The 115,343-nt window shown below is 36.0% G+C and carries 111 protein-coding genes, 2 tRNA genes and 3 pseudogenes (2 of these 116 running past the window's edge); 69 read left to right on the plus strand and 47 right to left on the minus strand.

The window, feature by feature from the left end:
- From IPM56_03450 to IPM56_03530, 17 genes and pseudogenes are all read left to right on the plus strand, one after another.
- On the plus strand, nt 1-2,242 hold the 3' portion of the coding sequence (locus tag IPM56_03450; protein QQS37022.1) for an efflux RND transporter permease subunit. 875 nt of this gene lie to the left of the window's left edge; only the last 2,242 of its 3,117 coding nucleotides appear in the window; the start codon falls outside the window, past its left edge; its stop codon occupies nt 2,240-2,242.
- A gap of 408 nt (nt 2,243-2,650) precedes the next feature.
- On the plus strand, nt 2,651-5,518 hold the full coding sequence (locus IPM56_03455; protein ID QQS37023.1) for a T9SS type A sorting domain-containing protein: 2,868 nt from the start codon (nt 2,651-2,653) through the stop codon (nt 5,516-5,518).
- Nucleotides 5,519-5,801: 283 nt separating this feature from the next.
- On the plus strand, nt 5,802-8,198 hold the full coding sequence (locus tag IPM56_03460) for a S8 family serine peptidase (GenBank protein QQS37024.1): 2,397 nt from the start codon (nt 5,802-5,804) through the stop codon (nt 8,196-8,198).
- Nucleotides 8,199-8,361: 163 nt separating this feature from the next.
- A complete protein-coding gene (locus IPM56_03465) occupies nt 8,362-9,228 on the plus strand; it encodes a diaminopimelate epimerase (GenBank protein QQS37025.1) in 867 nt (288 codons plus the stop codon).
- Nucleotides 9,229-9,243: 15 nt separating this feature from the next.
- The gene (locus IPM56_03470; GenBank protein ID QQS37026.1) at nt 9,244-9,552 is read left to right on the plus strand and encodes a hypothetical protein; all 309 of its coding nucleotides are present in this window, start codon (nt 9,244-9,246) and stop codon (nt 9,550-9,552) included.
- Nucleotides 9,553-9,665: 113 nt separating this feature from the next.
- On the plus strand, nt 9,666-10,541 hold the full coding sequence (locus IPM56_03475) for a hypothetical protein (protein QQS37027.1): 876 nt from the start codon (nt 9,666-9,668) through the stop codon (nt 10,539-10,541).
- 8 nt (nt 10,542-10,549) lie between these two features.
- Nucleotides 10,550-11,143: a tetratricopeptide repeat protein gene (locus IPM56_03480; GenBank protein ID QQS37028.1), complete on the plus strand. Its 594-nt coding sequence runs from the start codon at nt 10,550-10,552 to the stop codon at nt 11,141-11,143.
- Between the two features lie 210 nt (nt 11,144-11,353).
- A complete protein-coding gene (locus IPM56_03485) occupies nt 11,354-12,685 on the plus strand; it encodes an NAD(P)-binding domain-containing protein (GenBank protein ID QQS37029.1) in 1,332 nt (443 codons plus the stop codon).
- 10 nt (nt 12,686-12,695) lie between these two features.
- A complete protein-coding gene (locus tag IPM56_03490; protein ID QQS37030.1) occupies nt 12,696-14,282 on the plus strand; it encodes a cytochrome C in 1,587 nt (528 codons plus the stop codon).
- Complete coding sequence (locus tag IPM56_03495) at nt 14,261-17,473, plus strand: hypothetical protein (protein QQS37031.1); 3,213 nt, start codon at nt 14,261-14,263, stop codon at nt 17,471-17,473. The genes IPM56_03490 and IPM56_03495 overlap by 22 nt, the downstream gene beginning before the upstream one ends.
- A complete protein-coding gene (locus tag IPM56_03500) occupies nt 17,470-19,086 on the plus strand; it encodes a hypothetical protein (protein ID QQS37032.1) in 1,617 nt (538 codons plus the stop codon). The genes IPM56_03495 and IPM56_03500 overlap by 4 nt, the downstream gene beginning before the upstream one ends.
- A gap of 239 nt (nt 19,087-19,325) precedes the next feature.
- Nucleotides 19,326-20,570: a hypothetical protein gene (locus IPM56_03505; protein ID QQS37033.1), complete on the plus strand. Its 1,245-nt coding sequence runs from the start codon at nt 19,326-19,328 to the stop codon at nt 20,568-20,570.
- Nucleotides 20,571-20,832: 262 nt separating this feature from the next.
- Nucleotides 20,833-21,882, plus strand: coding sequence for a PHP domain-containing protein (locus tag IPM56_03510; GenBank protein ID QQS37034.1), 1,050 nt, complete (start codon nt 20,833-20,835; stop codon nt 21,880-21,882).
- A gap of 138 nt (nt 21,883-22,020) precedes the next feature.
- Nucleotides 22,021-22,500: a mobile mystery protein A gene (locus IPM56_03515; GenBank protein QQS37035.1), complete on the plus strand. Its 480-nt coding sequence runs from the start codon at nt 22,021-22,023 to the stop codon at nt 22,498-22,500.
- A pseudogene (locus IPM56_03520) lies at nt 22,491-23,086 on the plus strand (mobile mystery protein B). Before IPM56_03515 ends, IPM56_03520 begins: the two are co-directional and overlap by 10 nt.
- 536 nt (nt 23,087-23,622) lie before the next feature.
- Nucleotides 23,623-24,288: a hypothetical protein gene (locus IPM56_03525; GenBank protein ID QQS37036.1), complete on the plus strand. Its 666-nt coding sequence runs from the start codon at nt 23,623-23,625 to the stop codon at nt 24,286-24,288.
- A 653-nt stretch (nt 24,289-24,941) separates the two neighbouring features.
- Nucleotides 24,942-25,604 carry a hypothetical protein gene (locus IPM56_03530; GenBank protein ID QQS37037.1) on the plus strand — a complete coding sequence of 221 codons (663 nt, stop codon included), beginning with the start codon at nt 24,942-24,944 and terminating at the stop codon, nt 25,602-25,604.
- Nucleotides 25,605-26,001: 397 nt separating this feature from the next.
- On the opposite strand, the gene IPM56_03535 is transcribed toward IPM56_03530, so the two are convergent.
- The 4 genes from IPM56_03535 to IPM56_03550 form a co-directional block, all read right to left on the minus strand.
- Nucleotides 26,002-27,528 (minus strand): primase C-terminal domain-containing protein, encoded by a 1,527-nt coding sequence (locus tag IPM56_03535; GenBank protein ID QQS37038.1) that lies wholly within the window; start codon nt 27,526-27,528, stop codon nt 26,002-26,004.
- Nucleotides 27,528-27,962, minus strand: coding sequence for a hypothetical protein (locus tag IPM56_03540; protein ID QQS37039.1), 435 nt, complete (start codon nt 27,960-27,962; stop codon nt 27,528-27,530). Before IPM56_03540 ends, IPM56_03535 begins: the two co-directional genes overlap by 1 nt.
- A 64-nt stretch (nt 27,963-28,026) precedes the next feature.
- A complete protein-coding gene (locus tag IPM56_03545) occupies nt 28,027-28,194 on the minus strand; it encodes a hypothetical protein (protein QQS37040.1) in 168 nt (55 codons plus the stop codon).
- Between the two features lie 569 nt (nt 28,195-28,763).
- Complete coding sequence (locus IPM56_03550) at nt 28,764-29,801, minus strand: tyrosine-type recombinase/integrase (GenBank protein ID QQS37041.1); 1,038 nt, start codon at nt 29,799-29,801, stop codon at nt 28,764-28,766.
- Between the two features lie 121 nt (nt 29,802-29,922).
- Between IPM56_03550 and IPM56_03555 the strand changes: the two genes are divergently transcribed.
- The 13 genes from IPM56_03555 to IPM56_03615 all read left to right on the plus strand — a co-directional run bounded on the left by IPM56_03555 (nt 29,923) and on the right by IPM56_03615 (nt 41,063).
- Nucleotides 29,923-29,996, plus strand: a tRNA-Arg gene (locus tag IPM56_03555).
- Between the two features lie 101 nt (nt 29,997-30,097).
- Nucleotides 30,098-30,784, plus strand: coding sequence for a hypothetical protein (locus IPM56_03560; protein ID QQS37042.1), 687 nt, complete (start codon nt 30,098-30,100; stop codon nt 30,782-30,784).
- Between the two features lie 147 nt (nt 30,785-30,931).
- Nucleotides 30,932-31,495, plus strand: coding sequence for an elongation factor P (efp, locus tag IPM56_03565; GenBank protein ID QQS37043.1), 564 nt, complete (start codon nt 30,932-30,934; stop codon nt 31,493-31,495).
- A gap of 13 nt (nt 31,496-31,508) precedes the next feature.
- Complete coding sequence (locus IPM56_03570; protein QQS37044.1) at nt 31,509-31,979, plus strand: acetyl-CoA carboxylase biotin carboxyl carrier protein; 471 nt, start codon at nt 31,509-31,511, stop codon at nt 31,977-31,979.
- A 26-nt stretch (nt 31,980-32,005) separates the two neighbouring features.
- The gene (accC, locus tag IPM56_03575) at nt 32,006-33,340 is read left to right on the plus strand and encodes an acetyl-CoA carboxylase biotin carboxylase subunit (protein ID QQS37045.1); all 1,335 of its coding nucleotides are present in this window, start codon (nt 32,006-32,008) and stop codon (nt 33,338-33,340) included.
- An 82-nt stretch (nt 33,341-33,422) separates the two neighbouring features.
- Nucleotides 33,423-33,803: a glycine cleavage system protein GcvH gene (gene gcvH, locus IPM56_03580; protein ID QQS37046.1), complete on the plus strand. Its 381-nt coding sequence runs from the start codon at nt 33,423-33,425 to the stop codon at nt 33,801-33,803.
- Nucleotides 33,804-33,966: 163 nt separating this feature from the next.
- Nucleotides 33,967-35,508: a glutamine-hydrolyzing GMP synthase gene (gene guaA, locus IPM56_03585; protein ID QQS37047.1), complete on the plus strand. Its 1,542-nt coding sequence runs from the start codon at nt 33,967-33,969 to the stop codon at nt 35,506-35,508.
- A gap of 2 nt (nt 35,509-35,510) precedes the next feature.
- Nucleotides 35,511-36,416 (plus strand): tetratricopeptide repeat protein, encoded by a 906-nt coding sequence (locus IPM56_03590; protein QQS37048.1) that lies wholly within the window; start codon nt 35,511-35,513, stop codon nt 36,414-36,416.
- The gene (locus IPM56_03595; protein ID QQS37049.1) at nt 36,409-38,124 is read left to right on the plus strand and encodes a penicillin-binding protein activator; all 1,716 of its coding nucleotides are present in this window, start codon (nt 36,409-36,411) and stop codon (nt 38,122-38,124) included. Before IPM56_03590 ends, IPM56_03595 begins: the two co-directional genes overlap by 8 nt.
- Before the next feature lie 17 nt (nt 38,125-38,141).
- On the plus strand, nt 38,142-38,822 hold the full coding sequence (gene radC, locus IPM56_03600) for a DNA repair protein RadC (protein QQS38217.1): 681 nt from the start codon (nt 38,142-38,144) through the stop codon (nt 38,820-38,822).
- A 199-nt stretch (nt 38,823-39,021) separates the two neighbouring features.
- Nucleotides 39,022-39,297, plus strand: coding sequence for a hypothetical protein (locus tag IPM56_03605; GenBank protein ID QQS37050.1), 276 nt, complete (start codon nt 39,022-39,024; stop codon nt 39,295-39,297).
- Between the two features lie 39 nt (nt 39,298-39,336).
- Nucleotides 39,337-40,020 carry a LysM peptidoglycan-binding domain-containing protein gene (locus IPM56_03610; protein QQS37051.1) on the plus strand — a complete coding sequence of 228 codons (684 nt, stop codon included), beginning with the start codon at nt 39,337-39,339 and terminating at the stop codon, nt 40,018-40,020.
- Between the two features lie 92 nt (nt 40,021-40,112).
- Complete coding sequence (locus IPM56_03615) at nt 40,113-41,063, plus strand: PhoH family protein (protein QQS37052.1); 951 nt, start codon at nt 40,113-40,115, stop codon at nt 41,061-41,063.
- A 14-nt stretch (nt 41,064-41,077) separates the two neighbouring features.
- Here IPM56_03615 and mazG read toward each other — a convergent pair whose 3' ends face one another.
- Nucleotides 41,078-41,866: a nucleoside triphosphate pyrophosphohydrolase gene (gene mazG / locus IPM56_03620; GenBank protein QQS37053.1), complete on the minus strand. Its 789-nt coding sequence runs from the start codon at nt 41,864-41,866 to the stop codon at nt 41,078-41,080.
- A gap of 76 nt (nt 41,867-41,942) precedes the next feature.
- On the opposite strand from mazG, the gene IPM56_03625 reads away from it, so the two are divergent.
- Nucleotides 41,943-42,404 (plus strand): RidA family protein, encoded by a 462-nt coding sequence (locus IPM56_03625; protein ID QQS37054.1) that lies wholly within the window; start codon nt 41,943-41,945, stop codon nt 42,402-42,404.
- 7 nt (nt 42,405-42,411) lie between these two features.
- Here the strand turns inward: IPM56_03625 and IPM56_03630 are convergent, their stop codons facing one another.
- On the minus strand, nt 42,412-42,978 hold the full coding sequence (locus IPM56_03630) for an aminodeoxychorismate/anthranilate synthase component II (GenBank protein ID QQS37055.1): 567 nt from the start codon (nt 42,976-42,978) through the stop codon (nt 42,412-42,414).
- Nucleotides 42,979-43,169: 191 nt separating this feature from the next.
- On the opposite strand from IPM56_03630, the gene IPM56_03635 reads away from it, so the two are divergent.
- The 5 genes from IPM56_03635 to IPM56_03655 all read left to right on the plus strand — a co-directional run bounded on the left by IPM56_03635 (nt 43,170) and on the right by IPM56_03655 (nt 46,698).
- Nucleotides 43,170-43,526: an aspartate 1-decarboxylase gene (locus IPM56_03635; protein QQS37056.1), complete on the plus strand. Its 357-nt coding sequence runs from the start codon at nt 43,170-43,172 to the stop codon at nt 43,524-43,526.
- Nucleotides 43,527-43,591: 65 nt separating this feature from the next.
- A complete protein-coding gene (locus tag IPM56_03640; protein QQS37057.1) occupies nt 43,592-44,080 on the plus strand; it encodes a hypothetical protein in 489 nt (162 codons plus the stop codon).
- 58 nt (nt 44,081-44,138) lie between these two features.
- A complete protein-coding gene (locus IPM56_03645) occupies nt 44,139-44,621 on the plus strand; it encodes a LytR C-terminal domain-containing protein (GenBank protein QQS37058.1) in 483 nt (160 codons plus the stop codon).
- Nucleotides 44,622-44,630: 9 nt separating this feature from the next.
- Nucleotides 44,631-45,035, plus strand: coding sequence for a ribosome silencing factor (gene rsfS, locus IPM56_03650; GenBank protein ID QQS37059.1), 405 nt, complete (start codon nt 44,631-44,633; stop codon nt 45,033-45,035).
- A gap of 34 nt (nt 45,036-45,069) precedes the next feature.
- A complete protein-coding gene (locus IPM56_03655) occupies nt 45,070-46,698 on the plus strand; it encodes an arginine--tRNA ligase (protein ID QQS37060.1) in 1,629 nt (542 codons plus the stop codon).
- Nucleotide 46,699: 1 nt separating this feature from the next.
- Here the strand turns inward: IPM56_03655 and IPM56_03660 are convergent, their stop codons facing one another.
- The 5 genes from IPM56_03660 to surE all read right to left on the minus strand — a co-directional run bounded on the left by IPM56_03660 (nt 46,700) and on the right by surE (nt 51,218).
- Nucleotides 46,700-47,401, minus strand: coding sequence for a ComF family protein (locus tag IPM56_03660; GenBank protein ID QQS37061.1), 702 nt, complete (start codon nt 47,399-47,401; stop codon nt 46,700-46,702).
- 11 nt (nt 47,402-47,412) lie between these two features.
- Nucleotides 47,413-48,870 (minus strand): hypothetical protein, encoded by a 1,458-nt coding sequence (locus IPM56_03665; GenBank protein ID QQS37062.1) that lies wholly within the window; start codon nt 48,868-48,870, stop codon nt 47,413-47,415.
- Between the two features lie 101 nt (nt 48,871-48,971).
- The gene (locus IPM56_03670; protein ID QQS37063.1) at nt 48,972-49,580 is read right to left on the minus strand and encodes a VWA domain-containing protein; all 609 of its coding nucleotides are present in this window, start codon (nt 49,578-49,580) and stop codon (nt 48,972-48,974) included.
- Nucleotides 49,580-50,455 carry a PhzF family phenazine biosynthesis protein gene (locus tag IPM56_03675; GenBank protein ID QQS37064.1) on the minus strand — a complete coding sequence of 292 codons (876 nt, stop codon included), beginning with the start codon at nt 50,453-50,455 and terminating at the stop codon, nt 49,580-49,582. Before IPM56_03675 ends, IPM56_03670 begins: the two co-directional genes overlap by 1 nt.
- Nucleotides 50,439-51,218, minus strand: a complete 780-nt coding sequence (surE, locus tag IPM56_03680) for a 5'/3'-nucleotidase SurE (GenBank protein ID QQS37065.1) — start codon at nt 51,216-51,218, stop codon at nt 50,439-50,441. Before surE ends, IPM56_03675 begins: the two co-directional genes overlap by 17 nt.
- A 163-nt stretch (nt 51,219-51,381) precedes the next feature.
- Between surE and pgeF the strand changes: the two genes are divergently transcribed.
- The 9 genes from pgeF (at nt 51,382) to IPM56_03725 (ending at nt 59,166) form a co-directional block, all read left to right on the plus strand.
- The gene (gene pgeF, locus IPM56_03685) at nt 51,382-52,128 is read left to right on the plus strand and encodes a peptidoglycan editing factor PgeF (protein QQS37066.1); all 747 of its coding nucleotides are present in this window, start codon (nt 51,382-51,384) and stop codon (nt 52,126-52,128) included.
- The gene (locus tag IPM56_03690; GenBank protein ID QQS37067.1) at nt 52,115-53,014 is read left to right on the plus strand and encodes an EamA family transporter; all 900 of its coding nucleotides are present in this window, start codon (nt 52,115-52,117) and stop codon (nt 53,012-53,014) included. Before pgeF ends, IPM56_03690 begins: the two co-directional genes overlap by 14 nt.
- Before the next feature lie 9 nt (nt 53,015-53,023).
- Entirely contained in the window at nt 53,024-53,398 is a 375-nt protein-coding gene (folB, locus tag IPM56_03695; protein ID QQS37068.1) for a dihydroneopterin aldolase, read from the plus strand.
- Between the two features lie 6 nt (nt 53,399-53,404).
- Nucleotides 53,405-53,923: a 2-amino-4-hydroxy-6-hydroxymethyldihydropteridine diphosphokinase gene (gene folK, locus IPM56_03700; GenBank protein ID QQS37069.1), complete on the plus strand. Its 519-nt coding sequence runs from the start codon at nt 53,405-53,407 to the stop codon at nt 53,921-53,923.
- A gap of 4 nt (nt 53,924-53,927) precedes the next feature.
- On the plus strand, nt 53,928-54,590 hold the full coding sequence (locus IPM56_03705) for a deoxynucleoside kinase (protein ID QQS37070.1): 663 nt from the start codon (nt 53,928-53,930) through the stop codon (nt 54,588-54,590).
- A gap of 5 nt (nt 54,591-54,595) precedes the next feature.
- Entirely contained in the window at nt 54,596-54,784 is a 189-nt protein-coding gene (locus tag IPM56_03710) for a hypothetical protein (GenBank protein ID QQS37071.1), read from the plus strand.
- Between the two features lie 5 nt (nt 54,785-54,789).
- Nucleotides 54,790-55,899 carry a glycosyltransferase family 9 protein gene (locus tag IPM56_03715; protein QQS37072.1) on the plus strand — a complete coding sequence of 370 codons (1,110 nt, stop codon included), beginning with the start codon at nt 54,790-54,792 and terminating at the stop codon, nt 55,897-55,899.
- Nucleotides 55,892-56,857, plus strand: a complete 966-nt coding sequence (locus tag IPM56_03720) for an exopolyphosphatase (protein QQS37073.1) — start codon at nt 55,892-55,894, stop codon at nt 56,855-56,857. The genes IPM56_03715 and IPM56_03720 overlap by 8 nt, the downstream gene beginning before the upstream one ends.
- A gap of 110 nt (nt 56,858-56,967) precedes the next feature.
- Nucleotides 56,968-59,166, plus strand: coding sequence for a TonB-dependent receptor plug domain-containing protein (locus IPM56_03725; GenBank protein ID QQS37074.1), 2,199 nt, complete (start codon nt 56,968-56,970; stop codon nt 59,164-59,166).
- 236 nt (nt 59,167-59,402) lie between these two features.
- On the opposite strand, the pseudogene IPM56_03730 reads toward IPM56_03725, so the two are convergent.
- From IPM56_03730 to IPM56_03775, 10 genes and pseudogenes are all read right to left on the minus strand, one after another.
- Nucleotides 59,403-60,102, minus strand: a pseudogene (locus tag IPM56_03730) (DUF4386 domain-containing protein).
- Nucleotides 60,103-60,143: 41 nt separating this feature from the next.
- On the minus strand, nt 60,144-60,626 hold the full coding sequence (locus IPM56_03735) for a DUF2938 domain-containing protein (GenBank protein QQS37075.1): 483 nt from the start codon (nt 60,624-60,626) through the stop codon (nt 60,144-60,146).
- A gap of 4 nt (nt 60,627-60,630) precedes the next feature.
- Complete coding sequence (locus tag IPM56_03740) at nt 60,631-60,861, minus strand: hypothetical protein (protein ID QQS37076.1); 231 nt, start codon at nt 60,859-60,861, stop codon at nt 60,631-60,633.
- 93 nt (nt 60,862-60,954) lie between these two features.
- Nucleotides 60,955-61,806 (minus strand): helix-turn-helix domain-containing protein, encoded by an 852-nt coding sequence (locus tag IPM56_03745; GenBank protein ID QQS37077.1) that lies wholly within the window; start codon nt 61,804-61,806, stop codon nt 60,955-60,957.
- A 137-nt stretch (nt 61,807-61,943) separates the two neighbouring features.
- Nucleotides 61,944-62,363, minus strand: a complete 420-nt coding sequence (locus IPM56_03750) for a hypothetical protein (GenBank protein ID QQS37078.1) — start codon at nt 62,361-62,363, stop codon at nt 61,944-61,946.
- A gap of 724 nt (nt 62,364-63,087) precedes the next feature.
- Complete coding sequence (locus tag IPM56_03755) at nt 63,088-63,540, minus strand: hypothetical protein (GenBank protein QQS37079.1); 453 nt, start codon at nt 63,538-63,540, stop codon at nt 63,088-63,090.
- A 486-nt stretch (nt 63,541-64,026) separates the two neighbouring features.
- Complete coding sequence (locus IPM56_03760) at nt 64,027-64,308, minus strand: carboxypeptidase-like regulatory domain-containing protein (GenBank protein QQS37080.1); 282 nt, start codon at nt 64,306-64,308, stop codon at nt 64,027-64,029.
- A 138-nt stretch (nt 64,309-64,446) separates the two neighbouring features.
- Nucleotides 64,447-64,944, minus strand: coding sequence for a hypothetical protein (locus IPM56_03765; GenBank protein ID QQS37081.1), 498 nt, complete (start codon nt 64,942-64,944; stop codon nt 64,447-64,449).
- A gap of 353 nt (nt 64,945-65,297) precedes the next feature.
- Nucleotides 65,298-66,899: a serine hydrolase gene (locus tag IPM56_03770; GenBank protein QQS37082.1), complete on the minus strand. Its 1,602-nt coding sequence runs from the start codon at nt 66,897-66,899 to the stop codon at nt 65,298-65,300.
- A gap of 214 nt (nt 66,900-67,113) precedes the next feature.
- Entirely contained in the window at nt 67,114-67,272 is a 159-nt protein-coding gene (locus IPM56_03775) for a hypothetical protein (protein QQS37083.1), read from the minus strand.
- Nucleotides 67,273-67,344: 72 nt separating this feature from the next.
- Here IPM56_03775 and lepA point away from each other — a divergent pair, with 72 nt between their 5' ends.
- The 5 genes from lepA (at nt 67,345) to IPM56_03800 (ending at nt 73,334) form a co-directional block, all read left to right on the plus strand.
- A complete protein-coding gene (gene lepA, locus IPM56_03780) occupies nt 67,345-69,138 on the plus strand; it encodes an elongation factor 4 (protein ID QQS37084.1) in 1,794 nt (597 codons plus the stop codon).
- 12 nt (nt 69,139-69,150) lie between these two features.
- Nucleotides 69,151-70,068, plus strand: a complete 918-nt coding sequence (gene lepB / locus IPM56_03785) for a signal peptidase I (GenBank protein QQS37085.1) — start codon at nt 69,151-69,153, stop codon at nt 70,066-70,068.
- Between the two features lie 87 nt (nt 70,069-70,155).
- Nucleotides 70,156-72,123 (plus strand): S8 family peptidase, encoded by a 1,968-nt coding sequence (locus IPM56_03790; protein QQS37086.1) that lies wholly within the window; start codon nt 70,156-70,158, stop codon nt 72,121-72,123.
- Nucleotides 72,124-72,230: 107 nt separating this feature from the next.
- Entirely contained in the window at nt 72,231-72,872 is a 642-nt protein-coding gene (locus IPM56_03795; protein QQS37087.1) for an O-methyltransferase, read from the plus strand.
- 27 nt (nt 72,873-72,899) lie between these two features.
- Nucleotides 72,900-73,334 carry a hypothetical protein gene (locus IPM56_03800; protein QQS37088.1) on the plus strand — a complete coding sequence of 145 codons (435 nt, stop codon included), beginning with the start codon at nt 72,900-72,902 and terminating at the stop codon, nt 73,332-73,334.
- 68 nt (nt 73,335-73,402) lie between these two features.
- Here the strand turns inward: IPM56_03800 and IPM56_03805 are convergent, their stop codons facing one another.
- From IPM56_03805 to IPM56_03820, 4 genes are all read right to left on the minus strand, one after another.
- Nucleotides 73,403-74,392 carry a rhodanese-like domain-containing protein gene (locus IPM56_03805; GenBank protein ID QQS37089.1) on the minus strand — a complete coding sequence of 330 codons (990 nt, stop codon included), beginning with the start codon at nt 74,390-74,392 and terminating at the stop codon, nt 73,403-73,405.
- 30 nt (nt 74,393-74,422) lie between these two features.
- Nucleotides 74,423-75,787 carry a hypothetical protein gene (locus tag IPM56_03810; protein QQS37090.1) on the minus strand — a complete coding sequence of 455 codons (1,365 nt, stop codon included), beginning with the start codon at nt 75,785-75,787 and terminating at the stop codon, nt 74,423-74,425.
- A 209-nt stretch (nt 75,788-75,996) separates the two neighbouring features.
- Nucleotides 75,997-76,452 (minus strand): MarR family transcriptional regulator, encoded by a 456-nt coding sequence (locus IPM56_03815; protein QQS37091.1) that lies wholly within the window; start codon nt 76,450-76,452, stop codon nt 75,997-75,999.
- Nucleotides 76,453-76,531: 79 nt separating this feature from the next.
- Complete coding sequence (locus IPM56_03820) at nt 76,532-77,164, minus strand: YigZ family protein (protein QQS37092.1); 633 nt, start codon at nt 77,162-77,164, stop codon at nt 76,532-76,534.
- A 109-nt stretch (nt 77,165-77,273) separates the two neighbouring features.
- On the opposite strand from IPM56_03820, the gene uvrA reads away from it, so the two are divergent.
- A complete protein-coding gene (gene uvrA / locus IPM56_03825; protein ID QQS37093.1) occupies nt 77,274-80,093 on the plus strand; it encodes an excinuclease ABC subunit UvrA in 2,820 nt (939 codons plus the stop codon).
- Nucleotides 80,094-80,101: 8 nt separating this feature from the next.
- Here the strand turns inward: uvrA and IPM56_03830 are convergent, their stop codons facing one another.
- A complete protein-coding gene (locus IPM56_03830) occupies nt 80,102-80,851 on the minus strand; it encodes a sulfite exporter TauE/SafE family protein (GenBank protein QQS37094.1) in 750 nt (249 codons plus the stop codon).
- Between the two features lie 120 nt (nt 80,852-80,971).
- Between IPM56_03830 and IPM56_03835 the strand changes: the two genes are divergently transcribed.
- Entirely contained in the window at nt 80,972-81,490 is a 519-nt protein-coding gene (locus tag IPM56_03835; GenBank protein ID QQS37095.1) for a hypothetical protein, read from the plus strand.
- 147 nt (nt 81,491-81,637) lie between these two features.
- Here the strand turns inward: IPM56_03835 and IPM56_03840 are convergent, their stop codons facing one another.
- On the minus strand, nt 81,638-81,934 hold the full coding sequence (locus IPM56_03840; GenBank protein QQS37096.1) for a hypothetical protein: 297 nt from the start codon (nt 81,932-81,934) through the stop codon (nt 81,638-81,640).
- A gap of 314 nt (nt 81,935-82,248) precedes the next feature.
- Here IPM56_03840 and IPM56_03845 point away from each other — a divergent pair, with 314 nt between their 5' ends.
- The 6 genes from IPM56_03845 to IPM56_03870 are packed head-to-tail and all read left to right on the plus strand — an operon-like array spanning nt 82,249 to nt 85,900.
- A complete protein-coding gene (locus IPM56_03845; protein ID QQS37097.1) occupies nt 82,249-82,566 on the plus strand; it encodes a rhomboid family intramembrane serine protease in 318 nt (105 codons plus the stop codon).
- Nucleotides 82,563-82,796 (plus strand): rhomboid family intramembrane serine protease, encoded by a 234-nt coding sequence (locus IPM56_03850; GenBank protein QQS38218.1) that lies wholly within the window; start codon nt 82,563-82,565, stop codon nt 82,794-82,796. The genes IPM56_03845 and IPM56_03850 overlap by 4 nt, the downstream gene beginning before the upstream one ends.
- Before the next feature lie 24 nt (nt 82,797-82,820).
- Nucleotides 82,821-83,174 carry a carboxymuconolactone decarboxylase family protein gene (locus IPM56_03855; GenBank protein ID QQS37098.1) on the plus strand — a complete coding sequence of 118 codons (354 nt, stop codon included), beginning with the start codon at nt 82,821-82,823 and terminating at the stop codon, nt 83,172-83,174.
- Nucleotide 83,175: 1 nt separating this feature from the next.
- A complete protein-coding gene (locus IPM56_03860; GenBank protein ID QQS37099.1) occupies nt 83,176-84,519 on the plus strand; it encodes an amidohydrolase family protein in 1,344 nt (447 codons plus the stop codon).
- Nucleotides 84,519-85,097, plus strand: a complete 579-nt coding sequence (rdgB, locus tag IPM56_03865) for an RdgB/HAM1 family non-canonical purine NTP pyrophosphatase (protein QQS37100.1) — start codon at nt 84,519-84,521, stop codon at nt 85,095-85,097. The genes IPM56_03860 and rdgB overlap by 1 nt, the downstream gene beginning before the upstream one ends.
- Before the next feature lie 11 nt (nt 85,098-85,108).
- Nucleotides 85,109-85,900, plus strand: coding sequence for a hypothetical protein (locus IPM56_03870; GenBank protein QQS37101.1), 792 nt, complete (start codon nt 85,109-85,111; stop codon nt 85,898-85,900).
- Between the two features lies 1 nt (nt 85,901).
- Here IPM56_03870 and ubiE read toward each other — a convergent pair whose 3' ends face one another.
- The 3 genes from ubiE to rsmA are packed head-to-tail and all read right to left on the minus strand — an operon-like array spanning nt 85,902 to nt 88,377.
- Nucleotides 85,902-86,588 carry a bifunctional demethylmenaquinone methyltransferase/2-methoxy-6-polyprenyl-1,4-benzoquinol methylase UbiE gene (gene ubiE, locus IPM56_03875; GenBank protein QQS37102.1) on the minus strand — a complete coding sequence of 229 codons (687 nt, stop codon included), beginning with the start codon at nt 86,586-86,588 and terminating at the stop codon, nt 85,902-85,904.
- A gap of 1 nt (nt 86,589) precedes the next feature.
- Nucleotides 86,590-87,561 carry a phosphatase PAP2 family protein gene (locus IPM56_03880; protein ID QQS37103.1) on the minus strand — a complete coding sequence of 324 codons (972 nt, stop codon included), beginning with the start codon at nt 87,559-87,561 and terminating at the stop codon, nt 86,590-86,592.
- A gap of 12 nt (nt 87,562-87,573) precedes the next feature.
- On the minus strand, nt 87,574-88,377 hold the full coding sequence (rsmA, locus tag IPM56_03885; protein QQS37104.1) for a ribosomal RNA small subunit methyltransferase A: 804 nt from the start codon (nt 88,375-88,377) through the stop codon (nt 87,574-87,576).
- Nucleotides 88,378-88,546: 169 nt separating this feature from the next.
- Here rsmA and IPM56_03890 point away from each other — a divergent pair, with 169 nt between their 5' ends.
- Nucleotides 88,547-89,491, plus strand: a complete 945-nt coding sequence (locus IPM56_03890; GenBank protein ID QQS37105.1) for an ROK family protein — start codon at nt 88,547-88,549, stop codon at nt 89,489-89,491.
- Here IPM56_03890 and IPM56_03895 read toward each other — a convergent pair.
- The 5 genes from IPM56_03895 to IPM56_03915 form a co-directional block, all read right to left on the minus strand.
- Nucleotides 89,488-91,437 (minus strand): ABC-F family ATP-binding cassette domain-containing protein, encoded by a 1,950-nt coding sequence (locus IPM56_03895; GenBank protein QQS37106.1) that lies wholly within the window; start codon nt 91,435-91,437, stop codon nt 89,488-89,490. The genes IPM56_03890 and IPM56_03895 overlap by 4 nt on opposite strands.
- Nucleotides 91,438-91,457: 20 nt before the next feature.
- Nucleotides 91,458-93,689 carry a hypothetical protein gene (locus tag IPM56_03900; GenBank protein QQS37107.1) on the minus strand — a complete coding sequence of 744 codons (2,232 nt, stop codon included), beginning with the start codon at nt 93,687-93,689 and terminating at the stop codon, nt 91,458-91,460.
- A gap of 144 nt (nt 93,690-93,833) precedes the next feature.
- A complete protein-coding gene (locus IPM56_03905) occupies nt 93,834-94,295 on the minus strand; it encodes a 6,7-dimethyl-8-ribityllumazine synthase (protein ID QQS37108.1) in 462 nt (153 codons plus the stop codon).
- An 11-nt stretch (nt 94,296-94,306) separates the two neighbouring features.
- On the minus strand, nt 94,307-95,137 hold the full coding sequence (locus IPM56_03910) for a PHP domain-containing protein (GenBank protein QQS37109.1): 831 nt from the start codon (nt 95,135-95,137) through the stop codon (nt 94,307-94,309).
- Nucleotides 95,138-95,821: a Crp/Fnr family transcriptional regulator gene (locus IPM56_03915; GenBank protein ID QQS37110.1), complete on the minus strand. Its 684-nt coding sequence runs from the start codon at nt 95,819-95,821 to the stop codon at nt 95,138-95,140.
- Nucleotides 95,822-96,066: 245 nt separating this feature from the next.
- On the opposite strand from IPM56_03915, the gene IPM56_03920 reads away from it, so the two are divergent.
- From IPM56_03920 to nadA, 6 genes are all read left to right on the plus strand, one after another.
- A complete protein-coding gene (locus tag IPM56_03920; GenBank protein ID QQS37111.1) occupies nt 96,067-98,136 on the plus strand; it encodes a peptidylprolyl isomerase in 2,070 nt (689 codons plus the stop codon).
- A gap of 186 nt (nt 98,137-98,322) precedes the next feature.
- Nucleotides 98,323-98,967 carry a hypothetical protein gene (locus tag IPM56_03925; protein ID QQS37112.1) on the plus strand — a complete coding sequence of 215 codons (645 nt, stop codon included), beginning with the start codon at nt 98,323-98,325 and terminating at the stop codon, nt 98,965-98,967.
- Nucleotides 98,968-99,037: 70 nt separating this feature from the next.
- Nucleotides 99,038-99,577, plus strand: coding sequence for a shikimate kinase (locus tag IPM56_03930; GenBank protein ID QQS37113.1), 540 nt, complete (start codon nt 99,038-99,040; stop codon nt 99,575-99,577).
- A 9-nt stretch (nt 99,578-99,586) separates the two neighbouring features.
- Nucleotides 99,587-100,681 carry a 3-dehydroquinate synthase gene (gene aroB, locus IPM56_03935; protein ID QQS37114.1) on the plus strand — a complete coding sequence of 365 codons (1,095 nt, stop codon included), beginning with the start codon at nt 99,587-99,589 and terminating at the stop codon, nt 100,679-100,681.
- A gap of 100 nt (nt 100,682-100,781) precedes the next feature.
- On the plus strand, nt 100,782-101,006 hold the full coding sequence (locus IPM56_03940; protein ID QQS37115.1) for a hypothetical protein: 225 nt from the start codon (nt 100,782-100,784) through the stop codon (nt 101,004-101,006).
- 86 nt (nt 101,007-101,092) lie between these two features.
- The gene (nadA, locus tag IPM56_03945; protein ID QQS37116.1) at nt 101,093-102,046 is read left to right on the plus strand and encodes a quinolinate synthase NadA; all 954 of its coding nucleotides are present in this window, start codon (nt 101,093-101,095) and stop codon (nt 102,044-102,046) included.
- Here the strand turns inward: nadA and IPM56_03950 are convergent.
- On the minus strand, nt 102,043-103,251 hold the full coding sequence (locus IPM56_03950; GenBank protein ID QQS37117.1) for a HAMP domain-containing histidine kinase: 1,209 nt from the start codon (nt 103,249-103,251) through the stop codon (nt 102,043-102,045). The genes nadA and IPM56_03950 overlap by 4 nt on opposite strands.
- A gap of 261 nt (nt 103,252-103,512) precedes the next feature.
- Here IPM56_03950 and IPM56_03955 point away from each other — a divergent pair, with 261 nt between their 5' ends.
- The gene (locus IPM56_03955) at nt 103,513-104,790 is read left to right on the plus strand and encodes a T9SS type A sorting domain-containing protein (protein QQS37118.1); all 1,278 of its coding nucleotides are present in this window, start codon (nt 103,513-103,515) and stop codon (nt 104,788-104,790) included.
- Between the two features lie 3 nt (nt 104,791-104,793).
- Here the strand turns inward: IPM56_03955 and IPM56_03960 are convergent, their stop codons facing one another.
- On the minus strand, nt 104,794-106,065 hold the full coding sequence (locus tag IPM56_03960; protein ID QQS37119.1) for an adenylosuccinate synthase: 1,272 nt from the start codon (nt 106,063-106,065) through the stop codon (nt 104,794-104,796).
- Nucleotides 106,066-106,167: 102 nt separating this feature from the next.
- Nucleotides 106,168-106,509: an STAS domain-containing protein gene (locus tag IPM56_03965; protein QQS37120.1), complete on the minus strand. Its 342-nt coding sequence runs from the start codon at nt 106,507-106,509 to the stop codon at nt 106,168-106,170.
- Nucleotides 106,510-106,662: 153 nt separating this feature from the next.
- On the opposite strand from IPM56_03965, the gene IPM56_03970 reads away from it, so the two are divergent.
- The 3 genes from IPM56_03970 (at nt 106,663) to IPM56_03980 (ending at nt 109,175) form a co-directional block, all read left to right on the plus strand.
- Complete coding sequence (locus IPM56_03970) at nt 106,663-107,259, plus strand: sigma-70 family RNA polymerase sigma factor (GenBank protein QQS37121.1); 597 nt, start codon at nt 106,663-106,665, stop codon at nt 107,257-107,259.
- Nucleotides 107,256-108,812 carry a hypothetical protein gene (locus IPM56_03975; protein ID QQS37122.1) on the plus strand — a complete coding sequence of 519 codons (1,557 nt, stop codon included), beginning with the start codon at nt 107,256-107,258 and terminating at the stop codon, nt 108,810-108,812. The genes IPM56_03970 and IPM56_03975 overlap by 4 nt, the downstream gene beginning before the upstream one ends.
- A 291-nt stretch (nt 108,813-109,103) precedes the next feature.
- Nucleotides 109,104-109,175, plus strand: a tRNA-Asn gene (locus IPM56_03980).
- On the opposite strand, the gene IPM56_03985 is transcribed toward IPM56_03980, so the two are convergent.
- The 9 genes and pseudogenes from IPM56_03985 to IPM56_04025 form a co-directional block, all read right to left on the minus strand.
- Nucleotides 109,137-110,000: a zinc ribbon domain-containing protein gene (locus IPM56_03985; GenBank protein QQS38219.1), complete on the minus strand. Its 864-nt coding sequence runs from the start codon at nt 109,998-110,000 to the stop codon at nt 109,137-109,139. The two genes, IPM56_03980 and IPM56_03985, sit on opposite strands and share 39 nt — an antisense overlap.
- A gap of 306 nt (nt 110,001-110,306) precedes the next feature.
- Nucleotides 110,307-110,756 (minus strand): annotated as a pseudogene (locus IPM56_03990) (recombinase family protein).
- Between the two features lie 422 nt (nt 110,757-111,178).
- Entirely contained in the window at nt 111,179-111,820 is a 642-nt protein-coding gene (locus IPM56_03995) for a hypothetical protein (GenBank protein ID QQS37123.1), read from the minus strand.
- Between the two features lie 64 nt (nt 111,821-111,884).
- Nucleotides 111,885-112,613, minus strand: coding sequence for a tetratricopeptide repeat protein (locus IPM56_04000; protein QQS37124.1), 729 nt, complete (start codon nt 112,611-112,613; stop codon nt 111,885-111,887).
- Between the two features lies 1 nt (nt 112,614).
- A complete protein-coding gene (locus tag IPM56_04005) occupies nt 112,615-113,310 on the minus strand; it encodes a hypothetical protein (GenBank protein ID QQS37125.1) in 696 nt (231 codons plus the stop codon).
- 470 nt (nt 113,311-113,780) lie between these two features.
- Nucleotides 113,781-114,179 (minus strand): hypothetical protein, encoded by a 399-nt coding sequence (locus IPM56_04010; GenBank protein ID QQS37126.1) that lies wholly within the window; start codon nt 114,177-114,179, stop codon nt 113,781-113,783.
- A 197-nt stretch (nt 114,180-114,376) separates the two neighbouring features.
- A complete protein-coding gene (locus tag IPM56_04015; GenBank protein QQS37127.1) occupies nt 114,377-114,739 on the minus strand; it encodes a hypothetical protein in 363 nt (120 codons plus the stop codon).
- Nucleotides 114,740-114,807: 68 nt separating this feature from the next.
- Nucleotides 114,808-115,176: a hypothetical protein gene (locus IPM56_04020; GenBank protein QQS37128.1), complete on the minus strand. Its 369-nt coding sequence runs from the start codon at nt 115,174-115,176 to the stop codon at nt 114,808-114,810.
- Nucleotides 115,177-115,186: 10 nt separating this feature from the next.
- Nucleotides 115,187-115,343 carry the end of a hypothetical protein gene (locus tag IPM56_04025; protein QQS37129.1) on the minus strand. The gene runs 257 nt beyond the window's last position, so only the last 157 of its 414 coding nucleotides appear in the window; its start codon lies off the right edge, out of view — the gene reads right to left on this strand; it ends in the stop codon at nt 115,187-115,189.

Raw genomic sequence — 115,343 nt, forward strand, 5'->3', positions numbered from 1 at the left:
AATTGATGTTGCCAATGAAGTAAGTAAAGCAATATTGGAACTAAGAAGCCTGCTGCCTGCAGGAGTTAATCTTGATGTCGCGTATGACTCATCTGAATTTATTGTTGAATCGATTTCTGAAGTTGAGGAAACATTAATTATTGCACTGCTTCTTGTTATGCTCGTTGTACTTGCATTCTTAAAAAGTTTCCGCGCTACAATTATTCCTTCACTTGCAATTCCGATTTCAATAATCGGCGCACTTGCTGCAGTCTATTTTGCGGGATTCACGATCAACATACTTACGCTTCTTGGATTTGTACTTGCAATTGGACTTGTTATAGATGATGCGATAATTGTTCTGGAAAATATTTATCGCCATATGGAAATGGGTAAAACAAGATGGCAGGCTGCAATTGATGGAAGTAAAGAAATAGGTTTTGCTATCATCGCCACCACAATATCATTGGTAGCGGTTTTTGTTCCTCTCGCGTTTCTTTCGGGGAATGTGGGACGCTTGTTTAATGAATTCGGTGTAGCTGTTGCTGTCGCAGTTTTGATATCCGGATTCGTTGCGTTAACACTCACGCCAATGATGTCTTCACAAATTTTAAAACCGCTTCATGGCACCGGTAAAAGCTGGGCATCAAGATCGTTCGATGCATTCTTTGAAAACTTAAATAAGATATATGATAAACTTGTACGTAGTGCTTTACGGCATAAACTTGTAACTATCGTAGCTTCGATAGCTGTTCTTGTGTGTGCATACTTTTTATTCAGAATACTTCCAAGTGAGCTGGTTCCTATTGAAGACAGGGGATTCGGATTCGGAATTATAATTGCACCGGAAGGGGCAACACTTGAATACACAGATTCTTATGTAAGGGAAGTCGAGAAAATACTATTGAATCTTCCAGAACGTGAGGGACTCTTTACTGCAACAGGACTTGGTTTTGAAGGACCCGGAAGTGTAACGAATAGTTTTCTCTTCCTAAATTTAAAAGCAAGAGACCAGCGGGAAAAATCACAACAGCAAATTGTGCAGGAGTTATTTCCCCAGTTGTTCTCAATTCCCGGAGTACTTGCATTTGTAATTAATCCTCCGAGCATTGCAGTTGATTTTGGGTCCGGGGCTGTTGAATATGTTCTTCAGGCTGATACTTATGAAGAGCTTAATGATGCAGTAAACATAGTGATGGCGGAAGCGTCTCAATTAGGATATCTCATTAACCTTGATACTGATCTAAGGCTGAATAAACCTCAGCTTGATATTCATATTGATCGTGAAAGAGCAGCAGGACTTGGAATTTCTGTAGCGGATATCGGTCTAACACTTGAAACATTTCTCGGCGGTAGGGTTGTTTCCGACTTCAAAAGAGGAACAAAACAATATGATGTTATTTTACAGGTTAAACCTGAAAACCGTTCAACACCTGATGCAATTAATAATCTGTATATAAGAAGCAATGCGGGATTAGTACAGCTTGCAAACGTAGTGGATGTTGAAAAAACTGTTGCACCTAAAGAACTGAATCACTATAACCGGATCCGTTCGGCGATAATTTCTGCGAGCCTTGTCCCGGGTGTAACATTGGGTCAAGCTTTAGATGATCTTGACAGGATTACCCAAACAAAACTTCCTGCTGATATAAAAAAGGATTATGCTGGACAGTCTCTTGAGTTTAAAAGTTCAAGCACTGCTTTGTATTTTATGTTTATACTTGCGTTAGTATTTATCTATCTCGTACTGTCTGCACAGTTTGAAAGTTTTATTCATCCTTTTACAATTTTACTGTCTGTGCCTTTAGCAGTGTTCGGCGCTTTACTCACTCTATATATTTTTAATGAAAGTCTGAACATCTATTCACAGATCGGTCTTATTATGTTGATAGGATTAGTTACAAAGAACGCAATACTTATAGTTGAATTTGCAAATCAACAATTTGAAAAAGGCTCAAATATTATTGAAGCAGTTGTTGAAGCCGCAACAATAAGATTGAGACCGATTCTAATGACTTCATTCGCAACTATATTCGGTATCCTTCCTATTGCAATTGGATTAGGTGCAGGCGGTGAATCAAGAAGACCGCTTGGATTGGTTGTTGTAGGCGGCATGTTCTTCTCAACATTTCTGACTTTGATAGTTGTACCTGTTGTGTATGCATTACTTTCAAGAACTTCAAAAAGAAAAGAAGCAAACGAGCCTTCAAAGGATATTGATCAAAAACATGATCTTGAAGTTATTCCAGCCGGAACAGATTAATTTATGATGAAATTTATATTCGTGAACTTCTGATAGTAGCAGTTTATCAGAAGTTCAAGTGTAATATCCGTAACGCACCTAAAACTACCGGAACCATGTAATTATTATTCTGCTTTCATTTAATCGGGATATTATATCTTCAGTCAATTAGTAATTTAAGTTGAATTTGAAATCAACTTAATTGTGTCTGTTAAGCTTTCAGTACAAAACTATGGCTTTGTTTTTGACGTTAAACATTGAGTTTTCAGAACAAGCTTCTCCTTATTTACTTTAGATAAAAAATTTATTTAATTGAATTCCAGCTTTGTAAAAACTGAAAAACTCATTTCCAACCCAGGGGAACGGTTGAAATATTTTTTTAACCGGTCATATTCAGATAAAAATCTAAAATTAATCTAAGAGGTATGTGTGAAAAAATTTTTTACTCCCCTGGTATTGTTTATGCTTACTGCCTTGCCTGTAATTGCGCAGGATGCGGCAATGACACCTACAGAGATTGTAACGCCGGTTTATATGGATGAAACACCCTCGTTAACATCAATGCGGATGATTGCACCACAACCACGGGACAGGTCCTGGAAAAATGGTGTCGTACCAAATATGGATGGAAGCGCCAGAGATAAAAATAAAACCCCCTTTGATGAAAACCTCATCACGGATGACCCTGCATTACAGTTAATTGATGGACCGATAGAGTTGGATGCACCTATTCTTAACTTCGACGGAATTAATAATTTACAGGGAGTTTATCCTCCGGATACAAATGGTGATGTTGGACCCAATCACTATGTTCAGAGTGTAAATAGTTCTTTTGCTATTTGGAATAAATCAGGTTCGCTTCTGTTTGGACCTGCGGATTTATCTGTGCTTTGGGCTGATATTCCCGGTCCCTGGGCTGGAAGAAATGATGGCGATCCGGTAATTCTTTACGATCAACTCGCCGACAGATGGTTAATCAGCCAGTTTTCACTTCCTACTTTTCCTAATGGACCTTTTTATGAATTGATAGCCATTTCAACCACAGGTGATCCAACTGGATCGTACTACAGATATATTTATTCATTCGCTAATATGCCGGATTATCCAAAGTTCGGAGTTTGGCCTGATGGATATTATATGTCCGTAAATTATTTTGCATCGGGATCAACAACATATGCGGGTGCGGGTGCTTCGATATTTGAACGTGATTCTATGTTGGTGGGAAGACCAGCACGATTAATCAATTTCACGTTTGGCTCATCAGGACTTGAGTATAGCATTTTACCGGGCGATGCTGATGGTAATATTCTTCCGCCAGCAGGAAGTCCAAACTATTTTTTTTGGCATGTTGATGGCACCTATTACGGCGGACTTGATAGATTAATGTATCGCTCTTGTACTGTAAATTGGATAACTCCTTTAAGTTCTACAATGTCTGCACAGGTGAATTTAAATGTTAACGCGTTTGATGAACGAATGTGCAATAACAGCAGAAACTGTATCCCACAATTCGGAACAACCAGAGGTTTGGATGCATTCTCTGGAGGACTGATGCATAGAACCCAATATAGAAATTTTGGAACGTACCAGACTATGGTTGCCTGTCATACAATAGATGTTGGCAGTGACAGAGCCGGAATTCGTTGGTATGAGTTAAGAAATACCGGAAGCGGATGGAGCGTATATCAACAAGGAACTTTTTCTCCTGGGACAGAGCATAGATGGATGGGTAGTATCGCAATGGACGGTAATGGCAATATCGCGCTCGGTTATTCAATATCAAGCACAGCAATGTATCCATCATTAAGATATACAGGACGGGCTTTTTCTGATCCGCTTGGAACAATGACTGTCGCTGAACAAACAATAATTAATGGAACCGGCAATCAAACAGGAACAGCATCACGTTGGGGTGATTATTCAATGATGTCAATTGATCCTGTTGACGATGCGACATTCTGGTATACGAATGAGTATATACAAACTTCCGGAATTGCCAACTGGCGAACGAGGATTGCATCCTTTCAATTAGCTACACTAAATTTAAACACCCCTGATGGTGGTGAAAGATGGGCATACAATACTCTAAACACTGTATTATGGTCATCATTCGGCATTAATAATTTAAGACTCGAATTAAGCACAAATAACGGTTCAACATGGAGTAATGTTACAGGCAGTACTTCTGCAACCGCAGGTACATTTGGTTTTATCGCACCCGATATTCCTGTAGAGACTGCAAGGATAAGAATCAGCGATGTTATAAATAATTTGATGACTGATCAGAGTAGTAACTCATTCTTCATGCCTACAGCAACATTTACTACAACACCGGCTACTGGAAACTCATCTACGAATTTTCCGGGAACGGGTATAACATTTTCAGGAAATGTTACTTCCGCTGCGAGTATTAATGTTTCTTATTACAGAGCTAATAATACCAGTGGGTTGCTTCCATCGGGTGTTGCAGTTGCAAGTCAATACTATTGGATTATATCCGGTTCACAAATGTTATTCTCAAATGGAAAAGTAAGTGTACCATTAGCTTTCCTGATAGGTATTTCTAATCCCAATAACCTGGTCTGGTTAAAGAGAGAAACTAAAGGAGCACCATGGCAGGACATCGGCGGATTTATAAACGGATCAAATCTTGAAAGTGATGTACCGTTCAGTACATTCTCAGAATTTGCCATCGGCTCATCATCAGGTAGTGACCCGCTTCCTGTTGAACTATCCTCATTGAATGCCTTAGCCAAAGGCAGAACAATCGTATTACAATGGAGCACACAATCTGAAATAAATTCATTCAGCTTTGATGTTGAAAGATTATCCGGATCTGAGAACTGGGTTTCAGTTTCAAAAATACCTGCAGGCGGGAACAGTAATTCACCTTTAAACTATTCATTTACTGATAAGGAACTTAATCCTGGTAAGTATTCCTACCGGTTGAAAATGATTGATGCTGATGGTCAGTTTGAATACAGTCAAACCGTTGAAGCAGAAATATTGGTTCCGGATGAATTCGCTTTAAAACAAAATTATCCGAATCCATTTAACCCGACAACCAAAATATCTTTTAACCTGCCTGAAGAAAGTGAAGTTCAGCTTTCGGTTTACAATGCATTGGGTCAAAAGGTAATAGATTTAGTGAATCAGCAATATCCAGCAGGTTTTTATGAGACTGATTTTAATGGTTCAAATCTTACGTCGGGAATCTATTTCTTTACCTTAAATGCTCAAGGATTAGAAGGAGGAACCAGCTATACACAAACGAGAAAAATGCTGCTACTCAAGTAGACATTGCAATTATTAGGATCAAATATAAGCCGGCTGAAGAGTCGGCTTTTTTATTGATTTCGGTATTTATTGAATGTAGTTATTAAAGTCGAATCACTACTTTATTGTATTATATCACTTGAGATATTCACCTGCTATAATGAATTAAGTAAATCATATATCTTCAAAAATAAAATAACTTACCTCTTGCTGAAATGACTGCATTTTTTTAAGTTAAATCTCCAAATCCAAGTAATTCTCCTTCAAATGGGGAAGGTGTCATCAATAAAATAGGAGGTAATCAATGCTCATTAGATTACTTATGCGTAGTTTGATACTTATAGCTATCTGTCTAATCTTTATTTCCCAATCCTTATTATTTGCCCAGACAAAATTAGTTGAGACCAACGAATTTTTCAGAGGAAACCAAATTCTTCCTCAAAGTTCATCAACTGAAATGATGTTGTCTAAATCATCATTACTAAGTATGAGACCGGAACTACAAAAACTTTCTTCCGATCTGGTGCAATTGATTAATCCGGAATTATTACCGGCAGCTACAACATTGGAAGAGCATTGCAACTCATTCATCAGTATGAATGCACTTCAACTTGATTTAAGTAAAAGTAGTTTTACAGAACAGGTGAACAGCGGATCCGTTTATGCATACATTTTTCTTAATAGTTCAACATTAAACGGATTGAATCAGTATTCATTGAGCATCACCGATAGGGATGATAAAAATAATATCGTTGTTGCCTGGATAAAAATTAGTGAGCTTGAAATACTTTCCGGTGACCCGCAGGTAAAGATGATTAGAACAGTTATTCCGCCTGTATTGAATACGGGTTCAGTAACAACACAAGGTGATATTATTCATCGTACTTCAAATGTAAGAAGCATTTTTAGTTATAACGGAACCGGTGTAAATATAGGTGTTGTATCTGATGGTGTTACAAACAGAAGTTCTTCACAGGGTACAGGAGATCTACCTGCTGATGGAAGTGGTTTAACAGTTCTGAATAACAGTCCCGGTGGAAATGAAGGAACAGCAATACTTGAAATTCTTCATGACGTTGTACCGGGTTCAAATTTATTTTTTCATGGAATTGGAACAAACACAGTTTCATTTAACAATGCAATAACAAATCTTGTAAATGCAGGTTGTAAAATAATTGGTGATGATATCGGGTGGATAGATCAACCATTCTTTCAGGATGGTACGGTTGCCTCGCACATCAAATCATTAATCAATTCAAACGATATTATTTATGTCACGTCTGCAGGTAACGGCGCACAAAGTCATTACCAGGGAGATTTTTATCCAATACCTTCTCAGCCCACTCAACATTTTTTCGGGCAAGGTGATTCGACTTCAGGTTTTTATATGTATGCGAATGTTCCAGCTAATCAGAATATTAGAGTTGTACTTCAATGGAACGATCAATTTGGGGCGTCATCAAATGATTATGATTTATATATATATCGTATTAATGCAAATAACAGTTTTGCTCTTGTTGCAAGAAGCGAAGGAATTCAAAATGGAACCCAGGATCCAATAGAATTTATTAATTGGACAAGAGGGAATAATCCGGCTCAATCAAATGATTATGCAATTATTGTTAATAAATATTCCGGAGTTGCAAAAAATCTTGAAGTATTTTTGTATCCGTCAGGATCGGCTTTTAACTATTCCAACAGTATAAAACCGGAAGATGCAATTTATGGTCACGCAGCTTTAAATGAAGTTGTTTCCGTTGGTGCCGTTGATCAGGCAAACCCCGGTGTGATAGAAGTATTTTCTTCACAGGGACCTTCAACAATTACTTTTCCTTTGGCTGAAACAAGACTCACTCCCAAAGTAGTCGGAACTGATTTTGTTTCGGTGACAGGTGCCGGAGGATTCCCCACTTCATTCGGCGGAACTTCTGCTGCAATGCCTCATATACAGGGAGTACTTGCACAGGCATGGAGTAAAGCGGTTACGTTCAACGCGTCACAAATAAAACAAGTTTTGTTTGATTGGTCATTTGATCTTGGCAGTGCTGGTTATGATAATATTTTTGGTTATGGACTTGCTGATGCACTTGAAATTTTTAATAACAATCCTTTGCCTGTTGAACTGTCTTCATTTTCAGTATCAGTCAAAGGCGATAAAAATATTTTAACATGGAAAACCGAAACTGAAATTAATAACTATGGATTTGAAGTTCAGCGGAACATATTCCACGATAGCAAGAAGTGGGGTGAATGGACAAAATGCGGATTTGTCGCAGGTAATGGTAATTCTTACAAACCTGTTACATACAGATTTGAAGATGAAACAGTAAAATCATCCACAGTTAAATACAGGCTTAAACAAATTGATACGGACGGTAAAATTTCTTTTTCAAAAGAGATAGAAATAAAACAACAGCCTGATAATTTTGAATTAAGTCAGAATTATCCAAATCCGTTTAACCCGACAACTATGATTGAGTATTCGCTTCCTGTTCAGAGTGATATAACAATTTCAGTTTACAATCTTCTTGGTCAGCTTGTAACAACATTGATAAGTGATAACCAGGACCCGGGATATTATCAAACCACATTTGACGGTGAAAGACTATCATCCGGAGTTTATATTTACGCAATCGTTGTAAAACCGGTAGATGGTTCCAAGGCATTTTCGCAAACAAGAAAAATGCAGCTAATAAAATAGAAGCAACAAAATGATAAAGAATTTGACCGGCTGAAATGCCGGTCTTTCTGTAAAATTGAGTTAGTAATCAGGTTCTTACCTTTGCCTGAAAAAATATTTATCAGAAAGTTTATAATAAATTATTGAATTGAAGCCCTTATTAGTCTAAATTGTATTAGAAAAAATGGAAAAGATATCCTTTTTTAAAATGAGCGGTGCGGGGAATGATTTTATCCTTATCGATAAAGATAAAAGCCCTGCTTTTGTTCTCGATGCAGCAGCAGTAAAAAAACTTTGTGACAGGCACAATGGAATTGGCGCAGATGGCGTTATTTCAATCGAAAACTCCACTGAGAAAGATTTTAACATGAAATATTTTAATGCTGATGGATCGACGGGAAGCCTTTGCGGTAATGGCGCAAGGTGCGCAATATATTTTGCCGGAATGAGCAACCGATTGAAAAACGGAAGAGCATCCTTTACATCGAATAGTGAAAATTATTCCGGTGAAGTATTGGCAAATGGTAACATTAAGTTTAATCTTAATGCCCCGAAAAAACTTAAATTTAATTTTAAAGTAAAAGCAGCCGATCAGCTATTGAATGTATCTTTTGCAAACACAGGTTCTCCTCATGTACTGATCAATATAAATGAGATTTTAATAAACCCTGCTGATCCGAATTCGTTTTATAAAAGTATCGATGATGTTCCAATATTAAAAATTGGAAAAGAAATAAGATATCACCAGGATTTTTCACCTGATGGAACTAACGTAAATTTCATTGATATCAAAGATGGAAAAGTAATCATCCGCACATATGAACGCGGAGTGGAAAGTGAAACTCTCGCATGCGGTACCGGTTCAGTTGCTGCGGCATTAATTGCTTTTGTAAATCACAAACTCAAACCTCCTGTTACAATTGTTACGCGCGGTGGAGATGAACTGTTTGTTGATTTCAGAGTTGAAAATAAAAAAGTTGTGGATCTTTCATTAACAGGTCCCACGAAAATAATCTATACCGGGGAACTGTTATTAAATAATTTTTTCTAATTAAACGGAGCACAAATGTCAAAAGTTATTTTTTCGATTCAATATGAAATTCCTCCTGCAAAAAAAGATGAATATTTTAGTGTGATACGTGAGTTAAAAAATCTGTTAAAAGCTGACGGGCTTGAAAGTTATTCTGTCTTTGAACTTAAAGGCAAAGCAAATAACTACCAGGAACAATACGTATTCAGTTCAGAACAGGCTTATGAAGATTTTGATGACAATCAGAATGAACGAATCAATATCCTCATCAGTAAACTGAATGATCTGACTACAGACAACTCGACAAAGTATACAACTCTCACAGAAGTGACCGGAATAGAATAAGAGAATGCGGCTACCTGAAATAGCCGCTATTCATTTTCTTTTTTTATGGTTATTGAATTGTCCTCAATTGAACAAATACCAAACTATTTTTCCAAAATAATTTTAACAGCAAGATGAATAAGAAACTGCACATACTTTATGTTGGCTCATTCTTCCTTGTGGGTATACTCGTAACCGTACTGCTTATAATAAACGGATATACATACTACAACACATCACTGGAAGAAAGATTTTTTCATCCGCAGAATGCCGCGCTTAAACCCAGCGGAGCGCTTGGTCATGGTCTCGGTATTATTGGTACTCTGATGATGATTGTGGGAGTATCTGTTTATATGCTTCGTAAAAGAGTCAGAAAATTTTTCGGACTTGGATACCTTAAACACTGGCTTGAGTTTCACATCTTCCTGTGTAGTGTGGGACCTGTACTTGTACTTTTTCATACTGCATTTAAATTCGGCGGAATTGTTTCTGTCAGTTTCTGGAGTATGGTTGCGGTTGTATTAAGCGGGGTTGCAGGCAGGTTCATATACATTCAGATACCGCGTTCAATACAGGGACAGGAGTTATCAGTTAAAGAACTAAGTAATATGAGTGATGAACTTAGCTTCAGGTTGAAAAGGGAATTTTCGATAAACGGAAGAATAGCTGAAAAACTGGAAAAAGCATTTACGATTAATGATCACGCAAATTTATCTCTTCTGGGTTCTATCTTGCTTGTGATTAAAGAATATTTTAGTATGCGCTCGGTTTTAAAAGATGTTAAAAACGATTTGAAACTTTTGAATATATCTCATCATAAGGAAAAACAAATACTGGCAATAACAAAATCCAAATTGAATTTGATGAGAAGAATTGGTATGCTGAAATCGATGCAGAAATTATTTAAGTACTGGCATATTGCACATTTACCGTTTGCCATATCGATGTTCGTTATAATGATAATTCACGTTGGTGTTACAATTGCATTTGGTTATAAATGGATTTTTTAGGAGTTAAAATGAAATTCAAACCTGTTTACTTTTATATTTTTATTTTAGTTGCTGCGGTAGCCGCTCTCGTATTATTTACGGGTAAAGACGATTCCGGTGATAGTAATGTTATGAACAAAGAGATGCCGATGGACGATGTTCATAAAAATTTGAATATGCCGGGAGGACAACAGCCCGGTAAAGAGAATGTTACACAAGATTATCAGAAACAGCTTGAAACTTTGAAAGCATCGTATGAAAAAAATCCCGACGACACATTAAAGATCAGGGAGTACGCTGACTTTCTTACTGCAGCACACAATCATTCAGAGGCACTTTCATTATATCAGAAAATAATCAGTAAAAATCCCAAGAGGACGGATATATACTTCTCCATCGCTTCCATTTACTATACTCAAAAAGATTTTAAGAAAAGTGAAGACGCCATAAATAATGTTCTTAAATATGACAGCAAAAATTTTGAAGCCAGGTATAATTTAGGTGCAATATCGGCATCACTTGGTGATAAAGAAAAAGCAAAACTTTTATGGGAAAAAATTGTTGAGGAAACTCCTGATTCGCCTATCGGTCAACTTGCCGAATCCTCATTAGATAGACTCTAGTTCAGTGTGTCAATAGTTCATACTAAGTATGAATTGAAATTATTTACATTGCTGCTGTAATTTTTGCAGGGTGTTATTGTTAATGTCATTGTTATTTGATTGATTCTTTTGTTGTCGGTTAGCATCATTTTTGAATTGTCATCTTTTCCGGAGTCGGGATTACTATAATTCAAAATTAATACAGAAGAATTCAAAATTATTTTCGGGGAAATGGAAGTAATAATAGAAAATATAATAGTATATGGTATCACATTTCTTCTGATTGCGCTCGTCATTTATATGTACCTGCGAAGAAACGCTGCCAAAAGTAAAACCAACCAGGAAAAAATTCTTAAAGCCAAAGAATCAGGATTTCATGAACCCGTTTCATTGCACCCGGTTGTCGATCCTGATAGTTGTATAGGAAGCGGTGCCTGTGTTGCTGCATGCCCGGAAAAAGATATTCTTGGTATTGTGAACGGGAAAGCAACAACAATAAATGCGTCAAGATGTGTTGGACATGGTGCATGTTTTCATGCCTGTCCCGTTCAGGCAATTACTTTATGTATTGGCACTGAGAAACGCGGGGTTGAACTGCCTCACATAAGCCAGGATTTTGAAACAAGTATTCCAGGACTTTTTATAGCAGGTGAACTTGGAGGAATGGGATTAATTAAAAATGCTGTTGAACAGGGTAAACAGGCAATGCAGCATCTTTCACAAAAAATAAAGAGATCACGTAACGCAGAGTATGATGTTATTATAGTTGGTGCCGGACCCGCGGGAATTTCAGCAACACTTAATGCCGTAAAACTAAATTTAAAATTCCTTACTCTTGAACAGGATAGTTTGGGCGGAACGGTTTATAATTTTCCCCGTGCAAAAATTGTTATGACCTCGCCTATGGATCTGCCTCTTCACGGCAAAGTAAAACTTTCTGAAACAACTAAAACTGAACTGCTTAATTTGTGGTATGAAGTGCTTGACAAAAATAAAATAAAAATCAATGAGCAGGAAAAAGTTGAAGCTATTGAAAAAACAGATGATTGTTTCATTGTAAAAACATCAAAGGGTACTTATAAATCAAACGGAGTTTTGCTTTCAATCGGCAGAAGAGGATCTCCAAGAAAACTTGGTGTGCCTGGTGAAGAGAAAGAAAAAGTTTCATACAGATTACTGGAACCCGAATTGATTCATGATCAGAACGTACTTGTTATCGGAGGTGGAGATTCAGCGGTAGAAGCTGCACTTCTTTTATCTGATGAAGGGAATCATGTTTCACTCGCATACCGCGGTGAATCATTTTCAAGGTTAAAGCCCAGAAACCTGGAAAAAATTGAATCCGCTGCAAATACGAAACTGGTTCGTGTATACTTTAATACAAACATTAAAGAAATTCTTGATGATAAAGTTATTCTTCAGGTTGATGATTTTGAAAAAGAAATCAGCAATGATCTTGTGTACATTTTTGCCGGAGGTGAATTGCCAACTAAATTTCTTGAAAAGATCGGTATAACAATCGCTAAAAAATTTGGTGATGCAATCCTTAAGCATAACAGGTAGCAGACGTCCAATGTTTAAAAATATTTTGTTAACAAGTTTTATACTCCTGCTATTGAGCAATTTTATTTATGCGCAGATCTCACCGGGCGATTTGACTAAAGCTCATGCTGATCTGGAAGGGATGAGCAATTGTACAAAATGTCATGAACTTGGAGAAAAGGTGTACAACTCAAAGTGTCTTGATTGTCATACAGAAATAAAAGCACTGATAAATGCAGGAAGAGGATATCATTCAGGCAGTGAGGTTAAAGGGAAAGAATGTTATTCCTGTCACAGCGAACATCACGGCAGGAATTTTAGAATAATAAATTTTAATCCCGACAATTTTAATCACTCAAAAACAGGATTTAATCTTGAAGGAGTTCACCAGAAAAAAGAATGCAAGGATTGTCATCAGTCAAAATTTATCAGTGATTCTAAGTTGAAAAAAAGATCATCAACTTACCTGGGACTTGATACAAAATGTGCAAGTTGTCATGAAGATGTACATCAAACCACACTTGGTAACAATTGCGGTTCATGTCACAATAATAATTCGTTTAAGCCTGTTACGTCGTTTGATCATAACAAAGCCGCATTCAAATTATCCGGTTCACATGAAAAAGTTGAATGCAGCAAGTGTCATCTTTCTGAAAAAAGGAACGGAAAAGATTTTGTAAAATTTAAAGGAACTTCCTTTGCAACGTGCGCATCTTGTCATAAAGATCCTCACCAGGGAAAATTTGGTTCTAACTGTCAGAGTTGTCATTCGACAGTTTCTTTTCAACAGATAAATACTGGTTCTTTCGATCATAATAAAACTTCATTTCCATTAGCTGGAAGGCATACACGTGTCAAATGTGATAATTGTCATAAAGAAGGTTTAACAAAAAAAATAAAGCATGAAAATTGTTTTGATTGTCATGAAGATTATCATAAAGGTGCATTTGTTTTAAATGATAAAACGAAAGACTGCAAGGAATGTCATACAGAAACAGGATTTTCACCATCTTTATTTGGATATGATAATCATCAAAAGGCAGCCTTTGCTTTGACCGGTATGCATATGGCAGTGCCCTGTATAAATTGTCACAGGAAAGATGAAGAACCCTGGAAGTTCAGACAAATTGGTTTAAAGTGTATAGATTGTCATCAAAATATACATCGGACTGAGCTGGCAGCAGAATATTTATCAAATAATGATTGCTCTTCCTGTCACTCAGTTGACGCTTGGCATACTATAAAGTTTGATCATAACAAAACAGATTTTAAATTACTGGGGAAACATTCAGAAGCTACTTGCGCTGATTGCCATAATAAAAAGGGTGAGACAAAAACAGTGACAATTTTTTCTTCGATAAAGTCCAACTGCGAATTCTGTCATACCGATATTCATTTCGGTCAATTTAAAGTCGGCGAAACTTCCGACTGTTCAAACTGCCACACTTTTGATAACTGGAAACCTGAAAAATTTGATCATGAAAAAACAAGATTCTCCCTAAAAGGTGCTCATGAAAAATTAAAATGTATTCAATGTCATAAAGTTGAATCATATGAAACCAGTCTGTTTGTAAAATTTAAAATGGAAGATTTTAAATGCGCATCCTGTCATTCCTGATAATACTCGTTTTGGCTGAAGCCATTGTATTTGCACAATCGCCGCACGGAGATGGTCTGGATATCGATTGCTCTGATTGCCATGAATCGACCTCGTGGAAAATCGTTCCCGAAAAGTTATCCTTTGATCATAGCACAACCGGATTTGAACTTGTGGGGCAGCACAAATCAAATGATTGCAGATCGTGTCACTCAACTTTGGTATTCAGTGAGGCGAAGCCGGATTGTTTCTCCTGTCACAAAGATATTCACCAGGGAACAACAGGTTTTGATTGCGCCAGATGTCACACACCGCAATCGTGGATTGTTAAAGATATTAATTTTCTTCACCAGGCAAGCAGATTCCCGCTGGTAGGATCTCATCAAACTGCGGATTGTAATTCGTGTCACACAGAATATCATTCTCTGAATTTCAGACCTTTAGGAATAACCTGTTTTGATTGTCATTTTTCTGACTACAATTCCGCAACCGCTCCAAATCACCTCGCTGCCGGATTCGCAACTACGTGTGAAGATTGTCACAGTATTACAGCTACAGAATGGAGCCAGACTGATTTTGCACATGACTTTTTTCCGCTGGTTCAGGGACATGCAATTGCTGACTGTTTCTCATGTCATACAGCAGGAAGTAATTTCCAGGGATTGAATCAGGATTGTTATTCATGTCATCGCTCCGATTATGAGGGAGTTCAGGATCCGAATCATATATCCGCAAACTTTCCAACTACCTGCACCAATTGTCACACTATTGCGGGATGGTCGCCAACTTCATTTGATCATAATCAAACTCAGTTTGCACTTACAGGTGCGCATGTAAATGTAAATTGCAGCAGTTGTCATTCATCAGGTTTTTCTAATACACCTACTGACTGTTATAGCTGTCATCAGACTGATTATACATCCGCGGCAAACCCCAATCATATTGCTGCTAATTTTCCAACCACTTGTGTTTCATGTCATTCTACTTCGGCGTGGATACCTGCAACATTCGAACATGATGCACAGTACTTCCCGATATATTCAGGCGAACACAGAAATGAGTGGAATAATTGTTCTGATTGTCATACTAATCCAAATAATTTTGCAGAGTTTTCATGTATAACATGTCATGAGCACAATCAGAATGAAATGGATGACAAACATAGTAGTGTAGCAGGATATGTATATCAGAGTGAGGCTTGTTTAAGCTGCCACCCCGATGGAAGCAAGGCTAATGCATTCAATCACCAGTTATCAAATTTCCCTTTAACAGGTTCGCATCTTGCAGTTAATTGCAGTGACTGTCACACAAGCGGTTATACCGGAACGTCAACTATCTGTGTCGATTGCCATCAAAGCGACTTTAATTCTACAGCAAATCCAAATCATACTTCACTTAGTATTTCAACTGATTGCGTTAGCTGTCACACAACAGACCCTGACTGGCAACCGGCTACGTTTGCATTACATAACAATTATTATCAATTAATCGGTGCGCATAACACTATAGCAAATCAATGTGCATCATGTCATAACGGTAATTATACAACTACACCTAATACCTGTTATGAATGTCATACTACAGATTATAATAATACAACTAATCCTCCGCATGCTTCCACAGGTTTTTCTACAGATTGTATGACTTGTCACAGTCAGAATGCATGGCAGCCGGCAACATTTGATCACGATGCACAATACTTTCCGATCTATTCAGGTGAGCACCGGAACGAATGGAATAGTTGTTCGGATTGTCATACTGTTCCTTCAAACTATGCTGTGTTCAGTTGTATCGATTGTCACGAACATAATCAGAATGATATGGATGATGAGCACCAGGGTGTTAGCGGTTATGTTTATGCTAGCGCTCAATGTTTAGCTTGTCACCCTGACGGAAGTGCTGAAGGAGCGTTCAATCATTTGCAATCAAATTTCCCCTTGACCGGTTCACATATTTCTGTTAATTGTGAATCCTGTCATAGCTCAGGATACACAGGCACATCAACCATTTGTGTTGATTGTCATCAGACGAATTATTCAGCTTCGACAAATCCAAATCACCAGCAGTTAGGAATTTCAACTGACTGTGCTTCATGCCACAGCACTAATCCGGATTGGCAGCCTGCAAGTTTTGCTCAGCACAATCAGTACTTTGAATTAACCGGAAGACATTCTGAAATTGCGAATGATTGTTCAACTTGTCATAATGGAAATTATACAACAACTCCTGATCAGTGTTTTGGATGTCACCAGCAGCAATTCAATATTGAACATCAAAATGCGGGATTACCAACACTATGTGAACAATGCCATACCACAACAGCATGGATTCCTTCTACATTTAATCATGCGCTAACGGGTTTTGAATTGACCGGAACTCATAATCAATTGCAATGTTCAGGATGTCACGAAGGAACGACTACCGGATTAAATTCTGCATGTATTTCATGTCATCAATCGAACTATAATTCAGCACCGAACCACTTAAGTCAAAACTATCCGACAAATTGTGAATTGTGTCACAACTCAGTAGCATGGAACCAGACGAGTTTTAATCATCAGCAGACGAATTTTCCTCTGACGGGTGCACACACAAGCACTAACTGTATTGATTGTCATGAATCCGGTTATACAGGAACATCAACGATTTGCAATGATTGCCATAATGCAAACTATGTTCAGGCGACAAATCCAAGCCATACAGCTTTATCACTTTCAACTGAGTGCCAGACCTGTCACACTACAAATCCTGATTGGCAGCCTGCAACATTTTCTGTTCATAATAATTATTATCAACTTGTTGGCGCGCATGCATTGATTAGCAATAATTGTGTAACGTGTCACAATGGCAACTATAACAATACTCCGAACACTTGTTATGGCTGTCACCAGGCTGAGTTTACTGCCACTACAGATCCGCCTCATCAAGTACTGAATTTTTCACACGATTGTTTGACTTGTCACAATCAAAACAACTGGAACCAGGGATCATTCAATCACAGCTTTTATCCGATCTCAAATGATCATAATAATGTATCCTGTGGTCAATGTCATTCACAGCCAAACTATCAGCCGCAATGTATAAGTTGTCATTTAGATGATTTTCTTGATGAACATGAAATTGGCGATCCAACTAATTGCTGGGACTGTCATTCAACTTTTAATTGGGATAATGATAATGCCGGAAAGATCAGAAGGTTTGATTCACGATGAGAACATTAATAGTATTAATGGTAGTCGGGTTATTCACTTATAGCACATTCGGGCAGGAATATACCATAGTTGAAAAATCTGGAATGATCACCTATATGTCATCGCAAAATGTTTACGTTAAGTTTGATAATACAGCAGGGATTTCAGCCGGTGATTCACTTTTTGAAAAACAATCCGGCAAGCTTATCCCGGTCGTGATCGTTAGGCACATTTCATCTACTTCCTGTGCCGGCGAACTTTTAAATGGAAAGAAATTGAAACTAAATGATTTGCTTTTTGCTAAGGCAAAATTAATTGAGGAAAAAGAAATAATCCCTGATGATACTTTAAGCTATAACCTACAGTTATCGGATACATTAATAGAAAGACAGCAGACGAATGTTAATAACAGAATAATCAGATCGAAACCATCTTTCAGCGGAAGGATATCTGCTCAATCATACACCAATCTTACAAACTATGATAAGAGGGGAGAGTATCAGAGATGGCGATACACACTATCTCTGAATGCAAATGAAATCGCCCGCAGTAGTTTTTCCGTCAGCACATATACAAGTTTTTCCTACCGCGCTGATCAATGGAATTCTGTTACAGATAACCTCGGAAGAAGTTTAAGAGTTTATGATCTGTCAGTTAACTATAAGTTCAATGAAACGACAAACCTTTGGGCTGGCAGGCATCTCAATCGTAAAATAACAAACATAAGTTCAATCGACGGTATTCAGTTTGAAAAATATTTTGATGAAAATTATTTCGGGATTATAGCAGGTTCAAGACCCAATTTTTCAGATATGGGATGGAACAGTAAGTTGTTCCAGTTCGGTGGTTACTATGGAAGAACTGACTCCGTCAATGGAAGTCTGATGGAAAATACTATTGGAGTCGTTCAGCAGACAAACAATTTTAAAACAGACAGAAGATTCATTTATCTGCAGCATAATAACTCTATTCTACCGAAGGTGAATCTATTCCTTTCATCAGAGATTGATCTTTATAAAAAGATTTTGGAAAAAGAAAGTAATGAATTTATTCTGACCAGCCTTTATACAATGATCCGCTACTCACCATCAAGAATATTTTCGATATCAGGATCATATGATGCCAGGAAGAATGTAATTTATTACGAGACCTTTAAGAATTTTATTGATAGTGTCTTTGAGAATGAAACAAGACAGGGCGCAACATTGCGGATGAATCTTAATCCGGTAGATTACCTATACGTCGGACTCGGAGGAGGTTACAGAAATTCAAAAAATGATCTTCGTCCTTCAAAAAATTATAATGGATATGTAACATATAGCAGAATACCATTTGCAGAAATTTCCGCAACGCTTTCCTACAACAATATCTCAAGCAGTTATGTTGATGGTTCTATTTATGGATTCAGAATTACAAAAAGTATAAACGAACTTGATGCTGAGCTTTCGCTTGGCTGTCGCCGTACAAACTACACCTATATTATCAACAGCAACAAAGTTGAACAGGATAATGTAAATATTGATTGTTCAATAAGAATAATTGATAGAACATATTTTAACATCGGTTATGAAGGATACTTTGAAAAAAATAATTCACAGGGCAGAATACTTATTGATCTCACCACCCGGTTTTAGTTTAATTAACACTTCTATTAAAAATTTATGCAACATTTTTTTCGTCTTAACTCATTAAGAAATATGATTAAAGCGAAAGAAAATCGTGTAAAACCTTCAAGGAAATCTATAACTTAAGTTATAGTTAAATTTAACTGTAAAATTTTGGTTGACTTTTACAAAGTAAAATTATACGTTTGCTTTCGTTAAAACTTGAGGAAACTCAGGTCCAAACTTTATTTAATAAATTTGGAGGTCATATGATTCGTAGATACTTTGCTTCCTTTGCAATAGTATTGTTCTTAATCACTTCAGGATTTGCGCAAAATGTAGAAAAGACCGGTGGTTATGCTCGACTGCTGGGTATGGGAAATAACCCATATGTTATGGATCCTTACTCTTCTACCATCAACCCGGCATGGGGTGCGGTATATGACAACTTTTTATTCGGTGATTTAGGCGCTCAAGGCGGGGGAAACGCAGGGCAATTTGTATCTGCAAATTTTGGCGTTGGTAAAGACTTCACACTCGGAATGATCTTGGCTCGTAATGATTTCAACGGCTTCTCAATTTCAAGACTTGATCCAGGTGGATTACTTGGTCAGGGTGTTGTAAATACTTTAAACAGCATTGTCCCCGGTGCTGTAATTGGTTTACAAAATAACTTTGAAATAATGGGAACAATGACTTTTGGAAAAACATCTGTTGGTTTGGGTATTGCTTATGCATCTACCAAAAATGATAATACGCCGGCAGGTGGTGGCGGTACCGAAGGTTCTGCTAGTCAAATAGGTATTAATGCTGGTGTTCTTGCACAGATTAGTGGTAACCTTAAACTAGATCTTGGTGCTTCATTTGTTCTTCCAGGCGCTACTTTTAAACCATCTGCTACTGGTCAGACAGAAAGTAAAGTAAGCCAGACAATAATTGGTGTTAATGCCAGATTATTCTGGAGATATACTTCAAAATTATCTTTTGTTCCTACTGTAGGATTCCTGACAGCCTCAGGTACTGCTGATAATGGAACAGTATCTCCTTCAACTTCTGTTGACTTACCATCTGTTACAGCAATCACAGCGGGATTTGGTATCAACTATCAGGTTGGTGATTTCTTATTAGCTGGTGGACCTGCTTTTGCAACTACATCAATAACCACTCCTTCAGTTCCTAACGTTAGTCCTGAACTAAAAACTTCTGCTCTTACATTCCCGTTATGGAACTTGGGATTAGAATGGAAGATGAATGATTGGTTAATCGGACGTATGGGTTATGTTGGTGCTACAAGTTCTGTTACAAATGAATCAGCAGCAACTGCAACGACAATTAACGAAGTAGTTGGTACCCAGTTTGTTCCTTATGGTGCTACATTTGGTGTAGGCTTCAGGCTTGGAAACTTCTCATTAGACGGTACAGTAAATGTTGAAGTTATCCGTCAGGGTTTGAACAACATTGGTAACTTCGGACCAACGTTTGCTTATATGTCAGCAAGCTACGCTATTCCATAATAGAAAGTAATTTTCTTTATAAAGGTATCCTGCGGGATACCTTTTTTATTTTAAAAAATTCAGCCTAGGCAATTCCAGCAGGTATTTCAAATCCAGGGGTTGTCACCCTGAATTTATTTCAGGGTCTGCCTTTGAAAGATCATTTAATAAATTCTGAGAGAAATTATTTTTCTTTCAACAAATTTGAAATACAACCGCAACACTTAATTACTTTTTCATAACCCAATTTCTTTCTATTTTAATCCATAAATTTTGATGTAATATGTTTGAATATGTTGGCGCATTACATATGCATTCAATCTTTTCGGATGGTTCCGGACAGGTTGATGAAATTGCTGGATATGCCGATGAAATCGGTTTGGATTTTATCATCCTTACTGATCATAATACACTGCGTGCGTTAAATGAAGGCTATGAAAAATGGTATGGCAAAACCCTTCTGCTCGTCGGTTGTGAGATTAACGACAAAGAAAATAAAAACCATTATCTCGCCTTTGGGATAGATCAAACATTTTCAACAAGAACTTCGGCAAAAGATTATGTGAGAAAAGTAAAAGAAGCAGGCGGAATAGGGTTTCTGGCGCATCCGCACGAAAAAAGATCACATATGAAAGAGCATCCGCCATATCCCTGGACTGAGTGGAATACCGAAGATTTTGATGGGATTGAAATCTGGAATCATATGAGTGAATGGATGGAGAACCTTACTGAACAAAACAAGTATCAAGCCTTTGTTCATCCATTAAGATCTATAGTCGGTCCCCCTATAGAAACATTAAAAGTTTGGGATGATATTAGTTTAAAAAGACCTGTGGTTGGTATTGGCGGAGTTGATGCTCACGCGCATAAATATAATCTACTCGGATTTCTTGAAGTCGAAATATTTCCCTATAAAGTCTTGTTTAAATCTATCAGGACGCACATACTTCTCACCGAAGAGATTACCAAAGGCAAAAGCGACAAAGCATTGAACAATGCAAAGAGGAAAATTTACGAGGCACTTGCAAATGGAAGTTGTTTTATTGGTAACGACTATCATGCTGATTCAAAAGGGTTCAGGTTTTATGCGCAAGTCGGAAGAAAAGTATTTAATATGGGACAAACAATCGCAAAGTATGATAAAATAAAACTGAAAGTATTACTGCCTGCAAACAAAGCAGAAATCCGTCTGATCAGAAACGGTAAACTGATTGACAAGATTGAGCACAATGAAGCTGAATTTATTGTCGAAAAAAAAGGTACATACCGGACAGAAGTTTATTTAAATGGTAAAGCCTGGATATTTTCAAATCATATAAGGATTGGTATTTAACGTTAGCCTTCCTTTCAAGTCTGCCTTACCCAGATTCCATTGAAAAATCATCGGTACTTAACTTTAGATAATTGATTCAACATATAGGTTGAAATAATTCTTGTATTTATCAACCTATAGCTTTATTTTTGTAAAAAAATGGTGAAAACTGTGAAAAACGAAAAACAAGATTTAATAATTGAACAGTTAGATAAAAAATTTGATATAATCCAAAAAGCATTTGAAACAATACCCGTGCCTTCAAATGGCTGGATCAATACAATTAGAAAAACGATCAATATGTCGCTCAGGCAGTTAGGAAAAAAATTAAAAGTTTCTACTCAAAACATTAACCAGCTTGAGCAGCGAGAGAAGGATGGTTCGATCTCCATTCAAAAACTAAAAGAGACTGCGGAGGCACTCAATTGTTATTTTCTGTATGCAGTTGTTCCAAAGAATGGTTCATTAAAAAAAATGATAGAAGATCGCGCTAACGAAATTGCCAGAGATATTGTCTTGCGAACATCTCATTCAATGAAACTTGAGGACCAGGAAAATTCGGCAGAAAGAATAAATAGAGCTATTAAAGAAAAAGCTGAAAAAATTAGAAACGAATTACCAAAATATTTATGGGATTAGATTTAGATTATTCTGATGGTCAAACTCCTCTGGATGAAGATGAAAGAGAGGATTATTAATTCCAACTATAACTACGAGAGGTGAACTTGATGAGTTCGAACAATTGGGCGTTGCAAAGGCGAATGAATGGATTTTAACAAGAAATATTGATATTAATAAAATTCTTAGTGAAGAATTCATTAAAGAATTACATAGAAGGATGTTCAGTGATATTTGGAAATGGGCGGGTGAATTCAGAAAAACAAATAAAAATATCGGGGTTGATAAAATTATGATTAGTGTCGAACTGAAAAAACTGCTTGATGACTGTAAATTCTGGATCGCAAATAAAATTTTTTCGGAAGACGAAATAGCTGTAAGATTCAGTCATAGGATAGTAGCTATTCATCCATTCTCAAATGGTAATGGAAGACACTCGAGATTGATTGCAGATATATTAATTAATAAAGGATTTGGCAAACTATATTTTACTTGGGGAAGCGTTAGTCTGATCAGAAAAGGTGAAGCACGAACAAAATATTTAAAAGCCTTAAAGTCAGCAGATCAAAATGACTATGAGCAATTAATCGGATTTGCCAGATCATAATATCCCAAGATTTAATCCATCTCTAACAACAAGTAACTTGAAAGAAACTCACATTCGCCATTTTTGCAGATATTTTTCTTTTTAAAAGTTTGTAAATTACATAAGAAATAAGCGCCCGTAGTTCAACTGGACAGAATGTTGGATTCCGGTTCCAAAGGTTGCAGGGCAAAATCAATCAATTTCAAATCTTTTTAGCCAAGTGTTAACTAAATTGTTAACTAATTCCTAAGATTTTACTCTTTTTCAGACTCTCAAAGAACTTAAAACGAAAATAGCCCAAGCGGGAAATTCAAGGGAGTCGAAGCCCTATCAAAACCACTCAGGCTAATTTCAATAATAAATTTTGTTTTCATTTTCGACTTTTGAATTTCAATACAAACGTACATCGTAGAACTGTCAAAATCAAATTGAAAGAAATTAGTTGCACTTGTAAGTAATTAATTTTAAATAAGTTACAGCAGTAAAAAAATATTTTTTTTGTGCGAAAGTGAACAGTTTCATCGAATCAATATTCTAATACAAAAAAGGCAATTTATTTGAATTTAGGTCTCTCAATATTTTTATCTACAATTCTTATATGCAGTGTTTGGCTTTATTACATAACCAGAGATAGATGGAGATGGAATAAAATTCTAAAAGTAGTAGCGATATTAGGTGGAATAAGTGCCATAGTTCTATTGAGTATTTTCGTTTACAATGAATTCTTAAAAACAAAACCTATTAAAAAAGAAATTTTGTCCTTAGAAGAAAGTCGAGATGAAAGACGTAAAGAAATATTAAGCAAGTTTAAACCGGAAAAGCTAACAAAACTTGGGAATTTTGAATTGGGTGAATCTCAGAGTAATATAAAATTTCGGAATGGCAAACCACAAAAAATCTTTAGTAGTCCTGAAATTTGGGTTTATCGTAATCACGGTGATTATTTTCTGTTTTTTATAGATAAAAAAATAGTCTCAATAATAACCGATAGATATGAACTGATGGATAAGTATTACTTTGAAAAAACAGAAGAAATAATAATGAAATGGGGCAAACCTCAAATTGAAATAGATTTTGCCGATGACTATAAAAAGCTATTTCTATATTCAAAATATAATCTATTGTTCACATTCTTCGGGAATGAAAGAGTCGTCGAAGGAATTTACTTAGTCCAATATGAAAAAGAAGTTAAAGAATTGATTTTATCGCAAAAGTATTTTTAAGCAAATGTTTTAAACAAATTAAAGATTGGCAGGGTATAAAATAAAAATCAGTTTCCCTTTTCAAGAAGAACTTATAATCACTTAATAAAATCAAAAAATAAGATAATAACTTGAAGAAATTTTCTAACCATTCCGAAGGGTACACACCCTATGTAAGACGGGGTGGGGTTGTAGTATAAAGCTGGTATAAATTATATAACAATTTTTTAAATTCAGAAAAAACCATTTAGGACTTTTTTAGGTTTCCGATAAATATTAATTAACTTGGATTGAGTGAGTTTTTGAATATAACAAGCTAATGAATTACAATAATAATCACCTAAAAAAATATTTTAGTAAACGTATTGTTTTATAAGAATTTAGACTTAATTGTGTGGATTAGTAAATTTGGAATGAATAAAGAATAGGATTTGATACTCATTTCGAGAAAAAAAGGGGGGGTATAGTCAGACGGGGTGGGTTATTTTTCTAAGTTTGACTTTAGCTGGCTTTTACATTTACGAAAATTAGATTTTATAAGATGAGTTTGACTATTTGCTGAATGATTGTAACTTAGGACAATTTAGAAGTCATTTTAAGAGCTAAGATTTTTCTTTTACTTTCAACTTAAGTTATAATAATTTGTATCGCTAAAAACTCTAATAGCTATTGTCATGAAAATTTTATTCTTGATACTACCTCTTTTAAGTTTTCAATTCGTAAATAGTCAGACAAAATCTGACAGCCTCAATTCAAAAATAAAAAGTACAATCAATGAGATAGAGTCACTTGAAAATAAAATTGATGAATTAAATCAAACTCTAAAAGTATTAAGGAAAGAACAACGAAATTATTTAAATAATAATGATACCTCACTTTATAAAAATAAAAGTAGTGTTTCTTCACCGGTCTCTGAGGAATATGAGAAGTTAAGTCTTAAAACAAGTGAGGAAATAAAAAAATCTATTGATAAGGGTATCCCGCTTTATTTTCATAAGGCTTCAGTTACATTTAATTCCATTGATAATCCTGAAGCATATATAAGTTTAAGAAATATTAGTGAGAAGACTATTGATGCCTATACTTTAAAAATATTGTGTTATGATAGATTTGATAATCCAGTCAAAGATGGACTCTATGGAGACAATAATTTCGGTGCAATATCTCAAGAAACAATTAGTCCACTGAGTTACAACTCAGGAAAATGGACTCTGTACGGTCACGAAAATACCGCTAAGATAAAAGTGTTTATTGATAAAGTACATTTTACAGATGGAACAACTTGGAGACCCTCAAAGGGAAAAAATCCAACAATTGAAGGTAAATCAGGAAAATGAATTAAAGTGTAAGTTCTCTCCTATATACTACCAATCCATTAGCTTTCTTTTTTTCTCAAAATCTCCCGTTTCAACAAGCGAATTGAAAGAGAACTAAATCACTCCATAGGATTGGATTGAAATCCCTTTTTAATCCCTTTACGTTTAGGGTTTGTACCTAATCTGTATAACCATAGAGGGCAATCAGTAATTATACATTCTCTCACTTCACTTGGTTGATGATTGCTACATTCTAAGCAATGCACCCGAATACTTTTTAGCGGGGTTAGATTTTTATTATTTGTTTGCATATATCCTCACTTAGTTAATGACAACATCATATTAATATTCATATTACTTTTTCAGATTACATTTTCATATTAGAAATTCATACAAAAAATCATTTTAAGAAAACATATTACTGAGAATGATTAAGAGATATATAGTCAATAGGTTTCTTTTTTAAGTCCTGATATTTTTTTTGTTTCTCGCTAAGTTTTGCTAACATTCTTTGTCTGAGTTCTTCTTCATAAATTTTTTTATCTAATTTTTTCCCTTCTTTATTCATAACCCATTCCGCCAAACTTTCTTTTGTTTTAAAATATGTTGAGAAATATTTCATTTGTCCCTTCTTTAAACTAAAAGTCCTAATAAAATCTCCAGTTTCTAAAAATTTAATTCCACTCCTTACTTTGCTAAGTGAGGGCGGTGTACTTATAGATTCAGATTCCAGATAATCGGTAAAGTTTTTAAAACCGATTGCTCTATAACTGATTATTGAATGAGAAATTTTTTTCGCCGGTTTTGTCGCATTTCTACCTAAATAAGAAATGATTCCAGTATATATGAAGAAATAGTCAAAACGAATTTTCTTTTTTAAAGTATCTAAAAACATTTTTTCTCCAACCCTTACTATCTGGTCTCGTTTTCCGGTTCTTTGCTCATAGTCAGTTATCAGTTTTTTACACTCTAAATGGTATTGAATTGCCATGCTATCAAGTTCTAAGTCTGATATTATCTTTGTATCACTATTAAATTCTAATACTCCATAGCATAAAATTTTTTTGAGTTTCAATTCCGGTTCACAATCCAATTGAAATAAACAATTTTGGAATTGATGAAATTTACCATCCAATCCTTTTGAGTACCTATTCCATAAATCATTAAACTGTTTTTGTAGTTCTTTATCATTAATCGGAGGATTATTTCTAAGGTTCCAATTTTCAATCTGAGCTTTAATAAATTCTTTTGTTATCCCCTGATTAAAAAGTGTCCCGAAAATTTTTATTAAAGCCTTATGCCTATTCCCCTCACTTACTCCATTTGTGAGATAGTCAAGGATTTCGTTTCCAGCATTTGAATTAATATCTTTAACAAGCCCAGATTTAACAATGAAATACTTTTGTAATACATCATTAATTTTTTTTGCCGAAATTTTTTGTGGTTTTGATTCAGGTATTCCGCTTAAAAAGCTGTATGTATTTCCATTGTAATGATTTGAAGGCGGGAGCGCAGTATAAACACTACTTAACCTAAGTTCACAATGGTCAAATATTTTTTTATTTAATGCTTCAAAACTGTAATAACTTTTTATTCCAAATTCATTGTGAATAAATTCTATGTCCTCAAGTTCAAAATGGAAATGAAATCCAAAACCTGATTTTACTATCCAGGAATTTATTCCTAATTCATCAGCAAGTTTTAGTATAAATTTTTCATCTGAGCATTTATCAAAATCGAGGCTCTGATAATTTCCATTAATAACTCCAATTCCATTAATATTTTTATGCCAATTAATCTTTTCTAAATCGGAGAGAGATTGGGGGTTTTTTACTAACTGTTTCCATCTACCAAAAGGTTTCTTTCCATTTTCAGAAATGATTAATGGAATTATTTTGAGTTCAAATGAGTTGTAGTGTTTAGCATATTCAAGTAAGGTCTCCATTAAGAGACCTCCTCGAATAAGTAACCTTGTTTATTCTTTGCTATCTCAAATTTTTTTATGGTCAGAATATTTAATTCGGATAGTGGCACAAAATTCTGCAATTCATACCCCTTATTTCCGAATTGAAATGTTTTACCCTTTATTAAAAAATATTCACGAGTTGATATATATATATCTTTTTCACAAAATATTTTTATCCACTTAAATTTTATTCTTTCATCTGAGAGTAACTCGTAATTAATTCCAAAGGCATTAATTTTATTCAGTATATGTTCTTTTCTTCGATTAAGGATTAATGTTCCGTTATCAGTAATATCAAGTTTACCGATAAATCGGGTTTGAAATTCGAGCTGTAATTTGATGTCAAATAGGTGTGATGAATTTTTGTGTGGTACAAGTTGCAGATGTTTAGACGAATCACTATGTTTGGTCATTACTTTTCCTATATAGGTTAAGTGAAATAATTGAAGCGAACTGAGGTGGTGTGGTAACTAACTCTTAGTTCGCTTTTTTGTTTGTTAATTTTGCTTTTATAATTTTTTCTTTTGCTATTTCCCGAATAAACTCACTTAATTTTAATTCTTCTCTATTTGCGAGATAAATCAGAAACTCTTTGTCTTGAGGTTTAAGTCTGAAATTTATTGAACCCGATTTATTAAATATCATGTGACTCCTTTTTTGTGATTTAAATGTGAAACTTATCATTAAAAAAATTTTCTAAAAGTTCTTTATTAATTTAAAGTAATTTTGCGTCAGGATAAATACTTTTTAAAGACAATACTTTTCATCAAACTATCAATTCCAATCAATTTTAATCCTTTTTTATACTTTGCTGTTGCATGATTTTTCAAGTTTTGTCACCATCATTTTTGCATTATGAAATTCAAAAACTCTCTCCTACATATTACTAAGAGATTCTTTCTTTTTCAACAAACCAAAAGAATCTATGCTTGCCACATATAATGTTATAATTTTTTTTAACAGGTCAAATACTTTTTGCAATCATGAAAAAATATTTTTTACTATTGTCTTAATCCAAAATTAATTTTTAATAAATCAAGTCTGAAAATATATTTTTCTCATTAAAAATAATTCACCAGGATAATTGAACGAAGAATTATAATTTTCTATAACAAAAAATTTATAGCCCTTTTGCAGAATATATTTTTTAAGGGTTGCAGAAAGTAAAAACAAATTCATTGAAAGGCGGGTAGGGGGTGGTTAACCCCCTTAGTTTAGGCTTCTAATACCCTTACTGCTTCTCTCAGGGAATCAATTGTAAGGTGGGCATATATTTGTGTGGTCTTTATGTCTCTATGCCCTAAAAGCTCTTTAATGATGTATAGTGAAACACCTTTTTTGGCAAGATTAGAAGCGAAGCTATGACGCAAATCATGCATGTGCAATTGTGAATTTATGTTTATCTCAATTGATGCTTTTCTTATTGCTTCTTTGAATTTTTTACTTACAAAATCCCCATTTAGTTTTATTCCATTGTTGTGAAATAACAAATCATTACCACTTAGATTTATAACTTTAGGCAGTCTATTAATCAGGATTGAATATAGTTTTGAATTTATTGGAATCACCCTTTCCTTTTTTCCTTTGGTTGTGAATTCATCCGTATTTAAAACCCTTATCACTCTTTCGTTTAGTTGTATTTGATTCCATCTAAGGTTTACAATTTCACCTAATCTCATTCCGGTATGAAATGCTAAAAGGTAAATGTCGGTAAATTCTTTTTTTGTCAGATAGTTTAAAATTTGATTTAGTTCAATCTCATTAATAAAAATCGGGTTGTTCTGCGGGAGTTTTGGAGTTTTAATTTTTTGCATTGGATTAACCTCTAAATATCCCCATTGAATCGCTTTATTAAATGCACTTCTAAGGTTATTAAAATGATGTTTACAGGCATACTTACTCACTTGGTAGGTTGCTGTTAAAAATTGCTCAAGATTGTATCCGGTTAATTTATTCAATGGTATTTCGCCAAAGGTCTCTTTCATTCTTTTAAATGTTGTGTGTACATCATTGTAATACTTAACAGATAGGTTTTGTTTGACGTAGTTCAAATACTCATCAAGGAATTGACTTAACGAAATGTATTTTAGTTCCGGTTGTGAAAGTTTCTTTTCATTGAACTGACTTAAAAATTTAATAGCGTCTGTTTTCATCTTACACTTGGTTGAAATTCTTTTGATTCTTTGCTCGGTTTCATCAAAGTATTGAAGTTGATAATATTTGCCTCGCTTGAATAAGAATGATTTTCTCATTTTAATACCTCTTTCTTATTCCTTGAGAGAGTGAAAAAGTGTTAACCAGAGTGTTAACCGGAAAAGTAATTTCTTGTTATATTTGATATGTAAGAGATTGAAATTTGCTGTTTATTTCAATGCGCCCGTAGTTCAACTGGACAGAATGTTGGATTCCGGTTCCAAAGGTTGCAGGTTCGAGTCCTGCCGGGCGTACAATGTATAAATATTTTGGTGGATTACTTATTTCATACTAAATTTGTAATCGCTTTTTGAAAGATTATAAATGAAAATCAATGTTTCAGAGGAAAAATTAAATGCTCACTAAAAAGAAAAAACTTTCCAAGAAGGAAATTAAAGAAGATAAGTTAGTTACAACCTACTATAAAGCTCAGGATTTTTTTGAAGAAAATAAATCAAGAATAGGTTTGTACGCTGTTGTTATTGCTGCATTGGCATTAGTAATTTACTTCTACATGAACTCACGTAAAGACGCAAATGAAAAAGCCGGATTAGAGTTATCCAGAGTAATGTCTGTATATGACGCCGGTTCATACCTTGAAGCTATTGAAGGAAGACAAGGCACTAATATAATCGGACTGAAAAAAATTGTTGAAGAGTACGGAAGTACTGAGAATGGAGAGAATGCCAAAATTTATATGGCTAATGCATATTTTTATCTTGGGAAGAATGAAGAAGCATATAACTATTACAATGACTACGGCGGCAATAATGAACTTTACAAGGCAACAGCTTTGGCTGGTGAAGCCGGATATTTTGCTTCTAAAAAAGAATATGAAAAAGCAGCAGATCTTTACAGAAAAGCCTCAAGGATTTCTGAATTAAATGCTTTAAACCCTGAGTATATGTTGAAAGCAAGCATCAATTACATTAATGCAGGTAAAAAAGAAGTTGCAAAAGAATTGCTCGAAACTCTAAAACGGGATTTTACAACTTCAACATCCGCAAGAGAAGCTGATAAGTACCTTGCATTAACGAATTGATTTTTATTTTTTTACAAATCAATCAAGCCGCTGTGATATGCGGCTTTTTTGTTGAATTGTGTCGAATACTGTAAGAGTAATTTCTTGACTTTCAAACCGTATATCTATATTTTTTTGCCCTGTTTATTTACAATTTAATCGGAATTTATGGCAGATACATCAGATTTCAGAAATGGCTTAATTATAAAATTTAAGAATGATCTTTATACAATTGTTGAATTTCAACACGTAAAACCGGGTAAAGGCGGGGCTTTTGTCCGGTCACTCCTGAAAAATCTTAAAACCGGTAAAGTCCTTGATAATACATTCAGATCAGGCGAATCCGTTGATGTGGTTAGGGTTGAAAGAAGAAAATATCAATACCTTTACCGTGAAGGTGAGTTTCTTGTTTGTATGGATAACGATACTTACGAACAAATAAATGTTCCTGCGGCGTTGTTTGGAGATGGACTTGAGTATTTAAAAGAATCGGAAGAAGTAGAAATACTTTTTAACGGAAGTGAAATAATTACAGTTGAACAACCAGTCTTCGCTTATCTTAAAGTAATCGAGACTGAACCCGGCTTTAAAGGAAATACCGCAACAGGTGCTCTTAAACCTGCTAAATTAGAAACCGGCTCTACTCTTAATGTACCTCTGTTTATCAATGTCGATGACGTTTTAAAAGTGGATACAAGAACCGGCGAATATGTTGAACGTGTTAAAACTTGATGAAGGGAAATAAATGGATTTAAACCTTCTTAAAAAATTAATCAGGCTTGTTGATACCTCAAACATTACTGATCTTGAAGTAGAGGAAAATGGTTTAAGGGTAAAGATTGCTAAAAAAACAAGATCATACGCTCAAGGCTCGCAGCCGCATATTGTAATGGCTCCTGCTCATCAACCAGCAGATGTAATTGAACAAAAAGCATCTTCAGAAGCGAAGCAGACGTCAGAAGAAAAACCATCTAACACTCATGAAATAAGATCACCAATTGTAGGAACATTTTACAGGGCTCCTGCACCCGATGCTGACGCTTATGTTCAGGTCGGCGATATGGTGTCTGCGGGTTCTGTATTGTGTATTGTAGAAGCAATGAAACTGATGAACGAAATTGAATCGGACATTGGCGGAAAAATAATCAGGATACTCGTAGAGAACGGAAAACCTGTGGAATATAATCAGCCACTGTTCCTTATTGAAAAATCCTGATTCGTACTCATTTATCTGGAAGAAAATTGTTTAAAAAAATTTTGATCGCCAATCGAGGCGAAATAGCACTCAGAATAATCAGATCATGCAAGGAACTGGGAATAAGCACAGTTGCTGTATATTCTGAGGCTGACAGGGACTCTCTTCACGTTACATTTGCTGATGAAGCAGTTTGTATCGGACCTCCGCTAGGACGAGAAAGTTATCTTAAAATTCCCGCAATAATTTCTGCTGCACAAATTACCGGTGCAGATGCTATACATCCCGGTTATGGATTCCTTGCTGAGAATGCAAACTTTTCTGAAATCTGTACTGAATCAAACATAAAGTTTATCGGTCCTTCCCCTGAAATGATTAATGCGATGGGTGATAAAGCATTTGCAAAAGACACGATGAAAAAAAATGGAGTTCCGGTTATACCCGGAAGTGATGGTGTTGTAACAGATGCTGATGAAGGAAAGAGAATTGCCTCTGAAATCGGGTTCCCGGTAATTATCAAAGCATCTGCCGGCGGCGGCGGTAAAGGTATGCGTATTGTCTGGGAGGAGAGTGAATTTGATAAGGCTTACCTCACGGCAAAGACAGAAGCAGAATCCGCATTCAGTAACGCCGATGTATATATAGAAAAATTTGTTGAAAATCCCCGCCACGTTGAGATACAGATTCTTGGCGATACATTCGGTAATGTTTATCACTACGGTGAAAGGGACTGCTCGGTTCAAAGAAGACATCAGAAATTAATTGAAGAATCACCATCGCCTGCAATCGACGAAGATATCCGTAATAAAATGGGTGAGACAGCCATTCTCGGCGGTAAGGCAGTTAATTATGAAGGTGCCGGAACAATTGAATTCCTGTTGGATAAAAATAAAAATTTCTATTTCATGGAAATGAATACCAGGATACAGGTTGAACATCCGGTAACCGAAATGGTTTACGGTGTCGATCTTGTGCGTCAGCAGATTCTGGTTGCTGCAGGTGAAAAAATAGAAACACTTCCCCAAAAGCCCACAGGACACAGTATAGAGTTTAGGATCAATGCAGAGGATCCCGAACATTCCTTCAGACCTTCGCCCGGTAAAATACAGTCATTGCATTTCCCCGGCGGTTATGGCGTAAGAGTTGACTCACATATTTATCAGTCATATTCAATTCCGCCTAATTATGATTCACTGATTGCAAAATTAATTGTCTGGGGAAAAAACAGGGAACACGCTATTGCCCGCGGCAGAAGGGCGCTTGAAGAGTTTACAGTTGAGGGGATAAAAACAACCATACCATTCCACCTCAAAGTACTGGAAGATGAAAGATTTTTAAGTGGTAATTTTGATACCGGCTTTCTTGAGGGATTTCTAAAATAAAACCGGTAATGAATTTATCACAACCGGTAACTTCCGGTTTAGTTAAAGTGATAGAGAATAAAATTTTAAGCTGAGGTATAAAATGAATTTTCCTGAAAATCTCAAATACACAAAAGATCATGAATGGGTGCTTGTGGAAGGCAGCAACGGAACAATTGGTGTGACCGAATACGCTCAAAGTGAACTTGGTGATGTCGTTTTCGTTGACATCGATCCGAACGTTAGTGCAATTACAAAAGGGCAGTCATTCGGAACAATTGAAGCAGTAAAAACAGTGAGTGATATTTATGCACCGTGCAATGGTACTGTTGTAGAAATTAATAAACTGCTTGCAGATAGTCCTGAAACCATTAACACAGATCCTTACGGTCAGGGTTGGATGGTAAAAATAAAAATTTCTGATTTAAATGATTTGAATGATTTGCTGGACAGCAGCGCATACAAACAATTAATCGGGCAATAATATTATTCCTTAGTGGAATATTTAGTTCTCTGATTTTTTTGAAGAGGCTGTTTCAAATGACTCTTATTGTCTGTCTGCCTGTTAAGACTTTCAATATAATGATAAGGGGTTTTGAAACAGCCTCTTTTATTTTCTAATTGATTACTTCAGTTAAAAGAAACGAATGATACATAACGAAACAATATTGATTGTCGACTTCGGTTCACAATACACTCAGCTCATCACACGCCGGGTACGTGAAGCAAATGTTTATTCCGAAATTCATGCCCACACAATTTCACTTGGAGAAGTAAAGAAATTAAATCCAATGGGGATTATCCTTTCCGGCGGACCAATGAGTGTTTATGATAAGGACGCGCCGGCAATTGACCCGGAAATAATTAAACTCGGTGTGCCGGTACTTGGTATTTGTTATGGGCTTCAATTTATTTGCAAAACATTTGGCGGCATTGTTGAACCTGCTAAGGACAGGGAATACGGCAAAGCTCCGCTGGTTGTTACCAAAGAATCATCACTATTTAAAGATGTTAAGAAAGACTCAACCGTATGGATGAGTCATGGTGATTATTTATCGGGTGTTCCTGCCGGATACAAAATATTAGCTGAATCATCGCATTCACCATTATGCGCAATTTCAAATGAAGAACAAAAAATTTACGGGGTTCAATTTCATCCGGAGGTTGTTCATACTGAAGAAGGCAAAAAAATCATTCACAACTTTCTGTTTGAAATTTGCGGATGTTCGGCATCGTGGACTTCTAAAAATTTTATTTCCGGGTGTATTGAGGAAATAAAAATCAAAGCTGATAACTCAAAAGTAATTTGTGCATTAAGCGGCGGAGTTGATTCTACTGTTGCTGCTGTTCTTGTTAAGAAGGCAATCGGTGAAAATCTTTTATGTGTTCATATCGACACAGGACTTATGAGAAAAGATGAAAGTGAGAAGATCAGTAAATTATTTAAGGAGAATCTTCATCTTAATTATCAGCATGTTGACGCATCTGAAATATTTCTCCAAAGACTGAAAGGTGTTACAGATCCAGAACAAAAAAGAAAAATAATTGGAACAACTTTTATAGATGTATTTGAATCTGAAGCAAAAAAAATATCCGGCGCTGAATATCTTGTTCAAGGGACTCTTTACCCGGATGTAATTGAATCAGTTTCGGTTAAAGGTTCTTCGGTAACAATAAAATCACATCACAATGTCGGCGGACTTCCTGAAAAGATGAACCTGAAACTAATTGAGCCGTTCAGAGAATTATTTAAAGATGAAGTACGAGCAGTCGGCAGGGAACTAAACATACCGGAAGAATTTATAGAAAGACATCCGTTCCCCGGTCCCGGACTTGCAGTTAGAATTCTCAGTGATATAACAAAAGCGAAACTTGATATACTCAGAGACGCAGATGATATTTTCATAAGTGAAATAAAATCTGCCGGATTGTACAACCATATATGGCAGGCATTCGCCGTGCTGCTTCCTGTCCAGACGGTCGGTGTGATGGGCGATCTGCGTACTTATGAAAATGTGCTGGCACTCCGCGCAGTTACTTCTGTTGATGGAATGACTGCTGATTGGTTCAGGTTTGATAGTGAATTTCTTGCGGACGTTTCAAATAAAATTATTAACAGGGTAAGGGGAATTAACCGTGTTGTGTACGATATAAGTTCCAAACCTCCGGCTACAATTGAGTGGGAATAGTTGTGGAAGAAAAATTAAAAATAGAACACAAACTTAAACAGGCGGAAGAATTTGAAGCTAACGGGAAGTTTCTTCATGCCATTCAGGTTTATACATCGTTAATTGAACAATACCCTCAACTGACTGAAGCCATATTTTGTCTCGCCGACTTATATCAGAAATTGAATAATATTAATTCTGCTTCAAGTCTGATATCGCTTATGATAGAGAATGACCCGGACAACATAGAAAAAAGAATGTTCGCGGGGCAGTTCTTTCTAAAAAACAGTCTTTGGAATGAAGCCATAGATGTCCTGGAATTAGTTATGGCTGAAGAAGATGGATATGTCTCATACCTTCGCGGATTTGCATATTATAAGTTGAATGAATTTGAATTAAGCAAAATAAATTTTCTCAATTATGTTATTCGCGAAACCGATTCATCTTTAAAACACGAGGGATATTTATTCCTGGCAAAAAACTGTATTGAATTGAAGGACTATCATTCAGCAGAAAATTTCCTAAAGAAAATTGAATCAGTTTATTCTTCATACTGGGAGTACCAATACTTGTTTGGATTGGTTTACAAGAACATAGGGATGCTAGAGCATGCTATTGTGTGTGCAGAAAAAGCTATTAAGCTCAACTCAAAAAATGCTGAAGCGTTTGCGCTTGCAGGACAATTGCAGTTGATCTCGGGTGATTATAAAAAAGCGGAACGAAGATTTTATAAATGTTTAGAACTTAAAGATGATTTTTCTGCTGATATTTATACCGGGCTGGCAGAAGTCTGTTTGAAATCCGATAATCTCAAAGAAGCACTGGCATACTATAACACCGCATTAAAACTTGATCCGCAGAATAATACTGCGCAGAAGGGTAAAGCTGCCGCCGAACATAAACTTAACAATGTGAGTTCTGATGGTTAAAATTTTACAGGTTATTTTTCTGATACTCAGTTTCTCTTCTATCGCGTTTAACCAGGTAAATCCCGCCGGTGATTTTAGCAAAGCAGTTGCATTGTATGAACAAGAAAAATTTGATGATGCTCTCATCCTCTTCAACCAGATATTAAATGATCCTGAAGCCGGGAATGCTCATCAGTCAGCCACAATATTCAAAAGCAAAATATTACTTTCTAAGAAAAAATATTTTGAATCAGAAAAACTTTTAAAAGATTTTATCAATTCATCTCCTGAAGGATCATATAAAGATGAAGCAAGATTAACACTCGCTAAAAATCTTTATGAACAAACATTTTACTATCCTGCTTTTAATGAATTAGTACGTTTACTAAATCAGACAAACTCTGCGCTTTATAAAACTGATGCAGAAAAGTACGCTGAATTGATTGCGTTAACTCATCTTGACCCGGTCCAGGTAAAACCAATTGCTGAAACGTCGGAAACTAAAATCAAACCATTCCTGTTTTTACTTCTCGCAAAGATGTATGAAAAAAATGGATTGATTTCAGAATCGTATAATGTATTTCATAAATTAGTTGAAGAATTTCCATTCTCAAATGAAGCTGTTTTAGCTAATAAATTGTTGCAGGAAAATAAATCTTTAAAGTCGGGTGAATGTTCTATTGGAATTTTATTACCTCTCGCAAAAAAAATAACGGAAGGAAGTACTTCAACACTCGCCTGGGAAGTGCTTGAGGGCATTAAGTATGCAACAGATGAATTCAATAGAACCAATGACTCAAAAATTGGATTGGTTGTACGCAGTACAACAGAGACAGAGCAAATCAAAAATATTACTGAAGAATTTTCCGCAAATGAATCAGTCAAAATTGTTTTAGGTCCTATCTTTAGCAATGAGGTCATATCAGTTTTAAGTGCACTCAAAAGAAAAGATATACCAGTTATTTCACCAACCGCAACAGATGATGAACTTGTAGCTCTGAACAAAAATTTTTTCCAGGCAAATCCGGGTTTTACGCAACGCGGGATTATAATGGCAAACTATATTTATAATGTTGAAGGAAAAAAGAGAATTGCTGTTATCAATTCTATCGAAGGCTACTCACCGATAATTGCTTCTGCATTTGTTGAAGAATTTAAAAGACTCGGCGGAAAAATAATCCTGAGAGAGACATACAAGTATGGAACGACAATAAGTTCAGCGGGTTTGGAGAAACTTAGAGAATATAAGAATTCACTTGATGGTATATTTGTTCCTTTATCGGATAAATCTGATGCCCCGTTTATACTTTCAGGACTGGTGCAAAATGAAATTGATCTTCCGCTGTATGGAAACCAGGACTGGATGCAGGCTAAAGGTTTTGAAACATCAACAACGTTAAGCAATAAATTAGTATTCACTTCAGATTATTTTATTGAATATTCTGATCCCGACTATCAGACTTTCAGCAAAGAATTCTCAGAAAAAACAAAAATGGAATTGAACAGGAATGTCCTTTATGGTTATGATACAGCTAAATACCTTTTAACCGTGATTTCAAACACAATTTCTGACAGAAAAAAAATCTGTGATAAAATGGAATCCGGGATTAGAATATCAGGTTATCATAACTATATTTCGTTTGATAAAAAACATGTAAACAGAAACCTCAACATTGTAAAATACAATAACGGAATTTTTGAACTCATAGACAGGTATGAACTGAAATAATTCTTAACGGAGGACTTATCCTTAAAGTAAAAGATCTCCCGCTTGACGACAGACCGCGCGAAAAATTAATGCTTCGCGGACCTCAAAATTTATCCGATGCTGAACTTATTGCCATACTGTTAAGAACCGGAAGAAAAGGTAAATCGGTTGTTAATATTGCTCTTGACCTGATTAACCAGGAAGGGAACCTTTCAAGACTTGCAAACAAATCTTTAGCATCGTTAAAAAAAACTGACGGTATAGGCAATGATAAAGCTGCAACATTGTTAGCTGCATTTGAAATCAGTCGAAGAATTCAGACGCAGGTTAAGTGGTTGTTTGATGTTAAGGTCACTTCACCAAAAGATGTGGCGGATATTTACATGCCTTTGCTTCGTGATGAAATGAAGGAACTGTTTTATATCCTATGTTTAAGTTCTTCAAACAAAATAATAAGAGCAGAAAAAATTTCGATGGGCAGTTTAAATGCAAGTCTTGTTCATCCGCGTGAAATATTCAAAGTGGCAATTGAAAATAGTTCTGCAAGCATTATCTGCATACACAATCACCCGAGTGGAAATCCTGAACCGAGCAATGAAGATATCTCTATCACCCGTAAATTAGTCGAAGCCGGTAAGTTGCTTGACATTCCATTGTTTGATCACATAATAATTGCAGGTAACACTTATACAAGTTTTGTTGAGAGAAGACTGATCTGATATTCTTCAAAATCAGCCAATAAATGCAATGTTTGCATTATTTTAATTTGTATTTAAGTATCTATTTTAGTATATATCGAACCAACAAATGATACCTTGGCATCAAAATCTTTGTAATTTCAATTCTTTTTTCGCTTTTACCAAGAAAAGCGTGGTAATTTAAATTGTACATTAATAATTAATTTATTGGAGGACCAATATGAAAGTACTGAAAATCGTTAGGAACACTGCCGTTATAACTGCATTTGTTATGGCTGCGGCTGTGATGACGGGCTGCGGTGGTCTGGATGAAGCACAGATTGCAGAACTTAACAATCTGAGATCAGAAGTCAGATCCTTAGAGTCCGAAGCAAATTCATTAAAAGAGGAAAGAACCCGGCTTGAAAAAGAATTAGCAGAGAAGAATGCTAAACTTCAGCAGTGTGAAAAAGATAAAGAACAAACACGCGTTAACCTGGGTAAATTGCCTAAATAATTTTAAATGAAATTAATTAATGAATTTGGAGGAAATTTTATGAAACTAAGTAGGTATTTAATTGGATTACTTTCACTCATTGTTCTTCTCTCAACCAATTTGTTGGCTCAGGAAGAAATGACAGTGGAAGAATGGGAAGCTGAAATGTCCCGCCTCAAATCACAAAAAGATGCTTTAACAACTGAGATAGCAAATCTAAAAGGCGAAGTTGATAATTTAAAATCTACATTAGCAGGAATGATGAGCTATGAAGATTGTATGAATGAGTTATATGCATTAGTTGGCGCAACAAAAACTGATGTCGATAACTTCAGAAAAGCAGTGAGTGAATTAGAGGGAAAGATCAGAAGAAAAGAAGGTCCTAAAGCTGACAGGCAGAAAGACCTCAATGCTCTTAAAATGAATAAGATAAGTGCACTTCCTGAGTTTTTCGATAAAGTACACAACCAGATGCAAAAATCTCTTGATAACTGGGTAGAAGAAGTACAGGATATTTCTTACACAGTTGTTAAAGGTGATCACCTCTGGGGTATTGCCCGTAAAAAAGAACATTACGGAAACGGTTTTGCATGGCCTGTAATTTATAAAGCGAATCGCGATCAGATAAAAAATCCTGATTTGATTTATCCAAAACAGACATTCAAAATTCCAAAGCTTACTGAAGAAGAAAAAGCTAAATACGAAAAACTTCGTCAGAACTACAAACCAGCTCCTGTTCAATAATAACAGGCTGCTCGTTTGATGTTAATTAACTGAGTTAGGAAAAGCCCTTATCAGAATATGATAAGGGTTTTTCTATTTAAACCGGAATAAGAATGACAGCGACAGAGAAAAAAATAATTTTAGAGAATGTTGATATGCTATCCCTGCTGGGGATGAACGATTCAAACCTTAAACTGGTTGAAGATAAATTTAACGCTTCAATTACGGTTCGCGGAGAAGCTGTAACAATCAAAGGTGTGATCGAAGAAATTGATTCCATCGAAAAAGTATTTAAAGAAATGTCCTATGTACTGAATACAAGCGGCAGACTGCAGCAAAAGGATGTTGAAACGATTCTTGATCTTACTATGCAGGGAAAAGAGATTGTTGCCGAAAAAGAAATTGATTCGATAATTCTTTATACTAAAAGTGATGCGATCAAAGCGAAAACGTCTGGTCAGTTAAATTATTTGCAGACTGCCAGAAGGAACGATATCTGTTTTGCGATTGGTCCGGCTGGTACAGGAAAAACTTACCTTGCCGTTGCATTAGCCGTAGCTGCATTAAAAAACGGAATTGTAAATAAAATAGTACTTGCGCGACCCGCTGTTGAAGCTGGTGAAAGCCTTGGGTTTCTGCCAGGTGATTTCAGGGAGAAGATTGATCCATATCTCAGACCCTTGTATGACGCACTCGATGATATGATGCCTTCAGAAAAGTTGAAAGGTTATATTGAAAAAAGAATCGTCGAAATTGTTCCTCTTGCTTACATGCGCGGAAGAACACTTAATAATGCCTATGTGATTCTTGATGAAGCACAAAACGCTTCCGCTGTACAAATGAAGATGTTCTTAACAAGGTTAGGAGCTAATTCAAGAGCTATTATTACAGGTGACGTAACACAGATTGACCTGCCTTCAAAAACACAAAGTGGGCTGATACAAGCCAAAGATATTCTGACTGGAATTGAAGGTGTGGGATTTGTCTACTTCGAAAAATCAGATGTGGTGAGACATAAACTTGTTAAGGATATAATAAACGCTTACGAAAAGTACGAGAAGTAATTTTTCTCACCCGATTAATTAAATCTGCTTTTACTTTCTTCCCAGTATTTGTCCATCTCCTCCAGACTGCTGCCTATCATACTTTTACCGGATTCCGAAATCTTCTTTTCGACATACATAAATCGTTTGATGAATTTTTTATTTGTTCTCCTAAGAGCATTTTCGGGATTGACGTTTAGAAACCTTGCATAGTTAACAAGCGCAAAAAATACATCACCGATTTCACTTTCTAATTCTTCATGACTATTTGCGGAACCATTTTCATTTTGATTTTTTAAATCTGCTGAATGCATCTCCTCGATCTCTTCAATTACTTTGTTCCAGACATCCTCTTTCTTCTCCCAGTCAAAACCTACTTTGGAGGCTTTCTCCTGTAGCCTGTGCGCTCTTTGAAGAGCAGGAAGCTGCTCGGGGACACCTTCAAGTACAGATTCCCGACCTTCTTCCATTTTGATCTGTTCCCAGTTTGTTTTCACCTCGTCAGCATCATTGACTTTTGTTTCACCAAAAACGTGCGGGTGTCTTCGGATCAATTTTTCTTTTATCTGATCTATAACATCATCGAGAGTGAATTGTTTTGTCTCTTCGGCAATAACTGTATGAAACACAACGTGCAGCAATAAATCACCAAGCTCCTTTGAGAGATCCTGGTAATTTTTATTTTCGATGGCTTCAACAACTTCATAGGTCTCTTCTATTGTCGCAGATTTAATAGAATCGTTCGTTTGTTCTCGATCCCATGGACATTCCTCCCTTAATCTTTTAACTATCTCAACGAATTCACTAAATTTGCTATCAATCATAAATAATTTTCCTGAATTAAATTTGAATTATCATAATTCAAATTACAAAAACAGGTTTATCGAAAAAAGGAGTTGAATGATGTTCGAAAAAAAATTGCAGGAACTTGGATTAAATATTCCTGAAGCCCCTAAACCCCTTGCTGCATATATACCATCGTTAAGAGTTGACAAATTAATATTTACAGCGGGTCAGCTTCCAATGGTTAACGGAGAACTTTTATACAAAGGTAAATTGGGTAAGGAAGTTAGCGATGAAGAAGGAATAAAAGCCGCAGAAGCCTGCCTGTTAAATTGTTTGAGTGTAGTAAAATCACAACTAAACAGTCTTGATGATATTGACAGGATAGTTAAGCTGACAGTTTTTGTTAACAGCTCAGAAGGATTCACTTCACAACCTAAAATAGCTAACGGGGCTTCTGAACTACTTGTTAAAGTTTTTGGTGAACAGGGAAAACATGTACGCAGTGCTGTTGGTGTAAATGAACTTCCACTTAATGCTCCGGTGGAAATTGAAATGATTGTAAAAATAAAGAACTAATTGATCATCAAAGAGATAACCAGTTATCTATAATTTTTTCTCCTTCAATAGTCAGTATTGATTCGGGGTGAAACTGAATTCCTTCCAAAGGAAATGAGTTATGTCTCACTCCCATTATTGTTCCGTCTTCTGTATAAGCGGAAACGGTAAGTTCTGAAGAAAGTGTATCAGGATTTATTACCAAGGAATGATATCTCATCGCATCAAAATTCTGAGGGATTCCGGAAAAAATTGTTTTGCCGTCATGAATAATTCTTGAAGTTTTTCCATGCATCAATTCCGGTCCTGAAATAATTTCTGACCCAAGTATATAACCAATTGCCTGATGCCCCAAACATACTCCTAATACCGGATGTGTTGTTTCAAATTCCTTTAGCACAGAAAGTGTCAACCCTGAATTTTCAGGTCTTCCAGGACCTGGTGAAATCATGATTTTATCAGGTCCGAAATCCAATATTTCTTCTAAAGAATTTTGATCGTTCCTAAGAACAAAAACTTGATTCCCTTTTGATCCAATCATTTGAACAAGGTTATAAGTGAAGGAATCGTAATTATCTATTATCAGTATTTTCATAAAGTAAATTGCGAATGTACGGATATTAACAAAATATGCTGCGAGTACAAACGAATAATCCGGGAAGAAAAAAATATTTTAAAAATAATTTCATGCAAATCTTCAAATATCAATACATTTCTATATTGAATATAAACCTTTTAATAGGTTATATTTGACCATCAAATTTGCTTAATTTAGAAAGAGGATGAATGACAAGGGAAATGTTCAGAGCTAAGATACACCGTGCTACGGTAACCATGGCTGAACTTTACTATGAAGGAAGCATAACAATTGACAAGGAACTGATGGAAGCTGCTGATATTCTACCGAATGAAAAAGTTCAGGTGGTAAATATGAGTACCGGAAGCAGAATTGAAACATACACAATTGAAGGACCTGCAAACAGCGGGATGATATGCCTGAATGGTCCGGCTGCACGGCTGGGTTATGTCGGGGATGAAGTAATTATTATTGCTTATTCACAAATGAGTGATGAAGAAGCAAAAAAACATGTTCCGAAAGTGATTTTCGTTGATAAGAATAATAAAATCACTAATAAAGATTGAAAGTTTACGTCATTGATTTTACCTGCTGTTTTGTTTAATATTAAAACAGCTAATAAGGAATTGATATGAAAATAATTTTAATTATGATGTTATTGATTGCAGGATTTCAAACTTATGCACAGTTTAAAAATCCTGTTACTCCTACTGAAAGCGTAAGAGATGGAATCGTGAATACTAATTCAGGATCATTTTTAGGATTTCTGAATGAAAATAATTTCAGGATGAACCACTCATTCGGGGTTTCCTACTCTGCATTTGGCAGTAATGGACTTGCATTAACAACATACACAAACAGCATGATGTTCAAGCTTGCTGATAATTTAAATTTTAATATGGACGCGAGTATTATTCAGGCTCCTTATTCCACATTAGGAAAAGATTTTGAAAATAATCTTAACGGAATTTATCTAAGCAAAGCTGAACTCAATTACAGACCATGGGATAATTTCCAGATAAGTCTTCAGTACAGAAATATTCCCGGCGGTTATTACAATCCATATGGATACTCACGGAGTTTTTATAACCCCTTTTATTATGATCCATTCACTTATTAAATGATTAGTCCAAAACTACAGGTTTACTTCATACTAAAAAGCTGGCGGACTTAAATCTGTGAATGGAAAAAACTCATCAGACAGTAACCTAACAGGAATGATCAAATCCAAATCAACTAACATTTTCCTGAATACGATAATTGTTCTTCTCGGTCTGATAGTTCTCTTCCTCCTTTATTCACTGGTTACAAAATTAAATCCCGGAACTTCAGATATAACTGAAGATGAAAAAAACAAAGCTTCATTGATAGTTCAGCTTGAAGTATTAAACGGATGCGGTATGCCTGGGGCTGCGGAAAAGTTTACGGATTATTTACGTTCTAAAAATTTTGATGTTGTGCACACCGGCAATTACAGGTCATTTGATATTGATAATACTATGGTTATCGACAGAGCCGGCAATAAAGCAAATGCTGAAAAAGTTGCGGATGCACTTGGTATCGAAAAAAAATTTATTATTCAGCAGATCAACAACGATTATTTTCTTGATGTTTCATTGGTTATCGGCAAAGACTTTAATCAATTAAATCCAAACAAGTAGAGGAAAAATTTGAATTCAAAACAATTATCAGAAAAAATCTCAGAATTAATTTTCAGTAAAAAAGGATATGATGTTAAACTGCTTGATCTGAATAACCTTACCACGATGGCTGATTATTTCCTGATCTGTTCAGCCGATTCTGATACTCAGGTAAAAGCAATTTCAGATGAAATCGAAAAAAGTCTGCGTGATGATGGAATAAAATGCTGGCACAGGGAAGGATATAAGGCTCTTAACTGGGTGCTGCTTGATTATGTTGACGTAGTAGTTCATGTTTTTAAAAAAGATTCACGCGAGTTTTATAACCTTGAAAAACTCTGGGGTGATGCAGTTATCACAGAGATGGAAGACCCTGTTTTAAAAGCCGCACAGAAAAAAAGTGTAAAGCGGACTACTAAGAAAGCTGCAAAATAAACTTCACAATTATTATCGGACTGACTTCATTTAAATGAAAGAATACCTGATTTCACTTTTTGAGGATGCCTCCAACCGGCTTGCCTATCTAAAAGAAATTCCAATTGTATTTGATGTTCCTAAAAACGAAACGCACGGTGATTTGTCTGTCAACACTGCGATGCTACTTACAAAAGTACTTAAGAAAAATCCGCAGGCTATTGCCAAAGAAATAATCAATGAACTCAGGTATGAATCAGAGAAAATTGAGAAAGTGGAAATTGCAGGACCCGGATTTATTAATTTTTTCTTCACTAAAAAGTTTATTGCTGAGATCGTACAAAAAATTGGTGAAGAAGGCAGCAGGTATGGTTCATCACCAAAACATAGAGGCAAAAAGGCGAATATTGAATTTGTTTCCGCCAATCCGACAGGACCTTTAACTGTAGGACACGGACGCAATGCTGTTTTCGGTGATACGATTGCAAACCTACTGGAGTGGGTTGGTTATAGTGTTGACCGTGAATACTATTTCAATAATGCCGGAAGACAGATGCGTGTACTCGGTGATTCCGTGCGGCTTCGTTATCTTGAATTGTGTGGTGAGTCTCAGCCGTTTCCCGAAGATTATTACCAGGGTGATTACATAAAGGAAATTGCCAGAGATATTTTTAATGAATTTGCTGACTCAAAAAAGAATGAACCGGCTGAAGGATTGTTTAAACAAAAAGCTGAGCAGCAGATTTTTGAAGACATAAAAAAAACTTTGGAGCGGCTGAATATCAGTCACAAAATTTTTTACAATGAAAATTCTTTATACCAGGAAGGTAAGATAAATGATCTTTTAACCGAGTTTAATAAAAAGAATTTATCGTATGAAAAGGATGGGGCAGTTTGGTTCAGGTTTTCTGAGCTTGGAAATGAACAGGATAAAGTGATTGTGAAATCTACCGGGGAACCAACTTACAGGCTCCCTGACATTGCTTATCATATCACAAAGTTTCAAAGAGGATACGATCTTATTGTAGATCTGTTTGGTTCGGATCACAACGCAACTTACCCGGATGTGATGGCTGGACTAAAGGCTTTAGGATATGATGCCGGCAAAGTAAAAGTATTGATTCATCAGTTTGTTACTATTGTTGAAAACGGTGAAGTAGTAAAGATGTCAACAAGGAAAGCAAATTATATAACACTCGATCAGCTTGTTGATGATACGGGAAGCGATGTTGTCAGATACTTCTTTAATATGAGAAATATCAGTACCCACATGAACTTTGATCTTTCAGTTGCAAAAAAACAGAGCGATGAAAATCCTGTATTCTACCTGCAATATGCGCACGCAAGAATCTGTTCAATCTTAAAAATGATTGAAGAGGAAAATCTTAAAGCGTCAAATGAAAATCTTGATCTACTTACGACGAATGAAGAGCAGCAGCTGTTAAAGAAACTTCATCAATTTAAAGATGAAGTACTGCTTTGCGCTGAATCATTTGAAACTCATAGCCTGTGTGCTTACCTGGAAGAACTTGCTGCGGCTTTTCATAAGTTTTACACATTCTGCAGAATAATTGGTTCTGACAGATCACTTGCGGAAGCCAGAATAGCCCTTGCTGATGCAACCCGCATTGTTATTAAAAACGGATTAACAATACTTGGGGTTAAAGCTCCTGAGCGTATGTAATTCAGTATTCGGCTATTGCTGATGAAACCGCGTAAATCTTTTCCGCACCTGATGCCAGTAACGAAGCAGCAGCTTCATTTGTAGTAGCACCAGTAGTAATCACATCATCGACAAGTATAATTTTTTTGCCACTTACCTTTTTTGAATCCACACACTTAAACGCACCAGAAATATTTTCCTGACGTTCTTCAAGATTCATTGTTGTTTGAGATTGTGTAAACCGGATCCTTTTAATCACGGATTTAGATACAGGTATTCCTGTTACACTGCTAATTCCATTTGCGATATAGAATGACTGATTATATCCCCTTTCAGTTTTTTTCAAAGTGTGCAATGGTACAGGAACAAGCATATCCGGTTTCCATAAATCAAGTTTGGATTGAAGCTCAAGAGCAGTAAGTTTTCCGAGGTAAACGCCTATTTTGAAATTCTGGTTGTACTTTAACGAATGAATCATTGATTGTAGAACCCCATCCTTCTCAAATACAAATGCTGAACTAAACCCGGATACAATGTTTTTATCTGCAAACTTCCTATTAAATTCACTTTTAATGAATTCATCATCCGGAATTTTTAGTTCCTCATGACAGCCCGTGCAAATAAAGTATTCTTCAGTCAAAAGTTTTTTAGAACAATGAACACAAAATCTGGGTAAAACAAAATCAAGGAACCGATTTAGATTTTTTCTGATCGCTGATTTCATATTCGAAACTCTTATAACATTCCCGCACGCTTGCGAAGGAACCACTCAAGTGCAAACAGGAAGACTGCCAGGATTAACATCCATTCATTTGACCAAAGTTGAAATTCGCTGACATCAGTTTTTTCTTTCGATGAAATTGCTTTAAGCTTATCCAATTCAGCAAAGAGTCCGTTTTGATCCCCGGCTCTAAAATATTTTCCTTTAGTTCTTTCGGAAAGAAGTGAAAGAAAGTTTGCGTCTGCAGAAGGATTGAGCATTTCTATGTTTACATCACCGATATTAAAAGTGCCTTTATCTTCACCGAGTTTTACCTGGTCGAAAATTACAGTACCGGTAAATTCAAAGTCACCTGAATTCAAACTTTGATATGAGCCTTCGTAGAGACCACTGCCAAGCGAGTTAAGTGTTAACTGAGCCGCAGAAGTATTTGATTCAGCAATCGCTTTATTTCTCAGGTTTATTTTTACTTCTGCATTAGAAACAGGTTTTAGTGTTTCATCATATACCTGTGCGACAAACTCAACATTTTCACCGCTGGAGTATAACTTCTTTGTTGTCTTTATTGAAACCCGTTCAAACTCCGATGATGTATTGAGCCACTTAACAGAGTTCTGAATAAACCTGTCAAACAGATCGAGACTTTTTGTTCCGGTCAATAATTTCCATTTCCAGATTTCAGATGCCAGAACAGCTATAGAAGCATTGCTGGCAACACGTCTGGTTAACATCATAGGGCTGTTTGATTGTACGTTGTTGACTTTTGCAAAGGCAACAATTTCACTTTCAGGTCGCGGGATAATATCTGAATGAACCTGAATTACAGGCGGGAGAGAGTTCCATGCTGAAACAGGATCGGCTGAATTGTTTGATATCAGAGAATTATTTCTTTGGTTCGTGAGCACATTAAGTTGAACTTCTGTTGATCTGGAAGAAGTATTCCTTATAACAAACGGCAAGAAGTTTTGGAGTTCATTTAGTTTGTTTATATCGGTTGATTGTGTAACGGAAATAAAAAACGGGATGTGATCTTTACTTATACGTGTTTTAATCCTGTTCAACAATTCAGAAGTTGTTTCTTTTGATGGAAAACCGATTAAGAAAAACACGTCTGCGCTGTCAATCATTTGCTGCTGGTCGTTCTTTTCCGCAAATAGATCTTTTGATACCTGGGTAATAGATTCCACAGATAGATTTTCATCAAGCTGAAGGGACTTCTTTATAAACGACAGGTCTGATGAAGGAGCACCTGCAAGGCATAACACTTTTATCTTATTGTCGAGTACGTTAATGAAAAAAACTTTCCTGTTATTAAAAGTTGAATACTCTCCCGGAAGTACATCCAATTTAACTTCCATCTTTTTTTCTCCCGGCTCACCCGGTGTATATTCAAAAGATACATCTGTCTTACCACTCTCCGACAGTTCGATCAGACGCCGTTCGATTGAAACACCGTTTTCAAGCAGAGACACACTAACACTTTTTCCTCCAAATCCATGTTGAGTGATCGAAGCGTTGATTTGCGTTGCATTACCGGAATAAATAAAATCATTGTGAGTTACATTATTTACAACTACATCATTTTTTGTGATGTATCGCCGACACCAATAGTGAAAACCGGGATCCCGATTTTTTCCGCAGCGAATACAGGATTACTGCCATCTGTTATAACGCCATCGCTAAGTATAACAACTGAAGAAATATTCCTTTCACTTTCATTTATAGAACTAAAAATTTCAGAAAAGTTGGTCCTATTCTCATCTAGCTGAAGTCTGTTCAGTGAATCTGGCTGCAGGGTTTTTACACTGTCTCCAAAGGTAAAAAAGGAATATTCATTCTCCTGATTTAATCCTTCGAGTGAGTTGATTACATCCGAGTATTGAATTTTTCTTATTGAGTCTTCTTTGCTATGTATTGAAAATGAGTTGTCAAGAAAGATTAGTGTATGAGGTGTGAGTATACTCTTTTTTGCCAGTGTTAATACTGGCTCAAATACAACCATGATAATGATTATAAATGACAATGATCTTATAGCGACAAGAAAAATCCTGAAGGGATTACTTACAGATGGGACAGTGTATTTGTAAGAGAAGAAAGTAAAAATGATAAATACAATAACTGCGGCAACCAGGTAAACAGGGCTAAAGCTCAGCGCAACTTTCAGCTCGTCATAACCAAACATTAATAGACCAGTTCTCCGTTAAATACAGTTACTGCATCACCGGCGATATAAAGTTCACCCGAATCTTTTGTTGTATAAACTGTCACTCTGCCCGGTCTGTTGAGTGAATCTCCCTGTTCAAAAATGAAATGATCCGACATTTCTTCATCACTAACAAAATTTATTTTGTTCAACAATGTCAGCAATGGTCCGTTTGCCGAACCTGTTACAATGTCTTCATTTATTCCAAAGGCTGGAGCAAAAAATCTAAGATGAGCACTACTGTTCTCATCAACGGTCTCCATTGTGTAAACAACTACTGAATTAAATCCTTTGCCTGAACTGGTTAAATACTTCAGGTTTGTAAAATCAGGTTTAAGCTTTCCAAGATCTTTTAAATGTTTTACGTAAATAAACAGGTACCCGTTTTCACAAACGTACATCGGTACATCGGGATCAGTAGCTGAATGAAACAATGATAACGATGTAAGTACATCCTCCTTTGTTTCGTGATCCTTGAACTCCTCAAAAGTGTAGTTAGGTATTTGCATAAAATACCTCCCGTTTTCCACGCCTGATTTGATCTTCCCGGATAAAGTACTGAAAACAATTTTGCCGTTGTCGCCAATCAATCCTTCCTGTCGTAAGTAGTGAAGTGATGCGATGGTCGCATGACCGCAAAGTTTTATTTCGATTTCTGGTGTGAACCATTTTAGGTTATAATCAGTTTTATCGGACGGGGATAGAAAAGCGGTTTCTGCAAGATTCATTTCACGGGCAATCAGTTGCATTTCTTCCGCATTAAGTTTGCCATCGAAAACAACCGCAGCAGGATTTCCCCAAAACGGTTTGCGTGTGAACGCATCAATCTGTGTAATTTTAATATGTCTCTGCATTTATTAATCTTTCAATGTTCCAGGTTTTCATTTTTTCATAAGTTTCATAATCAGTAAGATCAAAATGTATCGGCGTAACTGACACATAATTATTTCTCACTGCTGCCTGATCCGTATCAAGTTCTGTATCAACTTCCATCAGGTTTCCTGTAAGCCAGTAATAGTCTCTTCCATAGGGATCTTTTCTTCTCTCATAAGTATCGTCCCATTTCGACTTACCCTGCTTGGTAAGTATAATTCCCGCAATCTGTTCAGAAGGTAGATCAGGAACATTCACATTCAATAATGTGCCTTTTGGTAATTCTTTTCCGGCAACTTCAAGAGCAAGCATCTTCGCGATCTTTCCCGCAAACTCAAAATCTTTCACAGTGTGATTCGTGATTGAAATGGCAATTGACGGCACATCCATAATAGCGGCTTCCCTGGCTGCTGAAACAGTGCCTGAGTAAATAATATTTATTGCGGTGTTAGAACCATGATTAATTCCTGAAATAACAATATCGGGGGGAGCCTGCATAATATTTCTGATTCCGATTTTAACACAGTCAGCGGGAGTTCCGTCAACAGCGTAGCCAAAGAGTTTCCCATTTTTAAAATATTGAGTTACCCTTAAAGGTAGCTGCATTGTAATTCCGTGCCCTACAGCACTTTGTTCCTGGAGCGGGGCAACAACTGTAACGTCACCAATTTCTTTTAAAGCTTCTGCAAGAGTTTCAATTCCGGGTGAAGCGATTCCGTCATCATTGCAAACAAGTATTTTCAAATGAATTCCTTTTTTATAACGTTTTCTTTACAAAATATAATATTAAAGTAAGCCAGTCTCAATTAAGATGATGGACAAAAATATTTGCTCAATTAATTTGCCGCATGTACTTGCTTATTTTTTCCGTAAATTTACCTCCAATAATTCAACTATAATTAAATTAATGCTGATACTTAAACCGCACATTTTTAATCACTGCAAGGAAATAATTTTCGGGTTCAGTCCCCGTTTTTCCGATGGTCATAACAATGACCTCGGTTTTAATTTGTCTTATTCCGCAGGTGATGAAAAAAGAACTGTCGATAAAAACCGTGATTTATTTTTTGACGCAATAGGTATAAAAACAGAAAATGTAGCATACCAGCACCAGGTTCATGAAAATGAAGTAAAGACTGTAAGTGCCGGCGGATTTTGCGGTGACAGCGATGCTCTTATAACAACCAAAAAGGGATTAGGGTTGGCGGTTAGTGTAGCAGACTGCACTCCTGTTTTTATCTTTGATCCGGTGAATGAAGTTATTGCCGCTGTTCATTCCGGATGGCGGGGCACGGAAAAAAGAATAACTGAAAAGGCAATTAAAAAACTCATTGATGAATACAACTCAAAACCCGAAGAACTTTTGGCTTACATCGGTCCATCTATAAGTCAGGTGAATTATGAAGTAGGCAGGGAAGTAGCAGAGAAATTCGATAAAAGATATTCAATGAGAAATGTTGACAAATATTTGCTTGATGTTTCACATATCAATTATGATATGCTGATTGATGCAGGGATCAAAAAAAATAATATTCAACAATCAGGTTTATGTTCATTTGAAATGAAAGAATTATTCCATTCATACAGGCGGGATGGAAAATTATCCGGACGTTCACTTGGTGTTATTGCAATGAGGGATAATGTCAGGATTTAGTTTAAAAATATTTTCAACATACGCCATGCTATGCCTTATCTGGGGCTCAACATGGATGGCGATAAGATTCGGGTTGAAGTCGCTCAACCCGATGTTTGCAGCGGGAATGCGCTTCCTGCTTGCCTCGGCAGTTATCTACCTGTTAATGAGTTTCAAAAAAATAATTTTGCAAAAAGATAAAATAGCAGTCAGGCTTTACCTGTTGATGGGATTTTTTTCTTTCGTTATTCCATTCGGATTGGTTTATTGGGGACAGCAGTATGTGCCGTCGGGATTAGCCGCGGTATTATTTGCGGTGTACCCGTTTTTTGTACTTCTGTTTTCATTCTTCATCATCAGATCGGAAGCGATTGGAAAGAATAAAATTATTGGGATGATTTTAAGCTTCGCCGGAATAATTACAATTTTTTCCGACCAGATAGGCGGTGACCTTAGCTCCTATGTTGTTGGAATGATCGCAATTGTTTTAAGCGGAATAATGCAGGCGTCAATCGCGGTGATGATAAAAAAATATGGTCAGCACTTAAATCCTCTTTCAATGAATTTTGTTCCGATGATAATCGCCGGAGTGGTGATGTTATTGGTGGGATTATTATTCGAGGATACATCAAAACTAAAATTTGATTTGAACGCTGCCGGTTCAGTTTTTTATCTGGCTGTATTCGGAAGTGTAATTACATTCACAACATATTACTGGCTGCTGAAGAGAATTAACATCGTTGTACTCTCTCTCATCGCATTCATTACTCCTGTTGTCGCCTTAATACTGGGCTGGATAATAATGGGTGAATATCTTGAATCACAACAAATAATCGGCAGCATTTTAGTGCTGCTTGGATTGCTGATCGCAAATGCCATTTCATTTTTTAAACCGAAAATTTCATGAGAATTCACTATGCAGAATATTATTAGAATTAAGAAAGCAACCTTTTACGGTTATCACGGTGTTCTTTCTGAAGAACAAAGTGTCGGAGGAAAGTTTGAAGCTGATGTTGATATGTACACAAACTTTTCCGGCGCCGCAAATAAGGATAATCTCAGCGCTACCATTGATTATCATAAAGTTTATGCATTTCTATATCACCTTGCGCTGGAACAGAAATACTACCTGATTGAAACACTTGCAACGCGTATTGCGGATGAATTATTAATAAAGTTCGAACTCATTGAAAAAGTAGCAGTCCGGGTAAGAAAGAACAATCCGCCTCTCGGTGGTGTTGTTGATTGCGTTGAAGTGGAAGTGATCAAGGAACGCAAGGAGTTAGTCTGACGAAAGATGAACTTATTAAAAAATATTTTTTTAGGTTTAGGTTCCAACAAAGGTGACCGGCTTAGTTATATTCAGACGGCGATAAATATTATTGATGATAACGATGATTGTTTTGTTGAAAAAGTATCTTCTGTTTATGAAACCAAACCATTTGGTGATACTGAGCAGGAAAAATTTTTAAACATAGTAATGAAGATCAGTTCTGTTCTCGATCTTAAATCGCTTTTTCTGTTCATCAAATCAACAGAAAAAAAAGCAGGACGAACACAATCAAGACGCTGGGGACCGCGTGAGATCGACATTGATTTACTTTATTATGGCGATCTGATTTATTCGGATGATTTAATTTCGGTCCCTCATAAAGGAATAACGGAACGCGATTTTGTGAGTGTTCCGTTAGCTGAAATAGCGCCGGATTTTATTCATCCTGCATTAAAGAAAAAAAATATTGATATTTGTAAAGAAATTCCGGAGAGTTATATTATCAGAAAATTCCCCGGCGAATTAATAATTAAGAAGGTTTAATACATTGAATAATCCGGATGTAAGATACATTGCCATTGAAGGTGTAATCGGGGCGGGTAAAACCACACTGGCGAAAAAGATCAGAGACAGGCTTAATGCTGAATTGATACTGGAACAGTTTGAACAGAATCCTTTCCTTGAAAGTTTTTATTCTAACAGGAAAAGATATGCTTTCCAGACACAGATGTTTTTCCTTATCAACAGGTTCAAACAGCAGCAGGAACTTAACCAGGAAAATCTGTTCACAGAGTATATTGTATGTGATTACATTTTTGAAAAAGATAAAGTATTTGCATATCTGAATCTTTCCGGTGAAGAATTAAAATTATATGAATCGATCTTTCCGTTGCTGGCAAGAAACCTGCGTAAACCTGATCTTGTGGTTTATCTTCAATCGAGTGTTGACAGGCTTATGCATAATATTAAAAAGAGAAGCCGGAAAATTGAGAAAAGCCTTACACGTTCATACATAGAAGAATTAAGCGACACGTATAATCATTACTTCTTCCGGTACCAGACAACACCGCTGCTGATTGTTAATTCAACTGATATAGATTTTGTAAACAGCGACGATGACTTTGATGAATTGTTCAGACAGATTTTCAGAAGTGACAGAGCAATTACTGAATACTTCAAACCTGAACCACGGAAGGTTGAAGGCTTATGAGATTGATGCTTTACCTTCTGCTTTTCATCCTTGTGATTTTTATTATCAGGAATTTCATCAGAGGTTTCAGATCTTCTTATAATCAAAATACGAACAGCAGGAATGGTTACCGCACACGCAGCAAGTATGAAGATGTAGAGGAAGCTGACTTTAAAGAGATCGAATCGAAAACCAAAGCTAAAAAAGAAGAATAGTGCCGATGAAAGGCAACGAAAGTTTCTCAAATTTTGTTTACTGGATTTTCGGTAAACTGCTTGGAGTAAGGGAAATTTCCGGCACTGACATTGGTCCCCTCAAAAAGATTCTCATCGTACGTCCGCATAATCAACTGGGAGATTTGCTTGCCGGTGTTTCGCTCTTCAGAGCATTGAAAGAAAAATTCCCCGAATCACATATAACACTTATTGTAAGTCCGTTCAATTATCCCGGGATGGTGAAGAATAAATTCATCGACAGGATTTTTATCTTCAACAAAAAAAGAATATTTAATCCGGTATACTTATTTAAGTTCCGCAAAGTGCTGAAGGATGATTATGACATGGTTATCGTTCCGGTAGTTGTTTCAATATCATTTACAAGCAACCTGATATCAAGGCTTGCCAACGCAAGGATAAGGATAGGCGCTAAAAGTCTTGACGGCAAAAAAAATAAAAGCGATTATTTCTTTACGCACAAAGTTATTATTGACTGGAGAAGGCATCCCGATTCAAATGTATCGGAAAGAAGCCTGGATATCATACGTCCCTTCGGAATAAATACAACAAACTACAGATCGGAAATAACCTTTGATAAACCGGATGAACAATACGCCGATAAATACATTGCGGGTTTGGGACTTGAGCGCAACGAATTTTTAATCGGTATTCATGCCGGTGCGGGAAAGGTTAATAACCGGTGGTCTCTCATCAAATATAAAACACTGATTGAAAAACTTAACGCCGAATATTCGGTGAAGATTTATCTTACCGGAAGCAAGGCTGATAAAGAAGAAGTATCATTCATCGTAAATGAATTGGATTTTCATGTAGGACTTTTCATTAACCAGGAAATTCCTCGCGTCGCCGCATTGATTTCCCGCAGTGATCTTTTCATTTCAAATGATACAGGTATAATGCACGTTGCGGGTACAACAGATACTCCGCAGGTTTCCATATTCGGTCCCACTAACCCGTTCAACTGGGCGCCGATCGGACCTAATAAATTATTTGTAAGAAAATCTGATCTTATTGACGATGTTGCCGTTGATGATGTTTTCACACTTTGCAAACAACTACTGCTTACATCAAAAAGGAATTCGATAAGTGCGTAACAGATTTTTTTCAGCAATTGATATGGGCACAAATTCTTTCCACCTTATCATTGTTGAAGTACTTCCCGACGGCGCATTCAGAATCATCGACAGGGAGCGTGAAGTAATTAGACTCGGCTTGAACACCGGCGAAGACCTTTCATTCATTGCGGACGAAGAGATAGAAAAAGCAATTAAGATTTTGTCAGGATTCAAAAAACTTTCAGATTACTACAAAGCGGAAATCAAAGCAGTTGCGACCAGCGCTGTAAGGGAAGCCAGGAATCAAAAAGAATTCCTGGAAAAAGTTTTTAACAGCACAGGGATAAATGTTGAAGTGATAAACGGCACCCGCGAAGCCGCTTTGATTTACCGTGGTGTACTGCGTGCGCTGTCGGTTGCTGATAAGAATGTACTTTGTGTTGATGTAGGCGGCGGAAGCTCTGAATTTATTTACGGCGAAAAGGGAAGTATTAATTTTGCTGAAAGTATAAAGATCGGGGCAGTAAGGTTGAGCAAAAAGTTTTTCCCGGACTATATTTTAAAAAACCAGGCGATTAAAGATTGTTCTGAATATGCTGAGGAACAGATAACAAAAAACTCAGGCATCAACTTCAAAATAGATTTTGAATATGCTGTCGGTACATCTGGCACAATGCAGTCCGTTGCGTGGATGATAGCTAACCCGGGCAAGATAAGAAATAATAAAAGTCTTAACGGGTTTTCTTTCACTTATGAACAGTTGAAAGATATTACGAAGATGATACTAAGCTACAAAACGTTAGATGAACGAAAACTGATAAAAGGTATAGAACTTAAACGTGCAGACATACTTCCTGCCGGACTTATAATCCTCAACAAAGTATTTGAACTCTTCAATATTAAATCAATGGTGATATCCGAATACGCAGTTCGTGAAGGTATTATTTCAGAGATGTTATCATCTGACCACAAACAGAACCTCACCCCCAACAATTAATTTCTGACAAAAATTAACATCTGAAAAATATTTCTTGCGTTAATCATTATTCTTATTTAGATTAAGTCTGAATAATGATAATATTTTATGAACTATCCTGAACTATGTTTATGAAAAATCTTTTACTACCTGCAATTGTTGCGATAATTATCATGACATTTTGTGTACCTGTTCACTCACAGAAATTATTTACAGATGAAGTAAATGATGCTGTCAGTAATGATTCACTTATGAAAAAGTATGATTTCCCGCAGATTGATATTATCGGCAGAAAACAATCTTTGCTTCAAAAAATACCTGGCTCAGCAAATATTATTTCCTTTGCATCACTATTAAATATACAGCCTGCAAACGGTAACGAAGTGTTTAAAAAAGTATCGGGCATAAATGTAGTTGATGAAGAAGGTGCCGGATTGAGAGCTAACATCGGAATCAGGGGACTTGATCCTGACCGAAGCAGAACAATATTAATGATGGAAGATGGGATCCCGATCGCCCTCGCTCCCTATGGCGAACCTGAAATGTATTACACGCCGTCAGTTGACAGAATGCAGCATATAGAAATACTGAAAGGAAGCGGTTCAATTTTATTCGGTCCACAGACTATTGGCGGAGTGATAAATTATATCACAGCAGATCCTCCGATTGAAAGCAGAACATCAATAAGACTTAAAGCCGGTGAAAAGGGATTTTTTACAGGCAGTGCAGCTTACGGAACTACAATAGATAATGTGGGTTTACAGGTCGGATATCTTCACAGAAGAGCAGATAAACTCGGCTTACTCAACTTTACAACAAATGATTTGACTGCAAAAATCCGTTTTAATTCAGGTGAGAACTCACGCATCGGATTAAAATTTGCGGTGTATGATGAAATATCAAACTCTACCTATGTCGGACTTACACAACCAATGTATGATAGTGGGGAATACTACACAGAAATAGCTCCTTATGATAAACTTGACATAAAAAGATATTCAGCAAGTTTAACACATGATTATTTTATTTCAGATCAATCATATTTGCGAACGACATTCTTTGCCTATACAACTACCCGGAATTGGCTGAGACAGGATTTCAGCCGTTCACCTGCATCGAACATGACAGGTGTTGTGTTTGGTGATACAAGCATATCCGGAGGAGCAATCTTTATGCGAAACACAACCGGCAACAGGGATCGTCAGTTTGAAGTTGCCGGGGTTGAACCAAGATTTTTTTATTCATTTACAACCGGCAATATTAAAAATGAATTTGAAGGCGGCATTCGGTTTTTATATGAAAAAGCTTACGAACAAAGAATCAACGGGACGAAAGCAAACGCTCTTTCAGGTACTCTTGCAGAAGATGAAACAAGAACCGGTTATGCGTTAAGTCTTTTTCTTCAGGATCGAATCCTTTTAAGTGAATCAATCACTGTAACTCCCGGTGTAAGAGTGGAATCATTTAAATATGAAAGAGATATTTTCAGGATCAGCTCGCGTGACACAAGTTTGATTGCCAACGATGATGTTTTGTCAGTCGTGCCCGGTATTGGTATAAATTATTATGCCGGTGAAGTTGTAACACTATTCGGCGGAGTGCACAGAGGATTTGCACCGCCAAGAATTAAAGATGCAATTTCAAACAGCGGCACATCATTGCAACTCGAAGCGGAATTAAGCTGGAACTATGAAATCGGAACAAGACTAAATTTTGAAAATATACTTTTGGTTGAACTAACCGGTTATATGCTCGACTTCTCCAACCAGGTGATTCCGGTATCTGAATCATCGGGTGGCGCAGGCACTGGATTAGTAAACGGCGGAAAGACAAACCACAAAGGTATAGAAGCTGGTTTAACTTTAGATCTTGGAAAATTATTAAAGTCTGAATATGGTTTACAAATCGGCACAAGCGCTGCATACAGTCAGTCCCAATACAATGCAGACAGGTTTGTAACACGGGATAACGTCACCACAAATATTAATAGTAACAAACTACCTTACGCTCCGGAATATTCTATTTCCGCATTGATAGATATTTTAACGCCAGCCGGATTCGGGATACAATTTTCAGGGACTTATGTTGCAGAACAATTCACCGACGAACTGAATACTGTTCAAGCTGCGGCAAATGGAGAAACCGGACAAATGCCTTCTTACTTTGTGCTTGATGCAACAGGAAGGTATATGTTAAACTCACTCAACTCAACAATTTACCTGAGCGTAAAAAACCTCCTCGATGAAAGATACATCGCCAGCAGAAGACCGCAGGGTATTAAAGTTGGTTTACCGAGATTGATAACCGCGGGGTTTGAGGTTACGTTGTAAAATCGTACATGTGATTTCGCAAGTTTATTTATTGTAATATCTGTATGCCTTCTATAATATTAAGGAGTAGTTAATCATAACATATTTTTTTCCGGACAAATAATGCTGAACAAAGTTTTTTTACCGTTCAGCATTAAATTTATCACCAAATCATATACTGCGTGATGGAATTATATCTTAGATGAGGTGAGAGTTTAGTACCTGAACATAGAAGATTAAACTTATTCTAAATCGTTTTAGCTTTTTATCATTTTTGAATTCAGCAAGGTTAAATCAAATCCTTTTACAATTAACCAAACTGCCAGCACCAATTCAAAAATAAATTGCGGGAAAGCTAAAATTATTCCCCATAAAGAAATCTGTGGAAATATTCCTAACATTATGAATGAGAATGCAATAAAAACTAAAGTTGCCGAAATCATTCCTAACACAGAAAGTTTATCAGGAACAAGTTTTGATTTGGAAAACAAATAGCTATACAAAAACGTATTTATACTAAGCATTAATAATGGCCCCAGCATAAAAGTCCATTTGTGCATTGCTTTAAGAATAATTCCGGATGCAAAAACTCTTAGTATCAGGATTAATACTTGCAGTAAAATCATTACTCAATGACAGGAGTGAAAGAACACTTACAATTCCTATCAGAATAATTAACGCTTCAAAAAATCTGAAACATACATGAGCAAGAGCTAAACTTTCATCCTGCATCTTTAAATAGGGGAACATCATAACAGCAGTGCCAATCATAGAGACAACCAGAAAAAGTTCAAATATTGCACCGAATATTATTCTGAATTTATTTTCAGCGCCGGTTATTAAATAATCCGGGTTATTTAAAATCGGATCATATAACACAAGCCCGATTATAGCCGTTACTGTAGCTGTTATAAATAGTACGCCCGCAATTTTTGATTTAGTTTTTACATTGATCATAAATATTTCTCCTTTCGAAAATTTCTTAAAAAGATTAGTTCTCAATTCCAAAACTGTTTTACAAGTAAGGCAGTCAGGAACAATCCATTGCCATAAACAAAATGAGTAATTACACTTTTCAAAATTCTGAAATGCGGATTGGATAGATTTGTTGATGCAATCCCAAAACCGAAAGCAGGCTGCATTATAAAAAGAGGCGCAATTACCGTCACCGTTCCGACAATGATTGCAGGTAAAATCATTGGATTATCAAGCCAGTTTTTTCCATAAAGGAAGAACAGTAAAAACGCGAACGAAACTCCGATTGAATAATGTGCCAACCATCCTGTTAATATTTCTCCTTCAATAGGAGTGGTTGTCATTATATTTTTATGAAAAAATTTACCGTTAGGAAAGTTCAATATCCATCTGCCGACATAACGGTAATCAAGCGATTTGATATTAAATAAACCGAGTACATAACTCCACAAATCAACTAACAATGTAGCGCCAATTCCGATAGCGAATATTTTTAGAATGGTCATAATATTACCTCCCGGAGTTTTCTGTTATAGCTGAAAACTTGCGGATGAGAAAATCAACAAACGGTACTCCCGCAAAAACAATTAACGGAACCAGTGTAACTGTCATTAACAAAGTTCTTATGTACAATGGCATACCCGATAACAATTCCCCGAATGAATAAAGAAACAAGGTTAAAGCCGGGTAGATAACAACCCATATCTTTACAGAAGCGATCAATTTGAATTTTGATTTCATAAATACTACCTCGTTAAGTGATTAATTATTTCACTTCAAAAGTAGTATTACTGGGAGTACGAGTGATAGGACAAAAACGCAGTTCAGTTGGACTTAACTAAAATTAGATCTGAAAGCTTCGGGTGAAAGTCCAGTATGTTTTTTGAAAAATCTTATAAAGTACGATACATCATCATAACCAAGATGATAAGCTATTTCCTTAACTTGGTTGGATGTTGAAAGTAAATATCTTTTTGCCTCGAGAATAATATGCTCATTAATAAATTCCGAACTGGTTTTGCCGAGCGATGTTTTTGTAATTGTATTTAACTGGTAAGGGGTAAGATTAAGCTTTTGTGCAAAGTATGATGGCTGTTTGTTTGCCGATACATTCGCATCTAACAGTTCAGAAAATTCTTCTAACCTGTCCCTGTTAATTGTTGCGGTGTGATCAGTATCATTTTTATTGTCTCTTAAAAGTTCAATAAAAAGAATTTCAAGATCGGCTTTTATTACATCTAAGTACTTTTCTCTTTTATGCTCATACTCCTGGATAATATCTGTCACTAAAGAAAATATCTTTAAAAACTTTTTAGCATCGTGCTTGTACATATTATTGTTACTGACCCTTCGTAACAACTGGCGAGAATCTTTATCAGCGGTGGAATAAAAATCCTTTTTGAACTGTATAACAAACCCGGTGCTGCCGGCTTTTATTTTCAGTTTGTGAACCTGTCCGGGTCGCATAAAGAAAACGGAATGATCCTGAATTTTATACGGTATAAAATCAATAGTATGTTCGCCTTTACCTCTTTTAAGAACCAGCATAAAAAAGAAATCATGTCGGTGAATATCCTGAACCATATCCTTACCAGACAGCAAAACACTTAAATCTCTTATACTGAAGTTTTCAGTAAAAGCCAGGTCTTTTGGAATATTAATATTTCGTATGGGAATATTTTTCATGATAATTAAATGAGTGCCGATAATATATGAAGTATTAATGCTTATTAAAAAATCTTGAAGGTTTAGATAATAAGTAGATTAAAATATTTCTGAGAGGAGTCTAAAGTTGTGTGGGTCTAGATCGATGCAGTGAAGAATTACGAATTGAGAGATGATACAAACTGACTTAATATGTTTATATAGTCTTCCTTCGAAAAATTGAATGGACCAATATCTTTGTATTCTTTTAACACTTTATCTTCATAATTGTTCTCATAAGTGAAAGAATCCCAGGTAAAATATCTATCATCCTTTGTAATAGAGATTGTGATTCCACCACACGCTAAATCACCACATTCAGAACAAACATAGATCGGAACTCTACCAGATGTTAATTCAGCCTTTTCATTTAACAAAAGTTTATTTACGGCTTGAATAGTAAACTCTTTCCCAAAGCTGCCAATCATTCCAACTAAATCATGTTCAGCAAATAACTCAAAAAGATGTTTATCATTTATAACAAAATCTTGAAAATCTTTGTCTTTTACTCTCTTATTTCTTAATTCAAATTTATCCATTTTACTTTAATAACCGGGTGTTATAAAAACTCCAGACCATATTTAGTTCTATTAAACTTTACTTACCTGTCCGTCTCTTAAAGAATAAAGCGATTAGGTGTTAAAAAGAACTAGAAAAAATCCATAACCTGATAATATGGAAACATTAAAATAACTAACAATAATATTAAGACTATGAAAAGAGATAAAAAAAAATCAAGCTTATTTATGAAATTGTTGAAAGATGAATACTTCTTTTTAAGAATAAAGAAAATAATACTCATTGATATTATAAATAAAACTACAACTACTGAATAACCTAAAGGATTTAAAGGTTTTTCGCCAGAAAAAATAAATCCGACACCAGGTAATAAAATACTAACTGATGTAAATAAATAAGATTGACCGAATGAGATATAAAAATTCGTATTGAAGATAAATTGTACTAAAAAAGATAAAATAAAAAAGAATAGAAATAGTTTAGCGCTAGTGAAAAGTGACTTTAAGTATAAGCTGTTAAGAAATGACATAATTTTTAATAGTGAATTTAAAGAACGCCTAACGGCGTATTATGTTAATGCACAAGGCCATGTTCATAATTGTTACAAAATTTACTGTTCGAATTAATCTCAAAAAACTCTGCTTAACTGAATCGACCCGAACTATTTTTTTTTACAGTATTGTTTCTTTACTTACCTGTCCCGTCTTTGAGGGATTAAAGAGGTTAGGTAACTGTTAAAATATTTTATTGCTTTTTAAATTTGCTCCACCAGTCTATAATATCTTTTTTGTTCCATACATATTTGCTTGAATTTAATCCAGATGGATATTTTCCCTTTTGAAAACTTAATATCATATATGCCGCTTCTTGTGCAACCGTCGAGTAATTCATATCTGCAAAAGATGAAAATGCATTTTTAACATTAGCACAAGATTCTTTATTATCTAATAACTTTATGAGAACAGGAATATCCTCTTCCTTAACCCAATCCTTATATTCTTTCCATAATGTAAAAGTTGGGACAGAAAATTCTTTAAGTATTTCTATAAATTCTAAAGGAGTAAAATTGTATAAATTAAAAGTGGTATCTACTGACACTTCAGATGAGTCTTGTTCATAAATAAATATTTGATAATCCCTAGAAAATAGAGAAGATGGAATAATGCTAATAACAAGAATGAATATTATTTTTTTCATAAATGATTTAAGTTACTTAGCGGTTGTTATGTCAAACCATAAAGCCGTATTTATAATTATTTAAAAATTTTCTGTGGTTATTTCTCTAACAACACTATTCAAAAGATCAACCCGAACTGTTTATTTTCTTTTTACAGTATTTACTCTTTAGTAATTAAAGAGGTTATACTGCTTTTATTTTTCTAAAAAGCAAACATCTTTTCTAACTGAGTTTTTCCATTCCGAGCTAAATTTCTCAGTTAAATACTGAAAAATAATTTTGTTGTATTCCTCGATACAAGCATATGCAGGTGGAGTGCAACCAAAATCATAATATTTAATTCCGTATTTCAACTCGAATTCACTATCCATTTTTGAATTTGCGATTGGAGCTATACTGCCAATAATCAGAAGTTTTGGTTCTCCATTTTTAATATCTTCTTTTGCTGAATTGGTATTGAAAGCGCATATAGTATTTAATTTTATGACTAATTCACGGTGAATATTTTATGTTAAAACTATAGAAGTATCAAAAACGTCATAGCCAAATGCAGAAATTGAAAAAACGTAATCGTGGTTTAGTTCTAAATTATTAAATAAGAACTTACCCACACTATCGGTTATTTCGCCACGTGAACTTCTTTTTATAGAAACATAACAACCGCTAATTGGTTGATTGTTAATTGCAGAAATTACAAATCCAGTAAGATCAACCGATGTAACTTGGACCTGTGAAAAAACTATATTGCTTAATATTATTAGAAGTAAAAAAACAATTAACTTTTTCATACAATTTTATTAGCAGTTTGTAAGAATGATTAATTAATAAGAACACTTAGAACAAAATCTCAAACAAAAACAAAACGCCAAAAATTATAAATCCGCCGAACTAAAAAGGCGGTCGGTGTTAAGACTCGGGTTAGGCGGCTATTTATTTTTTGTTAAAACTTTTATTTGAGTTTCTATTTCATTTCTAATTTTGTTTACCATTTCTTTTAGCATTTCAAGCTGTTTCATTTCTAATAATTGCCGGACAACTCTTCTGCTATATCCGCCATCAATATAAATTTGAATATCATTTGGTAGAGCATCAGAGTGCGCATATTCTTGATCACGCCATTCTATAACTTTTTTATGCAATTCATTTTCTTCGTCTGAAAAATACTTAACTAAATCAGTGTTTATTTTATTATTAAAACCAAAACTTTTTTTAAAGTTTCTAGCATAAGAAATAACAATTGCTAAGTTTAATGAATTTTGAATTTGTGTTGATTCTCTTACATCTAAAACAAAAGGTTTATAAGCTTTTAATGTGTTTATAAAATCATTTACTTCCCAAAATTCGTTCCTAAGAAGATATAAATATGGTAAAATATTATCTTCAGTTGAATTATTTGATGAATCAATCATATTATTATAAAGCAACTATTGGCTACCTAACTACTATTTTCCCGATCTGCTTTCATACAATCATAACCTGTACACCTGCCATCAAGCACTGCCCCGGGATTTACGAACTGGTAAAGGGGCGCATAAATACCAATAGCAACTTACTGCGTTGGGAAGCAAAGGGCAAATGGAAAATGTGGCGAAGCCATCCCTTCGGGAGATGATGGTTGATGTGTGATGGAGTAGGTGAATCCTGGAAACGGGGAATGGGAGAAGCGGGGGAAGGGAATAGTCAGTTTATCAGTAAGATCATAATTATCATAATGGGCTGCTATCCGGAAGCAGATCAGTGTACTATTGCCAATTATGTCATAGTGAGTAATTCTATTTTATTCTTCCTTCACCGGTAATGATTTAATAAACTTTCCGACAAGGTTATAAATTGATTGTTCATATCTCCAGGACCTGAAGTGTTCTTCTTTACCATAAAACGGATCGGCGGTTGTAACGATTATCATATTCAGATCTTTAAGAATTATTATAAACTGACCGCCATGCCCAGCGGCATAGTTAAAATGATGTTCGCCTGATTCCGCACTCCACCACTGAAAGCCATATCCTATATTGTGGAAATAACGACCAACTCTGCCAGATTTAATCCCGGCAGAATTTATTTCTCCCGAATAATTTTTCAGAGAATTCTCGATCCATTCAGATGATATTAATTGTTTGCCTTCATATAAACCATTATCTAGATAAAGCTGACCGAACTTTGCCATGTCTCTTGCTGTAATTTCTATATCTCCGCTTCCGATATAATATCCATCCAGATCACGGGGCCAATTACCGACACTTACACCAAGCGGGTCAAATAAATATTTTTGTCCGAATGTTTTGATATCCGTTCCGCATGCTCTTGTTGTAATTATTCCAAGCCAGTTGGAAGTTAAATTGCTGTATTGAAAATCGGTTCCCGGATCAGCAGTGAGAGGGAAGTCAACAATTTTATGTACATACTTTCCTGACCATAACGCATTCCAGTAAACCGAATCCGTTTCCTCCCAGGGAAATCCTGCGCGCATCTGCAGCATCTGCCGGATTGTGATTTTCTTTTTTTCAGGATTTGTGATGTGGTCAGTAATCTCCGGAAAAAATTCTATCATCTTTTGATCAATACATTTTATGTATCCTTTATCAACTGCGATTCCTGTCAAAGCGGAGATATAACTTTTTGTTACCGACGCGCGTTTTGAAAGCTGATCGACCGAGCCATTGTTAAAATATTTTTCCGCGACTAAATAACCATTTTTTATTACTAATAAACTGTAAAGAGTTTCAAGGGAAGCAGCATCATAAAAAAGTTGTGACACGAGTAATGGATTTAAACCCTGTTCTTCCGGTGTGGAAATTTTCCAATCATTTCTCTGCAATGGAGTAAAAGTAACTTCTTTCAGTTCTTCAGTTTCAATCTTTAACATTTCCGCAATTTGCGGACGGGTATTTATTAAATAATCGTAGTCAATTTTTAGTCCCAATGGAGTTAGTGAGGCTGCAAGTTTATCATACAGGTCTTTGTCATATTCAAAAGGCGCATCTACTATGTCGAAAGCGGTTGAACCATTGATATTTCTTAAGGATTTGTCTGCACCGTTTTCAAGTAATGCCCGGACAATTTCAGTACGGCAAAAAAAGGATGCGATGTGAAGCGGCGTTGATAATTCATTGTTCGTTACGTTCAAATCCGCGCCGGCATTTATTAATGCCTCTGCAATTTTAGTCTTACCGAATGTTGCCGCAATTATCAGTGGTGTAGACCCAAACTGATCCTTTTCATTAAGATCTGTACCGGCTTTAATATGCTGATTAACAGCTTCAAGATTTCCCTGCAGAACAGCAAAGTGTAATCCGTCAGAAGGTTTTTCCTGTTGACTGAATATGAATGAGTTAATGTTGAGCAGAAAAAAAATGCCCAGGATGAAATGCAGTTTCATGATATTTCCTCCCTTAAAATTATTTCTGAAAGCGCCAGATTATTTTAAAGGTATGAAAATTATTCTTTAATTGACAATGTTGGATGTGATTTAAGTAGTGTTAATGAATCATTCGGTGAACAACTGACTCTTGGTTGGTTGATTGGATGAATGACAGAATGGATAAAAAAGACTAATGAGTTGTGGTTTGTAAAGTTGTTTGAACTATCCGGAATCAGTTATCGGGTATCTTGATTCCTGAGATAAGTACCATAATTATCAAACACAAAAGATAACTCCCCGCCTGCGGCAGATCGATATGACATTTTAGAAATCCGACATCTGGTATCCAGTACCAGTTTACAAACTCACATTCATTCAACCATTCACTCATTCATTCCCTTTTCTCTTCCTTTTAACAAACCCAATTCATCACTATATTTGCACACCATTTTATGAATTGTTGATGAATAACATTAGAAATTTTTGCATAATCGCACATATTGATCACGGTAAGTCAACCATTGCCGACTGCCTTCTTGAGGCTACCGCAACCATTACGCAGCGTGAAGCCAAAGCACAGGTTCTTGATGATCTTGATCTTGAAAGAGAGCGCGGGATAACCATAAAATCCCACGCGATTCAGATGAAGTATAAATCCAAAAGTAAATCGGATTACATATTAAATCTTATCGATACTCCCGGTCACGTTGATTTCAGTTATGAAGTATCACGATCACTCGCAGCGTGTGAAGGTGCTATTTTGGTCGTTGATGCCGCGCAGGGAGTTGAAGCTCAGACTATCAGTAATCTTTATCTCGCTATTGACGCGGGGCTGGAGATCATTCCTGTCATAAATAAAATTGATCTGCCAAGCGCTGAAATTGAAAAAGTAAAAGGACAGATAATCGATCTTATCGGCTGTAACGCCGATGATATAATTTTAGTTAGCGCAAAAGCTAAAATCGGTATAGACGCTCTGCTCGAAAAGATTGTTGAAAAAATTCCCTCACCAAAAGGTGAACCTGACGCACCGCTGCAGGTATTAATATTCGACTCCGTGTTTGACGCATACAGGGGAGCCATCGCTTACATAAGAGTATTTAACGGAACAATTAGAACTAATGATAAAATAAAATTCTTTGTTGTTGACAGAGAAATCGAAGCGGAAGAAATCGGTGTTCTCGGTTTAAAGAAAATTAAAACTGATGAACTGTCCGCCGGCAATGTTGGCTACCTGATTTCAGGAATAAAAGATGTCCGTGATACAAAAGTCGGTGATACTGTAACTCATTCACGCAACGGCGCAAAAGAACCATTGCCCGGTTACAAAGAAGTTAAGCCGATGGTTTACAGCGGACTTTATCCAACCAATTCAGAAGAGTTTGAAGACCTTCGTGACTCACTTGAAAAGTATCGCCTGAATGATTCAGCGCTTGTTTATCAACCTGAAACTTCCGCCGCACTTGGTTTTGGTTTTCGTTGCGGATTTCTTGGTCTGCTTCATATGGAAATTGTTCAGGAAAGATTGTTCAGGGAATTCAATCAATCTATCATTACAACTTTACCAAACGTTGAGTATATAGTTTATAACAAGAAGGGTGAAAGATTAGTTGTGGATAATCCCGCAGAGATGCCGCAGATAGGAGATATAGATCGCGTTGAAGAACCTTATGTAAAGGCTCAGATTGTTTGTCCGAGTGAATACGTCGGTAATATAATGAAACTCGCAATGGATAAACGCGGAACGTACAAGAACACGACTTACATTGATCCCACAAGAGCTGATCTTCAATTTGATTTTCCGTTAGCAGAAATAATTTTTGATTTTTATGATAAGCTGAAATCAACCACACGCGGTTATGCTTCATTTGATTATGAATACTCCGACTACCGTGAATCTGATCTCACAAAACTTGATATACTGCTAAACGGTGAACCGGTTGATTCACTGTCAATGATTGTTCACAGGAGTAAATCTTATGACTGGGGAAGAAAAGTTTGCAACAAACTTAAAGACCTTATCCCGCGTCAAATGTTTGAGATATCGATACAGGCTGCGATTGGAACAAAGGTGATTTCAAAATCAGTTGTAAAAGCATTGAGAAAAAATGTGCTTGCAAAATGTTACGGCGGCGACATCTCACGTAAAAGAAAACTTCTTGAAAAACAGAAAGAAGGAAAGAAGCGTATGAAGCAGGTCGGCAATGTTGAAATACCTCAGGAAGCTTTCCTTGCGGTTCTTCAGATTGATGAATAACACGGAAGTAATTTGTCCACAACCGAAAAAGATATACCTGCCTATGATGAAAGTGATGACACACCGGGAAATGTAAAACGGTTATCGGTTTTTCAGTACATAAGGATCATACTTTTTACTTTCATCGCTGCGATAATTATCAAATCTTTTTTTATTGAAGCTTTCAGAATTCCCACCGGTTCTATGGAAAACACTCTTCTGCCGGGAGATTTTATAATTGTAAATAAGACAGCATATTCTTTCAGCACTCCGAATAATATTCCGCTTACACCGATAAAAATTCCTTCAGTAAAACTATTTAATATTTTTTCTCCTGAGAGAAATGAAGTAGTTGTATTTGAACATCCTAACAGTACAAATATTCCTGATGCGGAAATTTATTTTATAAAAAGAATTGTCGGTCTTCCCGGTGATACGATATACATCGAAAATAAAGAGTTGTTTGTAAACAGGCAGTTGAACCAGATGCCTGAAATGGGAATCAACAGCGACGACAGTTACAAAGAAAAAGGATACAGGGAAGAGAGAATTTTTCCATCCAATCAATACTGGAACAGGGACAACTACGGACCTATCATTGTGCCTTACAAAGGTATGAAAATTTACCTGAATACAAGGAACATTGTTGAATGGCAAAGTGTTATTAATCATGACTACGGAAAAAAAGCAGTAAGTGTTGAAGGAAGTGTAATCAACATAGACGGCATCCCTGTAAGAAAGTACACTGTAAAAAATGATTATTACTTTATGATGGGCGATAACCGTGATGACAGCATGGACAGCCGTTACTGGGGCTTTGTTCCTGAAGACAATATCATCGGCAAAGCAGTGATTGTTTACTGGTCGTGGGATCCTTTCAGTACTGAAAAAGGAATCGCAGGATTTTTTGATTCAATCCGTTTCAGCAGGATTTTTAATTTCATAAAGTGAAGTTTAAGTATTTACTTTATCCTTGATTCGCAGCTTGTATTATTTCATAATTGAACCATATAATTTATCAGGATTAACAACACTACTATGAAACTGATTTTAGTTGCAGCTTTAATTTTGATTACCTCTACCGGAATTTCCCAGCAGAAATATCTTATCTATTTCAAAGATAAAGGAGTTGAACGGGGAACAACTTTAAACAAAACTGATCAGGCATATCTTGATGCAATTAATCTTCTTTCAGAAAGAAGTATTGAACGCCGCAAAAGTGTTTTAGGTGAAGAGTTTATTCAGTATGAAGATATCCCGGTTAGACAGTATTACATTGATGTTCTTTCTAGAATGGGAATACAGGTATTGAATAAACTATCATGGTTTAATGCAGTCTCTGCGTATCTGACGGATGATCAGTTAACCAGTGTCAAGGATCTGGGTTTTGTTGATAAAATTGAAAAAGTAAAAAAGCTTATCCGCGAAGATGACTTTGATTTGAATTATCAACATGCTTTTAAAACTTCAGTTGATACTACCATTTACGGATCGTCTTACACACAATTAAAGATTTCAGATATTCCACTTGTGCATGCAAAAGGAATAACAGGCAGCGGTGTTATCGTTGGTATGCTTGACTCCGGTTTTGACTGGCAGCGGCATGAATCGTTACAGAATCAAAATATTCTTGACGAGTATGATTTTATTTTCAATGATACGATCACCGCAAATGAACCTGAAGATAATATAAATCAGCATGGACATGGTACATATACATTTTCAATTATCGGCGGGTATAAAGAAAACTCACTTATAGGTGCGGCGTATGGTTCATCATTCCTGCTGGCAAAGACAGAGGATATAAGAAGTGAGCTTCACGTTGAAGAGGATAATTATGCGGCAGCGTTAATCTGGATGGAGGCAAGAGGTGTTGACATAACTAGCAGTTCACTTGGTTACGCAAACGATTTTACTTCAGGTGATGACTACAGGTATTCTGATATGAATGGAAGGACTACCATTGTAACAAAAGCAGCCGAGCTTTCTTTCAACAGGGGAGTGATAACAATTACCGCCGCGGGAAATGAAGGTGATGATCCCTGGCATTATATAACCGCTCCGTCAGACGGATTTAACACAATCGGTGTGGGTGCTGTAAACAGCAACAACCAGGTTGCAGCATTCAGCGGTTACGGTCCTTCTTACGATGGCAGGATAAAACCTGAAGTTGTTGCGATGGGTGTTTCAGTTCTGGGAGCTTCGGCTAACACAACAGATTCTTATGGATTCAGCAGCGGTACATCGGCGGCAACACCGATACTTGCGGGAATTGCTGCATTATTAAAATCAGTTTATCCTCTACTTGATAATAAACAGGTAAGGAATATTCTTATTGAATCAGGAGACAATCTGCTTAATCCTGATGACAGGAGGGGATACGGGCTTGTATCAGCGACAAGAGCTATATCATTCCCGAATCTTCAGAGATCGTTCAATGATTACCAGTTGAATAAAATATTTTTAGAACGGGAAAGCATAGATCCTTCTTCAGTAAGAATACATCTCGCAACAAATGACACATCGTTTTCAAATTATGAAATGTATTATGATGGAAATTTGAAACACGCTTTTTCAGTATTCCTGTACGGACAGGGACAGGAGATAAAATTTTATTTTACATATAGTGATAGTTCCGGAAACCAATTTCGTGAACCTGAACAGAATGAATATAAATTCAAATATGGGTCACTGAATGTTTCATTAAACTACGATCCTGTTATACCTATCAGTTATGATATTTTAAGTCAGAATTATCCGAATCCGTTTAACAATTCAACTACAATAAATTTTATTGCTAAGGCTAATGAAAGGGCTGAACTCATAATCATTGATGCGATCGGTCAAAAGGTAAAAGTGATGAGCCAGCTAACATCAGAGGGAGAAAATACATTTAACTGGAACGGCACTAATGAATTTAATGTTCAGGCAGCAAGCGGTGTGTACTACTATATCCTCAGGTTAAGCGGACGTGAGTACGCTAAGAAAATGATATTAATGAAGTAGACGCGAGTTAATAAGTCTTCGTTAGCAGAATTTTATTTTTATCCGCTTTTCAATTCAAAAAAATATTTTACTATTTTTGCTCAACAATAATCACCGGTTGAGCGAACATGACTAAAATTCTGTACCAGGCTCAGGAAAATTATCTAAATCAATTTTTAAAACAAGGTGATGATCTTCTTTCAGGAATGGAAGAATTCGCATCCCGCAATAATATCCCTATTCTGTCAAAACCTGCCGCTGATCTTCTTGAACAATATGTGAAGTTAATAAATCCTAAACGAACACTTGAGATTGGTACGGCTATAGGTTATTCGACTATCAGGATCGCGAGGAATCTTAAGAAAAAAAGTAAAGTATTCACGATTGAAAAAAGCGAAGACAATATTAAACTCGCTGCTGAAAATTTTTCTAAATCAGGAAACCAGGAAAAAATAGTTTTACTCGAAGGTGATGCTCTGAACCTGATGCCGCGGTTTGATAAAAAATTTGATCTCATCTTTCTTGATGCCGATAAAGAAGACTATAAAAGACTTTTTGATTACTCCGTTGTTTTGCTGAAAAAGGGAGGCATCCTTTTCATCGATAACCTTTTATGGCATGGTTATGCAGCTTCTAAAAGTGTTCCTAAAAAGTATAAAGTTTCGACAAAATTAATTCGTGAGTTTAACGTTCTTTTTACAACGGCACCAAACCTCTTTACAACTATACTGCCTGTTGGTGATGGTATTGGTATAGGAATTAAAGTCTGAGTTTAAAACAAAAACCCGGAGAAAATCATGGCAACTGAATATGTGAATATTTCGAATGAACTTTTAAGGGCAGTTGATGAATTTTCCGATTACCAGCTAAAGGATAAAAAAGGTTTGCTGCTGATCTTCGAGGAATCAGTAACCAATAATAAAGAAAAACAACTCGAAGAATTATCGTTTAATGCCAAGTATATCAAAGGTCTTTTGCGAGTAATTAAAAACGGGACAGGCAATGCTGAGATCACAAATATTGAATCAATTAAAAAAGATTATTCCACATCTATGGCAAAGGTTGTTGAACAAATAAAAGAAATCATTTCATCAGCGAGTGCAGAGACGAGAGAACATTTTGATCATACGTATTTTGAATTGAACCAGCAGAGTTTTCATAATCTAAATGAGTTGTTGACCGATCTTGAGTGGACCAAAAAATATCTGAATGACAATAAGAGAAGCAACTGATTTAAATCCGGTTTAAAATGAAAAGTCCCGGCATTGACCGGGACTTTTTATGTTTAAATCAAACTGTATTATTGAACTACAGGATAATTCATACATTCAGTATCAACCCACTTTGTTCCTGGCATTGTATCATAGAATAAATTATTTGCGCCAAATGAAAGTGATTTAGCGTCATAACCTAAAGCTCTTAAAAATACAGCGATGTGAGCTGAGGTTTGACCTGTGTAACAATAAACAACAATTGTTTTGTTTGTTGGTAATGTCTTTAAGAAGGCAGCAAGTTTAAGATCGGTTCTTGGTGTGTATTGAATTGCACCTTCAACGTGTCCAAGATCATAATCAGCTACCGGCCAGTAATTCACAATGTAGTAGTTAGAAAGATTTTGATACATAACATCTCTTGAAATACTTGCGACTCCATAACCTTGTGCTAAAACTGTATCAAGTCTTGTTGCAAGAATTTCTGCGCCTGCAGTTTTTCCTGTACTGAGTGTAGGAAGGTCTCCTGCATTAGCTTTAACATTAGCTGTCATCTGTTTGGTTATCGGATTAGTTTGACCGTTAATCATTGTGTTATGCCATCTTGCACCATCACTCCAGCTGCACATTCCCCATTTCAAATCGAATACATTTGTATAACCTGCTAATCTTAACACGGCTACTGCAAATGCTGCTGATTGACCTGTGTAGCAGGTAACAACAACTTTAGCTTTTGTCTGAAGGTTATTAGTCCTGTAGTAGTTAAGGATATTAGCAATGGTAACATTGACCGCACCAGCAATGTGTCCAGCAGCATAATCTGTAGCGCTGCGAACGTCAATAATTGCGAGGTCGACTCCGCCTTGAATATCAGTATTTAAAGCTGAAGCTGAAATCATAGCCGGACAGGAAGTTGTATTAATAAAGTCACCACCGGCACCTTCCAGATATTCAGCAAGAAGCTGAGCTTCCGGTGTTGGAGTAACAGGTGGAGTTACCGGGTCTTCATCTTTACTGCAGCCGGCAACAAACATTATAACCGGTATAAGTAACAAATACAGAAATCTTAGTTTTATCATTTTTGTTCTCCTCTATGTTTTAGGTTGTAATTAATTAAGTCCCCATCCTGAAGGAAGTTTTCCATCAACTGTTATATGTTTTGTTGCGTTAACTTCCCAGGGTAATAGATCTGATTCAAATAAATATAGTTCTTTGTTCCTGAGTTCTGTACCTTCTTTGATTATATGGCATGCATCATAGCAAGGTTTGCCGGCTTCTACCTGAGTTCTCTCAGTAAACCTCAAGATATTATGAGGGGTTGTGTATTTATAAGTCGGATGTGCATCAAAGTTTGAAAGTACTGGAGTGCCGTAGTTGATCCAGCTATCCGGAGCCATTAAAGATCTTCTTAACAACGCGAACTCATAATTTCTTACGGCAGGAATCGGGTTCATTCCTATTTTATATCCCTGGTAAGCATGAATTCTTGCACCTTCACCGCCAATGTGACAACTGCCGCAGTTATTGTATTCCTGTGAATGACATGTGTAGCAACTGAAAGTACTAAGGTGTGCTGTATGAAACTGATTTGATTGTGCTAGCCCTGAATGACATGCCGGGTTATCACACGTAGGTAGTTCAGGATATTTATAACGCTGGTTATAAATATTTCCATCACCATGAATTTCATGTTTAGAATGACAGCTCATACAAGTAAATCCAGCTTGTGTTCTGTGTACATCAGGTACAGTTCCGGATGCGACTCCGAAAAACGCATGTCCTCCTCTTGATGTATGACATGTGGTGCAGTGATCAACCATATTCGGAGTTTTTGTAAAGCTGTGTGATTTATATAAACCGCCGCCTCCTGCCGCAGGTCGGTTGATATGGCAATCCCCGCAGGATGCATGACATTTCCCGCAGTTCTCATCATATCCTTTTTTCATCAGATCAGAAAGTTCATCAAAAGAATTTAATCCTGACCTGCTCACTACCATGTTCTTTTGACCCCAGCCCTGTTCATGTATACTGTTTTTTGCCCCGTTAACTATATTCGGATGACAACTTCCGCACTTCTCAACTGAGTGATCAGATGGATGTTTTATAAAATCACCTGAGTGTGCAAGCTTTTTATCGGGTGTATTGTCAACACCGTTGTGACATACTGTGCAATTTAATTTGCCATGTATGTCGCTCTTAAAATCTGCGTAACCTGATCCTCCCATAAATACTCTGTCATACGGTTCAATGTGAGGAGTTTCTCCGCCGCATCCGCCGCCTGCAACAATTGTATCGGGCGAAGCTATCGATTTGAGAACTTCATAATTTGTATGACAGCCTTCGCACGAACTTATATTTGCTTTATCTACGGAAGGGTTTTCTTCATCGATAGGGTCATCGGTTTCACATCCTGTCAGGATGAGGATTGAAAATAAAATCGGAAGTATAAAATAAAACCACTTTGTTGAATTCATCAGCATCACCATTAAGTTTTTGAAATTTAAACAACATCGTATTACTTAATGGGTGAGTTGAGCCAATATTTATGCCGTTAGTAACCTTTCCAAAACTTGAAAATATCAACAAAAAAAATTTTCTATTCTCAAGTTTTGGAATTATGTTCTTATAACTGGTAATGTCAAATAATTATCATAGCAACAATTGCCATTACTAAAAAATTGCCTTATGACTTTTCAATCCACTTTTCTAAGGCAGAAAGCAGATGGGTCATAGCTGTGATAAGTGGTTTGTGCTGGGGTTCCTCAATATCCTCAAGAATTTCTTTATGGATATTGATATATGCGTTGTTCAACTGCTGAACAATAAGCACACCCTGTTTGGAAAGAGAAACACGCATGTTCCGTCTGTCGGTGGGTTCGATTTCTCTAAGGACATAACCTTTAATGACGAGACCATCAATAATACGTGTGAGCCGGCTTGGACTTAACTTCATTCTCTCAGCGATCTGTTTGTTGTTCAGTGTTTCCTCGGTGCCGAATAAGCGCAAACATCTGAACTCTGCCTGAGTGAGACCATATTGTTCGGAGAGCCGAACTTCTTTCTCCTGGCAGTTTGCTAACAGTTTGAAAGTTAAATCTGCTAATTTGAAAGCATTGCTATTTATTTGAGTATCAGCCATACTATCCCCACTAATAATAATTGTTAATAACAAATTACGTTGGAATGGAAATAAAAATCAAGTAACAAATTATTTTTATTTAAAGAGACTCCACAAACACTTTTTCTTCTGATGCCTCTATTTGAATTTTTCCATTTGTCAATTCTTTGACTGACTTAATAATTTGTGCAACGGATTGAGAGGGAATCAAACATTCATAAGTCACTTCGGTTAAATAGTCCTGCTTGACGATTTTTGCGTTATTGGATTTCAAAAATTTTATCAATTGTGTTTCATGGCTGAAGTCAAATGATAAAATGAATTTATCGTGAAGATTAAGAGTTAATATCCGGGCTGCCTTCAAAGCTTCATAAGCGGAATCATAGTAAGCTTTGCCCAATGGACCAACTCCGAGTTTAGTACCGCCAAAATATCTCACAACAACGACGAGAACGTTATTCAGATCAAAATGTTCAATCGCATTAAAGATCCTTAAACCCGCAGTATGATGTGGTTCACCATCATCAGCAAACCTGGTTTTACCATTTAAAAGCTTATAAGCATAACAACGGTGATTTGCATCGTAATATTCTTTTTTAATTTTTTGTAGAAGCAGTTCTATGTCATTTTCTGTTTCCACTGGATAGACAAGACTTATAAAAAGCGATTTTCTTTCTTTTCGTTCCCTGCATATTAAACCAGAAATTGTCCGGTATTCAGAAACTGTTTTCATAGCTGTAAAAATCAATAATAAAGTGAACAAGTGCATGTTAATTTTAATTGATTATCACGCACTCTATAACTAATATAAACATTTAAATTTTCAATTTTGATGTAACCCATTGGAAAAAGAATCAATAATTATTAAAGGTGCGCGCGAGCACAACCTTAAGAATATCGATGTTGAAATTCCCCGTGATTCTCTCACCGTAATCACCGGACTTTCAGGCTCAGGAAAATCTTCACTTGCATTCGATACAATTTATGCGGAAGGGCAGCGTCGCTATATTGAATCACTTTCCGCATACGCCCGGCAATTTCTTGATATGCTTGAAAAACCGGATGTCGATTTAATTGAAGGACTAAGTCCTGCAATTTCAATTGAACAAAAATTCACAGCCGGAAATCCGCGTTCAACAGTCGGTACAGTAACTGAAATTTATGATTATATCAGGCTCCTGTTTGCAAGACTTGGAACACCGTATTGTTACAACTGCGGAAAACCGGTTACACGTCAAACTACCGCACAAATAATTGATTCAGTTCTAACCGTTCTTGATAATCAGAAAATAAATATTCTTGCCCCCGTTGTGCGGGGAAGAAAAGGACACTACCGGGAATTATTCGAGGAAATAGTTAATGATGGTTTTTTAAGAGTCAGGGTTGATGAAGAGTACCATGAGATCTCAAAGAATTTCCAGGTTGATAGATACAAAGTTCATAATATTGAAATTTCAGTTGACAGGATAACTGTCTCTGAAAAGAACAGGCAGCGGTTAACTGAATCAATCGATGTAGCGCTGAATTACGGCAACGGAATGCTGATTGTCAACGATGGAAAAAAAGATCATGTATACAGCAGACATCTGGCGTGTCTTGACTGTGGGATAAGTTACAATGAACTGGCACCGAATTCATTTTCGTTTAATTCACCTTACGGTTCTTGTCCCGATTGTGAAGGGCTCGGTGAAATCAAAGAACTTGACATAAGACTTATAATTCCTGATTGGGATAAAAGTATTAATGAAGAAGGGTTAGCGGCACTTGGTAAACCCCGATCAATATGGTTCTTCAATCAACTTAAAGCTGTTGCTGATAAATACGATTTTACTTTCGATACCAGGCTGAAGGACTTAACTGAAGATCAGAAAGATGTTTTAATAAATGGCACTAAGGATAAAATTGCTTTCTCTTATACTTACGGTAACAGCAAACCAGTAACATATATGCACAGGTTTTCTGGGTTATTCAGTTATCTGAAAAATTATTACAACACAACTTCTTCTAATCAGGTGAGGGAATGGGTTGAAGCTTATATGAATAGTATCTCCTGTAAAACCTGTAACGGGGGAAGACTAAAAAAAGAATCACTTGCAGTTAAATTTAACGGACTGAATATCAGCGATGTAACTTCACTCTCAATTACCAAAGCGTTCAATTTTTTTAATGAAGCAAAACTTTCCAAACGTGAATCTATAGTTGCAAAACCTATCCTTAAGGAAATAACGGAAAGATTAAATTTTCTACTCAATGTTGGGCTTGATTATTTAACACTTAACCGGTCAGCCAGAACATTATCCGGCGGTGAATCCCAGAGAATACGATTAGCAACACAGATCGGAACTCAGCTTGCAGGTGTACTTTATGTCCTTGATGAACCAAGTATCGGGCTTCATCAAAGTGATAATGTTAAACTGCTTAACTCATTAAAGAATCTAAGAGACCTTGGCAATACTGTTATAGTCGTTGAACATGACAGGGAAACAATTGAAAGTTCCGACTACATCGTGGATCTTGGTCCTGGGGCGGGAGAGAACGGCGGCAAAGTTTGTCTTGAAGGCGATACTAAAAAATTACTTGAATCTGAAAACGGATATGATTCGATCACTCTATCATATTTAAAACATAAAGGGAAGATCAATGTTCCGGAAAAGCGACGTGATGGAAATGGATCTTTCATAAGTCTGATCGGGGCATCAGGTAATAATCTTAAAAATGTCGAACTGAAAATTCCTCTCGGTACATTTACATTAGTCACAGGTGTAAGCGGTTCGGGTAAGTCTTCGCTTATCAATGAAACGCTTGTAAAAATCCTGATGAATAAATTTTATAAATCCAAATCAGTGCCTCTTCCATATAAAGAAATTCACGGGCTTGAGAATATTGATAAGGTCATTGAGATAGATCAGTCACCCATTGGAAGAACGCCAAGATCTAACCCTGCAACTTACACAGGTTTGTTTACCTTCATTCGTGATCTTTATGCACAGTTGCCCGAATCAAAAATGAGAGGTTATTCAACAGGAAGATTCAGTTTTAATGTTTCGGGAGGAAGGTGTGAAGAATGCGGCGGAGATGGACTTAAAAAAATAGAAATGAATTTTCTTCCGGATGTTTATGTGCTTTGCGATGTCTGTCATGGAAAAAGATACAACCAGGAAACTCTTGAAGTTTTATTCAAAACAAAATCGATCTCAGATATACTTGAAATGAGAATTTCAGAAGCGCTGGAATTTTTTGATGATCTTCCAAGGATCAAAAGAAAATTAAAAGCAATTAATGATGTGGGTCTTGGCTACATAAAATTAGGGCAGCAGGCTACGACACTTTCAGGAGGAGAAGCGCAGAGAGTTAAACTGGCAACAGAACTCAGCAAGGTCAGCACCGGAAAAACACTATACATTCTTGATGAACCAACCACAGGCTTGCATTTTGAAGATGTGAACATTCTGCTTAAAGTTTTAAATAAACTTGTTGATAAGGGAAACACTGTTGTGGTTATCGAACACAACCTGGATGTAATAAAAACTGCTGATTGGATAATTGATCTTGGTCCGGGAGGCGGGGAGAACGGCGGTAAAATAATCGCTGAAGGTCCTCCTGAACATATCATTAAAAGCAAAAAGAGTCTGACGGGAAAATTTCTTAAAGAAGAGTTGTAGCAGCTACACTAAAAAATTCCAAATAACTTTAGAGCCATAATCAGCATAGCGGCGGCTAATACCACTTTAATAATTCCTTCTCCTTTTTTTACGGATATTTTTGCTGACCACCATCCACCGAAAGCATTGCCGGCTGCGAGGCTGAGACCGAGACTCCAGTTAACATTGTTAGTTATTATGAACACAAGTAAAGCAGGTACTGTGTTTAATAATACAATAAAAACTTTGTGCATATTAACGTAGACCAGTTTTAGTTTTAACAGTGAATGCAGTGCAGCCATTAATAAAAAACCGATTCCTACCTGGATGAACCCGCCATAAAATCCGATGAAGAACATTGAAAGATATGCGGGAATAGTGATCTGAAGATTTTTGTGATCACTGTACTCTACTTTTTTCCTTGGAATAATCATTGTAAAAATAATTGCGATAATTATTCCGCCTAATATTTTTTGAAAAAGTTCATCACCGATTGTTGTTGCAATAATAGCCCCGGCAACTGCACCAGGCAGAGTAAGCAAACCTAATTTTATGCTTGTATTAAACTGCTGATAGTTTTCTTTTTTAAAAGCGTAAACAGCGGAGACATTTTGAAATAACACACCGACACGGTTTGTTCCGTTTGCTGCTGCAGAATCAAGCCCAAGAAATATTAATACCGGAAGAGTTATTGATGAGCCGCCTCCAGCCATTACATTTATAAAACCGGCAGCACTTCCGGCAGCAAAAAGTATCAGGATAGAATAGATATCTGGCAAAGAAAATCCTTATTCGTTGAGGTAAATTTAATTATATGTTTGCTGGGAAAAAATTAATGAAAACTAAAAATTATTATATTGCTGTTGTCTAATTGATAAATCAATTAAAATAGGTGTGAAATGGAAAATGTCTCCTTAGGTATAAAAAAAATTTTAACAACCAGAGCTATTGTATTTGATGTGCTGGCTCTTGCTTTTATTTACTTCACTCCGGCGCTTTCACACCTTGTAAATTTTCCGATTTATTTGCTGGAACCGATGCGAATAATGGTGATTTTATCTTTAGCCCACACAGACAAAAAAAATGTTTTCCTGATTGCGGTAACGTTACCGATCTTTTCTTTTATCATTTCCTCACATCCTTCTATAATCAAATCGACACTTATCCTGTGTGAACTTTCTTTGAATGTCTGGTTATTCTATTATCTCAGCAGGAAATTTAAAAACATTTTTATCACTGCTTTTTCAAGTATTCTTCTGAGTAAAGTATTTTATTACACTTCAAAAGCCCTTCTGATTTATTTCACAATCCTGACCGGAGAATTAGTTTCCACACCTATATACATTCAACTCGTCATGAGTTTGGTATTTAGTTTTTATTTGTGGTTTGCCTTAAAAGGTTCTGAATTAAACGGTTGAATAAAATCAGAAAAAGTAATCTTATTACAAGGTTATAGTCTTCGTTTAAAATTTAATGGTAAATCACTTACTACTTACATCCAGGCTTATATCCGTAGAATGCTGGATGTAAGTGAGTAGGAAACTAATAGAATAGTTCGATTATGTTCAGGCTGTTTCTTCCTCTAACCTGAACCCGGCAACAAATTCAAAATGCGCATCATATGGCTCAAAAGTATGAGTGATTCTGTAATGCGCAAATAATGATTCAACGTTTAACGGAAAGTGCGGCGGCATACATAAATAAAAGTAGATGTGTGTGTCACCCTTTTCTTTAATACTGTAGAGTGACATTCCCTGCGGACGGTTGATCCTATCAAAAAACAAACTGAATTCTTTAACAAACGCTTTATCTTTACCTTTGTTTACTTCCGTCTGGGTAAAGATAATCTTATACCATATCATCGTATCTCCCCTGAAAATTTACTACACAAAATTACGGAAAATTTTCATTTATGAAAACAAATGCTGAAAAATTACACGAAGTTTTCAATCATAAATTTGTTTTGGTAACCATTTTGTTCACCTATGCCGATCATCAAATATTACAATGAGTTAAACAAAAATGTTTTTTATATTTAACGGGATTTTGAAACAAATTTATAATTGTTGTGGATCAAAACATTAACCAAACCAGAAAATATACCGGAAAATTATTCCTGCCTTTACTTTTTCCGCTGATTATCTGGTTTATCTATTTCGGTTCCGAATTTTTGCAGTTGTCCCTAAGCAGTTATGGAGTTTATCCTAGACATTTTTCAGGGATTTTAGGAATTATAACTTCTCCGCTTATTCACGGGGATTTTTCACATTTGTTCTCAAATACAATTCCACTAGCAATACTCGGTACAGGTATATTTTATTTCTATCCTAACGCGGCGGTAAAGGCGTTGGGAATAATTTATTTATTAAGTAATACTTTGGTCTGGTTGTTTGCTCGTGAAGTTTTTCACATAGGCGCCAGCGGAATTGTTTACGGTTTTGTTTTTCTTTCTTTTTTTTCAGCGGGGTTTTTCGAAGAGATAATAAATCGATAGCGCTTGCATTATTGGTAACGATACTTTATGGAAGCCTTGTTTGGGGTTTATTTCCGGGCTCGCAAGGAATTTCATGGGAATCACATTTGTTTGGTGCTGTATCAGGAGTTATCGCAGCTTTCACACTGAGAAAAACTGATCCGACTCAGAAATATGATTGGGAGGATGAAGAACTTACTGAAGATGAAAAACCTGAAATTTCCTATGACAAAGAATTAAATAATTTTTAACCAAATATTTTTCAAAACACAATCATGAAAAAAAGTACATCAGAAACGCGCAAATATAGAACTGAAATGAATGATAAAATTCTGAACTCAGGGTTCAGGGATTTCAATAAATTTTTTGCTCTGGATAACAAAGCTTACATTAACGGAGCACTCAACGCAAAAACAAAAGAGCTTATGGGTTTAGCGTCTTCTATGGTGCTGAGATGTAACGACTGTATTTTTTATCATGTTGACAGATCAATACAGGAAGGAGCCAGCAGGGAAGAGTTGATGGAGACTTTCAATGTTGCATTGATTGTCGGTGGATCAATTGTTATTCCGCATCTCAGGTATGCTTTTGAAGTTATGGATGAAATTTTAGCTGAGTCAAATACCTAAGATGAACGAAAAAAAAATTATCATTCCTTCAAGAATAGTTTCAGCAGATAAAAATAATACTGTTTATAGAAATCACATTCTGGAAATTTCCGGTGATAAAATTTCGGGGATAAAAGAGTTTAATGCCGATGAAATAAAAAATTTTGGTGGCGAAGTTTATGATGCACAAAACCTTACACTTTGTCCCGGATTTATCCAGACTCACATTCATCTTTGTCAGACACTTTTCCGCGGGTTAGCTGACGACCTTCAATTGCTGGACTGGCTTCAGTACAAAATATTTCCATTTGAAAATGCTCACGATAAAAATTCACTGAGAACTTCGGTACGGATAGGACTTAACGAGTTACTGAAGGGAGGAACGACAACGATTCTTGATATGGGCACACTTCGGAACCAGGAAATTATTTTTGAAGAGTTGATTCAGTCAGGTATAAGAGCCGCTGCAGGAAAATGCATGATAGATCGGAATGATATTTTTCCTCAGTTCAGTTCTTCTACGGAAGCGGAATTGAATGATTCTTATGATCTTGCAAAGACTTTCCATAATTGTGAAGAAGGAAGGATTCGTTATGGGTTTGCACCAAGATTTGTTTTATCGTGCACTGAACATTTGTTAAAGGAGACTGCTTATATGCTGCAGGATTTTCCGGGCAGTATTTATCATACCCATTCATCTGAAAATAAAAATGAAATTGCTGAAGTACATAAGCGATATAACAAAGAGAATATAGAATTGTTTGAATCTCTTGGTGTGTTAAGTGATTGTGCTGTACTGGCACACTGTATACATGTTTCAGACAATGAAATTGAATTACTGCGTAATCACAACGTAAAAGTATCACACTGTCCGTCTTCTAATTTGAAACTTGCATCCGGGATTGCAAATATTCCCCGATATTTAAAAGAGGGGATTTCAGTTTCGCTCGGCGCCGACGGGGCTCCCTGTAATAATAGTCTTAACATCTTTAAAGAAATGATGTTAGCATCATTAATTCAGAAACCGTTTTTTGATGCAACTGTTATGAACGCAAAAACTATTTTCAGAATGGCAACTATAGAAGGTGCTAAAGCCTTAAACATTGAAAATGAAACCGGATCAATTGAGGTAGGTAAGAAAGCTGATTTGATTTTGCTGAACATTAATGACTCGATGCATTCGCTTGGTAGTGATGATGAAAATATTTACTCATCCATTGTTTATTCTGGCTCATCACAGGATGTTAATGATGTAATGGTAAACGGCAGATGGCTTGTAAAAAACAAAAGCTCTTTGATCTTCGATGATAACGAACTGTATGCAAACGGAAGTGAAGAATTGGCAAACCTGTTAAAGAGAGTGTAATGAAGAGAATAATTTTTGCTTCAAAGAATAAGGGAAAAATTTTAGAAGTGAGACATATACTGAATGATTGTAATATTGAATTGCTTTCATTACTGGATTATGACGGCTTTCCTGATATTATCGAATCAGGAGTAACCTTCGAAGAAAACGCAAAAATAAAAGCTGAGGCTGTATACAATCATTTTAGAATTCCAGCTATTGCAGATGATTCCGGAATTGAAGTCAAACAGCTTGGATGGAAACCGGGGGTTTATTCAGCAAGATATGCAGGTGAGAACGCAACGGATGATGATAATAATAAAAAATTAATCAATGAAATTAGCAGATTTCCTGAACCTCATCACGCAAGATATTTTTGCTGCGCAGTTTATTTTGATGGATATAAAATGAACCCGGCGTTTGGAGAAATAAAGGGAAGAATTATTTTTACTCCGCGCGGCACAAATGGATTTGGATACGATCCTTATTTTGTTGCTGATGATTATGATGTAACAATGGCTGAGCTTCCGCCTGAAATAAAAAACTCAATCAGCCATCGCTTCAGAGCGTTTAATGAAATCAAAAAGTTTTTAAAATAATCGGAGAAATTATGAATCTAAAAAAGTTGATAATATTATTTTTGCCAATTGTCTGTGTGTTTGTTTTAGTTTCCTGTAAAAGTGCCTCGACCGAGCCACAGCCACCTCCTGATACAAGAAATTTTTTCCCTGTAACAAACGGTACTATGTATAAATTTAGTTTGACGCAAACTGATACCCTTGGTAACCCATCAAATGGAACAAGAATCAGTTTGATAAATGGGGTAACCAATATCGACAGCACTGAATATCAGATTCAACTTGACAGTGTTTTTATTGCAAGCTCGACGATAGTTTCAAACTCATATTTTAGAAAATCAACTAAGGATGATAAATCCACAATACTTATTGCAGTAGATACAACAGGTCTTTATGAATCGATTCCACCTGAGTACCTTCAATATTTAACAATTGACGAAGAAATTCTCGCATTTTCTTTTCCTTTAACTAGTTTAGTCAGACTGTGTTTTAAGCTTGCAATAAACATCCCGAACTTTGGTGAATTTATTCCCGTTAAGTTGGAATCAATTTATACCGGTATGGAGAATATTGAACTCCAATTAAATTCTGGAACTGTTACTCATAACGCAGCAAAAATAAGATTGGATTTAACAATAAGAAGAGATATTGCCGCAACACCACAAATCCTTTCTGCTAATGTCTGGCTTGTTGAAAATATTGGAATAGTAAAGTGGGATGGCAATCTTACAATTGTAAACGCATTTACCGGCGGTGGAATTGACTTTGATGATTCTACCAGAGTAACAACACAATCGATAACTGAATACTACATAGCTGAATAAATTATTTTTCCGCGATAACAACCTGTACAATACCAAAAGTCAGGTTGTGCTTCTCAATTTTTTTAAAGCCTGAGTTAGATAAAAGCTCAGGCAGTTTTATTTTTTCATCGAACTCTTCTACAGAATCCGGAAGATATTTGTATGCCTCCTTATCGCCTGAAATAATTCCGCCGACTAATGGCAGTATCTTCTTAAAATAAAATTTATATAAAAATTTGAACACAGTATTTTCCGGCATTCTGAACTCAATTATTACTGCCTTGCCGTTCTCTTTCAGTATCCTGAAGAAAGAATCAAAGCCCTGCTGAATGTCATAAAAATTTCTTACGCCGAAGGCAACTGTAATATGTGATACTGAACCTGTTTTTATTGGGATATTCTCTGCAACCATTTGTACACTTTTGCCGTTTATCCATTTACATTTTTGATTAAACAGTGTAAGCATGTTATGTGAAAAGTCCGCCCCGAATATTTTTACAACTCCGTACTTATATGCCTGTATAGCTACATCGCCAGTACCGCAAGCCACATCCAGTAAAATAGATTGAGAATTAATACCTGAAAGTTTTAAAGCTTTTTTCCGCCAGTACCTGTCAATTCCAAAACTTAAAAGATGGTTGAGCAGGTCGTACCTGGAAGCAATTGAATCAAATATTCTTTTAACTTTTTTCTTTTTGGATGAATCCATTTTATTCTTTTAAGGCAGTGCCTTTGTAATGATGATATTCAAATTCTTCTTTCCCTGTTTTTCTTCTCCACCAGTTAAATATAATTTTGCCTGTCCAGACAGAAAACATCATGAAAATAAATCCGCCGACTAAATCAATTACATAGTGGTACCAGAGATATACAGTAGATAATATTAACAGTGATCCGGCTGGAATGAAAAAATATCTTGTCCTGCTTTTTAATCTGATTGATAAGTACATAACAATGAGCGTGATCATTGTATGCCCGCTTGGAAAAACATCTCGCTGCACAACTTCTGCAGGGTTTAGTGTACCTGAAGGAATTGATTCACCTGAGTTTACTATTTCTCTTAAAAAATTTGTAAGCCATAAACCGGGGAGTTGTTCATTAACTGTCGCAAAATCATGAAGAGTGAACCTCGGTCCAATTCCCGGCAAAGCAAAGTAGCCAAGGTATGAAAGATAAAAACCGTATATCACGGAGAATGTTGCATAATCAAGTTCGACATACTTTTTATTTTTTAATAACGCCAGACCAAGAATGATAGGCAGAAGATAAAACAACCCGTAAACTATCTGAAGTAACTCGGTCAAAACAGGATTTGCAAACTGATGAAGAAAATGAGTCGGGTCTGTTCCAAACATCCACCGGTCGATCTGAATGAACAAATAATCGTAATCAACAACCCGTATCGGTTTTATCATCGCATACAGTTGCTTGAAGGTTAGTAATATAAGCGGCGCAATGTACCAGTAGTGAATGATCCGCCATATTCTGCTGGATGACTTATCTTCAAGATATGAAATAAGAAATGCGAATGAGATAACACCGACATCGATTAATAGCCAGTTAAGAGTGTTTGCTATGACATCATTGAAGACTATATGAAGTATCATTAGAAAGATTGAGAAGGCTACAACAACCAGGTCGAATGCTTTTAAGTTATGTAAAAAACTTTTGAGAATATTCATTACTCTGTATGGTTATAGTAGTTGCCTTAACTGATGATGATATTCATCAAGTAGAAACCGGGTAAGTGATTCAAAATTTTCCGGTACAAGTTGTTCAGCGCGTTTTGTCAAATCAATACCTGAATTACTGAAATCAAGTCCGGCAAATATACTATTACTCAACGAATTTTTAATCGTTTTTCTCCGGTTGTTGAACAAAGCTTTAACGAGATAAATAAAAACTTTTTTCTCATCTTCATTGATCGAGAGATCTTTAAACCACAAGTGTACAACCGCTGAATATACTTTTGGTTTGGGATAAAAAACATTTGGCGACACTTTGAAAGCAATCCTGACATCACAAAATTTTTGAAGAATAACAGCAAGAATACCATAATCCTTTGAACCGGAAATTGCTGTCATTCGCTTTGCGACTTCAAGCTGAATCAGAAAAACTGCTTCACTAATCAACGAGTGTTTTTCAATCAGTCTAAAAATAATAGGTGAGGTAATATTATAAGGGATATTTCCTATGACTTTAAGCTTTGAATTTCCATCAGAGTATTTATCCAGATCAATTTTCAAAAAATCATCCTGGACAATATTCAGTTTAGGGTATTTTTGCTTTAATATTAAAACAGCCCGTGAATCAATCTCCACACAGCTTAGATTTTCATTTTTTTCAAAAATGAGTTCAGTTAAAGCACCCAAGCCGGGTCCGATCTCAATTATGGAATCATCCGGTGATGGATTTATTTCATTTACTATTTTGCGGAGTATATTTTTATCCGATAAATAATTTTGTCCGAACTTTTTCAACGGTTTGATTTTTTCCATATATAAAGTTATTGATAAGCGTATGTTTTTACAATTTCTTTTAAAGAGATTTAAATCCTTTTGTTGTATAAGAGGATAAATATTTCTAAGTTTTCAGTGTCATAACTCAACAGAAAAAATAGATAGGTGAGGAGGAAATCTGGAGAAGAATTATATAATCAGTATTGATATGGGCGGAACCAAAATACTTGGAGCCGCGATAAATTCCCGCGAAGGTATTATAGCACGCGTAAAAAAACCTACTGAAATTAACTCAAACCACAGAGTATATGTAAATCATCTTGCAGAACTTGTAAACGATGTTGTAGTTGCGGCAAGACTAAAGCCTCAACAGGTAAAAGCTGTGTGTCTTGGTGTGCCCGGATTATTAAACCCGTTTTCAGGGGTTATAGCGGTTGCTCCTAATCTGGGATTAAAAAATTTTAATATTAAACAGAAACTTGAAAAATTAATTCCTTATCCTGTTCTGATTGAAAATGATGTTAACCTTGGAGCACTCGGTATAAAATATTTTGGTCTTGGGAAAAATGCTAAAGATATGCTTGTTGTATTTATAGGCACAGGTATTGGCGGGGCTTTGATATTTGACGATAGAATTTTCCGCGGAGCTAATTTTGCGGCTGGTGAAATAGGTCATATTAACATTGATAAAAAAGGTCCTTTGTGCGGCTGCGGCAAGCGGGGTTGTTTTGAAAGTTTTGCAAGTCGCGCTTCGATCGTAAAGGCAATTAAAAAAGATCTTGTAAAAAATAAAAAAAGTGTGTTAACTAAAATCGTTGGACCCGGTAAGCAAATAAAGAGCCGTGCTCTTGCTGAAGCAGTTAAAGCAGGCGATAAACTTGTAATTGCACATCTTACTAATGCTTGTGTTACAATCGGTCAGGTTTTATCCAACACGACAAATCTTCTTAATCTTGACCTGATTGTACTTGGCGGAGGGCTTATCGAAGCGCTTGATAATTTTATGATGCCGATCATAAGAAAATCTTTCCGGGAAAATGTTCTTAAAGATTCTGCTAAAGGTTTAAAAATATTGCCGACTAAACTCGGGGATGACGCTGCATTATATGGCGGGATTCCTCTTGCCGAGGAATTTTTAAAAGTAAAAGTTTAATTGAATTGATCTTCGATTCTTTGCAGCTCTTCCGAAAGAACAGTCCATTCATACATCTTCTGTTCAAGTAATTTCTTTATTGAGTTGAACTCATTCGTCTTGTTGACTAACTCAACGGTATTTCCATAGGCTTCAGGTTGAGATAAATAATTTTCCAACTGATTCTGCTGCGATTCAAGTTTTTCTATTTCCGATTCCAGTGCAGATATTTTCTTTATAATATCTTTGGAAGCGCTGTATTTTTTCTGCCGCTGTTCTGCTTCAATTCTTTTTTGTTCTTTTTTTGAAAATGAATCGTCAGACTGTTTTACTTTTTGCGAGTTACTTTCTGAACCTGCTTCTTCCTGTTCCTTTTTAAACAGGTAATAATCAATATCGCCCTCATAATTTTTAATAATCCCTTTTCTTATTTCAACTACTTTATTAACAAGGGGACGAAGGAAATCAATATCGTGTGAAACGAGAATAAGTGATCCCTTAAAGTTTATCAACGCCTTCTGTAAAACGGCTTTCGAAGAAATATCAAGATGGTTTGTGGGTTCATCAAGGATAATAAAATTTGATTTGGTAAGAAGAATTTTCGCAAGCGCGACACGGCTTTTTTCTCCACCGGAAAGCACTCCGATACTTTTGAAAACATCATCGCCATGGAATAAAAATGAGCCAAGTAGAGTTCTCAACTGACCTAAAGTTTTATCTTCGGCAATACCTTCGACGGTTTCAATGATATCAAGATCAGGTTCCAGATTATCAGCGACATCCTGTGCGTAATATGAAATGATTGTATTGTGCCCTTCATTTCGTTTTCCATTTTCAAATGATAAAACACCGGCAATAATTTTTGCAAGTGTTGATTTGCCGGCACCATTCGGTCCTACGAAAGCTATTTTGTCACCGCGGTCAACCTGAAAATTAATATTCTCAAAAATTTTTTTATCAGAATATGATTTACTTATACTTTCTAAAATCATATTCGTTTTTCCGCTCTGAGGCGGTTCAGGAAAAGATATATTGATTTTAGAAGTATCTTCGGGAAGTTCAACAAGTTCAATTTTTTCTAACTGTTTTACTCTGCTTTGAACCTGCCGTGCTTTTGATGATTTGTATCTGAACCGCTCGATGAATCGCTGGGTTTCTTTAATCTTCCTTTGCTGAAGCGCATACTGGTCTAATGCTGTCTTGTCTCTTTCATCTTTCCACTTAAGGTACTGATCATACGAACCGTTGTAAATATTGAATCGAGCAAGATATATTTCCAGGGTTTTGTTTGTTACCTGGTTGATAAAGTGTTTGTCGTGCGATACAATAAGTAACGCGCCTTTATAAGCCTTAAGAAAACTTATCAGCCATTTTAATGAATCTAGATCAAGATGGTTGGTAGGCTCATCAAGCAGGAGAATATCGTTTTGTGAGATAAGAATTTTAGCAAGAGCAATACGCATCTGCCAGCCGCCGGAAAATTCATCTGTCACTCTTTCAAAATCATTTTCCTCAAAGCCTAATCCCGTGAGTATCTTTTTCAAATTGGCTTCTGCGCTATAAACGTTTAAAGCCTCAAGTTTATGATGTACTTCGCCAAGAGTATTAATAAGATCTTCACGTTCTTCATCCGAAATTGTAGCGAGGTTTAAGTGGTCAGTAATTTCTTTTTCTTTACTCTGTAGATGTACAGCATCAGTCAGTGCCGATTTAGCTTCATCAATCAGTGTCCGTCCTTTATGGGTAACGTTTTCCTGAGGCAGGTAGCCGATGGAAATATTTTTTTGTTTATTAATCTTTCCGTCTTCCGGAAGAAGCTGACCTGAAATAATTTTGAGAAGAGATGATTTGCCCGTTCCATTAGCGCCTACGAGAGAAATTCTGTCACCTGAATTAATTCTAAAGCTTACATCATTAAACAGGTATTTACCAGAAAACTGTAATGAAATGTGAGAAAGATCGAGCATACAATTAGAACGTTCCCGGGCTATTCACGCAGAACCGCGATCTTTGAAGTTGTGACACTGTTTCCTTCCTGATCATAAGCTACAATAAGATATACACCGCTTGGAACAAAATTTCCAAATTCATCTCTGCCGTCCCAGTTCGCGATTCTGCCTCCTGCAGTAACAAACTCGCGAATCAGTTTACCGGATATGGACAGTATTTTTATATCGCAATCACGAATTAATCCATCAATGGTTAGAATAGTATTATCAGCACTAAGTACTAAGGGATTAGGATAGATGAATAATTCCGTAAAACTTTCCACCGGGCTTACTGCAATAGTTTTAAAGGATGTTAATCCTTCAGCGGTTGCCGCATATACGGTTCCCGTATTGTTGTCCATCGTAACAGACAAAACCTGGTCAGAAAGCAGAGAACTGTTCCGGCTGTCAAACGCAGCAATCAATCTTGTTCCATCTGCATTAACGAGAAGAAGACCCTGGTTGGTTGCCACCCATTTCTGGTTCAATGGATCAACAACTATTGAGTTAACTGCTTGTTGTCTTAAAAGGAAAACAGAGCTAATTCTGAATTGATTATTTGCCTGTGATAATGCTGCCTGGTTATTTGAAAGTACATTCATTCCTGATGGAGTACCAATCCATAAATCCCCGCGCCTGTCCACAGCCAGCGCAGTAATTGTATTACTGTTTAAACCATTTGTCGATGTTAAAAATCCTGACTTGTCATCATTCGTTTCACCGTAAGTTCCGTTTTCATTGAAATACAATAGTCCGTTTCTTAATGCATCATAACATGCGAACCACTTTGTGTTGTATGCGTCGATTGCGAGAAAATAATGCTGCTCAAGGTAACGGTTTTGTTCCGATGGTATGGCAAAATGATACCAGGAACTATCGGGTGTAAGCATACTTAGGTTTTTCCTGTCTGCTGATGCATAATTAAGTACCCACAGATTATTCCTTGAGTCTGTATTCAATGCAGTAACAACAAGAAAATCAACATCTCCGGAAAATCCAGTTATATCAGTGTTGGCTGTATTAAAAGTTGTAATAACGTTATTTCTAAATCTTGCAAAACCGCTGCCCCAGTTTCCGAAATATTTTGTATTGTCTGGCGCTGAGTATGAACAGTAATAGTCATTGCTGTTCAATTCAGGATTCGTTGCAACATTGTAAACCGACCAGATATAATTCTCAAATTTCATCACTCCTATGCCGCCGTTATTTTTTCCTGTAGCACTCCACAAAACTCCGTTAACGTCAGCGGTAATTTCTCTGAATTTATTTGCCGGCGGACAGTTTGGTGCAAAGTATTGTTGTGTAGTTCCCTGAAGATTCAAAATGCCATTACTGCTTGCAGCAAGAAAACCATTCAATGTGCTCACTTCAATCTTTTTAAGTGCTGTTGAGCCAGTGAACAAGTCAGTGATTTCCCCATTATAATAACTTCTTATTCTGTTTTGAGAAAGTATAATGAGTGAATCACCTTTAACTATGACATCAGATATAACCTGGTTATTAAAAAATGAAAGATATGGATTCCAACCTGCTTGATTGAAGAATGAGAAACCTTTGTCGGTGGCGGCAATGAGAGTATCATTATACTGTAGTACTTTGAGAACATTATTTGATACCAGACCGTTTATGGTCTGATAGACATCCCACGATTCCGGTGCCGATAAATTAACCGCATTTGTTTTTGAAATAGCTAAACCGACTTCAGTGCATGAATATATTCTTAAATCTTTATATGAACTGTTCACTTTTATGTTAGAAGTAAGCGTACCGAATTTGAAATACGTATCATAAAAAAAATAATTTTCTGAATTAATCAGTGAGATACCAAAATCGGTTGAGGCAAATATTGTATCGCCTGATGTTCGCAGCTGATTAATTTTTTTATTCGGTTTGTCAGATGTAAAAATATCTAGTAATGTTTTGAACGAACCGGATTCAGGATTGTAAACGTCTATTTTTCCGTCAGCACTTCCAAACCATACTTTGCCTGAATTATCGACAGTAACTGATGTTATAAATCCGCCGTTCAAACCATCTGTTTTTGATAGAACTTTGTATGATTGATCCTGGAAGTTATACGAAAAGACTCCGCCTGCTGTTGCTGCCCAAACCTCATTACCTGATAATGCAAAGGCATTAATATCTTTTAAATCAGAATAATTCCGCCAGTTATTAAATTGCTGAGAATAACCGGAAAGGGCGGTTATAAATACGAATAAGAGTACTGACATTTTCCTCATTTTATTATGCTTTCATATTGGGAATAAATTTTGAAAATGTAAAAAATCTTATCCTAACCTCAATCAATTTACCGGTTAAAAATAATACTTTTTGGTAAGTGCAAAAGTGTAATTTTTTAGGCATCAAAGTCCGGACTAAAGTTTTGTCCAAAGGTCTGCCATTTCGATTGCAGTGAGTGCGGCATCCCAACCCTTGTTTCCGGATTTGGTACCGGATCTTTCAATCGCCTGCTCAATATTATCTGTGGTTAATACTCCGAAAATAACAGGAACATTATGTGTCAGTGCAACTTGTTGTATACCGCTGCTCGCGGCAGAAGAAACGTACTCAAAATGTGACGTTCCTCCGCGAATCACTGCGCCAAGACAGATGATTGCATCGTATTTATTTTGAGTAGCAATTTTAGCTGCGGCTGCAGGAAGTTCAAATGCCCCCGGGACTTTTATTATTTCAATATTTTCTGAAATACATCCGTGACGTTTTAAACAGTCAATTGAACCATCTAAAAGCTTTTGAACTATTGATTCATTAAACCGGCTTACGATTATAGCAAATTTGTAATTTGCTGCGTTTAAATTTCCTTCTGTGAGTTTCATATCGATTTCTGTTATGCTGAATTTCTTATTAGTCGTTTACGCATTTCATCAAGCTTGGAATGCGAAGTAAAATATTTTCCTAAATTTTTATCATCCTCACGTTTTCCGCCGTGAAAGTCTGATCCGCCTGATTCCAACAGGTAGTATTGGTTAACAATTCCCCTGTAATAGTGCATCAATTGAGGTGAATGTGACGGATGAATTACTTCAATTCCATCGACACCATCTTCAATTAATTCTTTTATTATTATTTCCGGCATATTTCCCGGATGAGCTATAAATGATAATCCGCCTGCGTCATTTATAATTTTAAATGCGCTCTGTGGTGAAACATGAACTTTTTTCTCGAAAGCCGGGCATCCGTTACCTATATATTTGTTGAACGCTTCATAATAATTGTTCACCAGTCCAAGTTCGAGCATAGCCTGTGCTATATGAGGTCGACCGATTGCCGAGTTTTTCGCTTTTTCAAAAACATCCTCAATACTAATAGTCATTCCCAGTGAATTTAGTTTGTGTACAATCCTGTGAGCACGTTTTACTCTTTCCTCTCTGAAAAAACTGAGGTAGTGTTCCAGCTCGGCATTATCGATATCAATAAAGTAAGCAAGAATATGAACCTCTCTGTCACGGATGTCGGAACTTATTTCAAGTCCGGGAATTATTTCAACTCCAAGCTGCTTGCTATATTTTAATGCTTCACGAATTCCGTTAACTGTATCATGATCCGTAATACTGAGAGTATCAATCCCGCAGGCTTTTGCATTCGTAAGTAATTCCTGTGGTGAAAAATGTCCGTCAGAAAAACAAGTATGAGTATGTAAATCTACTTTTTTATCCATTTAATTGAGAAGATCTCTAAGTTTCAGAAATTCTTTCAGTCGTAATTTTGAACCTTCCAATTCAATCAGTCCTTTTTTAGCGAAAGATTGTAAAGTTCTGGAAAAAGTTTCCCTTGAAGTTCCAGCCATTCTTGCTAGTTCATGCTGAATTGGCAATTTATTAATTTCGAGCATTCCGCTTTTTACATAACCCGTATCTAACCCAAGTTTTAGAATTGTTCTTGCAACTTTAGCATCTGAATCTTTCAGCAACAATGAATCAAGAATAAAATGTGAATCTCTTATTTTTGATGAAAGCTGCGAAATAATTTTTTGTAAAGTCGATTTATCATCGGCAATTAATTCAAACAATTTTGTCCGACTGTAAAAAATCATATCCCCGTTCTCAACAGCCGTTATTTCCACATCCAGATTATTGCCATCAAGCAGTCCGTACTCACCCCAGAATTCCCCGGCACTCAAGTTTGTCAATACTACGGTACTTTGGTCTGAGCCTTTTAGTTCAACCTTCAGTCTTCCTGAATTCACAATCAGTAAACCGGATTTTTTATCAGAAGAATCAGATAAAATTTTTTCTTCTGATACAAAAGAATTGTTGATCCCCGCTTTTTGAATCAGTTCAATAACTGTTCCATCAAATGATGAAAAAGCAGGTATTTTTTCTAGAATTTCCCGTTCTGACACAGGCAAAAATTGTTTTTATTTACAAAAAATCAATTGAAATATAGGCGGGGGTGTTTTGAAAGTCAAACAATAATAATCCCCTTAAGTTAAATATCCTTAAATGCTTAAGTTTTTAATAGAATTAACTAATTACTCACTAAATTCACTACACAAATTCATTGCTTTTAGTTAGCTATGTGTCTATTTTTATCACCTTAATTTTTACTTAATCTGGAGATATTTAGAATATGGGTATGATGGCTAGGATGAGAAGTTTAGCTCCGGCATTCATTCTCTCCGTTGGTGTTCTCTTCGTATTATTCATGGTTCTTACGGATTCCAATGTCCTTGAAGCATTCGGCGGTAGAACAAAAAATATTGGTTCTGTTAATGGTGAAGAAATCACTTATCAGCAGTTCATGGAAGCCGTAGAAAGACAGCGTGAAAATCAAAAGCAGCAGACAGGGAATGATATTGAGGAAGCTCAGATGGATCAATTCCGTGAGCAGATTTGGGATGCTATGGTAACCCAGACCCTGTTTCAGCAGCAAATAGATAAGTATGGTATAACAGTTACTGATGAAGAAATAAAAGATGTGATACTTGGAAATGATCCTCCTGCATTTTTGAAACAAAGTTTTATTGATTCATTAGGTAGATTCAACAGGCAAATGTACGAAGAAGCCCTTTTCAGACCAGAGAATAAACAAGTTCTGGTTCAGGCTGAAGAATATGTACGACAAACCAGATTAAATGAAAAACTTCAAAGTATACTTCTTGCATCAATTAATGTTACTGAAGATGAATTGATGAGGAAGTACGTCGATCAGAATACCAGAGTAAATGTTGAATATGCTCTGATTGATCTTAACAGATTTCCGGATTCAATGTTCACAGTAACAGATGAGGACTTAAGAAAGTATTACAATGACAATCTGGAAAAATATAAAGTAAAGGCGCAAAGAAAATTAAAATATGTATTGTTCCCGAATGTTCCCTCAGCTGAGGATTCGGCAACTGCACGCAGAAATCTTGAAAATGTAATGACAAAGCTGAATGGAGATACAACAGGGTTCAAAGATAATGTAGATATTTATTCATCTCAGCCATATTCCAGGGACACAGTTAATCTTGCCAATCTCCTCGCTCCTGAAGCCGAACTTGTTTTCGGTGCAAAATTAAATTCTGTTGCGGGACCTGTTGCAAGTCAGCAGGGTTATGTTTTATATCACGTCGTTGGTACTGTTCCATCCTCTGAACCTACAGTGAAGGCACAGCATATACTTATTAACCAATTTGGCAGCGATGAAAAAAATCTTGAAGAAGCAAATAAAATTTATAATGAATTAATTGCCGGTGCTGACTTTGATAAAATTGCAAAAGAAAAATCATTTGATAAAGGCAGTGGTGAAAAAGGTGGTCACCTTGGTTGGTTTACCAAAGGCGCTATGGTACCTGAATTTGAAAAAGGTGCATTCAGCGCAAAAGTTGGAGAAGTTACTAAACCTTTAAAAACTACTTATGGTTATCATATAATAAAAGTTATTGCAAGAACCGACAGAAAGTATGTTGTTGAAAAAATAATAAATCCTATTGAACAATCAGCTTCTTCACGTGAAGCTAATTACACTCACGCAGGAGAGTTTGCTTACGTTGCCGAAAAAAATGATTTTGAAAAAGAAGCTGAGTTGATGAATCTTAAAGTACAGGAAACCACAGAATTTTTTGAGGACGTGGTTGCGGTTCCAGGAATCGGTGTTAATAAACTTCTTGTAAAGTTTGCTTTTGAAAACGGTGTAAACACAGTCAGTGAAAGTTACAGGTTACCAAGCGGATATGTAGTAGTTAAAATTTCAGAAGCCTTAGGTGAGAGAGTAAGACCATTAGATGAAGTAAAGGATATGATAAAGCCTCTTGTTTTAAGAGAAAAGAAATATGGTAAGGCTAAAGAAGTTGCTGAATCGGTTAAAGGGCAAATTAATGGCGATCTCACAAAAGCTCCCGGTGTTAATCCAAATGCAGTTTACAACTCCACAGGCGATTTTTCTGTAAATGCATCCGCGCCTAACATTGGAAGGGATTATGCGTTTATAGAGACAGCATTAAAACTAGATTTAAATAAATTATCTGACCCGGTTAAAGGCATGCGCGGTTATTACCTGATGAAGGTACTTAATAAAACACAATTCGATTCGACAGGTTACAATGCACAGAGATCAACTTTGCGCGATAACCTGCTAATGGAGAAAAGAAATTCAATACTTGGTATATGGATTGATAAACTTAAGAAGGAAGCTGATATAGTTGATAACAGACACCTCTTCTTTGGTCAGTAAATCTATTCTATAAGAGTTAATTAACCCCCAATATTTTTCGGAAAAAATTGGGGGTTTTGTTTTTTAAATATTATAAGCATGTTAATAAAGAATAATTTAAAGTTGAAAATGTTGAACACAAAAAAACTATTTGCATTTTTTTTATTTTTAACGACAATAGCTTCTGCCCAATACAATGAAAAAAAAATGAGTCTTGGATTGAACGGGGTTTATACAACTACTGCAAAAATTTATCTTTCACCTAACTCGTCTGATAATGTAATACGGAATTTTAGTTTTCCGTTATCAGATATTTTTAATCCTGCTGTTGAAGCACGCTACCGAATCATGGAAAATCTATTGATCGGACTTAACATAGATTATATGTACAAAGTTGCTTCAGGATCAAAACTTACTTTTCTTGCATCCGATAACAGCACATTATCTGTTGACGCGGAAGATGGATTCAGATTTATGCCGGTTGAATTATCACTTACCTATGTTCTTCCTTTCTCAACCGATAAATTCAAATTTCTGCTGGGAGGAGGTGGCGGTTATTATTGGGGTGAACATATCAGAAAAATAAGTGGTAGCGGTGTTTCAAACACAGAAAGGAAAATTGCATACGGAATTCATGTTGCGATATCGATGGACTATCTTGTGTACAATGATTTTATTATCAAAAGTGAAATGAAATTTCGTGACCCGCAGTTCACAGTTAAAAGTAAGTATAATGATACCCGCATCTTATATAACGGACAATTTGTACGCCCTCCAAACGAATCCTTCAATTCAAAAATAAATGTTGACGGAGTAACTTTTATAGTTGGTGTTGCCTACCAGATTTTTTAACTCACCTCTACTGAATAAGAATTTGTTTTTTTAACCTTATAACTTATTTTGAATCTGTTGATTATAGATTATGACTAACAGCAGAATATATTTAACAGGATTCATGGGTGCAGGAAAAAGCACAATAGGTCCGATACTCGCAAATACTCTTGGTTGGAATTTTTTTGACCTCGACCGTGTGATTGAGAAAAATGAAGGAAAAAAAGTCCGGGATCTATTTGAACAACACGGCGAAAAATATTTCAGAGACCTGGAACTTGACACATTAAACAAATTAACAGAAGAGGAAGGTGCCGTAATTTCACTCGGCGGAGGCACTATCTCATCGGAACACATTCTTACATTATTAAAATCTACCGGAGTTTTGATTTATCTGAAAACATCCCCGGAAGCCTCGTACAAAAGATTAAGATATAAAAGGGACAGACCAAACCTGATTTCTGAACGGGAAGATGAACCAAGTAAAGATGAATTAATAGGAAAAATAAATAACCTGTTGGAATCACGCGTGCGTTACTATGAACAGGCTGATTACACCATAAACACGGATTCTTTTACCGTGGGCAGGACAGTTGATAAAATCGTGAACCTGATCAAAAATAAAAAGTAGAATTATATTGTGAAAAAATTTGAACTTAATACTGAATCATCAAGCAGTGAAATTTTTTGTGGCACAGGTGCTTTTGAAAAACTGCCTCAAATCCTGAAAGAACTTCATAATCAAAAATTGTTTATTGTAATTGATAAAAATGTATTTAAATATTATCAGAGGAAAATTGAGAAAGTTTTTCGCGGTATATCCCGGCAGGTTTTTTATTATCATCTCAAACCAGGTGAAAGATCAAAATCGGTCAGCGAGTTTAACAAGCTATTAATTTTCTTTAAAAAAAATGAGTGCAGCCGAAATTCCACTTTGATTTCAATTGGCGGCGGTGTTACAGGAGACATATCCGGTTTTACTGCATCTGTCTATATGAGAGGAATTAATTTGATTCATATCCCTACGACTTTGCTGTCAATGGTTGATAGCTCAATTGGAGGAAAGACCGCTATTAATCTTGATGGAGTTAAGAATCTTGCAGGGAGTATTTATCAGCCGGAGAAGGTTATAATCGATCCAACATTTCTTAAAACATTACCGCAAAAAGAAATACTATCCGGCACAGGTGAAATATTAAAATATGGATTACTGATCAACAAAGATTTTTTTCTTCTTCTGAAAAAAAGGATAACATCTCTCATTAAAAATGATCGTACGGGGATTGAAGATATTATACTTCAGTGTGCAAGATACAAAGCGTCAGTTGTGCAGATTGATGAAAATGATTCCGGCATGAGAAAAATTCTTAATCTTGGTCATACATTTGGTCATGCAATTGAAAGCGAACTGAACTATAAATTAACACATGGTGAATGTTTAGCCTTTGGACTGAAATGCATGCTTTGCCTTTCATTTGAGTCCGGACTGATTAATCAAAAGAATTTCTACGAATATTTTTCATTGCTGAATTTATTGCGAACGAATAAAAAAATTCTGTCACTCGATGGTAAAAAGTTAATTAGCAAAATGATCTTCGATAAAAAGAGGAACGGAGTTAATCCTACTTTTATTCTAATGAAGAGAATAGGGGAGATAATAATAGACTATAACTGTGACAGTAAAAGAATCGCGGCATCATTTAATAAAGCCAAACAGTTGACTGCAGTCAAATGATGATGAACAAAGTGAAACTAAAGTCTGGTTTAAAAAGTAAACCGCCGGGCCTTGAGGGTAAAACCCGGCGATTTATTGTGTCATCTTCTGGAGGGGGGCTATGCTAAAAACTTTTAAGCTTTTATCTTCAAACTTTTTAGTACAGCATCCTCATCTTTTTAGAGGGAAAGCTGTCAGGTTTGAGGGCGTAAACCTGACAGCTTTGTGTGTCATTTTCTGGAGGGGTGCTATGCTTAAAACTATTTTCTATTCCGGCTATAATTATCCAACTATTATGCCGTATATAGTTCTGAATGATTATCGAAAGAACAAACTAAAAGTTTAGCTAGTACTTATTATTACCGGTAATTGTTACATTGATCGGGAATTTTCTCCCGTATATATTACCTGAAAACAATTAGGATATTAAAAATGTTAGATGAAATGCCAAATGATGAATTAGTTATCAATTTTGAAACTGAAATATTGAATCTGAAAAATGAAATGAATGCGGTGATCCTTGCACACTATTACCAGGAATCTGAAATACAGGATATCGCTGATTTTGTAGGGGATAGCCTTGAATTAGCCAGGCGTGCTAAAGAAACAAATGCTGATGTAATTGTATTCGCAGGGGTTCATTTTATGGCAGAGACCGCAAAAATACTTAACGCTAATAAGCTTGTATTGCTGCCGGATCTTGAAGCCGGTTGTTCGCTTGCAGAAAGCTGTCATGCAGAATCATTTGAGTTATTCAGACAAAAACACCCGGATCATGTTGCAATTACATATATAAATTGCACCGCTGATGTAAAGGCATTAAGTGATATAATCTGTACTTCAAGTAATGCAGAAAAAATAATAAGTCAGATTGAGCCAGGAAAACCAATTCTATTTTCACCAGATCGCAATCTCGGCAGATACCTGATGAAAAAAACCGGAAGAGAAATGCTTTTGTGGGATGGAGCCTGTATAGTTCACGAAACATTCAGCGAAAAAAAAATTATCCAGTTAATGATTGAACATCCCGATGCAAAATTGATAGCTCATCCGGAATGTGAAGACCATTTATTAAACAGAGCAGATTTTATTGGTTCAACAAGTAAGCTGCTGAAATATGTTCAGGAAGATTCATCAGCAAAATTTATTGTGGCAACAGAAGTTGGAATTATTCACCAGATGCAGAAACTTGCCCCGGAAAAAATTTATATTCCAGCCCCGCCGGATGAGGACAGTTGTAATTGTAATGAATGCCCTTATATGAAACTCAACACGATGGAAAAACTTTACCTGTGCATGAAAACTAAAAACCCAAGAATAGAGTTGAATGATCAACTTATCAAAAAAGCATTAATACCAATTGAGCGAATGCTTAGTATGAGCTAGAGTTTTTTCAAAATGATTTTAAATGTGGTGCCTTCACCTGGATTTGAAGTCTTAACAAATATTTTTCCTTTGTGATAAGATTCAATAATTCTTCTGGAAAGACTTAATCCCAAGCCCCATCCTCTTCTCTTAGTACTGTAGCCGGGTCGGAATACATCCTTCCGGCGTTTTAAATCAATTCCTTTTCCGTTGTCAATTACTTCTATATCAACTTTTCCACGGCTTTCTTTAACGATAATGGTTATTTTGCCGGGATTATTTTCAATTGCATCAAGTGCATTCTTAACAAGATTCTCAATAACCCAACCGAACAATTCAGGATTAAGCTCCGCTCTTAGTTCTTCATTACCTTCAATGGTCAGGTCAACTGTTTTACCTGTTTGCGGCAGTCTTCTTTGAAAATAGTCTGTTATTTTTTTTATCTCTTCATATACGATTGAAGATTTCAACTCAGGTGCTGATCCGATTTTTGAGAATCGGTAAGTGATCTTATTAAGCCTATCAACGTCACTTGAGATTTCTTCAGTTATATCCTCAACTTTATCAGGATCATTGTAGCTAAGCTTCAGCATTTCAAGCCAGCCCATAAGGCTGGAAATAGGTGTACCGAATTGATGGGCGGTTTCCTTTGCCATACCGACCCATATATTACTTTGTTCACTGCGTTTGATATTACTGAATCCCACATATCCAAGAATAATAAACAGTGCTGCAATTACTATCTGAAGGTATGGATAATATTTTAGTTGATTGATCAGATCGGAATCACCATAGTGGATTTTTGTCAGGATGAGAGTATCCTCATAAGCAACCATTATAGGATTATGCTGAGCATCCATCTCCCTGATTTTATTGACAAAGAATAGTTCAAGTTCAGAATCATTCAAGGTCGAGTCATAATTTACATTGCGTATATTCGTCTTATCTTTAAGATTAACTTTATCATCTGGGGTTGTCAGGATCATAGGGAAATCAATCGGCTTAATTATGTTATCAAAAAGAAAAGTAATATCAACATCCGATGAAGAAGTATTTGCAAGGTATTCAATCCCTTTTGCGTAAAGTTCAACAATCTGTCTTTCCTTCTCCTGTAATTTTCTTACAAGATCCTGCGTATAAAATAAAGTCCCGCCTGCAATTACAATTGCGACGAGGATAAGAGTAATCTTAATATTTAAAGAAGCAGGTCCGCCGGACATTTTCATAATAGTTCCCTCAAATTCCTTTATGTAAAGTTAGTATTAATGATTAAGAAATAAATCCAATTTTTTGTGATATGATATTTGTTATTCATCAAGCAATTTATTTTTTATGTCTTGATTTTTTAGCCCGAATAGAATACGTTGGAGTGAAATATTTTATGCCTGGATTTTTGAGTGGATTCAGTGTTTCATCCGGTGCTTGATGACTTAGCTGAAAGTCAAAATTAACGGACAGATAGTTAACATTTCTTAAGGAGATGAGCGATGTTAAAATTAAATGCGATTCTTACTTTAAGTTTCCTTGTTCTAATTTCAATAACAAACGCACAATGGCTGGACAAATCCGGAAACCTTCCAACAACAGCCGGCAACGGATGGGCGATGGATGCAGTTGATAGTATATACTCTGTCGTATCCACAAATGCAGGACTATTCATCACGACAAATGGCGGAAGTACCTGGGATTTGTCTGCAACACCAGGTTTTGCTGTTGATGTATCAATGAAAAGTATTAGCAAGATCTGGATTGGTGATGACGCAGGAAAGATCCATTATACCAATAACCGCGGGATAGATTGGGTTATTCAGTATGATGATCCCACGAAAACTAATTTTATAAACTACATTGAAATGTTTGATGCGGATAATGGCATTGCAATGGGTGATGCACTAAACGGAACGGGTGCGGCAGTAATCTTAAAAACTACAAATGGCGGAAGTACCTGGGTATCGATGAATGATTCTGCTTTTGGTGGCTATTCTGGTGATATTTGGCGCAGGCTTGATTTTATTGATTTGAATACCGGTTACTTTTATGAATCAGGCATCAATCCTCAAAAACTTTTTAAAACGAATAATAGCTGTCAAACCTGGTCCCAACAAGCACTATCAGGACCAATAGGTAACGTAAAATTTTATAGTGAAAATATTGGATTGGTTGTCAGAATTGCTGTGAATCCTAATGTTTACAGAACACTTGATGGTGGAGTTCAATGGGAACCACTTCACTTTTCATCGTTAGTCTACATACAAGATATAGAATTTTTACCGGGAGAGCCGTCAAAAGTCTGGATTGCTGATGATAACAAATTGTACTTTAGTTCAGACACAGGTAGGACCTGGGGAGAAGAAATTGTACCCAATATTACCGATCTGAGTCCAAGAGATCTTGTTTTTATTGATGGTTACTGTGGCTGGCTGTTGTGTGACGGCGGAAAAGTATACCGCACAACAAACGGTAACAGCATTACCAGTATTAAAACACCATCGGTACTGGTTGATGATTACTCATTGAAACAGAATTACCCTAATCCATTTAATCCAACTACAAAAATTCAATTCAGTCTTCGTGAGAAACAAAATGTAACGCTTAAGATTTATAACATACTCGGAAAAGAAATAGTAACTGTTCTTAACGAAGAAAGAAATGCCGGTGAGCACGAAATTAATTTTGATGGAAGTTCACTGCCAAGCGGAATTTATTTCTACAAAATACAGGCGGGTGACTTTGTAGTAACGAAGAAGATGACGTTGATTAAATAAGATCTAACTCAGATAGAATGTCTGATCTCTTTTAGGTCCGACTGAAATAATTGAAATTGAAATTTCTGACTGCCGTGAAATAAAAGCAAGATAGTCTTTTGTCTTTTGCGGCAGTTCGTTATAAGACCGGCATCCTGATAGTTCAGTTTTCCAGCCGGGGAGCGATTCATAAACAGGAGTTACTTCGGCAAGTTTTTCAACGTCAGAAGGAAAAGTTTTTAGTCTTTTGCCGTTCAATTCATAGGCAACACAAACTTTAATCTCATCAAAGATACTTAGTACATCAAGCTTTGTAATTGCTACAGAATTTATCCCATTAATCATAGCTGAATATTTTACTAGTGCAGCGTCATACCATCCGCAGCGTCTGGGCCTGCCGGTTGTGGCACCAAACTCTGCACCTTTTTTTCTTAATCTCTCGCCTTCATCATTAAGCAGTTCGGTAGGGAAAGGACCATTGCCAACGCGTGTAGTGTAGGCTTTAACTATACCAAACACATCATCAATTTTATTTGGCGGAATCCCGGTTCCTGTACAAGCTCCGCCTGATGTCGGGCTTGAAGAAGTTACAAACGGGTAGGTTCCGAAATCAACATCCAGCAAGGCACCTTGAGCACCTTCAAGCAGAATTGATTTACCTTCAGTAATAGCATGATTTAAGAAAGACGGAACATCCTTGATGTATTTATCTATGATCTTATCAAATTCAAGATACTGTTTTATTATCGCTTCAACATCAAGTGCTTCTCTGTCATACACTTTTTTTAGAAGGTTATTTTTTTCGTCCAGATTCTTCCTGATTTTTTCTTCAAGACATTTTCTGTTTAAAAGATCTACTATACGGATACCTTTTCTAGCAAACTTATCGATGTAACAGGGACCGATTCCCCGTCCAGTTGTTCCAATTTTATTTTCGCCGCTTTCTTCAATTGAATCAAGAAGTTTGTGGTAAGGCATAATGAGATGTGCATTCTGACTTATAAAAAATCTTCCATCAACTTTTATGTCGTTCTTTTCAAGTAACGCTATTTCATCCAGCAGGGCAGCGGGATCAATTACAACACCATTACCGATTACACAAGTAACATTTTCTCTTAATATTCCTGAAGGGATTAAATGAAGAATATACTGTTTATCACCGATGGCAACTGTGTGACCTGCGTTGGCTCCGCCCTGGTAACGGGCGACTATCTCATATCTCTCGCTGAGTATGTCGACTATTTTTCCTTTTCCTTCATCACCCCATTGGCTGCCAACAAGAACAGTTACACTCATCAGAATTCCTTATTTGATTTTTTAGTTTTTACTGATTGACAAAATAAAAACTCCGGTTATAGTAACACGGAGTTTTTAATATCGGTTAAATTAGTTGACGAACTAATTGCCAAAACTTTTTACCGCTTCATCCACTGATTCATAAAATTCAAAGATAGTGATCAGCTTGGTTATGATGAGAAGGCTCTCTATCTTTTCTGTCACACGTGCTAATTTTAAATTTCCATTGGCTTTTTTCATTGTTGTTAATCCGCCAATAAGCATTCCAAGCCCGGAACTATTCATGAATTTCACTTCAGCTAAATCGATGACAATATTTAATTTCCCTTCATCAATAAGTTTGTGCAGAAGGTCGTTAAATTCTTTCGTATCATCGCCCCCCATCACATTTCCCTTTAGTTCAATGATTACAGCTTCGTACTTTTCAACAGTTTTAATTTTCATTAAATACTCCTCATTTAGTGGTTGAAATTTAATTACATACATATACTAAAGCAAGTAAACAGGCGTTTTAGGTACTGGTTTTATCATCATGATTATTGAAATATTTCTTCCTAATTTTTATGGAACATTGATTGAAGGGATGCGTCTAAAAAGATGAAATTCAGAAAAAAGAGGACTGTGATTCCGCAATTTCAAATTTTGAACCTTGATGATGATTTCTCACTAATAAAAAGATTTATTGATGGGGATGAATCAACATTCCGTACACTCGTTCAGAGACATAAGGAAAAGGTGAGGAATATTATATACCTTACTTTAAGCACATCCGATCCAGTTGATGACATAACCCAGGAAGTGTTTATAACTGTATATAAAAATTTAAAGCGGTTCAGGTTTGAGTCGCAGTTTTCGACATGGCTTTACAGGATTACTATAAATAAATGCAAAGATCATCTGAGAAAAATAAAGGTCAGAAATATTTTTTCACCGGTTCATGAAGATGAACATGAATTAGCGTACAACGCAGATCATGATAAATTTGATTTAACAGAAATTGTGAACAAGGCAATTACAAAACTTCCTGATAAACTAAGAATCCCGTTGTGTCTTAAAGACATAGAAGGACTTAGTTACCAGGAAATTGCGGATACAGTCTCTTGCGAAATCGGTACTGTTAAGTCACGGATATTTAGAGCGAGGGAAGGATTAAGAGAAATTCTTAAACCCTACCAGCAGGAGTTAATGCGATGACAAATAAAGATTTTGAAATTTTATCTGCCTATCTGGATGATGAATTATCACCATCCGAAAGAACAGATTTCGAGACGGAGCTTGCTTTATCGGCAGAACTTCGAAACCGTCTTGATGAAATGAAAAAGATTAAGAAGCTTACAAATCAATCATTCAAACAGCTTAATGAATCTCCATATCTTGAAACAAGGATTATGGTAGCAATATCAGAACGGAAACATTGGTATTCAGGATTGAAACGGTTTGTTCCGGTAGTTGGTTTTGCATCTCTGGCAATAGTGATAATGGTTTTCCTGAAATTTAACCCTGATGTAATAGAAGAACTGGTTGAGAAACAGAAAACCAATCTTGCTGGTTTTTACACAGAGAACCTTAAACCATTATTATTTGCAGCAGATCTTTCCAATGAAGATATCTTCAACTTTGCGTTCTACAAACAACTTCCGCTGGATAATGACAATAAACAATTTTTGCATCTTGGCTCTGATGCAGATGGAAGTGAGTTCTTTGAGATTAAAACAGCAAGTTTTGTAAGTGATGAAAATAATTTTGAGAAATTTGTTCGTGTTCTTAATCTTGATGAGAAGCAAAGAGAAAAAATGGATTCAATTCTTGAAGCTTATGCGCTCGAATTACAATCCCAGGTTCTTGTTAATGATAAAAATACGGTTGCGATTAATCCGAATCTTTGGAATTACAACAAAGCAATCGTCGCTGAACTCCTGGCTTTTGCTTCGACTGCAAATAAATCGGAATTCAACAGGGTAGTACCGGCTGGTTTTAGTATTCCAAATGTTGCAAATGTGGAAAGAGTTATTGAAAAAATAAAACTTAACAAGGATAACAATTATATATTCTTTACACCCGATACTATTTTCAGTGAACCATTAAATATTGATGAGGAGAGTATTTATGTTGAACTGCAGCGGATGAAGGAAATTCAAAAGCAAAATTTTGTTGAAGCTCAAAAACAATTAAAAGAGTCCATGGTTCTGCTAAGACTTGATAGTAACCTTGCAAAACTTAAACATGAAAAGTTCAATAAAAACTTCAGGGTTATGATCGATACAAACATTTGTAGAATCCATATCCCTGATGGAGAAAGTATTGTGATTGAATTGCCGGATTTTGACAGCATAACGGCGCACATCGATAAAGTTACACGTGACATTGACGCTTTCGCTTTTTCCATTCCCAAAACCAGGAAGGGAAGTTCGGATTATAAATTCAGATTTGAACTTAAAGATTCAATAGGACGTATAGGTATTCCTTTACCAAATATTGATTCACTTGTTCAGCTTGAAAAATTGTTTGCTGATTCCGTAGCCAAATTCAACCTTAAAAATTTTAATTTTAATCCTGATTCAATAGCTTCATTATTCCAATTCTGGACAAATGATTCACTTGCAAAATTTCAGAGCAAGGAGTTTGATCAACAGATGAAAAAGTTTCAGAAAGAAATGGAAATCTTCCGGAAGGAAATGGAAGAAATGAAAAAGAATATTCAAAAAGAAAAAATTGAAGTAAAAAAAGAAGAGCCGATAGAAATCTGAAAATCTTGAACATTCAAAATACCCTTCGAATGAAGGGTATTTTTATTTTAAATACGGGCTTAAAATTCTTGACAAAAATACTCATACTCCTTATGTTTGAAAGCCTTTTGGAAGAAATTCCGCGATAGCTCTCCCGATTTATCGGGACGGCTGTTATCCCGATAAATCGGGATGCAGGTTCTTTCTTTTGATGATACAAAAAAATATTTCTATCATAGTTCAGCAGAAAGATTTCGAATCTGTAAAGAAGATCGAAATAAAAAGCTATTTTTAGAAAATAAGATAAAATATTCCGCGATAGCTCAATGGTGGAGCATTCGGCTGTTAACCGAAGGGTTGCAGGTTCGAGTCCTGCTCGCGGAGCACTAAGGGATTTATGGTGTGTTTATCACTGTAAGTCCCTTTTTTTATTGATACTTGCGCAGGTTCGACCCGACCTTTTTTCACTCTTTTACCCTTAACGGAACTTGAAATATCTTTTAGTAGAGAAAGTGGCTTTTCAAATTGAATTTCAAGTTTCCGATCTTTAATTAAGAGGTTCGACCCGATTGAGCTTAAAATGATTCTTTTCTCTTCAACTGTTGCATTTTGAAATGCAGTAGCTGCGACACTACCAAACTTCAATAACTCTTTTACATTAGTTACAATATTATTATTAGACTTTTCAAACTCATCAATTATTAATTTTAGTTCTAGCTCCCGATTTTTATACTCTGATCTTTTACTAATAAATTCTTCCTCTGAAATAAGATCACCCAATTTTAATTCCATCAGTTTGTTGAACTTCTTTGACAAATTACTCAACTCTGTTTTATGAGTCTCTATGAAATCCTTATTTTTCTTGTTATCATTTTCAACATCATTCTCAATAACATCTATTGCAAACTGAATGAACTCTTCAGGTATTGTAATAGTTCTAAGGTAATCAACAATTTGTTCCTCCAATATTTTTACTTCAACTGTTTTCTGAGAGCAGTCTTCTTTTTTTCTTTTAGTACAACTATAGTAAGTGTAGTTGTGAACATTCCCATTTTTCTGATTCTTTACTTTATCCTCAGCTGTAATCATTGCACCACATTCGCCACATCTGATCAGGCCAGTGAATGAAAAAACCTTTGTTTCCGGTTTTGGATTTTCATTCTTAGCTAAAAGCTTTTGTATCCTATCATATTCAACTTTGGTAATCATTGGCTCGTGTTTACCTTTTATCCAGTTCCCACTTCCTTTGGGGTATTCATAGTAGCCATAGTAAAAGGGATTTCTAAGAATCTGATAAATAGTTGCTCGCCCGACACTTCTATTAAATCTGTTTGTTAAACCAAGCTCTTTAGCAGCTTTGTCAATGACTTGAGATGGTAGATAAGTACCACTAAGCATCCAATCAAAAATCTTTCTTGTCATTTCAAATCGTGCAGGGTCCTTCATCATTTCCTTTTCACCTTTTCTCTTAAGAGGATTGTGAAGGTAACCTAATGGTGGTTGCGCAGGATACCATCCTCTTTCGGCTTTAGCTTTTAATCCACGCTGAGTATTTTTGCTGAGATCCCTGATAAATTGATTAGCCATCCCTTGCTCAACGCTCATTAGCAGAACGTTATCCTCCGGATAATAACTTCTATCGCTGCATTGGATATGTTTAATAATTGATTTTTGCAACATCCAACTTATCGTACCAAAGTCAACAGGATTTCGAAATAGTCGATCGGTTTTCCAACATATAATTCCATCAGCCTCTCCGTTACCAATTCTCTCAAGCATTTTATTAAACACTGGACGACCTGGTGCTTTAGCTGACTTAGCTTCTGTAAGAATATCGACTACTTCTAATTTTCTGTCTTCAGCTATTTTTTTTAATACATCAATTTGCGAAGATATTGATTCAACCTGTCTGTCTTCGGATTCTGAAGATTTTCTTGCATATACAAAATATTTTGTCTTTATCATTATTAATCCTCCTGCATTTATTAAGCAGCCAGACTACCGGCTGCTACTAATTATACTTTTCTATTTTTAATTGTACGTACAACATTTATTAAATTACAAAGTTTTATGGCCTTTGATAACGCGGCTTCTTTTGTCAATTCTTCATTAAAAGTTTTTTTGTACAATATTTGAAATTTTGAAATTTGTTCATCACTTAGTTTCACTGAATTAATTTCCAAAGAGTTGATATTGTAGCTTCAACAACATCAAACCAAATTTTTATGGAAGTGATACTCCAACAATATCATTCCCATCGATTGTAGTACTAACACCATTACATTGGATGAAGTTGTTAGTGCTGAATAACCTAAATAACTCTGTATTCTTATACCGAATTGTGAAGGTTATTAAGTAAGCGGCTGCTACACCGCTTATGTTGATTGTTATCTGAGTAAACCTTTCTCATATAACGATATGATTGATTTAACTCTCAAGTTTTCTGAATTGGATTTTAAAAACGTCTTTTTGAATTGATCGTTTTTTGCTGAGCAACCTTGCATAAGTCTAGTCAGTGCATAAAAGGATAAAGAATGAATACAGTCAAAGGATAAAGGTTCAAAAATATTTTCAAAAATAATGTTACTTAACTTCCCTAAATTATTTTTATTATACTTTTCCTCAGTGTCCTTTTGAACATTAATAATAATTTCATCCAATGTTGCGGTCACACTGATTCTATCTAAGAGCAGAAATTCAACTTCGGAAATATCCGAGAATTGTTGATTTTCCAATTGCTTATTCCTAATACATTCTAAAAGATCCAATTTTTTGTACATTGGAATCATTGCGTGTCCAGATGACTGTAAATCCTGATTTATTCCTCCAAATTCTGTTTGTACACCTTTAGCAAAAGACTGATCATAATCATAACTGCTCACTTTTGCCAGGCAGCCAAATTCTGCCAATCCATCTAAATCATTTTTTGCAAATGCTATTTCTTTATTGTCTTTGACCGCCTGAATTAATAATAATTCTTCTTCCTCATCAAATACTTGCGGTACTTTTGAGAAGCCAAATGGTAGCACAACTTACTTTGTTCTTATAATAACATATTTCTCATTTTTCATAATAATTATTCCTATTTGAAGTTCAGTTATTGTTCTGATTCATTTGTTTATTCCATTCCGCAGCCAGCTTTAATTTTAGCCATCGCATTCCAAACTCGTCATTTAATTCCGCTGACTGATATAAAAATTCATCAGACTTATCTGTCTGACCCAAGTGATGATAAGACATTGCTAAAACGTAATATGCGTGTCCTAACAATCCCTCATCAGCGATAGCAGATATGATTGGATTCAATATATTTTTTGCTGCGTCGTAAGAACCATTTATATTAAATATTTTAGCTTTATATATGATCATTTTTTCATCTTTACGATCTAGTTTTAGTAAATCTTCAATTTCCTCTAATGCATCAGCATATTTACCCTGTGCATAAAGACTTTGGACTTTAATTTGTCTTAGATCGATTGCTTCCTCACTATCTTCAGCACCTTCAATGGCTATAAACTCATCACAGCATTCAATTGATTTGTTGAAGTCAAGAGACATATAGTAATAATTTGTCAGACTATATAGGGCGAGATCATTTGAATTATCAATAATTAATATCTCCTCCAGTGGGGTAATTGCTCCCAATAGATCACCCTTTGCCTCCTGTATTAATGATTTTAGTAATCGTGACTGTGTATCTTCAGAATGACTCTTTAAATACTCTTCCAGTAATTTTTCTGCTACATTGAAATCTCCTCTACCTAACGCTTCTATAACCTGATCAAAAAAATCTTCCGGATCATAAAACATAAAATCTTCCATACTATTTTTTCTCCTTTTGTTTATTTATTAAATCTAATAGATCTTTTGGATGTTGAAAGTCTGAATGGTCAGAAGCTAATTTTTTGCAGATCTTTTCTGCACTATTTATCTTATTGCTCAGATAGTAATTATATGCCTTTCCATAAAGAGCTATTTTATCATCTGGATGTACCATCAGTACAGTATCATATATTTCATTCGCAATACCATAAGCACCCAACTTACTGTAGCAATTTGCCCCACCTATTGCAGCGTGAATTGCCTGTTGAAAATTCTCATCGCTACTTAGTGCCGACGTATAGCTTCCTAATGAATTGAGTATGAATCCTTTATTCTCCTGATACTCGGCGTATTGATCATAAACTTCAAAATCTGCTTTACCTAACGCTATCAAGTGCTCCAACGTTCTAACATAAAGTTTTTTATCTCCGGTTTCATCGTATAACCAAGCTTTGTATTTAAGTGCTTGTACATCTTCTGGATCGATGTCTAGAGCGTTTAATACATAATGCAAAGCTTTAGCATAATCTTTGTTACGAAAATGAATATGAGTCAAGGCCTTCAGTACTACAATGTCCTTTCTATCAAATTCATTTAGTAATTCAAGAACAGGTAACACTTTATTGTGCGGTTTGGTATCAATATCATCCAAAACTTTATTAAGAGTATCTAGATAGTTTTCATTTGTTATTTTCATAAAATTTCCTTTTTAGTTAATCATTAAATATTATTTGTATCAATTAGTAGAGTCAATGACTTATTGTTAATAAAAGAGGCCCGATGTTATTAGTGTGGCAGGAACTAATTGTGCCGTCCTAGGCTTTCGCCAACATCGGACCAAAATATTAGTCGGCCCAACTAATAAACATCGCTGGACCTGGCTGTATTCTTAAAGAGGGGAAATGAGACCCTTGCCACGGAATACTACTACCATTACAATTTTGTGGCGAAACAGTAACGGCTTATAAATATGAAGGGCCAGTGCCGGTAGTAAGGGATCGGAACTACCTGGATCCCGTCGTGGGCTTTCACCACATCACTGACCCATTAAAATTTCTCTGTACAGGTAAACCCCTTTTGGACCCAATTATTATGCTTGTCAATTACGGCTGTATTTACGCAACCTATCTTCTACATAATAACTACCTCTGGATTAAGTAGATATCATCAAAAGGCGTTAATCAATCTGTCTTTATAATTGCCTAGTGCACTCTCTTTAATCTCTATCATCTCTTTTTCAACCTTTCGGACATATTTGGAATCAATTTCATCGATGAAAGTAAAGAGATATGCCTGCTCATTTATTTTATATTCATCTTCTTCTATCAGATCCAGGACAGATATAATCAGATAGTGGGCAATTTGATGCCTATCTTTACATTCAAATGCATAAACACCCTGCACATCATTGTCCTGTACTTCTCTATCCGTTTTCCAAAATTTCATAGTGTCCCCGCTATTATTTTGAACTCCTAAAATATTTTGACCCTTGAGTAGTGTTTGGAGAAAAGGATCTTCGTAAGTTGGTTTTGTAATAAACATTGTACTAAATAAAGGAAATTTCATAAAATTTCTCCTGTTTGAATTTTTATAAATGTGTTAATTATTAATCATAGCGTAAAATGAAAAACATATGTTGAGATTCCACAGCTTTATATACCAAATGCTGAATTAGCACCTGGTCTGAAAGTAACTTTTGTTTTTCTTTTCAACTTTAATTTCCTAATTAATTTGAGGCGGGTTATCCCCGCCCCTTGTTTGAATTATTCAAATATTACCATCTTGGGAAAGAATGGCCTGCTCCCATCCGAATTAATTACATCCATCACCATTACATCTTTCTCGACGGTCATATCGTACTCGAATTGATAAACATAAGGTTTACCAGGTACCACTTTTTTTATTCTATCAACTTTGAAAGTGAAAAATTTATCATATACCTTAACACCTGTATTCTGATCAACATCAAATATGCATGCACCTACCTCATCTGTACCAAGTGAATAACTAAATGCTGCCTGCCAATTAATCGTATCTGGACGATTTAATAATTGGTCTATCCACTTATCTGCATCGTGATAACCAGGTTGTAGTGTGTACAGCAAAGGAATTAAGTTTGAGTTCATAAAATTCACCTCCTTGAACTCGAAGGGGCCAGAAAATACTGGAATTGAAGAGCTCGTCGCTCTTTAGTCTATAACTTCTTGTATTCATTGAACGTGTAATACAAATAATGTTCATCCGTGTCGTCATCTACAGTTTCCAATGCAATAGATTTCACATCACTTTTGGATATAAAGCGAAAATAGTTTGTGTAAGAATTTCCCTCATTTACTGTGTGATCAAATTCCCAATTACCAATTACCTTTTTTACTGGAGTATTACCATTCCAAATAATAACTGCTGCATTTTCATCCGCGCCACCAGCAATAAAATGTTGGATTGAGATTACAGGTTTATGTTGTAATATCTTATCAACAATTTTGGTGTCATTTTTTCTTGTTGCATCAAGTTCCATTGCTAATTGTGATTTGTGTATAAACGACCCAAATAAAAGTTTCAATATTTTCTCCTTATAAATTTGGGAGTGTTCCCACTCCCGTTTTTTTGTTAATACTACCATCACTAAAAACTACATACTTAGGTACCTCGGTGTCCATCTTTTCATCATGTCCTAATTCAACATCAAAAGAACCAGAATCGAATTCTTCCAAGACCTCTACCTGAACA

Source organism: Ignavibacteriales bacterium (genome assembly GCA_016700155.1).
In the GTDB taxonomy this organism is placed as follows: Bacteria; Bacteroidota; Ignavibacteria; order Ignavibacteriales; family Ignavibacteriaceae.

Bases quoted from the DNA above. Each gene is read 5' to 3' on its own strand.
- gcvH (QQS37046.1), top strand. From the start codon at position 33,423: ATGAATTTTCCTGAAAATCTCAAATACACAAAAGATCATGAATGGGTG.
- IPM56_03670 (QQS37063.1), bottom strand. From the start codon at position 49,580: ATGTTTGGTTATGACGAGCTGAAAGTTGCGCTGAGCTTTAGCCCTGTT.
- IPM56_03755 (QQS37079.1), bottom strand. From the start codon at position 63,540: ATGAAAAAAATAATATTCATTCTTGTTATTAGCATTATTCCATCTTCT.
- IPM56_03560 (QQS37042.1), top strand. From the start codon at position 30,098: ATGCTCACTAAAAAGAAAAAACTTTCCAAGAAGGAAATTAAAGAAGAT.
- IPM56_03470 (QQS37026.1), top strand. From the start codon at position 9,244: ATGTCAAAAGTTATTTTTTCGATTCAATATGAAATTCCTCCTGCAAAA.
- IPM56_03570 (QQS37044.1), top strand. From the start codon at position 31,509: ATGGATTTAAACCTTCTTAAAAAATTAATCAGGCTTGTTGATACCTCA.
- IPM56_03605 (QQS37050.1), top strand. From the start codon at position 39,022: ATGAAAGTACTGAAAATCGTTAGGAACACTGCCGTTATAACTGCATTT.
- IPM56_03835 (QQS37095.1), top strand. From the start codon at position 80,972: ATGGAAAATGTCTCCTTAGGTATAAAAAAAATTTTAACAACCAGAGCT.
- IPM56_03610 (QQS37051.1), top strand. From the start codon at position 39,337: ATGAAACTAAGTAGGTATTTAATTGGATTACTTTCACTCATTGTTCTT.
- IPM56_03890 (QQS37105.1), top strand. From the start codon at position 88,547: ATGGGCGGAACCAAAATACTTGGAGCCGCGATAAATTCCCGCGAAGGT.
- IPM56_03870 (QQS37101.1), top strand. From the start codon at position 85,109: ATGAATCTAAAAAAGTTGATAATATTATTTTTGCCAATTGTCTGTGTG.
- IPM56_03925 (QQS37112.1), top strand. From the start codon at position 98,323: ATGAGTCTTGGATTGAACGGGGTTTATACAACTACTGCAAAAATTTAT.
- IPM56_03625 (QQS37054.1), top strand. From the start codon at position 41,943: ATGATGTTCGAAAAAAAATTGCAGGAACTTGGATTAAATATTCCTGAA.
- IPM56_03460 (QQS37024.1), top strand. From the start codon at position 5,802: ATGCTCATTAGATTACTTATGCGTAGTTTGATACTTATAGCTATCTGT.
- lepA (QQS37084.1), top strand. From the start codon at position 67,345: ATGAATAACATTAGAAATTTTTGCATAATCGCACATATTGATCACGGT.
- efp (QQS37043.1), top strand. From the start codon at position 30,932: ATGGCAGATACATCAGATTTCAGAAATGGCTTAATTATAAAATTTAAG.
- IPM56_03940 (QQS37115.1), top strand. From the start codon at position 100,782: ATGCTAAAAACTTTTAAGCTTTTATCTTCAAACTTTTTAGTACAGCAT.
- IPM56_03860 (QQS37099.1), top strand. From the start codon at position 83,176: ATGAACGAAAAAAAAATTATCATTCCTTCAAGAATAGTTTCAGCAGAT.
- IPM56_03895 (QQS37106.1), bottom strand. From the start codon at position 91,437: ATGCTCGATCTTTCTCACATTTCATTACAGTTTTCTGGTAAATACCTG.
- IPM56_04015 (QQS37127.1), bottom strand. From the start codon at position 114,739: ATGAACTCAAACTTAATTCCTTTGCTGTACACACTACAACCTGGTTAT.
- IPM56_03530 (QQS37037.1), top strand. From the start codon at position 24,942: ATGAAAATTTTATTCTTGATACTACCTCTTTTAAGTTTTCAATTCGTA.
- IPM56_03735 (QQS37075.1), bottom strand. From the start codon at position 60,626: ATGACCATTCTAAAAATATTCGCTATCGGAATTGGCGCTACATTGTTA.
- IPM56_03840 (QQS37096.1), bottom strand. From the start codon at position 81,934: ATGATATGGTATAAGATTATCTTTACCCAGACGGAAGTAAACAAAGGT.
- IPM56_03485 (QQS37029.1), top strand. From the start codon at position 11,354: ATGGAAGTAATAATAGAAAATATAATAGTATATGGTATCACATTTCTT.
- IPM56_03550 (QQS37041.1), bottom strand. From the start codon at position 29,801: ATGAGAAAATCATTCTTATTCAAGCGAGGCAAATATTATCAACTTCAA.
- IPM56_03900 (QQS37107.1), bottom strand. From the start codon at position 93,689: ATGTCAGTACTCTTATTCGTATTTATAACCGCCCTTTCCGGTTATTCT.
- IPM56_03740 (QQS37076.1), bottom strand. From the start codon at position 60,861: ATGAAATCAAAATTCAAATTGATCGCTTCTGTAAAGATATGGGTTGTT.
- pgeF (QQS37066.1), top strand. From the start codon at position 51,382: ATGCTGATACTTAAACCGCACATTTTTAATCACTGCAAGGAAATAATT.
- IPM56_03975 (QQS37122.1), top strand. From the start codon at position 107,256: ATGACAAATAAAGATTTTGAAATTTTATCTGCCTATCTGGATGATGAA.
- IPM56_03955 (QQS37118.1), top strand. From the start codon at position 103,513: ATGTTAAAATTAAATGCGATTCTTACTTTAAGTTTCCTTGTTCTAATT.
- IPM56_03640 (QQS37057.1), top strand. From the start codon at position 43,592: ATGAAAATAATTTTAATTATGATGTTATTGATTGCAGGATTTCAAACT.
- folB (QQS37068.1), top strand. From the start codon at position 53,024: ATGCAGAATATTATTAGAATTAAGAAAGCAACCTTTTACGGTTATCAC.
- IPM56_03615 (QQS37052.1), top strand. From the start codon at position 40,113: ATGACAGCGACAGAGAAAAAAATAATTTTAGAGAATGTTGATATGCTA.
- IPM56_03790 (QQS37086.1), top strand. From the start codon at position 70,156: ATGAAACTGATTTTAGTTGCAGCTTTAATTTTGATTACCTCTACCGGA.
- IPM56_03795 (QQS37087.1), top strand. From the start codon at position 72,231: ATGACTAAAATTCTGTACCAGGCTCAGGAAAATTATCTAAATCAATTT.
- IPM56_03655 (QQS37060.1), top strand. From the start codon at position 45,070: ATGAAAGAATACCTGATTTCACTTTTTGAGGATGCCTCCAACCGGCTT.
- IPM56_03920 (QQS37111.1), top strand. From the start codon at position 96,067: ATGAGAAGTTTAGCTCCGGCATTCATTCTCTCCGTTGGTGTTCTCTTC.
- IPM56_03710 (QQS37071.1), top strand. From the start codon at position 54,596: ATGCTTTACCTTCTGCTTTTCATCCTTGTGATTTTTATTATCAGGAAT.
- rdgB (QQS37100.1), top strand. From the start codon at position 84,519: ATGAAGAGAATAATTTTTGCTTCAAAGAATAAGGGAAAAATTTTAGAA.
- IPM56_03745 (QQS37077.1), bottom strand. From the start codon at position 61,806: ATGAAAAATATTCCCATACGAAATATTAATATTCCAAAAGACCTGGCT.
- IPM56_03910 (QQS37109.1), bottom strand. From the start codon at position 95,137: ATGGATAAAAAAGTAGATTTACATACTCATACTTGTTTTTCTGACGGA.
- IPM56_03770 (QQS37082.1), bottom strand. From the start codon at position 66,899: ATGAAACTGCATTTCATCCTGGGCATTTTTTTTCTGCTCAACATTAAC.
- IPM56_03515 (QQS37035.1), top strand. From the start codon at position 22,021: ATGGTGAAAACTGTGAAAAACGAAAAACAAGATTTAATAATTGAACAG.
- rsmA (QQS37104.1), bottom strand. From the start codon at position 88,377: ATGGAAAAAATCAAACCGTTGAAAAAGTTCGGACAAAATTATTTATCG.
- IPM56_04010 (QQS37126.1), bottom strand. From the start codon at position 114,179: ATGAAATTTCCTTTATTTAGTACAATGTTTATTACAAAACCAACTTAC.
- IPM56_04000 (QQS37124.1), bottom strand. From the start codon at position 112,613: ATGGAAGATTTTATGTTTTATGATCCGGAAGATTTTTTTGATCAGGTT.
- IPM56_03815 (QQS37091.1), bottom strand. From the start codon at position 76,452: ATGGCTGATACTCAAATAAATAGCAATGCTTTCAAATTAGCAGATTTA.
- IPM56_03505 (QQS37033.1), top strand. From the start codon at position 19,326: ATGATTCGTAGATACTTTGCTTCCTTTGCAATAGTATTGTTCTTAATC.
- IPM56_03630 (QQS37055.1), bottom strand. From the start codon at position 42,978: ATGAAAATACTGATAATAGATAATTACGATTCCTTCACTTATAACCTT.
- IPM56_03675 (QQS37064.1), bottom strand. From the start codon at position 50,455: ATGCAGAGACATATTAAAATTACACAGATTGATGCGTTCACACGCAAA.
- IPM56_03800 (QQS37088.1), top strand. From the start codon at position 72,900: ATGGCAACTGAATATGTGAATATTTCGAATGAACTTTTAAGGGCAGTT.
- IPM56_03905 (QQS37108.1), bottom strand. From the start codon at position 94,295: ATGAAACTCACAGAAGGAAATTTAAACGCAGCAAATTACAAATTTGCT.
- IPM56_03760 (QQS37080.1), bottom strand. From the start codon at position 64,308: ATGAAAAAGTTAATTGTTTTTTTACTTCTAATAATATTAAGCAATATA.
- IPM56_04005 (QQS37125.1), bottom strand. From the start codon at position 113,310: ATGAAAATAACAAATGAAAACTATCTAGATACTCTTAATAAAGTTTTG.
- IPM56_03715 (QQS37072.1), top strand. From the start codon at position 54,790: ATGAAAGGCAACGAAAGTTTCTCAAATTTTGTTTACTGGATTTTCGGT.
- IPM56_03660 (QQS37061.1), bottom strand. From the start codon at position 47,401: ATGAAATCAGCGATCAGAAAAAATCTAAATCGGTTCCTTGATTTTGTT.
- IPM56_03595 (QQS37049.1), top strand. From the start codon at position 36,409: ATGGTTAAAATTTTACAGGTTATTTTTCTGATACTCAGTTTCTCTTCT.
- IPM56_03535 (QQS37038.1), bottom strand. From the start codon at position 27,528: ATGGAGACCTTACTTGAATATGCTAAACACTACAACTCATTTGAACTC.
- IPM56_03970 (QQS37121.1), top strand. From the start codon at position 106,663: ATGAAATTCAGAAAAAAGAGGACTGTGATTCCGCAATTTCAAATTTTG.
- IPM56_03545 (QQS37040.1), bottom strand. From the start codon at position 28,194: ATGATATTTAATAAATCGGGTTCAATAAATTTCAGACTTAAACCTCAA.
- IPM56_03500 (QQS37032.1), top strand. From the start codon at position 17,470: ATGAGAACATTAATAGTATTAATGGTAGTCGGGTTATTCACTTATAGC.
- IPM56_03965 (QQS37120.1), bottom strand. From the start codon at position 106,509: ATGAAAATTAAAACTGTTGAAAAGTACGAAGCTGTAATCATTGAACTA.
- mazG (QQS37053.1), bottom strand. From the start codon at position 41,866: ATGATTGATAGCAAATTTAGTGAATTCGTTGAGATAGTTAAAAGATTA.
- guaA (QQS37047.1), top strand. From the start codon at position 33,967: ATGATACATAACGAAACAATATTGATTGTCGACTTCGGTTCACAATAC.
- IPM56_03690 (QQS37067.1), top strand. From the start codon at position 52,115: ATGTCAGGATTTAGTTTAAAAATATTTTCAACATACGCCATGCTATGC.
- IPM56_03465 (QQS37025.1), top strand. From the start codon at position 8,362: ATGGAAAAGATATCCTTTTTTAAAATGAGCGGTGCGGGGAATGATTTT.
- IPM56_03775 (QQS37083.1), bottom strand. From the start codon at position 67,272: ATGAGTGAATGGTTGAATGAATGTGAGTTTGTAAACTGGTACTGGATA.
- IPM56_03880 (QQS37103.1), bottom strand. From the start codon at position 87,561: ATGAATATTCTCAAAAGTTTTTTACATAACTTAAAAGCATTCGACCTG.
- IPM56_03960 (QQS37119.1), bottom strand. From the start codon at position 106,065: ATGAGTGTAACTGTTCTTGTTGGCAGCCAATGGGGTGATGAAGGAAAA.
- IPM56_03950 (QQS37117.1), bottom strand. From the start codon at position 103,251: ATGAAAATGTCCGGCGGACCTGCTTCTTTAAATATTAAGATTACTCTT.
- ubiE (QQS37102.1), bottom strand. From the start codon at position 86,588: ATGGATTCATCCAAAAAGAAAAAAGTTAAAAGAATATTTGATTCAATT.
- IPM56_03725 (QQS37074.1), top strand. From the start codon at position 56,968: ATGAAAAATCTTTTACTACCTGCAATTGTTGCGATAATTATCATGACA.
- IPM56_03810 (QQS37090.1), bottom strand. From the start codon at position 75,787: ATGAATTCAACAAAGTGGTTTTATTTTATACTTCCGATTTTATTTTCA.
- IPM56_03820 (QQS37092.1), bottom strand. From the start codon at position 77,164: ATGAAAACAGTTTCTGAATACCGGACAATTTCTGGTTTAATATGCAGG.
- IPM56_03805 (QQS37089.1), bottom strand. From the start codon at position 74,392: ATGATAAAACTAAGATTTCTGTATTTGTTACTTATACCGGTTATAATG.
- IPM56_03635 (QQS37056.1), top strand. From the start codon at position 43,170: ATGACAAGGGAAATGTTCAGAGCTAAGATACACCGTGCTACGGTAACC.
- IPM56_03490 (QQS37030.1), top strand. From the start codon at position 12,696: ATGTTTAAAAATATTTTGTTAACAAGTTTTATACTCCTGCTATTGAGC.
- IPM56_03855 (QQS37098.1), top strand. From the start codon at position 82,821: ATGAAAAAAAGTACATCAGAAACGCGCAAATATAGAACTGAAATGAAT.
- IPM56_03510 (QQS37034.1), top strand. From the start codon at position 20,833: ATGTTTGAATATGTTGGCGCATTACATATGCATTCAATCTTTTCGGAT.
- IPM56_03540 (QQS37039.1), bottom strand. From the start codon at position 27,962: ATGACCAAACATAGTGATTCGTCTAAACATCTGCAACTTGTACCACAC.
- IPM56_03475 (QQS37027.1), top strand. From the start codon at position 9,666: ATGAATAAGAAACTGCACATACTTTATGTTGGCTCATTCTTCCTTGTG.
- nadA (QQS37116.1), top strand. From the start codon at position 101,093: ATGTTAGATGAAATGCCAAATGATGAATTAGTTATCAATTTTGAAACT.
- folK (QQS37069.1), top strand. From the start codon at position 53,405: ATGAACTTATTAAAAAATATTTTTTTAGGTTTAGGTTCCAACAAAGGT.
- IPM56_03750 (QQS37078.1), bottom strand. From the start codon at position 62,363: ATGGATAAATTTGAATTAAGAAATAAGAGAGTAAAAGACAAAGATTTT.
- IPM56_03480 (QQS37028.1), top strand. From the start codon at position 10,550: ATGAAATTCAAACCTGTTTACTTTTATATTTTTATTTTAGTTGCTGCG.
- IPM56_03930 (QQS37113.1), top strand. From the start codon at position 99,038: ATGACTAACAGCAGAATATATTTAACAGGATTCATGGGTGCAGGAAAA.
- IPM56_03985 (QQS38219.1), bottom strand. From the start codon at position 110,000: ATGATTACCAAAGTTGAATATGATAGGATACAAAAGCTTTTAGCTAAG.
- IPM56_03495 (QQS37031.1), top strand. From the start codon at position 14,261: ATGCGCATCCTGTCATTCCTGATAATACTCGTTTTGGCTGAAGCCATT.